The sequence below is a fragment of the Salinicoccus halitifaciens genome (genome assembly GCF_021026095.1).
GTDB lineage: Bacteria > Bacillota > Bacilli > Staphylococcales > Salinicoccaceae > Lacicoccus > Lacicoccus halitifaciens.
On sequence record NZ_JAJNCU010000002.1, the window covers coordinates 173,015 to 288,357 of the forward strand.

Here is a 115,343-nt window from a genome sequence, read left to right on the forward strand (position 1 = left end):
AAAGGCCAGAAAGGTTCCAGCGCGATGCCGCACAAGAGGAATCCGATCGGCAGCGAGAATGTCACGGGGCTTGCGCGTGTCATCCGCGGCTATGTATCGACGGCTTACGAAAACGTACCGCTCTGGCATGAACGGGATATCTCCCATTCATCCGCTGAACGCGTCATGCTGCCGGATGTGACTATCGCGCTCAATTACATCCTGAACCGCTTCACGAACCTCATCAAAAACCTTACGGTGTTCGAAGACAACATGAAGGCAAACATCGATAAGACGTTCGGCCTCGTCTACTCCCAGCGCGTCATGCTGACGCTGATCGACAAGGGCCTCGCCCGTGAGGCGGCGTACGACCTCGTACAGCCGAAGGCGATGGAATCGTGGGAGACGCGTCAGCCGTTCAAGGAATTGATACTCTCGGACAAACGGATCACGGATGTGCTGAGTCATGACGAGATCGAGGGTTTATTCGATGAAAACCATCACCTGCAGCGGGTCGATGTCATCTTCAGACGTGCAGGCCTAGAGTAAAATAAAAAGAGGTGTGGATGTGAGATTTACAACTCGTACATTTTTAATCATTACGCTGCTCGCAATCCTCGCAGGCTGCGGGGGTCCCGAACCGTCAAACGAGCCGTTCTCGGATTTTGAGAAGACCGTTGAAACATACGATGTGATCGAATATGCCGTGCCGGTCTTCAGTGAGGTCGACGGTGTCACATACATCAACGACATCCTGATCGTCAACCGCGAATACAGCCTCCCGCCGGACTACAATCCGGGGCTTGAACCTGAAGTCATCGATGCGTATACCCGGCTGATACAGGATGCCGCGGCGGAAGGCTACAACCTCACCATCGTGAGCGGCTTCCGTTCCTATCAGGATCAGGAAGCGGTCTATGCCGACCTCGCCGGACGTCTCGGTGAGGAGGAGGCGGACCAGATCGCCCTGCCGCCGGGACACTCCGAGCACCAGTCGGGACTTGCGGTCGATATCGGCTCTGTCGAGAGCGCATCGAACGCGGCGGTGGATTTCGGTGATACGCCGGATTATGACTGGATGAAGGATGTTGCGCATGAGTACGGCTTCATCGTGCGCTACCAGGAAGGCAAGGAAAACATCACGGGTCTCGGTTATGAACCGTGGCATATCCGGTATGTCGGCGAGGAAGCTGCCACTGAAATATATGAAGAGGACCTCGTCCTCGAGGAATACCTCGGTATAGATTAACAGACCGTCATGATGAGCCCGGCTTATCATGGCGTTTTTACATAAAACGTTCATTTCACACATAATCATTAAAAAGATGCCTCTGAAAATGATATAATATTTTTATGAAATTTATTGGGAGTTTTTAAAATGTTGAAGAATGCCAGACACATATTCAAACTCGATCCTGCCAGGGAAATTACGGATGAGGCTCTTGAAATGATCGCCGAATCCAAGACGGACATGATCCTGGTCGGCGGCACGGACAACGTCACCGAGGACAACGTCCTGAATGCGTTATCCAGGGTGAGGCGCTTCTCCAAGCCGGTCGCGCTGGAAGTGACGGATAAGGATGCGGTCATGCCCGGGTTCGACCATTATTTCATCCCGGCCGTCTTCAATACGACGGACATCAAATGGCAGCACGGTCTGATGCTTGAAGCGCTTGAAGAGTACAGCCATCTGATCGACTACAGCGAGATGTCGCTTCTGCCGTATCTCATCATGAACGAGGACTGCAAGGCCTTCAAAAAGGCGGAGGCGGAGCCGGTGACGATGGAGATGCTGCCGCATTATGTCGATATGATCGACAAGCTCTACAAGACGGAATATCTATACATCGAATACAGCGGCATGTACGGCGATCCGGAAGTGATGGAGACCGTCAAGCGGCATGCCGAAAACACGCACGTCATCTACGGCGGGGGCATCACCTCGAAGGAACAGGCCCTCGAGATGGCACAGTTTGCAGACACGATCGTGGCCGGCAATGTCATACATGATGACGTGAAGAAAGCACTGCGTACAATCATTAATTAAATTGGGGTTTTTAAAATGGATTTATCCTTGATGAATAAAGAACAAAGACAGGCGATCAAGCATACGGAAGGGCCGCTTTTGATCATGGCCGGTGCGGGGAGCGGAAAGACCCGCGTCCTTACACACCGCATCGCATACCTGCTCGCCGAGAAGGGCGTGCCGCCGTACAACGTGCTCGCCATCACCTTCACGAACAAAGCGGCCCGCGAGATGAAGGAGCGGGTCCATAAACTGATACCGGATCCGGAAAAGGCGGAACGCATCTGGATTTCGACATTCCACTCGATGTGCGTGCGTATTTTGCGGCGCGACATCAACTACCTGGGCTACGAGAACAGCTTTTCGATCCTGGATCCGACGGATCAGAACTCGGTCATCAAAGGCATACTGAAGAATCGGAACATCGATACGAAGCAGCACCATCCGAGGAAGGTCTTATCCTACATATCGGACAAGAAGAACGAGCTGATCGATGGGAAGACCGCGATTTCGGAAGCGGCGGGCTTCACCGACGGACTCTACAGCGAGATCTACAAAGACTACCAGGAGATACTGTACCGCAACAGCTCGCTCGATTTCGACGATTTGATCATGCTGACGATCGAACTGTTCAAAAAGGAGCCGGCTGTGCTCGACTACTATCAGAACCGTTTCCAGTACATCCATGTCGATGAATACCAGGATACGAACCATGCGCAGTATGAGCTCGTGAACCTCCTTTCAGGCAAATACCGCAACATCTGCGTCGTCGGCGATTCGGACCAGTCAATCTATAAGTTCCGCGGTGCAAACATTGAAAACATACTCAACTTCGAAGATGACTATCCGGATGCGAAGGTGATCCTGCTCGAGCAGAACTACCGCTCGACTGAAACTATACTTGATGCGGCGAATGCCGTGATCGGCAACAACACTTCAAGGAAGCCGAAGAACCTGCGCACGGAACGGAAGGGCGGCAAAAAGATCAAGACCATCCTTGCCGATTCCGAGCGTGCGGAAGGCCAGGAAGTGCTGCGTCAGGTGATGGAGCTCTCGAAGGAATATTCCTACAGTGACATGGCGGTGCTCTACCGGGCGAACTCGCAGTCCCGTGCAATCGAGGACGCCTTCGTCAAGGGGAGCATACCCTACAAGATGGTCGGCGGCATGAAGTTCTACAGCCGCATGGAGATCAAGGATCTGATGAGCTACCTTAAAGTGATCCAGAACCCGCATGATGACATCAGCTTTGAGAGGATCATCAACACGCCGAAGCGGGGCATCGGCCAGAAGACGGTCGAAAAGCTCCTGGCATACGGCAGCATGAACGGCATCAGCATGTACGAAGCGGTCATGCAGGCGGACTTCGTGGGCATCCCGAAAAGTGCGGTGGTGACGCTCGTGAAACTCGACGAGATGCTGCAGAACTTAAAGGAGAAATCGAAGTACATGTCGATCACCGAGCTCGTCGATGAAGTGCTGGAAGATACGGGTTATATCGATGCACTTGAAAAAGAGGATACCCTGGAGTCGAGGAGCCGTATCGAGAACCTTGAGGAATTCAAGACGGTGACGCGGGAGTTCGACAACGAAAACGAGATTTCCGATGATCTTTTATTCAACTTCCTGAGCGATATGGCGCTCGTCTCCGACCAGGACAGTGTGGAGGCGGACAGCGGTGTCACGCTGATGACGATGCATGCATCAAAGGGCCTCGAATTCAAGGTGGTCTTCGTCGTCGGACTCGAAGAGGGCATCTTCCCGTCGCAGCGGGTGATGTATGACGAGGATGAGCTTGAGGAGGAAAGGCGTCTGATGTACGTTGCACTGACACGTGCTGAAGACCAGCTGATCCTCTCCCGGGCGGATTCGCGCATGATCTACGGCAAGACGGAGAGCAACGTGCAGAGCCGGTTCCTGAATGAAATCCCGGCCGAACTGGTCGACGGTGAAGTCGTGGAAATCGATTCGTCGAAATCGAAAAGTCCGTTCCAAAAGAGCGGCCGCGCCCACCGCAGGACGCCCACGGTGCTTACGGACAACAGCGGTGTGACGTTCAAGGTCGGCGACAAGGTCGCCCATAAGAAGTTCGGCGACGGCATCATTTCCAACATCAAGGGAGAGGGCGATTCGAAGGAGCTCGACATCATTTTCACAAAAGAAGGGCCGAAGCGCCTGCTTGCGAATTTCGCCCCGCTTGAAAAGAAGGAGTAGATGATTCATGGAAGAGAAGATAAAATCATTGCAGGAGCGGCTGAACCGCTACAATTATGAATATCATGTACTGGACGCACCGACGATTCCGGACAGTGAATATGATAAACTGCTCCATGAATTGATCGAGCTTGAAGAACAGCACCCCGAGTTCAGGACGGCCGCCTCGCCGACGGTGAGGGTGGGCGGCGAAGTGCTCGACCGCTTTGAAAAAGTGGCGCACGACACGCCGATGCTGAGCCTAGGCAATGCATTCAACGAAGAAGACCTGCGTGCATTCGATAAACGGGTGCGCGACAGTGTCGGTGACGTCGAATATGTATGCGAGCTGAAGATCGACGGCCTTGCCGTCTCGCTCAAGTATGTGGACGGTGTATTCGTCCAGGGTGCAACGCGCGGCGACGGGACGATCGGTGAAGACATCACATCGAATCTCCGCACAATCAAGGCCGTGCCGCTCACTTTGAAAGAACCGATGTCATTCGAGGCGCGCGGTGAAGCCTACATGCCGAAGCGCTCCTTCCAGCGCCTGAACGAAGCGAAGGAGGCACGCGGCGAAGCGCTGTTCCAGAATCCGAGGAACGCCGCAGCCGGCTCCCTCAGGCAGCTCGATTCGAAGCTTGCAGCCGAGCGCAACCTCTCCATCTTCCTGTACAGCGTCAACGACCTCGCCCAGATCGAGGCCACGACTCAAGGAGAGGCGCTCGATATATTGGATGACCTCGGTTTCAGGACGAATAAAGAGCGCAGGCTCGTCCGAAGCATCGATGAAGTCATCGAGTACATCGAATACTGGACGACGCACCGGGCGGACCTCGATTACGACATCGACGGCATCGTCATCAAAGTGAATGATCTTGAGACGCAGGAACAGCTCGGCTATACGGTCAAATCCCCGCGATGGGCCGTCGCTTATAAATTCCCGGCCGAAGAAGTCGTAACGGAGATTCTGGATATCGAACTCACTGTCGGACGCACGGGGGTGATCACGCCGACGGCGATACTGACACCGGTCAAAGTCGCAGGCACGACCGTCGCAAGGGCTTCGCTCCACAACCATGAACTGATTGAGGAGCGGGACATCCGCATCAATGATAAAGTCGTCATCAGGAAGGCGGGGGACATCATCCCGGAAGTCGTCCGCGTCATCATGGAGGAGCGGACGGACCAGGAAGTCTACCGTGCACCGACGAACTGCCCGAGCTGCGGCCATGAAACCGTGAAGCTCGAAGAGGAAGTCGCCATCCGCTGCATCAACCCGGCGTGTCCGGCACAGCTTGTCGAGGGCATCATCCACTTCGTCTCGAGGGGTGCGATGAACATCGACGGCCTCGGCGAAAAAGTCGTCAAACAGCTGTATGATGCAGGCCTGATCCATGATGTCAGCGACCTGTACAATCTGAAATATGATGATTTGATCGAACTTGAACGCATGGGGGATAAGAAGGTCACGAACCTGCTGAACGCAATCGAAGCATCCAAGGACAACGACTTGAGTAAAGTGCTGTTCGGCCTCGGCATCCGTTTCCTCGGTGCCAAAGCGTCCCGCCTCATCGCGGAGGAATTCAAGGACATCGATACGATACTTGCGAAGGAAGAAGAGGACTTCATCGAGATTCCGGAAATCGGGGAAAAAATCGCAAAATCCATTGTGACGTATACACATAATCCGGATTTCCAAAGACTGATCGGGAAACTGAAGGAATACGGTGTGAACCTCACGGAGGAAGTCACCGTGCCGGAGCACACGACTTTCGAAGGCATGACATTCGTCCTGACCGGCAAACTCAGCCGGCTCACGCGCAATGAGGCCAAGGCGCTCGTCGAGAATGCCGGCGGCAAAGTGACAGGCAGCGTGTCGAAGAACACGGATGTCGTCGTGGCGGGCGAGGATGCCGGAAGCAAGCTTGAAAAAGCGCAGTCATTGGATATCACGATATGGGATGAGGATGAATTTATTGAAAAGATGGAGCAATAATTATGAAATTTAAATCGATAGTTTTATTCATGGTCATCCTGCTTGCCGGCTGCAATGCGGCACCGGTGCCGGAAGGGGAAGGGGCGCCGGTGGAGGAGGACAACGTCTCCACAACGAGCCCGGCCGCCGATCGTGAGGAGACGGTCACCCAGAGCAGCGCCTTGGATTATTACCAGACCGTCATCCCTTATGAGATTTCCCCGTCGAGGGGGCTGACGAGCACGAACATGGTCTCGAGCTACAATATTGAAGCATTTGAAAAGGGCCTGTTCGACATCAGCAGGAACGTGTTCCCGACCGATGAGTACGTCTTCCGCGAAGGGCAGATATTCACAGAAGACATGGTGAGGGGCTTTTTGAACCGCCGGTATACACGTGAGGAAATCGAGGAAATGTCTGAAGAAGAGCTCGCCGAGAGCAACGCCTTCAGCAACCTCGGGCTGAATCCGTCAACTGAAGGGGAGGAAGACCCGGAAGTGATTGCGGAGGAGGCACCGCTGTACTTATCGCATATACTCGAGCAGAACTATCTGCTCCGTGATGAGGAAGGGAACATGACCCTTGACGGCATCACGATCGGCCTTGCGATGAACAGCACACATTATTACCAGACCGAGGAGTACGGCACGACCTATTCCCGGAGCCTCGATGAAGATGAAGTGCATGAACAGGGCCAGGCGATGGCGAATGAAATACTCGACAGGCTGAGGGCGAATGAACGCTACAGCGACCAGACCATCACCTTTGCGATATTCATTCAGTCCGATGACACCGCCATCACCCCGGGGAACTTCGTTTCCTATGCCGTGGCTGAAGGCGGGGAGGACGAGCTTTCCTCTTTCACGGAAGTGAATGAGGACTATGTCCTCTTCCCTTCATCCGAAGGTGCCGAATTCAATGAACAGATCAACAATGACTACGAAGTCTTCAACCGCAACCTGGGCGCCTACTTCGACAGCTTCACCACATCTGTCGGTTACGGCAGGTTCATCGACGGCTCGCTTCAGACGCTGGCGATCGAGATTCCGGTCGAGTACACCAGCCACGGTGAAATCATCGGGCTCGCACAATACGTCCAGAATCTGCTCGGCGACCACTTCTCAGGCTCTGCCGTGGAAGTCTCCATTGCAGACAAGAGCGAAACGTACGCTTTGATCACGAAAAATGAAAACGACGAAATCAATACACACATCTATGAATGATGAAAAGCACCCGCCGGTCAATGTACCGGCGGGTTTTTATTTCCGCTGGAGTGCTCTTCAATAAAAATTCGCACTCCATAATAAGAAAAGGCCGGGACATCAGTCCCGACCCTTTCCAGAATCCATTATCAGTTTTTAAGGATGCGTTCCGTTTCATCAAATTCAGCTTTCATTGCAGCTTCCTTCTCATCTGTCGGTGTGGCGATCTTACTCACCACGACACCTGCAATCAGTGCAAGGATGAAGCCCGGGATGATTTCATATAATCCCGTTCCGAAGCCATCTGCGATGATCCAGATGATGACGGTCGCGGCACCTGTGACGATTGCGGCCACTGCACCGTTCCTGTTCATGCCTCTCCAGTGGAGCGCAAGAAGTATGGCCGGACCGAAGGCGGCACCGAAGCCTGCCCAGGCGTTGGCGACGATGTCCAGGATGACGGATTCATCATCCCATGCGATGATGATCGCAACGAGCGACACGAGGATGACCGAAAGGCGGCTCGCAGCCACGTACATCTTATCCAGCTGTTTATCCGTCTTCGTTTCTTTGTTGATGACTTTCTTACGGACGAGCCTGTAGAAGTCCTGTACAAGTGAACTTGACGTCACGAGCAGCTGTGATGAAATGGTACTCATGATCGCCGACAGTATTGCCGCGAGGAAGAACCCGCCGATGATCGGATGGAAGAGCACCTGGCTCATGAGGATCAGGATCGTCTCCGGATCTTCAATCGCATGCTGCGTCTGTTCGATGAATGCGAGGCCGAGAAGACCTGTCAGTGATACACCGATCAGACCGACGACCATCCATGTGATGCCGATGCGGCGTGCCGCCGGCAGCAGTTTATGTGTTCTGATGGACATGAAGCGCACGATGATGTGCGGCTGTCCAAAGTAACCGAGCCCCCATGCGAGGTTACTCAGTATGGTGACGGCGGATACCCCGGTCACCAGAGATAAGTAATCGATATCGGCTGCAGCTCCGAGCTGGTCTATCGTGACGAAAGGCTCGACCCCGTTCCCTGTCAAATAAAACCATGTGACGATCGGGATGAGCACGATCGCGATGATCATGATGACACCCTGGAACAGGTCGGTCAGGCTCACGGCCAGATAACCGCCGAGGAAAGTGTAGAACACCACGATGCCCGCAGTGATGATAAGGCCCCAGTGGTAAGGGATGTTGAATGCGTTCTCTGCAAGCTTGCCGCCCGATACCATCCCGCTTGCGGTATAGACCGCAAAGAAGATGACGATGACAAGACCAGCAACGATTTTCAAGATATGATTATTGTCTTTGAAACGGTTCTCCAGAAAGTCTGGAATCGTGATCGAGTTGCTCGCAACTTCAGAGTATACACGCAGTCTTGGTGCAACCACCCAGTAGTTGACATATGCACCGATTGTGAGACCGATACCGATCCATGCACTGGATAAGCCGACACTGTACATATCGCCGGGCAGACCCATCAGCATCCATCCGGACATATCCGATGCCCCTGCTGATAATGCGGTTACCCAGGGACCGAGGCTCCTGCCGCCCAGTGTATATTCATCCATATTGGATGTGGACTGCTTATAGGCATAAACACCTATGGAAATCAGTAATACAAAATAGAGAAGTATCATGACCACTTCAATCCATCCTGCAGTGAATGTGAAACCATTCATTGAATTCAAAATCATTTTCTCGCCTCCTGATGATTACCATACATAAACGGATTTCCCATTGCAACAAACGATCCATTTACACAATCAAAGTAAATTGTACCGAACCTTGCCGGCATAGGGTTTTATTGCGTGTAAAGATACACAAATAAGTTTACATTATTTAGGTTAAGAATACAATCAATTTTTTGAATAAAGGGAATAATGTAAATAATTTGAGCGGTGTATCATCAATATGGATATTGATTAGATTTTTACCATGATATTTGGTAAAATTTAAATGTTGTTAAAAAAATGGGAGGGTTACTATGTCTGAAATTACCAGCGATGTCGTAAAGCACGTTGCAAACCTTGCAAGGATCGATCTTCAGGATGAACAAAAGACACAGGAATTCACTGAGGAACTGGATGAAATCCTCAATTATGCAAAGCAGCTGGAGGACGTTCAGCTGTCTGATACTGAACCGATGTTCCATGCAGTGGATCTCACCAACGTGATGCGTGAGGACGAAGCGAAAACGCCGCTCACCCAGGAAGAAGCTTTAAGCAATTCAAAATCCACAGAAGATGGACAATTCAAAGTACCTAAAATGCTGTAAGGAGGCAGACCGTGAATATATATGAACTGACAGTAGAAGAACTCTACGATAAAATTCAACAAAAAGAATTGAAGCCTTCAGAAGTCGTGGGCGCTTTATTTGAAGATATCGATAAAATCGATGAAACACTCGGGTCTTTCCTCTTCATAAATAAGGAAGACGCCATGAAGGAAGCCGGGCGGCTCGATGAACTGCAGGCCGAAGGTAAGATGGACGGGGAACTGTTCGGAATCCCGATGGGCATCAAGGACAACATCGTGACCAAAGATGTGCTCACGACATGCGCAAGCCGCATGCTTGAAGATTTCCGTCCGGTATATGATGCGACGGTGATGGAGAAGCTGAACGCAGAATCACCGGTCCTGATGGGCAAAAACAACATGGATGAATTTGCGATGGGCGGTTCCAACGAAAACTCCTATTTCAAAATCGTACGCAACCCATGGGATACGGACGCCGTGCCTGGCGGCTCTTCAGGCGGTTCAGCAGCTGCCGTGGCAGCGGGACTCGTCCCGTTCTCACTCGGATCCGACACGGGCGGTTCAGTCAGACAGCCTGCATCATTCTGCGGCGTCGTCGGCATGAAGCCGACATACGGCCGTGTATCCCGCTACGGTTTGGTGGCGTTCGCCTCAAGCCTTGACCAGATCGGGCCGATCACGAGGAATGTACGCGACAATGCAAAAATACTGAACCTGATTTCAGGATCGAACAACAAGGACGCGACAAGCATGCCGGACGTCGAGGCTGATTTCCTGAAAAACATCGACGCGGACCTGACAGGCAAGAAAATTGCACTGCCGGATGAATATGTCGATGAAGGCGTCGACGAGGAAGTCAGAGAGGCCGTCAAAAAGGCCGCAAAAGTCTTTGAAGACCTCGGTGCGACGGTTGAGCGCGTCTCGTTCTCCGACATCAAATATGTCGTTGCAGCATATTATCTGATTGCATCCAGTGAAGCAAGCTCGAACCTCGCACGCTTCGACGGCATCCGTTTCGGCCACAGGGCGGAAGGTGCTGAGACGCTGGAAGAACTCTACAAGAAGACCCGTGCCGAAGGTTTCGGGGAAGAAGTGAAGCGCCGCATACTGCTCGGCACGTTCGTCCTCAGTGCGGGGCATTACGACCAGTATTACATCCGTGCACAAAAACTCCGTACAATCATCGAAGCGGACATGGAGAGGATCCTTGAAGATTATGATATGATCATCGGTCCGACGACGACGAGTGCAGCTTATGATATCGGGGAAAAAATCGACGATAAACTGCAGATGTACAAGGATGATATTTTGACGATTCCTGCGAACCTGACGGGTATGCCGGCAATCTCCATCCCATGCGGCCTCAATTCCAAAAACAGGCCGATCGGCCTGCAGATCACCGGAAAACATTTTTCGGAGGCCGAACTCTACAATGCAGCGTTCAAGTTCGAAGAGAAGTTCAACCTGCATGAAGAATTAAAAGAAATTCAAAAGGAGCTGAGATAATGCATTTTGAGACAGTGATCGGACTCGAAGTCCACGTCGAATTGAAAACAAACAGCAAGATGTTTTCAGATGCACCGGCTCATTACGGCCAGGAACCAAACTCCAGCCTGAGCGTCGTCGACCTCGGCTACCCGGGCACGCTTCCGGTGCCGAACAAGGAAGCAATCAACTATGCGATGAAAGCTGCGATGGCTTTGAACATGGATATTGCGGACGTGACGAAATTCGACCGTAAAAACTATTTCTATCCGGATAACCCGACCGCCTACCAGATTTCGCAGTTCGATAAGCCGATCGGTGAAAACGGGCATATAGACATAGAAATTGACGGTGAGACGAGAAGGATCGGCATCACGCGCCTTCACCTTGAAGAGGATGCAGGCAAATCCACACATAAGGATGACTATTCCCTTGTGGACCTCAACAGGCAGGGGACGCCGCTTGTCGAGATCGTCTCCGAGCCGGACATCCGCTCGCCTGAAGAAGCGTATAAATACCTCGAGAAACTGAAGGCGATCATCCAGTACACGGGTGTGTCCGATGTGAAGATGGAGGAAGGCTCCCTAAGATGTGATGCGAACATCTCCCTGCGTCCATACGGCCAGGAAGAGTTCGGCACGAAAGCGGAGCTCAAGAACCTGAACTCATTCAACTTCGTGAGGAAAGGGCTCGAGCATGAGGAGATCCGTCAGGAGAAGACGCTCCTGCAGGGCGGCGAGATAGAACAGGAAACGCGCCGTTATGACGAAAAGACGGGCAAGACGATCCTCATGCGCGTCAAGGAAGGTTCGGATGACTACCGTTACTTCCCTGAACCGGATCTCGTCGACATCCATATCGATGAAGAATGGAAAGAAAGCATCAGACAGACGATTCCTGAACTGCCGGATGCCCTGAAGAAAAGATATGTCGAGGAGTACAAGCTGCCTGAATACGATGCAGAAATCCTCACATTAAGGAAGGAGACTTCCGACTTCTTCAATGAGATGGTGGAATCCCACGGCGCGGATGCGAAGCTTGCTTCCAACTGGCTGATGGGCGGGGTCAGTGAATACCTCAATAAAAACCAGGTGGAGCTTTCCGAGATTGCGCTCACACCGAAAAATCTGACTGAGATGATCGCACTGATCGAAGACGGCACGATTTCAAGCAAGCAGGCCAAAAAAGTGTTCACAGTCCTCATCGAAAAGGGCGGAGAAGCAAAATCCGTCGTCAAGGAGCTCGGCATGGAGCAAATTTCGGATCCTGCGGTTCTGACAGAAATGATTACAGAAGTGCTGGATGCAAATCCTCAGTCGATCGAAGACTTCAAGAACGGCAAGGACCGTGCAGTCGGCTTCCTCGTCGGCCAGGTCATGAAGAAGTCCAAAGGACAGGCGAACCCTAAGATGGTCAACCAGATTTTAGTTGAAGAAATGAATAAGAGATAATATATTTGGGACAAACTCACCATGTGGGTTTGTCTTTTTTTATCGGGAGGGGACCGGATGGATACGGAAAAGCACATTAAAAAGTTCGATAAGCAGGTCGGTGTATATGAAAAGATGCGGGATAACGACAGGTTTTACAAGTACCGGGAATCACTCTTCGGCGAAGCATACGGCGAAGTGCTGGAAGTTGCGGTGGGGACGGGCCTGAACTTCCCGCACTATCAGGACATCGGGCACCTGACGGCAGTGGACTTCAGCGCAGATATGCTCGCCTCAGCTGAAAAAGAAGCGGAAAAGTACCCGTTCCCGTCAGAATTCATCAATGCAGACATCGAGGCCCTGGATTTTCCGGACGACAGTTTCGATACGATCGTCTCTTCACTCGGCTTCTGTTCATATGAAGCCCCGGTGGAAGTGATGAATCAATTCAACAGGTGGTGCCGGCCGGGCGGGAAGATACTGCTGCTTGAACACGGGCTCAGCCGGTTCAGGGCGCTGCAGCTGGTGCAGAAAGCGGTCGATCCCGTAACCATGAAATTGATCGGATGCCATCAGAAAAGGGATATATCAGCACTCGCCGGTGACTCGGAACTTCATCTCATACACCTTGAAAGACACATGTTCGGAGCTGTCTATCTGATCCGTGCCGAACCGCAAAAAAAATGACGGTGACAATTTGACAGAAAATTTTTAATCATTTAGAATGAGGTTTAGTAAGTCTTGTAAACGCATCCATGATTTTTGCTGCATGAAGCTTTAGCTTATCCGCATACTTATTTTCTAGGAGGTTTAACATGGCTGGAAACCGTGGGGTAGTTTATACTGGAGCAGGTAGCGTTGAAGTAAGGGATATCGATTATCCGGATCTCGTACTCAGGGAAGGCCCTGGGGTACCGAAGGAGAACGTCGGGCGTAAATGTGAACATGGGGTCGTCTTGAAAGTCATTACGACGAACATTTGCGGCAGTGACCAGCATATGGTCAGAGGAAGGACGACAGCACCTGAAGGACTTGTGCTCGGTCATGAGATTCTGGGTGAAGTCATCGAGGTCGGACGTGACGTGGAATTCGTCAAAAAAGGCGATATCGCCTCCGTACCTTTCAACATCGCATGTGGCCGCTGTGTCATGTGCCGGGAGCAGAAAACACATATCTGTCTGAACACCAACCCGGAACGTGCCGGTGCGGCTTACGGCTATGTGGATATGGGCGGCTGGGTCGGCGGCCAGTCCGAATATGTAATGGTGCCGTATGCTGACTTCCAGCTGCTGGTATTCCCGGACAGGGAAGTGGCGATGGAGAAAGTATTGGATCTCACGATGCTTTCCGATATTTTCCCTACAGGATATCATGGCGCCTATTCAGCAGGCGTCAAGACCGGTTCTACAGTGTATATTGCAGGAGCCGGCCCGGTCGGACTCGCGGCAGCACACTCGGCGCAGCTTCTCGGTGCATCCCGTGTCATCGTCGGTGACCTGCAGGATGAGCGCCTCAAGCAGGCAGAAAGCTTCGGATGTGAAACGGTCAACGTTTCGAAGCATGACCGTTTGAGCGAGCAGATTGAAGATCTTCTTGGAGTGGACGAAGTGGACTGTGCCGTCGATGCAGTCGGATTCGAGGCATCAGGGCATGGTGCCGATGCCGGAGAACAGCCTGCAGCTGTGCTCAACAGTATCATGGATGTCACGACAGCAGGCGGTAAGCTTGGTATCCCGGGCCTCTATGTCACTGAGGATCCAGGAGCAGCGGATAAGGATGCGCAGCTCGGTACACTGAAAGTGCGTCTCGGTCTCGGCTGGGCCAAGGCACATACATTCGTTACAGGTCAGACACCTGCAATGAAATACAACCGTGACCTGATGAAGGCAATCCTTTCCGGCCGTGCAGACATTGCGAAAGCGGTCAACGCGACGGTCATCAGCCTTGATGAAGCGCCGGACGGATACAAAGATTTCGACAAGGGTGCAGCGAAGAAATTCGTCATCGACCCGCACGGTTCTCTGAAATAAAACCTTATATGAATTTATTAGAATCCGGGACGGGGCGTCCCGGATTTTTTTGTGCCGGCTATCTGGAGGGGGCCTGGCTGTTTAGATAGTCTTAATAATCCGGCTAACTGAACACTTGGAGGTCCTTGCCGTTTAGATAGCCTTAAAAATTCAGCTATCTGAACACTTGAAGGCCCTTGCCGTTTAGATAGTCTTAGAAATCCGGATATCTAAACGCTTGGAGGTCCTTGCCGTTTAGATAGCCTTAATAATCCGGTTATCTGAACACTTGAAGGCCCTAGCCGTTTAGTTAGTCTCAAAAATCCGGCTAACTGAACGCTTGAAGGCCCTTGCCGTTTAGATAGCCTTAATAGTCCAGCTATCTGAACACTTGGAGGCCCTTGCCGTTTAGATAGCCTTAATAGTCCAGCTATCTGAACACTTGGAGGTCATAGCCGTTTAGATAGCCTTAATAATCCGGCTAACTGAACACTTGAAGGTCCTTGCTGTTTAGATAGTCTTAATAACCCAGCTATCTAAACGCTTGAAGGCCCTAGCCGTTTAGATAACCTCAAAAATCCGGCTATCTAAACACTTGAAGGCCCTAGCCGTTTAGATAATCTTAAAAATCCTCCCATCTGCACAGCATCCCCGTCCCCAGACAAACAAAAAAGCGGCCGGGGCCGCTTCAATCATGATTCACTGATCAAATAATCATATATGTTCCGGGTGACTTCATTTTCAACTGCCGGAGCCATCACTTCTTCGTCTTCATCATAAGAATCTTCGACCCGCACATCCTGATTGTCGATATAGTAATAGTCGTTTCCGGCGAAGTAGGCCTCATCTTCCGAGAGGACGGATTCTAAATCACTGCTTGGATCCACATTCGGGTTGCCGAGCAGGAAAACAACTTTATCGTTATCGTAGACGTTTCTGTAGGCGACGCTGAGTGCCTCCAGGTCGCGTTCCACGCCGTCATCGTAGTCCCGGATCTGCAGCGCATCGATGATGACCGCATCACTGTTTTCATTGACGCCCACCTCACTCAGTTCCGTAGTGTTCGCATCAAGCGTGAGCCTGTTGAACTGGATCGTCTCCGTCCCGAATTCATCCTCCAGATTCTCCGTGAAATCATCACTGTAATAGTCCGGGAGGAGCACATCGATGATCAAGGCCTCATTGTTTTCGACCGCTTCTTCATGCAGTTCATCCAAACTTTCCTGGTTGAAAGCAACTTCAGGATCGGACTCTTCTGCAGCCGCTTCTTCATGTTCGGTCTCTTCGGCGCTTCCACTGTCATCTTCCGGAGCCTCTTCCTGCTCTTCTGCATCATCTCCGGCGATGTCTTCTGCGGGTTCCGCCTCATCCATTGAGTCCGACTGTTCTGCGGACGGCCCTGCCATAAAATTGACATACAGCCCGCCGGCAAATAGAATTAAAGCAACAACCAATAATATTTTCTTCATGAGGTCCTCCTGGAATGTGTGTATATTATTCTGATGTTTCTGTGATATAATATGTAAAATAAAGAGATATCATACTATATTATACACAAAATGATTTTGATTGATAATATATAAGGATGAATATATATGCTTACTATGAATGAATATTATAATATAACAAAACACCATTACATGGAAGCATCGATGGAGATGCTGGATCATTTCAGGGAAAACGTCATCGAAGTTCATCACATAGGTTCTACAAGCATCAAGGAAGTAAAAGGTTTCAACGATATCGATGTCCTTGTCATCCTTAAAACAATCACGGATACGTCCGAACTTAAGGAGATTCTGGTCGCTGAAGGTTATGAAATCATCGAGGATTTCAATCAGTATTTCAGTGATGAGATGGTGGCGCGGGGAAAATTCGGCGAGTTCAATGTGAACTTCATCTTTACGCCGCGCGGACTCAATAAGAAGTCCCAGATCCTCGTCTGCAAAGAACTGCTCACACAGAACGAAGGGTATCTTAAAAGCTTTCAAACTTTAAAAAAACGATACGAAGAAAAGAAGATAAATGAAGAACAATACCAAAAAGAAAAGAAGCAGTTTTTTTCCAACCTGCTGGAAAGTGCTGCAGATTTAAAAGGTGTTTAGTTCCCGCCGGCATGCCGACCGGTTTTATCGAAGGTGATATTTCTTTCAACAACAGGACCTGGATCACTTTATTCTAAAACGAGTAGGAGAAAGAAATGAAAACTGCGAGGATAATCTATAATCCGACATCAGGTCGGGAAACTTTCAAAAACGAGCTGCCCGATGTCCTCATACAGCTGGAAAGAAGCGGGTATATCGCGAGCGCGCACGCGACGACGCGTGCAGGGGATGCGACGGAGGCGGCACGGGCCGCATGTGACCTCGGCTTCGATCTGATTATCGCGGTCGGCGGGGACGGCACGGTCAGCGAAGTGCTGAACGGCATCGCCGACTTCGAGGCGCGCCCGCATCTCGGCATCATACCGATGGGGACCGTGAACGATTTCGCCTCCGCTTTGTATATCCCAAGCGATATCAAATCCGCTGTGGAGACGATCATCAACGGCCGGACGATGTTCGTCGACATCGGCCAGATGAACAACAAATATTTCATGAATATCGCAGGCGGCGGCAAAATCACCGAAGTCTCCTACGAGGCGCCGAGCAAGCTGAAGGCAATCCTCGGCCCGTTGGCGTACTATATCAAGGGGATTGAAATACTGCCCCAGATCACAAGCACGAACATCCGCATCGAATACGATGAAAATGTATTCGAAGGGGAAGTCATGCTGTTTTTGATCGGACTCACGAACTCCATCGGCGGTTTCGACAAGCTGGTGCCGAACGCGAAGTTCAATGACGGCAAGTTCTCCCTGCTCATCGTAGAAGATGTGAGCCTGGTTGAACTGGCGCGGATCATGACGATGGCGGCACGGGGCGAGCACCTCAACCATGAAAAGGTGCATTACGCGAAAGCACGCGACATCAGGGTGTCTTCCTATGATGAAGTGCAGCTGAACCTGGATGGGGAATTCGGCGGGCTTCTGCCTGCGCGTTTTGTCAATCATCAGCAGCATATCGCGATCCGTGTGCCCGATGAATTTTATGAAGAACATATGCATGATGGAATGTAACGGCAGCACAGTGGGGACCCACTGTGTTCTTTAGTCTTTAACCACAGGAGGTCAACATGAAGCTGACTATTTTTGCAACTTCGGATGTCCATGGGGCAATCTACCCCTACAATTACTTCGACCATAAACCCACAGGCCAGGGCCTGCTGGTCCTGAGATCATATATAGAGCAGTATAAAAAAGAGCATCCGGATGAAATCGTCATCACGGTGGACAACGGGGACCTGCTCCAGGGGGACGTCTGGAGCGATTATGACGTCGAACACCCCGAAGACCCGCTGATCGCGGATCAGTTGAATGAAATGTATGACGTCATCGGGCTCGGCAACCATGAATTCAACTTCGGCCTGGAGTATCTGGATGCCGTCTACAGCAAAGTAAAAACACCGCTCATCAATTCCAACATCGAATTCCTCGACTCGCCGCTCAGTGACAAAATCAAAAAGAATGTGATACTCGATTATGATACGCCGGAAGGGGCGCTCAGGATCGGGTTTGTGAGTGCGGTTCCGACGCAGATCATGAAGTGGGACAAGCAGAACCTTGAAGGCAGGGTCGACGTTGATCCGATGCAGGACTCGATCGACCGCGAAGTCGCCGCACTGAAGGCGGAAGGTGCGGATATGGTGATACTGCTGTCGCACTCGGGGATGAGCCGTGCGAAGGATGACCTTGAGAAGTTCGGGGAAAACCAGACGCTCCTCATGACGTTCCTGAAGGATATCGACGGGATCGTCTTCGGTCATACGCATGAACTCTTCCCGCATGACAGCTATGAAATCGATGTAAGCACACTCGATATCGTCAAAGGGACGGTGAACGGTGTGCCGATGGTCCAGCCAGACGTTTCGGCGAGCCATCTCGGCAAACTGTCATTTGAAATCGATATGAAGGACGAGTTCACCATCACCGATTCTAAGGCGCAGCTGATCGAGGCTGCGAAGATCACGCCTTCTGTCCGGCTGCTCGAAAAGTATGAAGGGCACCACAGGAAAGTGCTCAAATTCCTGAGCACCGAATTCGGTGAGATAGAGACGGCCTGGCATTCGTATTTTTCAAGGGTCGCCCCGTCCTATTCCGTGCAGGCGGTGGCCGAGGCGGTGAAGCATCATACACATGAAATCAAGGAAGAAATAAACCTCCCGGACCTGCCGGTGCTTGCTTTTGCGTCCGCGGTGAAGTCGGGGCGGGACGGCCCGGATGATTATACCGTCATCGATGCCGGCCCGTTCACACTGAGCGATGCGATCGATCTTTACAAACATGCGAACAGCTTCATGATCATCAAAGTGGACGGGCGGACTTTGAAGGAATGGCTCGAGTGGAGCGCTTCCCAGTTCACGTCACCGGACGATGACAACCTTCTCCATCCGAACCGCTCCCGGGAAGGCTTCCCGGGTTACAACTTCGACTTGTTCATCGACCTTGACTATACGATCGACATCAGCCGCCCGCCGCGCTACAGCAGTGCAGCGAAGCAGATCAGCGATTCTGAACGGATCACCGCCATGTCCTATGAAGGCAGGACAATCGCACCGGACGATGAATTCATCATCCCCGCACACAACTACCGGGTCTCATATACGCCGTTCCTGCGGGAGCGTGAAGTGCTCCACGCATCGGACCAGTCGATACGGGACCTCGTAATTAAATATATGAAGGAAGAACCTGACTTCAAGCTTAAAAATCCAATCACCATCATACCCGGAGGCAGGTATCACTTCATTTCCGCGACGAAGGCGCAGGAGTACATCAAGGATGAGCCGATCAGGCATATCCGGGAAATCGATGATGGATTCAGTTGGTACGAAATTGAAATGTAAGAGGGATAATAAATGACGCAATCTGTGACGAAGAACAGTTATTATACAAGTACGGTCGAGGATTACACCCATCAGGGACTCGGCGTGGTTAAAATCGACGGTTATCCGGTCTTCATACAGGACGTATTGAAAGATGAAAAGATAGAATTCAAAGTGATCAAGACGAATAAAAAGTTCGGTTTCGGCAGGATGATCAAGGTCATCGAACCATCCAATGAACGCATCATCCCGCCGTGCGAATACTACTACCAGTGCGGCGGCTGCCAGATTCAGCCTTTGAGCTATGCCGAACAGAAAGGGTTCAAGAAAGGCGCGGTCGAAGCGGACATCAACCGCCAGGCCCGCCTCGGCGTCGATATCCATGACACGATCGGCATGGAACAGCCGCTTTATTACCGGAACAAGTCACAGATGCCAGTTCAGAAAGTGGACGGCGAAATCAGGATCGGGCTCTACAGGCCGAGGAGCCATGATGTGATCGACATCAAACACTGTTACATCCAAAAGGATATCCATAACGACATCATGAATGAAGTACGGGAGCTCCTTAAGACGTTCGAGATCTCTATTTACGATGAAAATAAGCATAAGGGACTGCTGCGCCATCTGATCATCCGTTCGAATCATGATGATTCCGAAGTGCAGGTGGGCTTCATCACGAACGGCCGTAAAAATCCGTTCAGCGGCATCATCCAGATTCTTGTGGAAAAATTCCCAATGATCACAAGCGTCGTGCAGAACTTCAATATGGATAAGACCAATGTGATCTACGGTTCAGAAACAAAAGTGCTCTACGGCAGTGAATACATCACCGATGAGCTGCTTGGCAAAAAGTTCAAAATACGTGCCCGCTCGTTCTATCAGGTGAACCATGAGCAGACTGAAAAGCTGTACACCGAGGCATTGAAGCTCGCAGACTTGAAAGGCGATGAGACCATCGTCGACACATACTGCGGCATCGGCACCATCGGCCAGGTCGCGGCGGATCATGTAAAGAAACTCATCGGCATCGAAGTCGTCGACTCTGCGGTTGAAGATGCGAGGGAGAATGCGCAGCTGAACGGCATCAAAAATGCCGAATACCATCTCGGCAAGTCTGAAGAAGTGATGAAGCGGCTCGTCGCCGACGGCGTCCAGCCCGATGTCGTATTCGTCGACCCGCCGAGGAAAGGCTGCCATGAAGACTTCCTTCAGAGCCTGATCGACGTGTCACCTGAAAAAATCGTCTATATATCATGCAACCCGAGCACGCTGCAGCGGGACTTGAAGATATTGAGCGGAGAGGGCGGATATAAGGTGAGCCCCGTCACACCCGTCGACCTGTTCCCGCAGACGAACCATATTGAAGCGGTGACTGTGCTCACGAAAAACGAGTAGGTGATGCGTATGGAAATCATGGATATGGCCAAACTGAATGACTCACAGCTGAACCAGGCTGCAGAGATCTTGACGGACACTTTGAATATCGGCTATCCGACACTTAAAGACGCCATGGAAGAAATAAAAGAACTCCTCATCCCTGAAAACACGCTGCTCGCTGCTGTGGAAGGGGACGAAGTCCTGGGATGGGGCGGTATTCTTGCGCCTGAATACGACGGTAATGTCTTTGAGCTTCATCCGCTGGCTGTTAGTGAAAAACATCAGGACAAAGGAACCGGCCGTGCAATCGTCGAAGCACTGGAAAAAGCCGCAAGGGAACAGGGCGGACTCACCATCTGGCTTGGTGCGGATGATGAGGGTGAAGAAGGAGAGACCTCTCTGGCAGATGCCGATTTGTATGACGACCTGCCGTCAAAACTTGCAGAGTTCGACCCCGGCACGCATCAGGCAGGGTTTTATGTGAAGATGGGCTATAAGATCATCGGCGTCATGCCGGATGCGAACGGGCCGGGCAGACCGGATATTTTCTTCGGTAAGAAGTTGTGAAGGAGGATGGGACATGGTCAAAAAGAAGAAATCAGAAGTGATCGACGGCTATACGATCAAGTATCATGCGGACGGCAACTCAATATGGTCGAAGGGGAAGATCATTGACGGCCAGCCGGACGGTTACTGGGAGTGGTACAGGGTGGACGGCACAATCAAACGCTCAGGGCATTTTGAAGAAGGTGAACCCGTCGGTGAGTGGATCACTTATGACAGTAAAGGTGAACAGTACAAGACGACGAACCGGGACAAGAAGTGAAGGTGCATCATCTGATTGATACAAGGATGAGAAGTAAAGTGATCAACCAGGTTTCGACCGGCAAGTCCTATAATATGAAGTTCATTCCTCCTGTCAGTCATTTCGACTGACAGGAGGAATTTTTATAAATTTGATTCTGACGCACCCGCTTCAGGATATTAGGATGCTGGGGAGTGGGTACAATAAATCTGAAGAGATATATTGGGGGGATGGAGGGAAAAAGAAAAAATGCTGCTTTCATTCTTTCGGTCATTATTGTTGTTCTAATGGTGCTGGGCTCTGCTGCAGGGCTTTTTATCGACGACCTGTACCAGGACAACCACTTGGTTACTTCAGGATGGTATGGAAATGATCTGGTAACACTTCTGATTGCCGTACCCGTGCTGATTACATCAATGATTTTCTTAAAGCGTGGGTCGCTGCGGGCAAGGCTGGTCTGGTTGGGAATGTTGTTTTATGCACTTTATAATTACGCTTTTTATTTGTTTGGTGCAGCATTCAACAGTCTTTTTTTGATTTATGTAGCACTGTTCACTTTTTTAATTTTTGCTCTCATTTTAAGTATATCCTCTCTGGATTTAAAAGTTGTTAAAGAGCAATTTCATCGCCGGACCCCTGTGAAAAAATCAGCGTTTATATGGCGATTGTAGCGTTGCTGCTGGGTGCTTTCCACATCTCTTTAGCGTTGGAATACATTTTTACCGGAGAGGTTCCTGAGTTGCTCATCCGATTGGAGCAATCTACAAATATAGTCTCTGCATTAGATTTATCATTAACCGTTTCACTCGGTCTTCTCGGAGCTGTCTGGCTTTGGAAACGCCGGCCGTGGGGTTATGTGCTGGCAGTGATATGGAATGTTAAGAGTGCTGTTTATCTGACTGCATTGTCTGCAGCCACTGTGAACGGATTTCGAACTGGCGCTTCAGATAGTATCATCGAGCTGACACTGTGGGGACCTATCGCTTTAGGTTGTCTGATCTCTTTAGTGTTTTTGCTGAAAAATATGAGGGTTTAATAAAATGAAGTACAAGATGCACTTTATTCAAAAAACAAACTATTTTTTGAACTATTTGCCTGACTCATGTATATTGGCAGTATAACCGAATATGTTTCAGCTGGGGGCAGCCTTTACGGCTTGAGAAGTACCCTTTGAACCTGATCTGGTTAATACCAGCGGAGGGAAGTGGAAATCGCCGATTATTATGAACGATTTAATATAAGGGCATGCCCCTTTCCTCCGTTGTGAATATCATCAACAGGAGGAATTTTTTTATGAGTTTTTCAGAGATGCTGCGGGAGAAGACGAAAGACAGCTGGGAACAGAGTTTGAACCATCCGTTCGTGAAGGGGATCGTCGAGGGCGACCTGCCGCTTGAGACGTTCAAGAACTATATCATGCAGGACATTTATTACTTAAAGCATTACGGTAAGATCCATGCATTTGCTGCGGCACATGCGGATGATTTCCATGTGTCGGCGAGCCTTGCGGAAAAAGCGAAGAATACGGCTGAAGCGGAACTCACGGTGCATAAGGAGCATGCGGAAATTCTGAACATCACGGATGAAGAAATGGAGAACTTCAAACCTGCACCGACGGCCTATGCGTACACTTCACATCTTTACAGGGCATCACTCTCAGGGAGCCTCGCCCAGATTGTTTCGGCAATCCTGCCGTGCTACTGGCTGTATGCGGATATCGGCAAAACGTATGAGGACGCGGCGCCGGAGACTGAGATTTACCGGAACTGGATCAATATGTATGCAAGCGACTGGTTCCAGGAGTCGACCGAGGAGATGATCGATCTCCTGGATGACCTTGCCGCAAAGGCAAGTGACGATGAGAAGGAGAAGATCATCGAACAGTTCGTCATCGCGAAGGAATATGAACTGGCCTTCTGGGAGATGTCGTATACGTTCGAGACATGGCTTTCAGAGAAGTGACGGATGTTTCAAATCTCCGCCTCGAGGGAATTATGTATAGGTAGAAAGCGTATACATGAACATCTTTTAGAGGAGGCAAATATATGTCTGTAAGAAAAGATATCAAACGTATCAATGGTATTGAGGACGACATCGGTGTACTGACTTTGTATCTGCATACGGATGCGAGCAATCCGGATCTGAACAACGGTGAATGGAAGATCCATTTGAAGAATGAGATTAAGGATTTGAAGTATCATGCAGATAACGCGGCACCGGAAGCGGAGAAGAAAGCGCTGAAGAAACTGCTTAAAAAAGTGGAGGACCGTGTCGGCGAGCTGCAGAGGGACCTGCAGAAGGGGCTTGTCATTTTCGCATCGGCTGATGAGAAACTGTGGGAGGAAATGATCCTGCAGGTACCGGTGACGACGACGATGCACTGGGATAAGGCACCGGCGGTGCAGCAGCTGCAGGAACTGGTGCAGAGGTATCCGAATACCGGAATCATCGTACTGCAGCAGCAGGACGTGCGGTTTATTGAAACGGAGCTCGGATCGATCAAGGACGAGTTCGCCTACAGCTGGGATCTGAACCGTGAAGATTGGCTGGATTACGGCGGTGACACGCCGCCCGGATCGAGGAGCTCGGGACAGGATGATTTCCAGCAGCGCTTCGAGGAAAATAAAAGCCGCTGGTATAAGAACCTCGCCCCGCGCCTCGGTAAGGAAATCAAGGACCGGGGCCTTGAAGGTGCATACCTTGTCGGCAATAACGAAAATGTCCGCGACCTTGAGGACCATATGGCTTCAGCGCATCTTAAAGGTGTCCTGCCGAAGAACATCGGCATGAAACCAAGCCATGAAATCGTTACGGAAGTGTATGAAGAATTGGTTTAAAAGTGCAAAACAGGCATTCCACGCGGATGCCTGTTTTTTATTTTAAATGAACCAGAATATAAGTACGCCGACCGAGAAGCCAAAAATCGCATGGCTTGCAGTCCAGTTGAACCAGGAGATCCAATCCTCATGGTCGGGCGGCGTCGGGGTCAGGGCACTCAGGAAATAGAGGATGCCGCCGCCGAGGGAAAATACGAAGATGTAAGGCCATATCGCATGCTCAAGCTCAAAAGGGATAAGAAGGTAAAATAAAACGACCGCGCTCACGATGCACGTTACATAATGAAAGATAAGCCCGGTGATTTTCTTGTCCGCCCATTGCTTGAGGCCGGGGATGTAATCCATATTGTAAAGCAGGATGTCTGCTTTGTTGCCTGTCACTATTCTTACAAGCTTCATGACCGCAGCCAGGATGAGGCCGGCAACCGCGCCGATTAAAACCAGCATTAAAAACGTCTCCATCACACCACTCCATTAACAATTGATATTAACTAATAACTCTCTACCCCGTAGAAACATGGTGAAATCATGAAATTACGGAATGCGAAGAATTTATTTACATGTCCATCGGCCAAGTGGGGTTTGGTTTGGCCGATAGAATGCCGCCATCGGCCAAGTGGGATTCGGTTTGGCCGGTAGAACGCCGCCATCGGCCGAGTGGGATTCGGTTTGGCCGATAGAGCGCCGCCATCGGCCGAGTGGGATTCGGTTTGGCCGGTAGAACGCCCCATCGGCCAAGTGGGGTTTGGTTTGGCCGATAGTCCGCCTGTATCGGCCAAATAGGGTCTGGTTTGGCCGGTGGAACGCTGATATAGTTAATAAGGTGAATAAACCGGGTATATATGTATAATCGGAATTGGAGGCTGAAAAGCATGTTGAAAAAAGATGTGAAAAAACTGTTGAAGAAAGCCTGGCAGGAGACGAAGCAGCTGAAGGATGGAGAAGTTTTTATTCTGAAAGATCTGTTCAAGGGCTATAAATGGAACAGGCTGCCGACCGAGGTGAGGACGGCACTGGGCCGTGCATTCCTGGAAAAGGCGGGCGGCAAAAAATCCGTTGAAGTTCTTGGGAAAACACCTTCCCATCAGCAGCAGTACAAGAAAATAGGGTAGGCTGGACGAGGGGGCGTGCCCCCTTATTCTTAATTATAAAGGCTGGTATATATAATGAAATACGTCGGAATCGACCTTGCGTGGACTTATAAGAATGAAACGGGTATATGCATACTTGATGATGCGGGGCGTGTGGTGCATCTGGATGCACAGGTCTATACAAATAAAGAGCTCCTCGAAATTATAAAAACGCATCATGACGGTGACATGATCATCGCCGTCGATGCGCCGCTCGTCGTGAACAACGAAGGCGGTTCACGCGGTGCAGAGGGTGAGATGATGCGGGCGAAGATCAACGGCCACAGGCTCCGCGCCTTCAACGCCAACAGGAATTACTTCCTGAAGGTGTTCGGTGAAATCCGGGGCGAGACGCTCATGCACATGATCCGGGACGCGATCCCGGACAGCCGGATCGGATTTGGCCATGATGGCACAAGCATCGTGGAGACGTTCCCGACCGGCATCATCGCAGGGTTGTTCCCGGAAATTGCCCCTGTGAAATACAAACGCAAGCCGAAGGCGACTGCCGAAGAGACGGTCCTTGAAATGGGGCGTTTATTGGAAAGGTTTAGTAGACTGAAAACCAGGGAAGGGGACATTCTAGATTCCCGATTATCCATCAATGAGATTACAACAGGGGCTTCCCTGAAGCACCTGGAGGATAAAGTGGATGCATTTCTGTGCGCATTCGGCATGTATGCCATCCATAAAGGCATTGCCGTGGAGCGGACTTTCGGCACTGTGGACAGGGGGTTCATCACCATACCGGTGCAGGATGGCCTGAAAAAACTATAAAACTTCGCTGAATGGACATTATTTTAATCTATTTGTGAAAAAAGAAACATGTTAGAATAGACAATGCATTCATAAAAACAAGATTCCAATGGAGGTTATCAAATGGAGGAGAAGCAGACGTACCGTTCAGGGAATCTGATCATACTCGGTATCGTTTTATCCATCATTACTTACTGGCTGTTCGCCCAGGCCTTTTTAAACATCGGGCCGCATGTACAGGAGACATACGCTGGCGCGAGTGCCGGCATCATCAACTTGTCGATCAGTCTGACATCACTGATCACCGGCATCTTCATGGTGGCGGCGGGCAACGTGTCGGACAATATCGGCAAGGTGAAGGTCACTTATGCCGGTATCATTTTGAGCATCATCGGTTCGCTTTTGATCATCATCACGGCAAACCCGGCACTTCTGATCATCGGACGTATCGTGCAGGGGTTCTCGGCGGCGATGCTCATGCCGGCGACGATTTCAATCATCAATACGATCTTCACCGGTGACAGGCGGAGGAGCGCGCTCAGTTACTGGTCGATCGGTGCTTTCGGCGGTACCGGATTTGCATCATTGTTCGCCGGGACGATCGCTACATTCATTTCATGGCAGTGGATTTTCATCATTTCCATCGCCCTGTCCGTGCTCGCACTGTTTTTACTTAAGGATCTTAAGGAAGTGAAGACGACGAAGGTCGAGTCATCACGGTTCGACTATCTCGGCCTCCTCATATTCATCATCATCATGAGTGCGCTCAGCATATTCATCACGCAGGGTGAGGAGCTCGGCTGGACGAGCGGCATTTCAATTGCACTGATCGTCATCACGATCGTCGCTTCCATTGCGTTCTACTTTGTGGAAAAACGCGTCAGGGAACCGTTCATCGATTTCTCGATCTTCTCCAACAAAGCCTATATCGGGACGGTCACAGCAAACTTCCTGCTGAACACGACGGTCGGCTCGATTGCACTGTTCAACATCTATACACAGTCGGAACTTGAACTCACACCGTTCATGTCGGGGCTGATCACGCTCCCTTACGTGGTGCTGATCCTCTTCACGATACGTGTCGGTGAGAAGAGCATCAAGAAGTACGGCGCAAAACGTGCCATCGTTGTATCACCGCTGATACTCGCGGTGGGTGTGATACTGTTGTCGCTCACATTCCTGGGTGACACTGCATACCTCATCAGCTGCCTGATCGGTTTCGCGCTGTTCGGCATCGGCATCGGATTTTTCGCAACGCCTGCACTGGATACGGCAGTCTCCACGACGCCACCTGAAAAGGTCGGTGTGGCTTCTGCGATATTCAAGATGGCATCGACCCTCGGTGCAGCCTTTGGTCTTGCGATCATCATCTCGCTGTATACAGCGCTTGATGGCAATGTGGATACTTCAACGGCAGCGATGATTGCATTCGGCCTGAATGTCGTCGCGATCATCATCGGCTTCCTGTGTGCGAAGTTCGTCATACCGGACCGCGCAGTCGAATAAAAATACTCATGATCCTTCCCTTTGGGGAAGGATTTTTTTATTGCTGCGGATTGCAGGCCGTGCTATACTACCTAACGTTCGTTAGTAAAAATGAAGAGGTAGAAAATAATGAATTACGAAACTACATCCATATTCAAAAACAGGACATTCATGTTGCTGCTCCTTGCCGGCATATTTGCGGTGACGGGCTTCAGCATGTTCCTGACCACCACGTCGTGGTACGTCATCCGGATGCTCGGCATGCCGGAGATGCTCGGACTTGTGCTGATCGTCATCACGGTGCCGCGGCTTGTGATGATGATTTACGGCGGCGTGCTTGCAGACAACTATAAAAAATCGACGATCATGTTCGGGACGAATATCACACAGGCCGTGCTGCTTGCCCTGATCACGATATTCATCTTCACCGACTACATGACACTCGGCTGGTTCCTCGTGCTCTCGGGGCTCTTCGGCATGCTTGATGCGTTCTTCGGACCGGCGAGCACCTCGCTGATACCAAAGATCGTGGAACGGCCCCAGCTGCAGAAGGCGAATGCTTATTTCCAGGGCGTGGACCAGATTTCATTCCTTCTCGGCCCGGTGCTTGCCGGATTCATCATGGAGTTCGGTTCAGTGACGGCGAGCTTCTTCACGGCATTCATACTGGTCGCACTCTCCGCCATCTTCGTGTTCCCGCCGCTGATCAGGGAAGGACCGGTTGAGAACACGGTGAAGCAGACACCACTGCAGAATTTCAGCGAAGGCTTCAATTATGTAAGGCAGTCCAACTTCCTGAAGGTCGGCATCATCGTGCTGGTGAGTTTGAACTTCTTCGTGTTCGGCACACTTCATATCGCGGTGCCGATTTTGACCGACCTGTACGGCGGCACGCCGATCAACTTGAGCATCATGGAGATGAGCCTCTCCCTCGGCCTGCTGGTCGGCACGGTCGTGCTCGGCAATTACTATATCAGACGCAAAGGCCGGATGGCACTTTACGGACTGCTTGCCACGCTCGTCCTCTACATCATATTCAGCTTCATCGAGAGCCTCACGGTGCTTCCGGTCCTGCTGTTCATGATCGGACTCGCCATGGCCGCCGTCTTCATCCCGTTCTTCACCGCCGCCCAGCAGATTACGGAAAACAGGATGATGGGGCGGGTCATGAGCCTGATATTCCTTGCCATGAACGGCTTCGACCCGATCGCCTATGCGATCGTCGGCATCCTGACATCCGCCGGCATCTCCATCCAGTCCGTGCTGCTCGGCTTCGGCCTGATCGGCCTGATCATCGCCCTCGTCATCCTGTGGAAAGCAAAAGGATTCCAGAAACTTGAAACTTAAGGAGTGGAAATTTTGAATACGAAAGAGAAGATTTTACAGACAGGCAAAATACAATTTGCAGCACACGGCTATGAAGGGACCACCATGGCGATGATTGCCGAGGCGGTCGGCATCAAGAAGCCGTCACTGTACGCCCACTACAGCAGCAAGGAAGCGATCTTCAAAGGTGTCCTTGAGGCCGAATTCGATGAGTACCTCACGTTCGTCACGGACATTTTGGAAAAAGAAAACCAGTCGGCTCTCGAGAAACTCTCCGCCCTCTACATGGCACACCTCCCGGAGGCCGGGGAGCCGGACGGCTCGAACGATTTTTATTACCGCTTCACAAAATTCCAGCCGCCCGGCCTGGAAGGATATATATCCGGAAAATACCGGGAAGCGGAAGAAGCGCAGTTTGAAATATTCAGCGGTGTGGTGGAGGATGGCAAGAGGGAAGGCGCGATAGATCTCTCGCTTTCCGCCCGGCAGGTATATGAGACGTATTTCCTGCTCCTCGGCGGGATCGATTCGATGCAGGGGCTGTATGATGCTGAATATATACAAAAAAGCGGCAGGAATGCCTGGCAGGTTTTTTACCGGGGCATCAGAGCTTAAATCAGGTATAATGGACTCAACATGTCATTAGGGAGGAACAAGATGAATTCGATTACGTTGATGGATGCATATGCGATTGAAAATCTGCGGAGTTACGGCTACACGAATGAGGAGATCCTGTCGAAGGTGAAGGATAAGGATATCGATGAGTTCAAGAAAGTGAAGGAGAATCTGGACTTCACCTTATTGATTGATATGGAGGAGTCCGTGGGCCTCAGGACTTTATTGGAAGACGGCTATCAGGTGAAATTCCTGACTTTCAATGGTCTGAAGAACCTCATCAAGCTGAAGTTTGGTAAACTGGCTGAAGAGGACTATCAAGTGGATGAGTTCACTTTATCCGGCCTCAAGCTGGATGAAGATCAGGCAGTTGAATTGAAGAAAGCATTGTCGCCGAACTGGCAGATGAGTGAAGAAGACGGCAGTTACAAAGTACAACCTGTAAAATAATTGATTTCTAGGAGGATTATTTCATGAAAGCAGTATATCATCAGGGCAAGCAGAGTTTGGAAAGCGTGAAATATGGCGAGGTTGAAATTGATGAAGTCGGGGAAAGCGATGTAAAGGTCAGGCTGAAAACGGCGGGACTGAACCACCGTGACCTGTTCATTCCGGGCAGGCATGCAGAGGACGATCCGGCACTTGTGCTCGGTTCGGACGGTGCAGGTGTGATTGAAGAAGTCGGCAGCGGCGTGAGTGACGTCAAAGTGGGCGATGAAGTGATCATCAACCCGTCTTTAGGCTGGGAGAAGAACGATGCAGCGCCGCCGGAAGGCTTTGAAATCGTCGGTTTTCCATTTAACGGCACATTCGCGGAATTCATCGTGCTGCCGGCGGAAAACGTCCTGCCGAAACCGGGGCACTTGAACTGGGAAGAAGCGGGCGTGCTCGCGCTGTCGGCGATGACGGCATACCGTGCGCTCTTCACAAGGGCGAAAGTCGAAAGCGGCATGACGGTGCTGATACCGGGTGCGACAGGCGGTGCGGGTACGTTCCTGCTCCAGTTCGCAAAAGCGGCAGGTGCGAAAGTGTATGTCACTTCACGTTCGGAAGAGAAGCGCAAGGCGGCACTCGAGCTCGGCGCGGACAAGGCGATCGACAGTGAAGGCGACTGGGACGAAGCTTTGGACGGCGAGAAGGTGGATATCGTGATCGAGAGCGTCGGCGCCGTGACTTTCAACAAGTCGGTCGACCAGCTGAAGAAGGGCGGCACACTCGTTGCCTTCGGCGCATCCGCGGGGGACACGGTCGACTTCAACCTCCGCAAATTCTTCTACGGGCAGTACAACCTGCTCGGCTCGACGATGGCGAGCACCGAGGAGCTTGAAGAGATGCTTGAATTCATCGAGAAACACGATATCAAGCCGGTCATGGACAAGAGCTATCCGCTGGACGAATACGAAGCGGCATTCGAAAGGCTGGACAAGGCAGGCATGATGGGCAAGATCGCATTTACGATATGATTTGGAAGCGCCGGGTGCATGAATGCATCCGGCGCTTTTTTAATGTGCGCTTGCCTGGTTGAATAAAGGCCTGCCATATGGGATATATCTTCTGATTCGTACGATATGCGTGCTTTCCAGCCAACGTTGCGAATCCGGTCCTGTATTTCGCAACCTTCGACGGCTATCCCGGCCAACGTTGCGAATCCGGCCCTGTATTTCGCAACCTTCGACGGCTATCCCGGCCAACGTTGCGAATCCGGCCCTGTATTTCGCAACCATTCACATATTCTCACATTTAAAGGCACAGGGCCCTTTATTTCTCCCGGATTTCCATGGAGTATTTCAATTGTGCCACGATCAGCAGCACGCCGGCGACAATGATTGAAAATATCTGGGATTCACCGGTGAGGAGGGAGTAGAATATCATCAGCATGATCCCGATCATCAGTCCCACCTGGATCAGGCTGTAGGTTTTGTATAAACCGTTCAGCATGATGTGACGTTCGCCTTCGTCGCTTGCCGCAAGCAGTTTCTCGGCATATTTCTTATCCCCCGGCTTCGGTAAGTTCCTGTCCGGATAAAGGCGCCCGATGAGGCTGGTGTGCGTGACGGCGAGCCAGAGAGTGACTAGGAAAGCGGTCACGGCGAGGAGGATCAGCAGGAAATGCGCCTCAAGGATGATGAAAATCGAAACCGAGACCAGAGCGAGAACCATCATCAGGGTGTCCACGACCTGGATGTCGTTGAATTTGTTGTAGCGGTAAACGTCATAGGAATCCATATCCATATATTTCGTATAATCCGTCGAGACCGTATTGAGCTGCCTGTGCAGATAGACGCTCACAAAAATCAGGATGACCGCAATTAAAAGCAGCACGATCCCCGTCACCTGATAAATTCCCGCCATATCAATCTCATCATTCCTGGAAGCAAACATGCTGATCACAAGCCCTGTGAAAAACCCCAATATGACATACATCAGTATCCTTAAAATACGTTTCATCTATAACTCCTCCTCTTCGAAAATAAAAATCTCCTCAATCGGCTCTTTGAAAATCCTCGACAGGCGTTTTGCGATGAGCAATGAGGGGACATATTCCTCACGCTCGATCAGACTGATGGTCTGTCTTGAAACTTTGACGCGTTTGGCAAGTTCCGTCTGGTTCAGCCGCTCACGTGCCCGGAGCTCCTTCAACCTGGTTTTCATGCTCAATCACCCTTCGCTTTTATGTTCACCTGAATTGTAACATAAACTATTCATTTTGACTGCTTTATTTGTCATAATGACAAAATTAATTGAATATATGACTGAAAATTCTATTGACAGTGGAAGGAAGAGATGGTTTAATCTATCCTGGAGCTTTTTAAACCTGTTCAAAATCAGGAGAAATTCAAAGCAAAGTATGGCATTCCATAGCGGAAAAGCCTTATACTGTATATCATACTATTCAGATTATTAGGGAGGAGAGTTTCATGCAGGATTTTATTGCCGCATATCTTAAGGAACATGAAGCTTATTTCAGAGAGGTCAGTGCATACATATTCAATCATCCCGAAACACGGTTTGAAGAATATGATTCAGCCGCCTACCTCGCCGCAGAGTGTGAGAAGCAGGGTTTTAAGGTGGAGCGCAATGTTGCAGATATCGAAACCGCATTCACGGCGACTTTCGGCTCCGGTGCGCCTGAAATCGGATTTTTAGGCGAGTTTGATGCATTGTCCGGATTGAGCCAGAAGCCGGGGGAAGTGACCTACCAACCGATGGAGCGCGATATCGGGCACGGCTGCGGCCACAATCTGCTCGGCACGGGTGCTTTCGCAGCCGCATGTGCAGTCAAGGCCTACCTTGAGGAAAACAATCTGCCGGGCACGGTGACTTTCTTCGGCTGTCCGGGCGAGGAAGGCGGCTCGGGCAAGACGTTCATGGTGCGCGAAGGCGTATTCGACGGGGTGGACGCTGCATTGTCATGGCATCCGTCACCGGTCAACGCAATCATCAGCAACTCGACGCTCGCAAACTATCAGGTCTACTTCCAGTTCAAGGGCAAGTCGGCGCATGCGGCCTCAAGCCCGCACCTCGGCAGAAGCGCACTCGACGCGGTGGAACTGATGAACTCGGGTGTGAACTACCTGCGTGAGCATGTCATTCCTGAAGCGCGTATGCATTATGCCGTGACGAATACGGGCGGCTATTCCCCGAACGTCGTGCAGGCGAATGCGGAAGTGCTGTATCTGATCCGCGCACCACGCACGGACCAGGTCGATGAGATCTACAAGCGCATCGTCAAAATTGCTGAAGGCGCCGCCCTCATGACCGAGACGGAAGTCACGGTGAAGTTCGATAAGGGCTGCTCGAACTATGTGCCGAACCGCAGCCTTGAAGCGCTGCTTTACGACGAGTTCGTGGAAGTCGGCGCCGGTAAGGCAACTGAGGACGAAATAGCATTCGCAAAGCAGATTTGGGAGACGCTCCCTGAGACGGAGCAGAAGAACTACCTCGACCCGCTGGTCGCATTCGGCTACAGGGGCGACGGCTCGGATTTTGAAGGGAAATATGTTGCAGAGTCCATCTCGACGTACAAAGGTGAGGCAGGACTCCTGCCTGGCTCGACGGATGTCGGTGACGTGAGCTGGGTCGTTCCGACCGCACAGCTGACATCAGCCACTGCAGCACTCGGCACGGCACTGCATTCATGGCAGATGACGTCCCAGGGGCTGAGCGATTTCGCACACCGCGGCACACTGCGCGCAGCACAGGTCATGGCACAGACGGGCCTCCGCCTGATGACGTCCGAAGAGGAACTGCAGCAGGTCAAAGCGGAATTTGAAGATTTCAGGTCGAAACACGAATACATCAATCCGATACCTGAAGAGGTCAAACCGTCGCCTTTGAGCGCCGAATGATATAAAAATCAAATATTAGAATAAAGAGGTGACCTATGGAAAAGAAGAAAGGCTTTTTTGGAAAAGCGCTCGACGTGATAGAAAGGGTCGGTAATAAACTGCCGGATCCATTTGTACTGTTCATCATGCTTGCAGCCCTCATCATCGTCCTGTCCGCCATCTTCAGCATGGCGGGCGCCTCGGTCATCCACCCGGGTACAGGGGAGGAGCTCGATATCCGGAGCCTCCTGACGGGTGAAGGCCTGCAGTTCATGCTGACATCGATGCTTGAGAACTTTACAGGATTCGCACCGCTCGGCCTTGTGCTGGCGATGATGCTCGGTATCGGTCTGGCTGAAAAAGTCGGATTGCTCGACTACGCGATCCGCAAGACGATTTTGAAATCACCGCCGTTCCTGATTACATACACGCTTGTATTTGTCGGTATCCTCGGCAACATCGCATCGGACGCGGCAGCGGTCATCGTGCCGCCGCTCGGCGCCCTCGTATTCTATAAGATCGGCAGGCACCCGCTTGCAGGTCTTGCGGCCGGCTTCGCCGGTGCAGGCGCCGGGTTCACGGCGAACCTGTTCATTGCGGGGACCGACGCACTGCTTGCCGGCATCTCGACGGAAGCGGCACAGATCATCGATGAGTCATTCGTGGTCACGCCGGTGGACAACTGGTTCTTCAACATCGCTTCCGTATTCGTCCTGACGATCGTCGGTGGATTGATCACCACGAAATTCATAGAGCCAAGGCTCGGCGAGTACACAGGCGGCGCTGTGGAAAGTGAAAACACGGAGGAACTGCCGAATGCGAAAAAAGGTTTCATCACGGCAATCGTAGCAGGTCTTTTGTACTGGGCGATCATCGTTGCGGTGCTCATGATGCCGAACAGCCCGCTCACGGGTGAAGGCGGCACGATCATACCGTCGCCGTTCATAGACGGCATCGTACCGATCATCCTGATCTTCTTCGTCATCATCGGCCTTGCCTTCGGTATCGTCACCGGGAAAATCAAATCCGGCAAGGACATGACTTACTACATGACGGAATCCATCAAGGATATGGCGGGTTATATCGTGCTTGTCTTCGCGATTGCGCAGTTCATCGCGTACTTCAACTGGTCGAACCTCGGGACATGGATCGCGGTCAACGGTGCCGAATTCCTTCAGGATATCGAATTCACAGGTTTCGGCCTGATCGTCGCATACATCCTGTTCACGTCACTACTGAACTTCCTGATCACTTCAGGATCGGCCAAGTGGGCGATCGAAGCGCCGATATTCGTGCCGATGTTCATGCAGCTCGGCTACCATCCGGCATTCACACAGATGGCATACCGTATCGGGGACTCGTCCGTGAACATCATCACGCCGCTCTTCCCGTACATGGTCATCATCCTTGCGTTCATGCAGCGCTATGACAAGAATGCGAGCATCGGGACATACATTTCCCTGATGCTGCCGTATTCCCTTGCGTTCCTGATCACATGGATCATCATGCTGGCGATCTGGTTCTACACGGGTCTGCCGTACGGTCCGGGCGTCGGAACTTACCTCGAAGCATCAAGATAACTGCATACAATCAGATGACCGGAGATTCACGTCTCCGGTCTTTTTTTATTTTTGCAATAAAAACCGGGAGGCTTCAAAAGGCCTCCCGTCATTTTTGGTCCTGTTATAGATTTTTCACCGCTTCATCCACATCGATGCCGCCCTGGTTGGCGTCGAACGATTTGCCGATCGCATTGTCATGGTCGAGGGAGGCGACGATCAGGTTCGCCACATCCTCCCTTGGAATTTCGAGTTTTTTGCCTTCCTGACGCAGATGGGCAGTGGCCTCGACCTTCCCTATACCCGGCTCGTTCACGAGCAGGGTCGGGCGGATGATGGTGTAGTCCAGCCCTGAATTTTCAAGCCACACATCGGCGTAGTATTTCGCTGCAAAGTAGTAGCCGCCGATGCCGTTTCCCTCCATATTGTAGGACCAGTATTCGCGGTCATCGGCATTGATGGCGCTCACCATGACGTAGCGTTTGACGCCCGCATTTTTGGCGGCTTCGATCGATTTGACCGCGCCGTCGAGGTCGACCATCATCGTCTTATCCGCACCGGTGTGGCCGCCGGAGCCGGCTGCGAAGACGACGGCAGTGACACCCTCCATCGCTTTTTCCATGTCCTCGATGGAACCTTCGAGGTCGATGAAGCGTGATTTGATGCCCTCGTTTTCATAGGCCTGCTTCTGTTCTTCCTTGCGCACGCCCGCGAGCACATCATGTGCCGCATGGTCTTTCAGTTTACGTGTGAGGAGCCGGCCGATCTGGCCGTTCGCCCCGATGACAAGTACATTCATTCATCTCGCTCCTTTGTGATCATTTATCTTCATATAATATGTTATCCATTCAGCCCCACCGGTTCAACAAATCCGCACAGTGTTTATTCGGCGCGCCCAGCGGGTATTTATAATCATGTGAAAACAAGTCAATCAAATCATTAATAAAATAAAAAATTGAAACAGGAGTGAAGTTTGATGGGAAAGTCTAATTTGAACGATCCACGCGAAATGTTCCATACGGACAAGTTCCCGGATCAGGAGCAGGATACACCGGCCCTGCAGAACAGGATGGATCCGAAGCCGGACTGCGGCGAGGAATCCTATAAGGGACATGGCCGTCTCGAAGGCCGTAATGCCCTCGTCACCGGCGGGGACTCCGGCATCGGCCGTGCAGCGGCGATCGCCTATGCAAGGGAAGGTGCAAACGTCGCCATCCACTACCTGCCGGGTGAAGAAGAGGACGCTGAAGAAGTGAAGGCACTGATTGAAAAAGAGGGCAGACAGGCGCTGCTTCTGCCGTATGACCTGCGTGATGAAGGTGCGGCAACAGAAATCGTCGAGAAGACGGTCGCAGCGTTCGGTGCTTTGGATATCCTTGTACTGAACGCAGCTCAGCAGATTGCACAGACTGAACTGTCCGACATCTCGATCAAGCAGGTCGAGGATACATTCAAAGTGAATGTCATCAGCATGTTCGAATCAGTGAAGGCTGCTGAAAAACATCTGAAGCCGGGCAGTGCGATCGTCACGACCGCATCGGTCAACACTTATGACCCGAGTGAGACGATGATGGATTATGCGGCGACGAATGGCGCTGTGGCGAACTTCACGGTGTCATGGTCCAAGTACTTTGCAGAAAAAGGCGTGCGCGTGAACGGCGTCGCGCCGGGCCCGATCTGGACGCCGCTCCAGATGGACAACGGCCAGCCGGAAGGTGCGATCCCCGAGTTCGGCCAGTCGACGCCGCTCGGACGCGCCGGACAGCCGGTTGAACTGGCACCTGTTTATGTACTGCTCGCTTCAGACGAAGCAAGCTATATCACAGGCCAGATTTACGGCGTCACCGGAGGCATTCCGATCGACTTATAATATAACGAAAGCATCCCGGACAATTTTGTCCGGGATGCTTTTTTATGATCAGTTTTCAGCTTTTTTCTTCTTGAACTGGTAGCGGCCGAGCAGCAGCCAGCCGAGCGTGATGATGGCGGTGATGATCAGCATCGGCACCGGCCCGATCGCCACGATGAGCGGGACGGATGCGGCTGTCACGATACCGCCGCCGACGATGAGGTCGAGGAAGAGCTGCTTATAGCTGAAGCCTTCCTTTGCAGGGGACTCGTCGTCCGGGTCCGCAAGCTTGATCATGAGCAGGCCTGCGGCACTGAGCCCCATGCCCTGCCCGAAGTCGCCGATGGCACGCTCAAACCAGTAGTCCGGCATGATGCGCGGTGCGACGACGAGGAATGAAAAGACCGACCATCCGATACCTGCAAGACTCAGCAGGATGAAAGGAACCAGGTAGTCCCCGATGACCGCAAGTGAGAGCGTGGCGATGGCTGAAGCGATCAGCATATCGAGTGCCAGCCCCTGGATGCGGTTGATGACGCCGCGGTCGACGACGTTGTATTTTACGAAATTGTTCAGGAACAGCTGCACAAGGACGGCACCGACCATTGCGAGCGGGAAGAGCGGCAGATGGGTGAAAATCTCAATCTGATCGATCCATAACTGTTCCTCGATCCATATCAGACCCTGCAGCAGCGCATAGCCGATCGCAATGGCGAGCGCGATGTATCCGAAATGGACGGTGAGCGTCTCTATGAATTCAGAGCGCGTCGTCTGCCTGCCCGCCGGTTCCTCCTGCTGTTCCTCCTTCGAGAAGAGGACCTTCTTCCTGTCTTCATCTATGTCTTCAGGATTTTTGAGTATTTCAGTCTCGCCTTTACGGGCTGCCCAGTTGAGCAGTGCGACACTGAGCATCACGCCGACGATGAGGCTGACCGTCGCAAGGCCGATGGCAAGGTCAAGCCCTTCCTCGAACCCGACTGATGCGAATGTATCGGAGAGGCCGGCGGCAGTCCCGTGTCCGCCGACGAAGCTGATCTCAAGCAGCGCACCGGCTGCCGGGTTCATGCCGAAGAAGGGTGTAAGTACAAGCAGTGCCAGCGTGATGCCGACCACATACTGGCCCCATGACAGGAAATGTGCAAAGGTGATCTGAGGACCTGCGATATCCCACGCATCCTTCAATTTAGGGAACGTCATGCCCAAAAACAGCGAGGCAAAGATGACGTTGATCAGCATGCCGGGAAGAGTGTCCCATACGTCAATCATCACCTGGGGAAACAGACCGCCCTCATCAAAGAGATTGACGCCGAGCCGTCCGAGGATCTCCGGGCCGAGCAGCAGACCGACGGCCCCGGCGATCAGCGAGCTTGGTACGAAATAATTCTGCAGAAACGGGGTGAACACACGGATCCATTTACCGATCAGGAGCAGTATGCCAAGGATCAGTAAACTGAACCCGACGACATCGGGTGAAAGTTCCATTTACATTCTCCTTACATATAATATTGGCTGTTATTCCTCTTGCCGGATATGTAAAAATTAAACATCCTGTTCATATGAAAAAGCCCCGCACAGGGTGCGGGGCTCTTCATCAGCCTTTCAGGAATTCATTCTCGATTTCATTCTTGCGTACTTCGCGCTTGAAGATATATTCGCCGCTGCGGACGGATGCGAGCACTTCGGCGCGTTCACGAACCGCTTCATATGCATCATGTGCATCGAGCACGATGAAGTTCGCGGGTTTTCCGGCTTCTATGCCGTAGCCGCCGTAGTCTTCATCAATCCGCATGACGGCAGCACCATTGAAGGTGATGAGATCGAGCGCCTTGTTGATTTCATCGATGTGCGTATAATGCGCGAGGTGGATGCCGTTGTCGAGTATGTTCATCATATTGCCGTTGCCGAGCGGGTACCAGTAGTCTGCGATGGAATCCTGTGCGAAAGCCACGGTATTGCCGTTTTCAAGCAGTTCCTTCACACGCGTCAGGCCCCGGCGCTTCGGATAGTTGTCGCCGCGCCCCTGCAGATGGGCGTTTTCAGTCGGACAGGAGATGAAGTTGATCTTCGATGCCTTGAAGAGTCCCATCATTTTATTCGCATAGGAATTCTCGACTGCACCGAAGGAGCATGTATGGCTCGCGGTCGTCTTTTCGCCGTACTCCTTCTCCATGACGAGTGCGTTCAGCACTTCCAAAAACCTGCTGTTCGGGTCGTCGTTTTCATCACAGTGGATGTCGATCATCACATCATATTCCAGTGCGAGGTCGACGATGCGCCTGAGCGACTCCACCCCGTGTTCATACGAAATCTCGAAATGCGGGATGCCGCCGACGACGTCCGCCCCCATATCGAGCGCTTTCCTCACCAGTTCTTCGCCGCCTTCATATCTGAAGAACCCTTCCTGCGGGAATGCGACGAGCTGCAGCGTCACGCTGTCCTTCAATTCCTCACGCAATTTGAGGAGTGCCTTCATGCCGGTCAGTTCCGGATCCGTCACATCGACATGTGTGCGGATATACTGGACCCCGTGGCTCACTTCCTTGCGGATGCCCTCGAGTGCCCGCTCACGCACCTTTTCCTCGGTCAGCGTCTTTTTATTGTCGCTCCAGCGCTGGATGCCTTCGAAAAGTGTGCCTGAGACGTTGGCATTCCCTTCGCCGAGGCCGGAGAAGATGTAATCGAGATGCAGGTGCGGATCGACATACGGCGGGAGGACGAGCTTCCCTTCAAGGTCGATCACTTCATCGGCATCACCGAGGTCCGTGCCGACGGCTGAAAACTTCCCGTCCTCAACCAGAATCTCCGTTGACCCGGTGTCACCGTATATGTTCGCGTTAATGAACTTCTTCATACAATAAACTCCTTTTAAATCATTAGTGATATCCATGCCCATTATATCAAAATGCATTTTGAAAGGGTCACAATACCAATCTCCAGGTGTAGACATGCCCTTAAAGGGATATAATATAGTAAACATAAGGGGGCGGTGCATCATGCGGTTATTCTTTTTATTCATGTGCTTCACGATCGAGCTCACCGGCTGTACGGCAGTGGGGGATTCCGAAGTCGAGGCGGTGGATGTGGACGCGCTCGACAGCGACATGCAGGAATATGTGCAGAATGAGGACATCATCAACATTATGCATATCAGGGCAGAGGACGGGGAGGGCGATTACCTCGCCTTCTACGCACCGGGCGCCACACGTCTGACGGTGGAGGAAGCGGAAGAGGGCATCCTTGATATCAGGATGGAGAAACCGGATGATGCGGAAGCCGAAATCCTCCACGTCTACAAACTGGAGATCGGCACCGAAGTCGAGACGCTCAGGTATTACATCAATGGTACGGAGACCCACGTGGAAGTATTGCCCAAGTGATGAAATGATCTCGGAAGGCGGGGGATGCCATGGCGGATTACGGGGAATACATCGGCATATTCAGCATCGATCATCTGATCTATATTTTCGGACTGATTGTTGTTGCGGCGGCTTTTTTCTCGAATACCTCACGGGTCAAGGACCGGAGGCGGACGATCACTGTGGTGATCCTCATCGTCATCCTGCTGCAGCAGCTCCTGTTGTACGGATCCTACTATTTCATAGTGGGTGATGAGACAGGCTTTGATGCGTCCGTTTCACTGCCGCTCCATATCAGCCGCATCAATTCACTGCTCGGCATACTTTATCTGCTGACCCGGAATGCTGCGGTCTTCAGGGTGCTCGCATTATTTGCACTGTTCGCGTGGCTCAGCTTCCTGTACCCGAGCCAGGTGTACGGCGTGACCCATCCCATCGGCATCAGCTTCTTCATAAACCACGTCGTGACTTTACTGCTGCCGTTCTACGGGATGGTCGCCTATGGGAAGGAAATAAAAACCGGTGACAGCCTGAAGGTCCTCCCGTGGTTTGTGGTCTACCTCGCTGTTGCATATGTGACAAATATGCTGACGGGCGGCAACTATTTTTATCTCCAGGACAGGCCGGTGTTCGAGGGGATTTCCGATGCCGCCTATATCGCCGCCTCCATATTGTTCGCCTACGTGCTGTTCAAGGCGGGCGAGCTGATGTACAGGAAAGTGCGCCCGCTGCTTGATTGACGGAAAAAGCTGACCCCGGCACTGCCGGGGTCAGCTTTTCATGTCTAGTTGTTATTGCGGTTGTCCTGTATGGCTGATCAGATCCGGGAAGTCGGAAATGATGCCGTCGACGCCATTATCGATCAGTTCGTTGACACGTGTCTGGTCATTGATGGTGTAGGGTGCGATCTTCAGGCCATGTGCTTGGACGCGCTCAACCAGCTCTGCGTCCACCATCCTGTGATTCGGGTTGAAGTAATCGGCGTAAGTCGCAAACTGTGCCAGTGCTTCATCTGAAATGCCGTCTGCCAGGTTGCCGACGAGGACACCCGTCGGAATGTTCGGGAGCAGTGAGTTGAAGTATGCAACCGAGCCATGGTCGAAGGACTGGACGATGATCTTGCCGTTGTTCGGTTTGTCCATATTCCTTTCCGCGAGTGCTGCAGCAACAGCGTCCTCAATGCCAGGGTGGGCGGAAGGGTCTTTTATTTCAATCAGGATGCCGATTTTGCCGCGGTAGGCATCCAGGATTTCTTCCAGTGTAGGGATCTGCTCGCCTGCGAATTCAGGGCCGAACCAGCTGCCCGCATCAAGCTGCTTCAGTTCTTCCAAAGTGAAGTCACTCACCCTGCCTGAACCGTTAGTCGTCCGGTCGACCATCAGGTCGTGGATGGCGACGACTTCACCGTCCGCACTCATATGGACATCAATCTCGATGAAATCCGCTTTCATTTCAAACGCCCTGTCGAATGCCGCCATCGTGTTCTCCGGCGCATAGCCCGAAGCACCCCTGTGGGCGACGTTCAATGTGTGGTCGGCAGCATTGGCCGACGCCTTTTTACCATCCATCAATCCTGCTGCACTGATCAAAAGCAGTGCAGCTATCAAAACTTTCAAGAAATTGCCTGCAGAAATGTTCAAAGATGTTTCCTCCTCTTAAAATGTCTTACCTGGATAGTGTAGGGGAGGAATATTCATGGCGGATGAAGTTCCTGTTAACGTGCAGTAAACTTTCAATCCCATTGTAAAGATCCGGAAAACTGACAGAGCCTCGCCCGCCTTGATGGCCATCCGGATTTCTTTGAGCAAACCAGCCAGAACCTTGTTGGTTGGCTCTCCATCCGGAAATCCTCCTGAAAACCAGACAGAGTGTCTCTGGCAGACACCTCCGTCCGGATCTCTTTAAGAAAACCAGACAGAACCCCGTTGGTTGGCGCCTCCGTCCGGATTTCTTTGAGAAAACCAGACAGAGGCCCGCTGGCCAACGCCTCCGTCCGGAAATCCGCCCGAAAACCAGACAGAGGCCCGCTGGCCAACGCCTCCATCCGGAAAAACTCCCGGAAACCAGACAGAGACCCACTGGCCCACGTCTCCGTCCGGAAATTCTCCCGGAAACCGGACAGAAGCCCGCTGGCCCACGTCTCCATCCGCCGGACCGGGGCGAGCCTGCCTAACCGAGCAGGTAGCCGTGCGTCATTTTGATGCAGTCTTCCATGACGGGGGAGAAATGCCTGTCCTTCATGAAGGAGAGGTACAAATCGGGGCTCTTCAAATCGTGCTGGAGGTTGATGCTCTTAACATCGTCGTCGGTGTAGTGCTTGGCGTAGAATTCCGGTATGACGGCAAACCCGAGGCCTTTTTTGACGAGCCGCACCGCGGTGCCGATCGTGTCCACGCGGATGATGTTCCTGAACTGCAGGTTATTCTCCTGGAGGAATTTATTGAGCACGGTGGAGTTTTCGATGAAAATCAAAGTGTGTGCCGTCAAATCCTCAAGCTTCACGACCTGAAGCGGAAAATCCTTATGGACGAGCACCGAGTAGACATTCTGTCCGAGGTGGATCGACTCCATGCCGTCTTCCAGGTAATTCAGGGTGGTGAGGCCGAAGTGCAGCTGGTGCGTCTTGACCTGTTTGATGATGTGCGTCGTCGTGCCTTCCGTCAGCTGGATGTCGAGGTCGTTATATTTATCAAGGTAGATCTCAAACAGCTCCGGCGTCACCATCCTGAAAGTCTCGGTGATGCCGACCTTCAACTTGCCGCTCCCTTTCTTCCTTATATACTGCACTTCATCTTCCATGTTGCCGTACATCGACAGCACGAGCTTCACATGCTGGTAAAACTCGGCGCCGGCATCGGTGAGCTTGAACATGCCGTCGTTCCGTTCGAGCAGCCGGAAACCGAGCTCCTCTTCAAGCTTGCCGAGAGACATGCTCAGGGAAGGCTGGGAAATAAAGAGCGCGTTGGCCGCCCAGCTGATCTTCCCGTGCCTCACGATCGCATCAAAGTATCGCAACTGCTTGATGTCCATGGTTTTCTTCTCCTTCTATAAATAAAACCTATAGTTATATAGTTTTTATATACTATTCAAATAAAATTATAGCATGTATGATGACATTACGTTAATAATCTCACAAATTAAGTTAGGATGAAATTCATGAAAGCGTCTTCTGGAAAAAGCAATCTTTACATAGTGGGTATCGTGCTGGCCGTGCTGACATTCTGGCTGTTCGCGAACTCCATGATCAACATCATTCCCGCGATGAGTGCGGATATGGACATCTCACTCGGTGCGTTGAATATCGCAACAAGCCTGACCGCATTATTCTCAGGGCTGTTCATCGTCGTGGCGGGCGGCCTTTCCGACCGTTCGGGCCGTAAGAAAATGACCTACATCGGACTGATACTGAGCATAGCGGGGAGCCTGCTCGTGCTGCTTGCACAGGGGCCATTCTTCCTGATCACCGGCCGCGCGCTCCAGGGTATTTCAGCGGCGTTCATCATGCCGGCAACAATCTCCCTGATCAAGACGGCATTCGATGAAAAGGACCGTCAGCGGGCACTCAGCTACTGGTCGTTCGGTTCATGGGGCGGCGCGGGTGTCGCAACGCTTGCCGGCGGGCTGATCGCAACCTACATGGGCTGGAGATGGATATTCGTCATTTCCATCATCGTCGCACTGATCTCCATGTGGATTTTAAGGGACATCAAGGAAAGCAAGGCGAATGACCACAATAAAGCCCCGTTCGACTATGGTGGATTTGTTTTATTCGTGCTGGTGCTCCTCGGCGTGAACATCATCGTCACCCAGGGCCAGGAACTTGGCTGGACAAGCCCGCTCATGATCGTGCTGATGGCAGGCACTCTGCTGCTGCTTGCTGTGTTCTTTGAATATGAAAAGCGGCGGAAGCATCAGTTCATCGACTTCAACCTGTTCAAGATCAAACCGTATACAGGTGCGGTCGTCTCGAACTTCCTGCAGAACGGGATCGTCGCATCGATCGTCGTCGCGAACATCTACGTGCAGGTCGCAAGGGGCTTCACTTCATTTGAAGCGGGACTGCTGACCATCGGGCATATCGTGACGCTGCTTGTGATGATCCGTGTCGGGGAGCGCATGCTGCAGACGATGGGCGCGAGGAAACCGATGCTCTGGTCGATACTGATCGCATCCCTCGGGATGAGCATGGCGGCCATGACTTTCCTGCCGGACTTTGCATACATCATCGTCGTATTCATCGGCTTCCTGATCGCAGGCGTGGGTGTCGGCATGTATGCCACACCTTCAATGGACACATCACTCGTCCACATCAACAATGACCAGGTGGGCATCGCCTCAGGCATCTACAAGATGGCGAGTTCACTCGGCAACTCATTCGGAATCGCGATTTCAACCGCCGTGTACGGTACGGTGCAGATGATGACGGACAACATCCATGTCGCAGGCGCAATGGGGATACTCACCGCGTTCGTCTTCGGTGTCATCTCCTTCTGGGTCGTCGCGAAGACGATCTCACCGGAAGAGGGGCTCGCTTCGGAACCATTGGACATGGTCGGCAAAGCTTAATATCAATTTTCAAAGACTGCAGGGCTCACGTCCTGCGGTTTTTTTATTCCATCACTGAACTTTGATAATATTTAAATTAAAACAAATTATTAGAAAATTATATTGGTTAAGAAGGGCGTTTATGGTAAAGTTTATATAAGATATGCAGTGGCCTACATATTTATGTGAAAGCTGATGTATATTCACAAAAGTGTATAGGGGGAAAAAGAATGAGAAAGTATTTGATGCTTTCATTGATGTCTGTGTTCGTGCTAGTGCTTGCGGCATGTGCGGATGATTCAGAGGTCGATGAAGAAGCTGCAGGGGACAACGCCGATGACGGCGATGCAGCGACGGAGGAATCGGCATCCGGTGACATCGTGATTGCCATGCAGGATGACGCGGTGTCACTGGATCCGCACGGCAGTAACGACTCTGCCTCATCACAGGTGCGTCAGAACATCTATGAAAGCCTGGTGCAGCAGGATGCCAACATGGAACTGGTTCCGGGTCTTGCGGAGGAATGGGAAGCCGTTGAGGAAGACGTGTGGAACTTGACGCTCAGGGAAGGTACGACATTCCACAGCGGTGAAGAGTTCACTGCCGAAGATGTCAAAGCGACATTCGACAGGGTGCGTGACGAAGCGGTCGCTTCAGAAGTCGCTTTCCTGTTTGAAATGATCGAGGAAGTTGAAATCGTGGGCGACTACGAAGTCAACCTCCATACGGAATATCCTTTTGCGCCGCTTCCGAGCCACCTGGCACATAACACTGGCGGCATCATGAGCAAATCGCTCATCGATGAAGACTACCAGAATGCTTTGGATGAAGCGGGTGTCGACATGACTGCAGATGAATACTATGAACTCCGTGAAGAAGGCGGGGACGAGTATGAAGATGTCATGGATCAGATTTCAGGCGACATCGGCAACGTCATCAGCTCAAATCCGGATGGCACGAACCACGGTGTCCTGGAAGAGCGCAACCCTGGACAGGAAACGGTACTTACAAGATTTGAAGACTTCCAGGGCGGGGAGCGGAACTTTGATTCAGTCACTTTCCGTGTCATCCCTGAAGTGAGTGCAAGACTTGCCGAACTTGAAACAGGCGGTGTACAGGTTGCACGCGACATCGATGCATCCAACGCACAGCGTGTTGAGAGCGGTGAAAACACCGAGCTGCTGGAGCAGGAATCACTGCGTACGGACTACCTCGGTTTCAACACCCAGAAAGAACCTTTCGACGATGAGAAAGTGAGACAGGCGATTGCACACGCAATCGATACTGAAGCAATCGTTGAAGGCGTGTACGACGGCATGGGCATTTCGGCGACACACCCGATCCCGCCGGATGTATGGGGTTATGACGACAGCCTTGAAGGCCAGCAGTACGACCTCGACAGAGCGAAGGAACTGCTTGCTGAAAGTGATCATCCTGACGGATTCTCAACCGAGTTATGGGTGAGGGACGACCAGATGATCGTCGACACAGCACTGTATATCCAGGAGAGCCTCGGCGAACTGAACATCGATGTACAGGTTGAGCAGATGGAGTGGGGCGCGTTCCTCGACAGGACAGGCCAGGGCGACCAGGAAATGTACCTGCTCGGCTGGACGACTGTAACGGCGGATGCGGACTACGGCTTATATGCACTGCATCATTCCGATAACTTCGGTGCCGTCGGCAACCGTTCATTCTATGCGAATGACGAACTCGACGAAGCACTTGATGACGGCAGGACTGAATCTGATGAAGATGCACGTGCGGAAGCTTACTCCACTGCACAGCAGATCATCATAGAAGAAGCGCCGATTGCACCGATCGTGCATTCCAACTTCTCAATCGGTGTCGATACCAGCCAGGTTGACGGCATTGAGCTGGATGCCCTCGGTGACGTACGGTTTGAGAACGTGACATTCAACGAATAATTGAAAGAGATTCAACAGATGACCCCAAATAAGATTTTGGGGTCATTTTTAATTTTTGGAGAACTTTATTTCGAAAATCATGTGAATTTTTTAATGAACTTCCGTCCCACAGTACATTAACGTGTTAAAGTATTATTAGTTTTATATGAAGGAGGAATAATGATGAATAAATACATGTTGCTTATGCTGACGGGTGTGCTTGCTTTGGTGCTCTCGGCCTGCGCGGACGATTCCAATGTGGATGAAGCGGCGGAAGGGGACGGCGCGGCGGATGCGGGCGACCTTGTGATCGCCATGCAGGATGACGTCGTCTCCATCGACCCGCACGGCAGCAACGACACCGCTTCGGCGCAGGTGCGCATGAATATATACGAGACGCTGGTGAATCAGACCATGGAGATGGAACTCACCGCAGGCCTGGCCGAGGAATGGGAGACCATTGAAGATGATGTGTGGAACTTTCAGCTCAGGGAAGGCACGACCTTCCACAGCGGCGAGGCATTCACGGCAGAAGATGTGAAGGCGACGCTCGACCGTGTGAATGATGAGGCGGTCGCATCGGAAGCGGCCTTCCTGTTCGAGATGATCGAGGAAGTGGAGATCGTCGGTGATTATGAAGTGAACATCCATACCGAGTTCCCATTTGCACCGCTGCCGAGCCATCTCGCGCACAACACCGGCGGCATCATCAGCAAGTCGCTGATCGATGAGGATTATCAGTATGCGCTCGATGAAGCGGGGGTCGATATGACGGCGGATGAGTATTACGTGCTCCGCGAAGACGGCGGGGATGAGTATGAGGAAGTCATGGATCAGATTTCCGAACATGTCGGTTCGGTGATCGGCTCCGAGACGGACGGCACGAACCATGTGATGCTTGAAGAACGAAATCCGGGACAGGAAACGGTCCTGACGAAGTTTGAGGGTTTCCAGGGAGAAGGCGGTGAACGCGGCTTTGATACGGTGACTTTCCGCGTCATTCCGGAGTCCGGTGCGAGGCTTGCGGAGCTTGAGACGGGCGGCGTCCAGATCGTCCGTGATGTTGACTCTGCGAATGCGGACCGTGTCGAAAGCGGCGAAAATACGGAGCTTTTGGAGCAGGAATCATCCCGTACGGATTATTTGGGCTTCAACACTGAAAAGGAGCCGTTTGATGACGTGCGCGTCAGGCAGGCCATTGCATATGCAATCGACAGGGACATGATCGTCGAAGGCGTCTACGACAACATGGGCATTGCAGCCACACACCCGATTGCACCGGATGTATGGGGTTATGACGATTCACTCGACGGCCGTGAATATGACCTGGAGAGGGCGAAAGAACTACTCGCAGAAAGTGATCATCCGGACGGATTCTCGACCGAACTGTGGGTGAGGGACGATCAGATGAACGTCGACACTGCCTTGTACATCCAGGAAAGCCTGGCCGAGCTCGGCATTGAAGTGTCGGTGCAGCAGCTTGAATGGGGCACGTTCCTTGAGCGGACGGGCCAGGGCGATCATGAAATGTTCGCAATGGGCTGGACGACGGTGACCGGTGATGCCGACAACGGATTATACGCACTGTATCATTCGGAGAATAAAGGCGCGACAGGCAACCGTTCATTCTATGCAAATGATGAACTGGACGCGGCACTCGATGCAGGACGGAGCGAGGCTGATGAAGGCGACCGCGCCGATGCCTATTCGGCCGCACAGGAAATCATCATTGAAGAAGCACCGACGGTCTCACTCGTCCATCCGAACTTCGCGGTCGGCGTGGATACGTCACAAGTTGACGGCGTGGCCATCGACCCGATCGGCCTGGTGCGCATAGAGAATCTGACATTCAAATAATTGCTGGGAGGTCGGGACATGGGTCCCGGCCTTTTTGTATTTTGAGGGTTTTTATGGGGGGCGGCGAGGCTTGCTGTTTAGATAGCCTTAAAAATCCAGCTATCTGAACGTTTGAAGAGCCTTTCTGTTTAGTTAACCTTAAAAATCCAGCTAACTAAACGTCTGAAGCTCCTTGCTGTTTAGATGGCCATAAAAATCCAGCTATCTGAACGTTTGAAGAGCCTTTCTGTTTAGTTAACCTTAAAAATCCAGCTAACTAAACGTCTGAAGCCCCTTACTGTTTAGATAGCCATGAAAATACAGCTAACTAAACGTTTGAAGTCCCTTACTGTTTAGTTAACCTTAAAAATCCAGCTAACTAAACGCTTGAAGGGCCTTACTGTTTAGATAGCCATGAAAATCCAGCTAACTGAACACCTCAGTTGTCCGCAGGGTATACGCTGACTTGTTGTGCATCTTCAGGAACTCGATTATGATGATGTATAAAGGGGGAGTCACCATGATGAAAGAAGAGATAGACATGCTGGTGCGGCAGCAGTCGACGAAAAACATCTCGTATGTGATCGAACACGAAGGGGAAGTGATCCGTCACCGGGAAAATAAAGTCCATCGCTCGGCAAGCGTCATCAAAATACCGCTCTGCCTTGCCGCACTTAAAAAGGCGCACGATGTGGATCGGGATGACCTGCTGCTCGTCAAAAAGAAGGTCGGCGGTTCGGGGGTGCTTCATGCATTGAATGATGTGGAAGTGATTCCTCTGAAAGATACGGTGGTGCTTGCGATGATCGTCTCGGACAATACGGCTTCCAACATGCTGATGGACTATGTCGGATTTAAAAATCTTGAGAAATCATTCAGGGAGTGGGGCATCAACGACTCGGTGCTCGGGCGGCATTTCATGGATACGTCGGGGGATGCATCTAAAATATCGAACACCGCCACTGCCGAAGATATGATGACGGCACTTCACCTTATATATGAAGAAAATAAATTCATCCCGGAGCCTGTGAGACAGGATATGCAGAAGCATATGCGCAATTCGCAGTTCAACGACCGCGTCGGCGGTGCGCTGAACGACGGCGGGGATGAGGATCATATCACCGTGTCGAATAAGACGGGCACGCTTGATAACCTCGAGCATGACATCGGCGTCCTGCAGTCGAAGGATAAGACGGTGAAGTTCTCCGTGCTCTCTTCTGATTGGAACAGCAACCTCGAAGCACGGTATTTCCTGAATGACCTCGGAAAAACCCTGATTAAATACTTCCAATAAAAAACCCACCTCTAATGAGGTGGGTTTATTTTGGATTACAATTATTCAAGTTCGAGTCCGAATGAGGCACCGTTCCTGTTTTCATCGGTGGCGCCGGTGTAGACACCTTCGTCAGGGTCGTACATGATGCTATTCACGTTGCCGATCGGTGCCGGCTCGTCAGTGAAACCGTGGCCCATATCGTTCAGCTGTGAAATCACTTCTTCAGGGATGCCTTCCTCATGGAGGTAGTTGTCCGGGTTGTTTGTGAATATCCTAGGTTCGTTCAGTGCATCTGCGAGAGGCAGGTCGTACTCGTATGTGTTCAGGATTGTCTGAAGCACGGAAGTGATGATCGTCTGACCGCCCGGTGAGCCGACTGTGAGGACCGGCTGGCCGTCATTGAAGACGATCGTCGGCGTCATGCTGCTGAGCGGGCGTTTATTCGGCTGGACTTCGTTCGCACCGCCCGGCTCCGGATCGAAGTCGGTCAGTTCGTTGTTCAACAGGAAGCCGTATTCCGGCACCATGATGCCCGACCCGAAGACCTGCTCGATGGTTGTCGTGTAGGATACGACGTTACCGTAAGAATCGACGACGGAGTAGTGGGTCGTCTGTCCGTCCACCCTGTCACCCGGCTGTGCGACCGCACCCTGTCTTTCAAAGTCTTCCTGGTAAGGCATGACATCTCCCGCTTCAGGATTTTCAATCACGGAATCAAGGCTGATGAGATTGCGTCTTTCTTCAATGTAATCCGGATGGAGCAGACCTTCCACCGGCACATCGACGAACTCAGGGTCGCCTGCATATTCCGCACGGTCCGCATAAGCGAGGTGCATCGTTTCAGCAAGCAGATGATATTTCTCGACTGACTTGATGTCATACTGCGATAAATCGAAGCCGTCAAGGATGCCGAGCATCTGCAGGAGGAAGACCCCGCCTGAACTTGGCGGCGGCATCGTTGCGATGTCGTAATCCTTATACTGTCCCCACACCGGTTCATCGATTGTGACATCATACTTCTGCATGTCCTCAACGGCGAGCGAGCCGCCGAATTCCTGTACGGTGCTGGCAACCGCTTCTGCGATTTCACCGTTGTAGAATACATCGGTTCCCTGCTCGCTGATCATTCTTAATGTATGCGCAAGATCCGGCTGGACGAGCATGTCACCTTCAGCAAGCGGCGCACCGTCACTGAAGAACACTTCGCTTGCGGCACTCCTTTCGAGTTTTTCCGCATGTGTCTCTATTTCACCCGCGAGGAAGTCATCGATCGGGAAACCTTCTTCGGCAAGCGCGATCGCCGGGGCGATCAGGTCATGCATGGCGATTGTTCCCCACATGTTGTGGCTGGTCTCAAGTCCCGCTGCAGTGCCCGGGACACCGACCGAGTTGCCGTGGATTACACGGTCTTCAAAATCCATCGGTTCCCCGTCATCACCGAGGAACATTTCCGGATATGCGCCCGCCGGTGCACGCTCACGGCTGTTGATGATCGTTGTTTCCTTCGTCGCTGCATCATACACCATCATGAAACCGCCGCCGCCGATGCCTGACATCATGGGCTCGGTCACCGTCAACGCGTACTGCATGGCGATTGCGGCATCCACCGCATTACCGCCGGACTCCAGAACATCAAGCCCGACCTGGGAGGCGAGCGGGTGGGCGGAGACAATCATGCCGTCACTGCCGGTCGCCGTATTGTTTTCCGTCCCGTAATCCGGCTGGAAGGATGAAGCGGCCGCAAACTGGGATAAAGTGACGGCTGTGAGCAGCGCCACCCCTGCAATCATGCTGAGACGTCTGAGGAAAGATTTCATAAAAAACACTCCTTAAGATAGTTTTAATGATTCAATCGTCGTGTCTGCCGGCTACAACCTGATGAATTCCAAATTTTCAGATAACGTTAATGTAATAATACCATAAAGTGGATATGAGGGGAAGGGTATGGCGGGTTTCGGCAGATGTTGTAGAAGGGCTGTCGGTTCCAACAGATGCTCGCGGATCGAACGAGCATTTGATGGGCGGTTCAACATAATAAATATCTCCATCCACCAAAAAACCTGAACGGAATTCCGTTCAGGTTTTCGCCATTCCGGCGTCGGCCCCGGCTTCACGTGCCGAGGTCTCCTTTTTATACCAGTGGTAGCATAAAATGATGATCAATATTAAATCGACGATATCGCCGCCGTAGTACATCACTATGGCCCCTGTCCGGCCTTCGCCTGTCGGCACGCCGGGCGGCGGACTCTGATAGATCAGCTTCGACAGTGCCTTATGGAAGCCGAGCGCCGCAACGAGCGCAACGGCCCGGTACCAGTAGGCGTGCCTGTGTGAAGTGATGTCCACGTAGATGATGCTGATGGTGAATAAGTATCCGGCAAGGAACACATGCAGGTGGACGATGATGAAAAGGATCATGCTTTCATGCATCCACACATATAAATCTGTCATGTAAATCAGGAACAGTCCACCGATGTTCAGAACGGATGCGGTGAACGGGTTGGTGATGAACCTCCCGTAGGCGCTGTTCAGCACACGGCTGACAATCCGCGCATCCCCGGTCGGCAGCGCCCGCAGAAGCAGGGTCATCGGCTTGCTGTAGACGAGGAATATCGGCGCAAGCATCCCGAGCAGCAGATGGCCGTACATATGCGCGATGAAGTTTTCATGTGCGGCATCACCGAGCGGCCCGACGAAGGCACTGGCTGCGGTGACGAGCCCTAAGATCCATAAAAACGGCCGCCTCACCGGCCATCTTCCGAACTTGCGGTTCGAGACGCGCATCGCCATCAGGTAGCCGAGGGTCAGGATAACGGCTGTGACTACGACGGCATCCTGTATCGCATGGAAATGTTCGTGCATATCCTAATCCCCCTGGACCGCGGGATCATTCTTCCTGATCCTGTACCACAGGAAGGCACCGATTGCGAGCAGCAGGATGGCCGAAGAAATCCATGCGATATCATACGGCAGCAGATCCACGTTGTAACGGATCTGGTGGATGCGCAGCACCTTATGGCTCACGACGCCGTCAAAGAGCTGGAAAGCGCCCATCCCCAAAAGCAGCCCGGCAGCCCACCTGACGGGGGAGTAGGTATGGATCCTGACCACATGGGCAAATAAAAATATCCCCGCAACGATGGCGAACAGAGCGAATGAATTCAACAGACCGTCTGAAAAGATCCCGAACTGGGTCGTGTCGAAGTCGAAGAAATGATGCCATTGGAGCAGCTGGTGAAAAATGATTTCATCAACAAGCGCCATCACACCGATCCCGATCAGCACCCCGGAGGTCATGATTTTACGTCTTGCAGACACCGAATCCTTTTTTTCCTTCATTATAAACAACACCCCTTCATTGTCTATGTATATTACATACAGTACCCTCAAACATCATTGAAATAACGGATATCCGCGAAGTTTATTTTTTGGCATGTGTTTATAAAACTGGCTCATGGGTAAATATGGATTACATGCGAAAGGCATTCGCTGTTTGTTAATGATGAAAATATGAATATGAATTAAAAATTGGACTTGAAATTTATAATCATCAAAATGGAGGTATTTATCATGCGGAAGATCGAAACATTTGCAACCGAAGAAGAACTGCTCAGAAGAATAGAGCAGCTCAGGGCGGATGGCGTCACTGAAGACATGATGACCGTCGTGGGCAACGAAGGCACCACCACCGATGCATTGGATGACACGGGCGTGAATTACCGTTCCGCCGACGGCAGTGCATGGGATAAGATCGCGTCATGGTTCAGCGATGATCAGCCGGAGGACCGGGTGATGGACGACCTCGGCCTCACGAAAGAGGAAGAGGATACATTCATGAATGCACTGGACAGGGGCGAACTGCTGCTGTATGTCAACAACCGTACGACGGATGATGACACTTATTATGCAGGCAATGACGGCTCTTTTGAGAAGGATGACGCTGCACCGGGTGCTGTGCCTCCCGCTGAAGATGCAAGACGTCAGGAAAACTTCGACAACCGTACAGTGACGGAAGATGCAGCACCGGGTAAGAGCGAACAGTTCGTACCGGAAACGCACAGGGAAGATCCGTTGACTAAAACAAGTGCCGATTACGGCATCGATCAACCTGTCCGTGATGACAACTACAGCTATGACGATAATAATGTAACGGAGGATGAGAGAATGAGAGACGATAAATTTGTAACTGATGAAGAAAGACGCAGAAACGACAACTTTGGCGTGACGGATGAAGAGTGGGACAGACTTTCAGATGAAGAGCGGATCGAGCTCAGGGAAGAACGTCTGAGAGTGGATAAGGAAAACGTGAAAACCGGTGAAGTGCATGTGGATAAGCATGTTGAAACAGAGCATCAGGAAATCGATGTACCGGTCGAGCGTGATGAAGTGACGATTGAAAGACGTCCTGTCGAAGGCGAGCGGAGAACAGGTTCGATGGATGAGCGGATCGAGGATAATGATTCCATCCATATCCCTGTATCTGAAGAGCGAGTGAACGTCGAGAAGGAAAATGTGGTCGATGAGGAAGTCGTCGTCCGCAAGAATAAAGTCCAGGATACGGAGCACATCTCTGAAGATGTCCGCCGTGAGGAAGTCGACATTGAAGAGACGACCAACACGGACCGTGAAACCCGTAACCGTGACGACAGAGACAGACTATAAATTTAAATATGAAAACCGGACATTGATGTCCGGTTTTTTTCATGCCTTAAGTGATGTCGGCGTACTCACCATCTGTGATCTCGAGGAGATCATCCGGGGCCAATTCCACCTGCATGCCTCTTTTGCCGGCGGATACGACGATCGTATCGAGCTCTGCCGCAGATTGAGCCAGAAATGTCGGGAAGGATTTCTTCATCCCGACCGGTGAGCAGCCGCCGCGGACGTAGCCCGTCGTCTTCTCAAGGGCATTGATGTCGAGCATATCCACTTTCTTGTTTCCGCTCGCTTCAGCGAGCTTCTTCAAGTCGAGCTTGGTCCCTGCCGGTATGCATGCGACAATCTCACCTGTATTGCTGCCGGTTGCGACCATGGTCTTATATATCTTATGGAATGGCATGCCCGTCTCATCTGCATCATTCTGCGCTTTTTCATTATCATCATTCCACGCATACTGATGGACATTGTATCCGATGCCGTGATTTTCGAGCTGCCGCATCGCATTCGTCTTCTGTATCTTCTTTTTCTTCATGGAAGCACTCCTCTCAAAATCCCATCGGTTTTATTTTAACACAGGCAGGTTTTCCTGCCCGGCCTGAAGTTTCTTGAAAAATATGCATTAGTGGTTTAAAAGCAGACTATTCAGGGAAGCTGATTATAGAGCAATCCAGAACATATGAAAGGAGAACAGGAATGGCTAAAAATTCGAATAAGAACAAGAATAAGAATCAAACAGCACAAAAACCGAACCTTGCAGTACATGAGACACTCGAGCTGCATGAGGTGCTGACGGTGAAGCAGGCGGCATACCTTAAAGCGAACATGATGGAAGAAATCGCCAAAGACAAGGACTTGAAGCAGATCATCCGCAAAGACGCGAGGAATTCGAAAAAAGCGATCAAAGAAATTCAGGAACTTTTACCTTAAGGAGGGAGCAGTATAAATGGATTTGATTAAAGAACTCGATAAATCAGGAGAAAATAAAGACCAGATCATCGCAACCGAGCTGCTCGTGACGGCGAAGGCGGCGGTGCGCACATATGCTGTGGCACTCACCGAAACGGCATCCCCCGAGGTCAGGGACGTGCTGAAGCGCCAGCTGAAGCAGGCGATCGACCAGCATGGAAGAATTGCCGATTACATGATGGAGAACAACATGTACTATGCGCATGATGTCGACAAGCAGCTTGAGCTCGACAAGAAGAAAGTGAAGACCGCGAAAAAGCTGGTCAAAGATAAATAACACCGGAGGCCCCGAGCCTTTCCGGTTGTGTCCGGACATCCCTTTGGATATTATATCCTTTAGGGATGTTTTTATATTCTGAAAACTAAACAACAGATTACAGGAGGCACTAACATGACACAGGAAAATTTGTATGAAAAAGGCAACATCAAAAGGTTATCGGAATTCGCCAAACTGGCACCCGATGCGTTCAAGAGCTTCGCGGCATTCGACAAGGCGGCCGTCGCGGACGGTGTGATCCCGAGACGCACGAAGGAACTGATTGCGGTTGCGGTGGCACACGTCACGGGATGCCCGTACTGCATCGACATCCATGTCAACGCGGCAAAGGAACTGGACGTATCAAAAGAGGAAATCGCTGAAGCGGTCATGGTCGCGACCGGCCTGAAGGCAGGCTCTGCGATGGCGCACGGCGTGAACGCCCTCCAGGCCTACGACGGCAACAACGACGGCGACTTGTATGAGAAATCCAACATCGACCGCCTGGGTGAGTTCGCAAAACTCGCACCGGACGCGTTCAGGGCATTCGCACAGCTCGATAAGGAAGCGGTGAAGCCCGGCAAGATCTCCGGGAAGGATAAAGAGCTCATCGCTGTTGCGGTGGCGCACGTCACGGGATGCCCGTACTGCATCGAGATACATACCGCCAATGCGAAGAAGCTCGATGTGACGAAAGAGGAGATGGCGGAAGCGATCCTCGTCGGCACGGCACTGAAGGCGGGCTCCGCGATGGCACACGGCGTCAACGCACTGAACGCATTCGACGATTAATATTGATGACATCCGGACAGGGGACTGTCCGGATTTTTTGTGCAGCCGGATGGGAATAAAGAACCCGCGGCGGCTGTCAGGATATCTCCTGGGGAAATAGGACAGATACAAAGAGTTTCCAGGCGCTGTCCGGATACCCTCTATAAATCCAGACAGAAGCGGAATCCACCCTGCCGCCATCCGGTTTTCCCACTAGTTTCCGGACAGTCTGAGGCGGAGCGCCGTCCGGATCCACCTACATATTCCGGATGGAACCACGCCCATCATCAACGCTGTCCTTTATTCCATAAGAAAAACGGATGGAGCTCCCGCAACGGGGAATTCCATCCGCATGATGATTTAAGCATAATGCCGCTTCGTCAGCTGATCGAGCCTGATCCTCCGGAGCATCTCCTTCGGTACAAGGAAAGTCACGGTGACGACGCCCGGATTCCGGCCGATGTCGATCGAGCCGGTAATCGTCGCGCGGTTCATCACTTCAGGCACTTCGATATCCAGCAGTTTCGCCGCGCGCTCGAGCCCGTTCTGGGTCGCGTCATTCAATGTCGCGCCGGTGCCGATGAAGGACAGCGGATAAGACTCTTCGATCCGCTCGATGCCCCATTGGTCCGCAAGCACCTGCGCTTTCTCCATCTCCTCCTCCGTATACGGTTTTGCGACCGCAGGCAGATCTTCCTTTAAAGGCAGGAGTATCGGACCTTCCACCGTCAAATCTTTGATGACGCTCACGCTGAGGTCGACAACACCCGCAACATCGGTGGTGTGCCCCGCAATTTCACCGTTCCCCTGCATGGCGTGCATATCGCCGAGATAGACGCCGCCGCCCGGAACTTTGACCGGACAGATCAGAATCGCGCCTTCACGCACCCGGTTGATGTCCATATGGCCGTCCGTCCGGTCTTCAAGTTCTTCGACGGTCTTCACATAGTCATGCGGCGCATCGAGCAGGAACTGCCCGAAGTCACCGGCGTTGTGGGAATCCGGAAAAGGGCTCGCAGGCGTCGTGCCGAGCTGGCCGAGAAACGGGATGACGCGGGCGATTGCACCGACGATATCGTGCGGGGCGAATGTGACGACCGGGTTCTGGATGGAATTTTCCGGCGTGCACATGTATTCCTTCGACTTATGCGCAATCCGCTCCGCTGCTTCCTGATTCAAAGTGATGCCGAGCGACCGCTCCTTATTAAAAGCCATCGTGTAGGCATTGGTGAAGTTGAACGGCGTGACATCTTCATCACATTCCGCACACCGGACCGCACCCTGGCCAATCCCCTTGATGACGGATTTCGGATTTTTGGCACCGCAGTTCGGGCATATGCCTGCAACGAACGGGTCGCCTGAAAATCTGCCTTCCATCGGTTTGTCATGCCCCGAAGCTGTCGCAAAGGAAGTCACGCGGATCGAATTGATCTTGATTGCGATCGCATCGCCAACTTCTGCGCCTTCGACATAGACCGGCTGCGTCACTTCATGTCCGCCTTTCAGTTCGGGCGTGATCATCGGGCCCCAACAGCCCGGTGCCGTATTGGCGATGATCGTGCCGTTGTTTTTGACGTGATAAGACATTTCAACATTCGGGTCGAGTGTGCCATCTGTGAAACGGTCGACGTAAACGGTTTGTTTGAAATCATGGTTACTCATTCTTATCAGCTCCTCTTACCTTTCATTATATTCCAAAAGTGTCTGTAAATCATTAATGAGCGACGCTCTGATGAGATTCTTAAGGTTTAACATATGCTCAATCGGATAGAGTAATTATATGAGGAAAATAAAAACCAATGAAAGGGTTGAAAACATGTCTGTAAAAGAAGAAGTGATCGACAAACATATGGATCATATCATCAATTTCCGGAGAAGGCTCCATAAAAATCCAGAACTGAGCTTTGAGGAATATGAGACGACGAAACTGATCGCGAACGGCTTAGAGGACACCAAAATAGAATTTTATGAACTGAGTGAGAAGACCGGACTGATCGGTCTGCTGGAAAAAGATCCGGATTATGAATATGTCGCGGTACGGGCGGATATCGATGCGCTGCCGATAGAAGAGGAGACGGATCTTGAGTTCAAGTCAGAAACCGAAGGCAGGATGCATGCATGCGGACACGATATCCATTCAAGCATCCTCTACGGATTCGCAAAGATCATCAATGATTTATATGATGACCTCCAATACAATATCGTCTTCGTATTCCAGCCGGCGGAGGAGATACTGAAAGGTGCAAAATACATCAAGGAGGAAATGCAGCGCCTGGAAGTGCCGGTGGATAAAATCGTCATGTACCATACTTGGCCGAACTTGAATGAGGGACTCGTCGGGTACAGGGAAGACCAGTTCTGCGCCGGCGCACAGAGCTTCAATGTCAAACTGACCGCCAAAGGCGGCCATGCCGCACACCCGCATAAGACAGCGGACCCGGTCTATCTCGCTGCAGACATCATCCACTTCATCCAGGCGATCGTATCGAGGTACAACAATCCGGCAACACCCCTCGTCATGACGATCGGACAGATCCATGCCGGCGAGCGGAACAACGTGATTCCTGATGTATGTACATTCGGCGGCACGATGCGGAGCTTCTCAGAGGAATCCATCCGGGACGCCAAGGAAATCATGGAGAAATACATTAAAGAAGTCACGGCCATGGTCGGGGCGGATTATGAAATTGAGTTCAAGAACTACTGCCCGCCGCTCATCAACACACCTGAAATCGTGGAAGAATTCGTCAACGCAGGTGAGGATGAGTCGGTTTATCACAGACTGCCGGAACCATCCATGGGATCCGAAGACTTTTCCTTCTATCTGGACGAATACGTCGGTGCAGCATTCCGCATCGGCACACGCATGGAAGACGTGGAGGAAAGCGGCTACTCCCTCCACAGCCCGGAAATCATATTTTCCGAGAAAAGCATCAAAACAGGAATAAAAGCCCTCGTCGACTTTACGACGAGAGCGGAATAAAATTTTTTTCTTAAGCTCTCCTTAATGGTTGTGTTAAGCAATCATTTTAAGGAGGGCTTTTCTATTTATAAGATCTATCCAGTCTGATATGAAAAGTTTTATAAGGGGAAATCTTCATCAGCTCAAGTATTTGTGCATTCATGAATTCCGGTTCATATTTGTAATCTTCATGTACCCATTGTTTAATCAGACCGACTACGGCATATGCCAGGTAGCTCGCTAAAAGATCACTCTGAACATTATTATCTCTCACATTGCCTTCTTCAAGGTTAATCTTTTTGAATGATTCAAACATCCGGTCTTCAACAAGAGATGAAAGGTCGGACTTTAAAATGATGGAGTAATAATCTGCATTTTGGAAAATATTATTGAATAAATATAATTCTGAGGGGGTAAGACGGTTAAATGGGAATGGATGTTTATTTAAGAATGGCTTTCTGTACGCATATAACAATTCGCGGTGTTTCTCAGCCATTAATGAACGAAGCAGTTCCTCTTTGTTTGGGTAATGATTATAAAAAGAACTTCTGGTGATGCCAGCAGCTTTTGAAATATCAGTGACATTTAAATTGTTAAATTGTTCATGTGCCAAGAAAGCGAGAAGAGCTTTTTTTAAAGAACGTTTGGTAGTAAGTACTCTGCGGTCTAGGTATAATTCTTCCTTATCCATGTCCTCCTCCTTTTTATTTTACATTTTCATAACAAGTGTCCAAAAATGAATGCGCTTACATATAAAGATTAATTAATTTTTATTATACTAAATTTACAAGTAGATTTACAAATCTACTATATAAACAAGGGGGATTTTATAATGGGAAGATTGGATGGTAAAGTTGCTGTAATCACAGGTGGTGCCGGAGGCATGGGGAAAATCCATGCCAAGGTTTTTGTTGAAGAAGGGGCGAAAGTCATCATTGCGGATTTAGGTGTGTCGAAAGGTAAGGACACAGCTGAAGAATTAGGGGATCAAGCTAAATTTATCGAACTGGATGTTACGGATGAAGAAAGTTGGACAAGGCTGGTCGAAGAGACTGAAAAGCATTTCGGGCCGATAAATATTTTAGTCAATAACGCGGGCATCGTTGTATCGAAGTCAATTGAGGAAACCTCACTGGAAGATTTCAGGAAGACGACAGCTATCAACCAAGATGGGGTTTTTCTGGGGATGAAACATGTTTTAGAATCCATGAAGAAAGCAGAGAGCGGTTCCATCGTCAATATTTCCTCAATTGCCGGCATTGTAGGCAGTGCAAACAACAGTGCATATATAGCCTCAAAGTTTGCTGTCAGAGGGCTGACCAAAGCGGCTGCGGTCGAGTTCGCTCCCCATAACATCAGAGTGAATTCAGTACATCCAGGAACGATACGTACACCTATGACAGAGCAGGAAGACGTCAAGGAACTGGTGCAGGCTATGGCTCAGATGATACCGATGAAGCGAATCGCCGAACCGATAGAAATCACCAATCTCGTATTATATCTTGCTTCTGATGAATCAAGTTATTCAACGGGGACGGAATTTATTGCAGACGGCGGCCTGATACAACAGATGTAAACTAAAGATTGAACAGCAAATAATTTTGTATGTAGAAAAAGAGGATGTACGGTCCATGGACCGTACATCCTCTTTTAAGCATTACATAATGGAAGATAAACTTTCATCTCTGCTCCGCAACTTCCCCGGCCCGTCCCCTCGTCCTGATGACATTGACCAGGAGTCCAGCAAGGAGTACAAATCCTACATAACCCTGCAGCGGATACACGGTGTTCACCAGCTGGGTGAATCCGACGAAGCTGAGTGAGAACGCGGCGATGCTTAAGATGACGACGCCGATCTTGAAGTTCCTAGTATCTGCCTGGATGAAGCGTGCGCCGACGGTGTAGAGGCACGGGACCGCCGTGCTCAGTATCATCCCGAACAGGGCGATGCTCATCAGTGTGCCGAGCAGCGGGTGGAACTGGTCTGCAAGCAGCAGCATCGGCATGTCTGCATACTGCAGGATATCGATATTCGCATATACCGCAAGGTTGATGATCAGCGCGATGAGTCCGAGGACGATGCCGCCGAGGACTGCACCGCGTTTGGCGGAGACTTTATCCTTTTCATTCGCTCCGATCATCATCATGATACCGAAAGCGATGACGATGTTGAACGATACATGGAGCAGCGCACTCAAAAACCAGTTTGGTGAAGCGGCGAGCTGCTGTGTCGCAACGCTTTCAAGCGTCGCAAAGTCCGTACTGCTCGTTGTGACAGAGTAGATTGCGATGATGATGACGAGCAGGAATGCGAACGGTGTGATCCAGCTGATGACCGTGACGATCCTGTTAAGGCCGAGCGTCATCACGAGCATTACAAGCAGCGTCAAAACAATGTTGCCAATGATTGCCGGGATCCCGAACTGCTGCGAGACGAGTGAGCCCGCCCCTGCGACCATCACGACCGCGACGCCGAATAAAAAGAATACAATCAGAATATCTATGACCGGGCCGATGTACCTGCCCGTAATATGATAGAGTGCCCGCTTATGGGAGGTCGCTTTCAATTTATCCCCGAGCACTATCAGATAATATCCAAGCAGGGGGTAGAGGATCATCGTGATGACTGCACCGATGGTGCCGATCCATCCCGAGCTTGTAAAGAATTGGAGGACTTCCTGTCCCGAAGCATAGCCGGCCCCGATGATGGCTCCGATGTAGACGCCGGCGATTCTTAAGGTGTTCTTCATTTTACACTCTCCTGAAAGGTTGGACTTGATGATATGAAATGATCCGGGGTGAAAATAATGATTGACACCGCTTACAATGTATACGAAGATAAAATTACACCCGGTAAACTTCATACCTATCCATGTTAACGCACCTGTAAAAACTTGACAAGCCGGCCCGCATTTCGCTGCCGCTAAAAATCTTCTTTACATCTCCATTATAAGTAATGTATAATTATTAAGTATTTTTAATAAAATTGAATAAAATCATGTCCCACATGAGAACGGAGGTCTTCATTATGAACGAACCTGATAAAAATTCCGCAGACAGCAGGATCACCACGAAAAGTCTGCTGAGGTTCCTGCTGCCTTCATTGTTCGGCATACTCATATTCCTGGTGCCGATCACTGATGCGGACGGCAACTTCAATATACTGCTCGGTGTCATCACTGAATTCTTCATCGATTTATTCGCTGATTTCCTGCCGACCGTCATCACGCTCGTCATCATAGTTTCAACTGTTTTATCCCTGATTACATATTTCTTCAAGCCAAATTTCATCACCTCGTCGAGGATGCTGAATGCGCTGTTCAATACGAATCTCCTTTGGCTGATCGTGAGGATCGTCGGGATGATCGCCATCCTGATGACTTACTTCCAGACCGGGATCGAAGCGGTGTATTCCGATGTGACCGGCGGTACGATGCTCGGCCTGCTCACGACGCTGATCATGTGGTTCCTCGTCGCATCATTCCTGATGCCTTACCTGATCAACTTCGGCATCATGGAATTCACAGGGACACTGCTGAGGAAAGTGATCAAACCGCTGTTCACACTGCCCGGGAGATCCGCAATCGACCTGCTTGCTTCATGGATCGGCAACGTCAACGTCGGTGTCGTCCTGACCCGTGAACAGTACGGGCGCGGCTTCTACACGGGCAGGGAGGCGGTCGCGATTGCGACGAACTTCTCGGCCGTATCACTGCCGTTCTGTCTGGTGATCGCACGCATGCTGGAAGTCGATCATATGTTTCCGATCCTTTACCTGACCATCGTCATCACCGGCATCATCTGTGCAATCATCATCCCGAGGATTCCGCCGATTTCAAGAATACCGGACACTTTCGCTGTGGAGAACCATTACACGGAAACGGTGCCTGAAAACAAAAATGTATTCAAATGGGCACTTGAACAGGGCGTGAACCGTGCGGCTAAATCGGGCTCCTTCAAGCAGCAGCTGAAGCAGGGGTATGAAGTCTTCATCGACATTTCATTCGTCCTGATTCCTCAGGTCATGGCGATCGGTACAATCGCTTTGATCATTGCCGAATTCACACCTGTGTTCAACATCATTTCGCAGCCAATGGTCTATGTGCTTGAGTTCCTGCGCATCCCTGAGGCCGAGGCCGCGGCACCGGCGACAATCACCGGTTTCATCGACATGTTCATACCGGCTGTGCTCGCAACAGGCATCGAAGCGGAAATCACACGCTTCTTCATCGCAGCCTTATCACTCGTCCAGATCATTTATCTGACCGAGATGGCGACGCTGATCATCATTTCGAAGATGCCGGCGAACTTCTGGACGCTGCTGCTCATATTCATTGAGAGGACAATCATTGCGATGCCGGTCATTGCGATCATTGCACACATCATCTACTGATAAACTTCAAGGGGAGGAAAAATCGTGATCAAAGTCGTACGCACCTATGATTTCCCCGGTGCGCTTGAAATTGAAAGAGAGATTTTCGGGGACATGATTGAGATCGTAGAGGCGCCGTCATCCACCGAGGAAGAGCTGATCGAGAACTGCAAAGATGCCGATGCGGTGATATGTGAATACGAACCATTCACTAAACGAGTCATCGATGCACTGCCGAATCTGAAGCTCATCGCCTTCGGCACGATCGGTTACAATTATGCGGATGTCGATTATGCGAGGTCAAAGGGTATCGCAGTCTCGCACATCTCCAAATACTGCATCAAGGAAGTCGCGGATTACACGGTCGGCATGATGCTGAATCTGAACAGCCGGATTCACGCGTTCCACCGCCTTGTGAAAGAAGATAAGAAATGGGACTTCGAAGCTTTCCCGGGGATACACCGGTTTGATACGCAGACGGTCGGGCTCCTCGGCTTCGGCAATATCCCGAGGCTGGTGGCCGAAAGGCTGAAGCCGTTCGGTGTAAGGATCATCGCCTACGATCCATTCGTGGACAAGGAGGAGGCAAAGGAGCAGTATGGCGTGGAGATCACATCATTGGAAGAAGTGCTCGCGCAATCGGATATACTGAGTCTCCACCTCCCGGTCAATAAAGACACCGAGAAGATCATCAACGATTCGAGCATTGCGAAGATGAAAGACGGCGTTATGCTGATCAACTCCGCAAGGGGCGGGCTCGTCGATGAATCATCAATTGTGAAAGGGATCGAGTCGGGGAAGCTTCAGTATTATGCAGCCGATGTGCTCGCTGACGAAGACCCGGATCTTGAAACGCATCCTTTCATGCAGCATGACAATATTATCCTCACCCCGCACATTGCGTTCTACTCGGAAGAAGCAGTGCGGGAAGCATCTGTTGAAACGGCCATGAACGTTAAGCACTTTTTCGAAGGCAATTATAAGGACGCACAGATCGTAAACGGCGTGCACCTTTGAATATCATCATAAATCCAACTTAAAAGAGAAGCACCCGGGAGATATCCCGGGTGCTTCTTCAATTTCTGATATAAATCAGAGTATCCCCATCTTATACATCACAGCCACGGCATGGGCCCTGTTGGACGCACCGAGCTTCCTTCTTGCGGCTTTGATGTACTGTTCGATCGTGGATTCGCTGATATGTCGCCGCTCTGAAATCTCCTTCACTATATAGCCGTCCGCGATATCCCGCATCACTTCAAATTCCCGTCTGCTCAATACATTCTGCAGGGCATAGTTCTCCTGTATCAGTTCACCGACTTTTTCGCCGTACAGTGTGAGTGAGGCGAGCAGCTCTTCATCGAATAATTCCTGGTTTTTGAACTGGTTGCTGTAGATGAATCCGATGACGTTGCCACGCTGCAGGATCGGTGTGATGAGGAAACCCGTCACTTTGCTGCCGACGATATGGTTGCTCGGTGTCATTCTGATGAGTTCTTTATCACTGAAGAAATTTGCCGCCTTATTCTGTACGGCGGTCAGCAGTGCCGGCAGCGTGCGTATATCATAGCGTTCCTCGTGGATATAATGGATGCTGCCGCCTTCCGCCGCAATCACGCCTTCGCCCAAAAAACCGATCGGTGAATATCTGAAAAGATGCGCATTATCAACGGGGAAATACTCCAGATAAACTTCGAGTGTCGCAATCAATCTGCCTTCATGTGTCGTCTCTTCTTTGATTTTTTCCATATGTTCCGAAAAGGTAGATGTCTCAAGCATGGTCACTACTCCTTTTTCATCATGCTGGCCGGGGGTTATTGGTCATATGATAAGTATTTAGAATATTATAACATGGAAGTGGATATATAGATGACTGCGATGCAGTCATCTCATTCAAACAAAGGGGAGAAATGAATATGAAAGCATTAGTATTGGAAGGTACGGAAAAAGCGGTTGTAAAGGATATGCCGGTGCCTGAAATCGACGCGGACGGCATCCTGATCAGAACAAAGGCAAACGGGGTATGCCGCAGTGACTGGCATGTATGGGTGGGGGACCATGACATCGTCCAGCAGATCATCGGGCATGAGTTCGCAGGTGTCGTTGAAGAAGTGGGGGAGAACATCAAGAACTTCAAACGCGGCGACCGTGTGATCGTACCATTTTCGGGCAGTGAGGGGACATGTCCGCATTGCCTGTCGGGTGATACGCATCTCTGTGATTCATTCCTTGTGCCGGGGACGGCCTACCAGGGCGGCTACGGTGAATATGTTGCGGTGCCGCTCGGCGACCGCAATGCGATCCATCTGCCGGACAGCCTGGACTTTGCGGATGCTGCGGCACTCGGCTGCAGGTTCATGTCGGCATACCACGGCGTGGTGGACCGGGTGAATGTACTGCCTGGTGAGAAAGTCGTCGTCTACGGTTGCGGCGGCATCGGGCTGTCGACGATCCAGATTGCATCATCCATGGGTGCATTTGTCATCGGTGTCGACATCAATGAAGGCAACCTTGAGCTTGCGAAGAAACTCGGTGCGGATTATGTCGTCAACAGCAGCAAAGAAGATGCGGTTGAAGCGGTCAAGGAGCTGACCAACGGCGGTGCGGACGTTTCAGTGGATGCGCTCGGCATCAAGGAAACATGCATCAACGGCATCAAGAGCCTGAAAAAAGGCGGGCGCCACCTGCAGATCGGTGTGACGACGAAGGCGGAGGGCGGTTCGATCGCCGTACCGATCGATGAAATGGTCATCAATGAAAAATCGATTATTACGACACTCGGCATCCCGGCTGCAAGGTTCGGCCCACTTTTGAATCAGGTGGCGCTGGATAAGCTGAACCCGAGCAAAATGGTGTCAGGTCACATCAAACTATCCGAAGTGGAGAATGTATTCCAGGACATGAGCGACTACAAAGTGACCGGCACATATGTCGTCACCGACTACAGCTGATAATAAAAACAAAGGGGAGAAATAAAATGGCAAAAGTATTGGATTCCGTACCTGAAAAAGCGAAAGCATTCCTATCCGGACCAAAGAAGATGCTGATCGACGGTGAGTGGGTTGAAGGAGCTTCCGGAAAGACATTCGAGACGATCAATCCGGCAAACGGCGAGGTCATCACGACGATATATGAAGCGGGCGAAGAGGATGTGGACAAAGCGGTCCGGGCGGCAAGAAAAGCCTTCAAGGGACCGTGGTCGAAATTCTCACCGGCCGAACGTGCAAGGGCGCTCCATAAGCTTGCAGACCTGATGGAGGAGCATCAGGATGAACTGACATACCTGGAGACGATCGATTTCGGCAGTGTGGAAAGCTTATCCCGCCATGCCTGGGTGCTCGGTGCTGCGGAGCATATCCGCTACTATGCCGGCTGGGCGACGAAGCTGAACGGCGAGACGATGTCGCTGACTTCAGGCGGTAATAAACACGCATACACCGTGGTGGAACCGGTCGGTGTCTGCGGACAGATCACTTCATGGAACTTCCCGCTTCTCGGAGTGGCGTGGAAACTGGCACCTGCGCTTGCTGCAGGGAATACGACGGTGCTGAAGCCGTCGCAGAATACATCTCTCAGCACATTGTATCTTGCGACTCTGATTGAAAAAGCAGGCATTCCAGAAGGCGTCGTCAATATCGTGACCGGCGGCGGGAGCACGACGGGTGAGTATATCACGAGTCATAAGGATATCGATAAAGTGGCCTTCACGGGTTCCACATCGGTCGGTAAGCATATCCTTCGAAAATCCGCCGATACATTGAAGAAAGTGACGCTTGAACTCGGCGGAAAATCCCCGCATATCATCTTTGCGGATGCAAACCTTGAAAAGGCGGTGCAGCATGCGTTCTTCGGTTTTACAATGAACCAGGGCGAAGTGTGTGCAGCAGGAACAAGGGTGTATGTGGAACGTTCCGTCTATCAGGAAGTGACGGATCAGCTGGTTGAGCTGGCAAAGAACATGAAGGTAGGGGACCCGTTCGATCCGGCAGCGGAGATGGGACCGCTCGTCTCGAAGGAACAGTTCGATCGTGTCAGCGGTTATGTGAAGCTTGCCGAAGAAGAAGGCGGGAGGATTCTCGTCGGCGGCAAGGCGCCGGAAGATGAAAACCTTAAAGGCGGATATTATTTCGAACCGACAATCATCGCCGACGTCGATGAGCACTGCCGTGTGGTGACCGAGGAGATCTTCGGGCCGGTGCTGTGCATCATGCCGTTCGATGATGTGGACGAAGTCATCGAGCGCGGCAACCTGACTGAGTACGGTCTGTCCTCAGGCGTGCATACGAGGGACATCAACAAAGCGCATAAAGTGATCAGTGCATTGGATGCCGGCACCGTATGGGTGAACGGCTACATGAACAGCAACTCCCACGTGCCGCTCGGCGGCTTCAAACAGAGCGGGGTGGGTGCTGAGATGGGCTATCCGGGCATCGAGATCTATACGAAATCGAAGAGCGTCGTCATCGATCTGGATGATGAATAATATAAAAACGGCTGGAGAGTTTTTATTCTCCAGCTTTTTTTATGAATATTAATAAATTATTTACTGGCACCCACACGATTTTCTAACTACCATCGATGCGGGTAACTCAAAATTCTCTATGTCATTTTCTTTGTTTATCTTTTTTAGAAGCAATTTAAAAGCTTTTTCTCCGATCTCTTGAGGAGGTAAAATCATGTTGGTCACTGGTGGATCTATAATTGCCGAGGCGGGTGAGTCACCGAAACCAATTAAGGCAATATCGTCCGGAATTGTAATAGAGAGTTCTCTTAATTTAGAAATTACGCCTACCGTCATAAAATCATTAAGAATAAATAAAGCAGTTATCTCTTTATGTCGTTTCAAAAGTTCTTCAGCAGCTTTCCCACCGCCATCCACTGTCCCATAACCAATTTCCAGGTAATTATTTTTATAAGTTAAATTGTATTTTTCCAAAGCTTCCTTGTAACCTCGAATTCTTTCCTCTGTTGTCGAGACATTGGGTACTGAATATATGAGACCAATGTTGTTATGTCCATGTTCTATAAGATGTTCTGTCGCATCAAAACCAATCGTGTAGTTATCCCCGGTTACACGAGGAGCATTTTTGACCACCTCATTATAACGGTTGACCAGGACGATGGGCATCGACTTGGTAAACTTATTTAAGTAATCAAGATCATTGGAAGTGGGAGAGAGTATAATCCCATCGACCATTTTTGAGTGGAGTATTTTTATAGTTTTTTCTTCATAAACTGCATCTTCATTTGTATTGACGAGAAGAAGACTGTATCCCATCTCACGTGCCTTTTTCTCAACACCAAAAATCATTTCATTGACGAAAGAATCAGTAGAACTTGAAACGACCAAAGCTGCAGTCTTCGTAGATTTTCTTCTTAAGTTTTTTGCAGTAGAGTTCGGAACATAATTATATTTATCGATGATTTCAAGTACTTTCTTCTTCTTTACTTCCGTAATATTTTTTGTGTCATTTATAACATGTGACACGGTTGCGACTGAAACTCCTGCTTCCCTGGCAATGTCTTTCATCGTCACTTTCATCTTTTTTCCCCTTCATCCCAATATTTAACGTCCTTTAACTTACAGTCATTTTATTCAACTTATCCATTATTATCAACATGTTCAGTTCATTAAATAAAAATGAATTTTAAAAATATTCATTTTTATTGTTGACAAGTAAAACGTTTTCATAGTAGTATGCAGTTATAAGTTAAACGATTAACCAATAGGAGGATTAATATGACTGAGGTAAATACAGACATTAAGAACAAAGTAGAACTAATTAAAGAAAAGGCTAAACTGTCTCGTCTGGAAACGATAAGATTGATTGCTAAAGCGAAAAGCGGACATTACGGATCTTCATTTTCGAGCTCGGAAATTTTTGCAACCCTGTACTATCATGTAATGAATTATGACCCTGAAAATCATAGGTGGAAGAGTAGAGACCGTTTCGTGATGGGCAAGGGGCACTCAGCAGTTGGTGTCTATCCTATACTTGCAGATGTTGGATTTTTCCCTAAAGAAGAATTAGATACTTACACGGACCTCGGTAGTCCATTCGGCGACCACCCAGATATGAATAAAATCAAAGGGATCGATTTCGGTTCAGGCTCTATTGGCCATGGGTTGTCGGTTGGTGTAGGGATGTCACTCGGTGCACGTCTTGATAATGAAGACTATAGAACTTTCATTTTGATGGGTGACGGAGAAATGCAAGAAGGGCAGGTATGGGAAGCAGCGATGAGCGCTGCAAATTTCAAGCTTGGTAACTTAATTGGAATTGTCGATAATAATAAAGTGACAGTCGACGGTCATACACACGAAATGATGAATATTGAACCATTAAAAGAAAAATGGGAAAGTTTTGGCTGGAATGTTATTGAAGTTGACGGCCATAACATTGAGAAATTGATTGAAACTTTCGATAATCTTCCACAAGCGAACTCGGATATCCCGACAGTGATAATCGCCGACACAATTGCAGGAAAAGGTGTTTCATTCATGGAGCACGGTTATGAGTGGCATGTAGCGAACCTTGGTGAAGACGACATTAAACGTGCTGTAGAAGAAATTGAAGGAGGACAATAAGATGACTACACAGAATACGTTCCATAAAGATACATGGGAATTATATAAAGGACTGGAAATGTCCAAACAATTGACATCCGGAAAGACATTGGCTGCACTTGCAGATGAGTATCCTGAGGTGGTCGCAATGAGTGCAGATCTGAGTAAACCAACAGGTTTATGGCCATTCGCTAAAGAGTACCCGGAGCGCTTTTTCAACTTCGGTTTGGCTGAAAAAAATATGGTTACAGCTGCGGCTGGTCTCGCTTCCACCGGTAAAATTCCATTTGTTTCAACTTATGCTTCTTTTCTCGGTGTACTTGCAGCAGAGAATATTAGAACTGCTGTCGCTTATCCGAATTTGAATGTTAGGTTGATAGGTACACATACAGGAATTGCAATGGGTTTTTATGGCACATCGCATCACGCAACTGAAGACATTTCGATTACAAGGGCGATGGCAAACATGACTGTTATTTCGCCGGCGGATGGTGTGGCTTTGGCAGAAATGATTGAAGAATCTGTAAGAACTTACGATGGACCGATTTATTTCAGAGTCAGCCGTGGCAGGGAAGAGCCTGTATACACTGAGAGTAAGGAAGTTCAAAATAAAATCGGTAAAGCAAATATCCTTAGAGACGGCTCGGACTTGACCATTATTGCATGTGGAATTGAGGTGCTTCAGGCACTGAGAGCAGCTGATCAATTGAGTGAGGCGGGTATAGAAACGCGTGTCATTGATATGCATACAATCAAACCTATGGATGTTGAAGCAGTGTTGAATGCAGCTGAAGAAACAGGTGCTGTCCTCACAGTAGAAGAACATAATATCCAAGGCGGGCTTGGTAGTGCAGTGGCAGAGGTACTGATGGAGTCGAATGTATCATGTAAATTTAAACGCCATGGTTTCTATGATGAAAACTCCTTAATTGGTAAGCCTTATCACTTATATAAACATTATAAATTGGATGCGGAAGGTATTGCTTCTGTAGCTAAAGAATTTTTGAATAAGTAAAAGGTAAAATATAAAAAAGAAATTTAACGGGGAGTTGGAACAATGGACTTTGAAGGAAAAGTGGCTTTAATCACCGGGGGCGGATCAGAAAAAGGCATAGGTAGAGCCACAGCCCTTAAACTGAGTGAACGCGGCGCTACTGTCATCCTTGCAGATGTGAATGGTGAAGGTGCTAAAAAAGTAGCTGAGGGAATAAAAAAGGATGGCGGTAATGCAATCGGTATTACAATAGACGTGACGGATTATAAGCAAGTTAATGAAACAGTAAAGCAATTAAAAGATGAGCACGGTAAAATAGACATTCTTGTGAATAACGCAGGGATTTCAAGACCGACAAGGGTGCTGGATATTACGGAAGATGAATGGGATCTTGTATTCGATATTAATATGAAAGGCCTCTTCTTTGTTACTCAGGCAGTTCTCAAATCGATGAAAGAAGAGAAATACGGCAGAGTCATCAACTTAAGTTCCGTCTCTGGAAAGCGCGGGGGTGGAATCTTTGGCGGCTCACATTACTCAGCAGCGAAAGCAGGCGTAACCGGCTTCACTAAAGCCATCGCAAGAGAGATGGCGGAATTTAATATCACTTGTAATACTGTTGCCCCTGGATTGGTGGGGGGAACAAATATTACGGGAGGCTTACTTACAGAAGAAGCAGAAAAAGAGATTATTAAAAGTATTCCTTTGAAGCGGGTAGGGAGTGTGGATGATATCGCATACTCCATTGCTTTCCTTGCTTCAGAAGAAGCAGGCTACATTACAGGGGAAGAATTAGATATCAATGGAGGTTCACATATCGATTAGCAAAATTATGTCAGCAGAAGGTCAAATGACCTTCTTGCTTTTTAAATGATATGTATGCGCTTACATAAAAATTCAATTTGCACTTTCTTTGTGGAACTTAAAAAGGGGTGAAGGTATGAAGTTCATCAGAATATTCATGTTAAGCATTATTGCCATATTATCGTTGACCGTAATATACATCTTCATATTTGAAGGAGATATAGTTGACTCAGAAGAAGAAGTGACGATTCGTTTTGCACATGGACAGCCTGAGACCAACGAAAGACATCTTGCGGTGATTCATTTTAAAGAACTGGTTGAGGACCAATCTGATATGAATGTGAGAATCTATCCAAATGAACAATTAGGTTCAGAAGCGGAAATGATTGAAAGCGTGACCTTGAATGATCTTCAAATGGTTGCTGCAAGTGCATTTAGTCAATATAATCCGAATATCAGTATTTTTGAATTACCGTATTTATTCGACTCTTATGAAGAAGCATGGAAAGTGCTCGATGGGGAAGTGGGACAGGAAGTAGCCGAACCATTGCTGGAAGATAACTTACGAATAATAGCCTATTTTGAAAACGGCATGCGCCATGTCACCGCCAACAAGAAGATAGAGGAACCAGAAGATTTTAATGGACTTAGCATAAGGACCCCGGAATTTCCGATCTCACTTGCAACATTTCAGGCTTTAGGTGCGAATCCGACACCTATGGCATTCGGCGAGTTGTATATGGCATTGCAACAAGGTACAGTCGATGCGCAGGAAAATCCAATGGCAAATACGTATACGAGCCGTTTCCAGGAGGTCCAAGAATATCTCAATAAGACATCGCACCAGTATATGCCTCTTCCGGTAGCCATCAGTGATGATTTCTGGAACTCTTTGTCCTCTGAACAACAGGACATTGTTGAAACGAGTGCACAGGAAGCTGCCCAATACCATAGGAATTTAATCGTTGAAAGTGAAGAACAGATTGAAGAGGAACTGATTAAAGAAGGGATGGAAATTGTGGAGATGGATACAGAACCATTTAGGGAGCAGATTGAAAGTGTGCATCAAGATTATAGAGATATTTACGGAGATGAGCTCCTGGATAAAATCCTGGAAGAACTCGATAGTGAATGAACCAACAGGGAGTGGATCGATGATGAGAATTCTGAAGTGGCTTGATGAACATTTGGAAGAATATATTTTAGTGATTTTAAGTGTCTTCACTGTTGTTGTTATTTTTTCTCAAGTTGTTTTGAGATATATATTCAGCAGTTCCCTGCCATGGTCGGAAGAAATCGCCAGGTATGCTTTCATCTGGATGATTTATATAGGTGTAAGTTATGGGGTAAAAAGACAGAAGCATCTTAGTGTGGATGTTATCACGATGCTTTTTGAAAGAAAAGGCCAAATTATCATAAATATTATTAGCAATATACTATTCCTCATATTCGCACTTGTCATTACTTATTACGGCATTAATATCGTTGGAAGGATAACAAGGGAGTCTGCTGCGCTAGAGATACCGATGGAATATGTCTATCTCGCTCTTGTAGTAGGGATGATTCTGACAACAGTCAGGCTGGTACAGAATATTTACAGTAATTTCATGGATTTGAAAAATGGCAGAAATGATGAAGGATTGGAGGGAGAAACCTCATGACAGCTATCGTACTTTTTGCAAGCTTCTTTTTATTTATGTTCCTCTCGGTGCCCATCGCCATCTCATTAGGACTCGCCTTGATAGTAACAGCTTTGTATTCTCCTGATTTAACTCTGACGTTCCTTTCACAAAGCCTAATCACTTCGACAGACAGCTTTGTACTGATGGCCGTCCCTTTTTTTATACTTGCTGGAGAAATAATGGGCAGAGGTGGTATATCATCAAGATTGTTTGACGTAGCGAGTGTGTTTGTTGGCAGGTATACTGGCGGATTTGCAATGGCAGCAATTCTGACAAGTATGTTCTTTGCAGCTATTTCAGGATCTGGGCCAGCGACAGTGGCTGCAATTGGAGGTATGTTAATTCCGGCAATGGTGGCAGAAGGCTATGACAGGAGATTTGCAACGGCTGTGATTGTATCTGCAGGTGCATTAGGAATCATCATTCCACCTAGCATACCTTTAGTCCTTTATGGTGTTGCAGGCAGTCAATCCATAGGTGACCTCTTTATAGCAGGCATCATTCCAGGTGTTCTGGTCGGTCTTCTGCTAATACTTTACGCTTATTTCTATTCTAAAAAACAAGGATATACTGGGACAGGAGAATCTTTCAGTTTCAAAAAATTACTGTATGCAATAAATCGGGCAAAATGGTCATTATTGATTCCGGTAATCATACTTGGCGGTATATATGGTGGAATCTTTACACCAACTGAAGCAGCAGTCGTAGCAGTAGTCTATGCAACTGTGGTTAGTCTTTTCCTTCACAAAGAGATAAAACTCAGAGATTTTCATGTGGCTATCAGAGAAGCGGCATTGAGTTCGGTAGTAATATTACTCATTATAGGTACGGCCAATGCTTTTGGCACTGTACTTTCTATGGAGCAAATCCCTCAAGTTGTCGCTGAAGGATTCTTATCCATAACGGAAAATACAATCATGTTAATGATACTGATTATCATACTTCTACTCATTATCGGATTATTTATCGATACTTCAGCAGCAGTCATTATATTCACACCAATCTTATTACCAATGGTTATTGAAATAGGGATCAATCCAATTCATTTCGGAATTGTGATGATTGTAGCACTTTCAATTGGATTTATCACACCACCGATGGGGGTGAACTTATTTGTAGGTTCAAGTATTTCGGGGTTAAGTGTACCAATCTTAGCGAAAGCAGTCATGCCTTTCTTTATTGTATTGCTGCTTGGGTTAATTATTATTACATTAATTCCACAAATATCATTGATGCTGTTATAGAATCAAAATAGAAAAAGACTGGCGGGGGCAAGAGGCCGTCAGTCTTTTTATTTCTGATATGAATATTATTTTGAATGAGAGCCCGTTTCCACAAGCTGCCTCGTTATTTTGACCGTATGGATCCTTCTATCACCGACCTCGAGTATCTCAAAGACGAGACCTTCAGTTTCCAGTGTCTCACCGGTCTCGGGGAGGTAGCCGAGCTCGCCGAGTATGAAGCCGGCGAGGTTGTCATCCTCATCCGGGATATCCCCATCGAGCATGTTGTTCAGCTGGTGGAGGGGGATCTTGCTGTCGCAGATGATTTCATCGTCGGTGTGTTTCTTGACCATGACGCCGTCCACGTCGGTTTCATCCCTGATTTCCCGGCCGATCATGGTTTCGATCAGTTCCTCGTGGGTGAGGATCCCTTCCGTGCCGCCGTACTCGTCGAGTACGATTGCGAGGTGTTTATTCTCCTGGAGCATCCGTTTGAAGACTACGTCGACCGGCTGGAATTCGTAAATTGTAAGCGGGTCGAGGTCGGAGAAGTCCGTGATGGCTTTCTCCGTCTGATCGGACCATGCGACGAAGAATTTCGTGTGGAAGACGCCGATCATGTTGTCCAGGTCACCGTCATAGACAGGGTAGCGGCTGTACCTTGAGTGAAGCATGACTTTCTTCGCATCCTCATAGGATATATGCGCGCTGAGTGCATCGACTTCCGTCCGGGGTGTCTGCAGGATATCCGCAACATTCAGGTCCGGGAAATCGAGCACGCCTTTCAGGCTGTATACTTCATCATTTTCAAAAGTGCCTTCGGTGTGGCCGATGTCGACCATCGCGCGCATATCCGACCTTGAAATCGTCAGTTCCCGGCCGTCATCTTTTCCAAGGAGCTTGATTGTCGTCTTGGTGATCAGGTTAAGCAGGAAAATGAATGGTCTGAGGACGAAGAGGATGGCCATCGTCGGATAGTAGACGATATGGGAAATCCTTTCGGGGAAAGCGGCTGCCACTGATTTTGGCAGGACTTCTGCGAAAATGATGATGAGAACGGTGAGGATCGCGGTCGTGATGCCGATGTTCCAGCCGTATTCAATCGCAACGATGGTGACGAGCGACGGCAGGACGATATTCGGCAGGTTGTTTGCGATGAGGATACCCGGGATGAAGATTGTCGGGTTGTTGACGAGCTTCAAAAGACGCTCGGATTTTTTATCGCCGCTTCGGGCTTTCATCTGCAGCTTCATCTCGTTGGTGGCGGTGAGTGCCGTCTCACTGCCGGAGAAGTAGCTGGAAGCGATGAATAAAAGAATTATTGCTATGAACAAAACTGTCAAAATGATTCACCTTTTTATAATTAGTTATTTTATGGGTCTGTGTTTAATGTGCAGGATATATTATACAGACTCCTGCCTCTATATGCCCGTATATACATACTGGGAAACTGACAAATTCAGGCATATATGTACAAAAAGTGTCGAGAAGGGCTGGGGGAACCTAATAAAAAAGACAGACCGCTTTGGGTCTGTCCATATTACGATGATATTCAGCTGTGTGTCGTGACCGGTTCCCTCTGTTTCGTCACGGCCGTGACAATGAGCAGTGTGACAAGTGACAGCGGCAGCCCGACAAATATCGGGTGCAGTCCGAAAGGATGCCCCAGGATCTGCCAGATGACGGCTGTGATGAGGCCGCCCCACATGGCTGCAAGGCCAGCGGATTTCGTGACCCGCTTCCAGAAGAGGCCGAGCATGATCGGTGCGAGCAGGCCGGATACGGTCATGGCCGTCCCGGTCACCATCAGGTTGACGAGTCCGGGGATCGACAGCGCCAGGACAAGCGCCACGACGGAGACGATCAGGACGGATATCCTGCTCCAGATGAGCATCTTCTTATCATTCTGATCCGTGACGAGCGGTCTGATCAGATCATTGACCACTGAGGAGGATCCCGCCAGAAGGAAGGAGTCCGCACTCGATATGACCGCTGCGAGTAATACGACAATCATCACAACGACCAAAGCGAACGGGAATACATCTCCGATGACACCGTAGTAGATGAGCACCGGATCGATGTTCTCGATTCCGAGGCCGTAACGGCTGAGTACACCGATGCCGATTGCAATCGCTCCAATTGCGACGGCGATGATCATGGAGATCAGGTAGCCGTTGCCCGCCGTCTTCAAATCATCAGCCGCCCATACACGCTGCCAGAGATCCTGGCGGACGAACTGGAATACAGCCAAAGTCAGCAGGTATATGAGGATTTCACCCGGCGTGATGTTCATCACACTGAGCATATCCCCTTCACCTGCGGCATTGGCATTCGCTGCGATATCCCCCCAGCCGCCTGCGAATGCGAGCACCGTCACGAACAGCACGACCACACCGATCGTCAAAATCGTCCCGTGGATGACGTCCTGCCAGATGACCATCTTCAATCCGCCGAAGTAGGTCTTGAGCGTAAGCAGTACCCAGCCGATGAAGACGCCGAGGATGAAGTCGATTCCGAGCGTGAGGTTCAGGATCGTTGCGATCGCCACAAACTGCATGCCGGTCATCGCACAGTATGAGAATAAAATGCTGATGACCGTCGGTATGCGCGCCGCTTCGCCGTAGCGGAGGGCGGTGTAGTCACCGATCGTCACCATCTTATGCTCCTCACCGAGCTGCCTGATCCGCTTGAGCAGGAACGCGGCAAAGATGAGTATGCATAAGAACATCGTGATATGTATCCACTGCTGGCCCATCCCGAGGCTGTAGCCATTCTCCATATAACCGAGCAGCGTCGATCCGCCGACGCCCGTCCCGATGAATGTCAGTATGATCGGCCAGAACGAGACCGATCTGCCGGCGACGTTGTAGTCTTCATATGTCTTCGTTTTCCGGTTCAGGTATATGGCCGATACAAACAGGAAAATGAAGTAGGCGAAGACGATGACCGCCAATAAAATTCTTTCATCTGCATTGAACATGTAACAAATTCACCCCTGTAAAGTTAAATTCACGGACCGGTTTGAAACTCAAAATCAATATGTATGTGCCGGCCCATGGTGACCTTTTTCATTTTACCACACAACTCATATCCATGAACTATGAAATGATGGCGCTTCCTGAAATCAGGTGCAGCAGGATATACATATTGATATAATCGTTTAAAAGGGTACAGGCATCTTTATACATACAGGGAGGCACAATGATGAAAGAACGAATGAAAACACTCGATTGCCGCGGGGATATTCTCGCGATAACGAAGCGGCTTGTCGGCATACGGAGCGAGGTCAATACGGAAGGGGAGCGGGTGATCGCCGCTTCCATCCATGGCATGCTTGCATCACACCCGTACTTTGAGGCGAACCCGTCGCAGCTCGTTATGGCGCCGACAGTCAATGATGAGCGGAAGCGGTACAACGTCATGGCGTATGTCAAAGGCACAAAGACAGAAAGCAGCCGCACGGTCGTGCTGATGGGGCATATGGATACGGTCGGTGTGGAAGATTTCGGTGCACACCAGGAACTCGCATTCAAGCCGGGAGACTGGATGGAACACCTGAAGGATACAGAGCTGTCAGAGTCCGTGAAATCCCAGCTTGATTCCGGTGACTGGCTGTTCGGCCGCGGCGTCCTCGATATGAAGAGCGGGGTGGCAAGCAACCTGCACCTGCTCACGTATTATGCGGAGCATCCGGAAGAGCTTGCCGGAAACCTCGTCTTTATCGCGGAATGTGATGAGGAGGACAGCTCACACGGCATATTGTCGGCTTTGAAGACGCTGAAGCGCTGGCAGGAGGAAGAAGGTTTTGAATATGCCGCCGCCATCAATGCGGATTTCGTCGCACCTGGTTATGAAGGTGACGAGAACCGCTACATCTACAAAGGCACGGTCGGAAAACTCCTCCCATCCTTCTTCATCACAGGCGAGGAAACGCACGTTGGCTCAGCCTTCGACGGACTTGATCCGAACTTCATCGCAGCCGAACTTACGCGCCAGATCAGCTATAATCCCGAACTCTCAGATATGGCGCTCGGGGAGGCGACGATTCCGCCGGTCTCGCTCAAGCAGACTGACCTGAAGCCGAATTATACCGTGCAGACGGCACTGTCGGCTTACGTCTACTACAACTTCTTCGTCCATTCATGGTCGCCCGAGAAGGTTCTGGAACTGTTGAAGGAGCAGGCGGGGGCCGCCTTCCGCAATGCGCTCGACACTTTCCAGGCACGCCACAGGAAATTCGGCGAGCTGAGCGGCGGAGAGGAACGAAAAATCCCGTGGGAACCGAGGGTGTTTACTTACGATGAGATGGATGCACTGCTCAAAGACGTACACGAGGAAGAGTACGTGAATCATATGAAGGACTTCAAGGCGGAACTCGAGCAGGACGAGAGCCTCGATTCCCGCATGCTCGCCGCACACGTCGTCGAGGAGGCATGGCAGTTCATGCCGGATAAGAGCCCTGCGATCATCGTCTTCTACTCATCACTGTATTCGCCGAGGGTCGCGCTGACGGGGGAAAATGCGGATGAACGGAGGCTCCTTGATGCGCTGGATGCGGCGATCGAAGAGATGCAGCCGGAGTATGGGCACCCGATTGTGGCTAAGAACTTCTTCCCGCATATATCGGATATGAGCTTCGTTGCGATGAGCGATGACATGTCGGAGATCGATGATATGATCCGGAACACACCGTCGTGGGGTAAGAAGCTCTACGTCGAATACCAGGATGTCGCCGACCTGAACATTCCCGTCATCAACATCGGGCCGTACGGCATGGATGGCCACAAGCGCCTCGAGCGGATGGAGATGACCTACTCGCTTGAGGTGGTGCCGAACCTCACGAACAACGTAATCAGAAGAGTGCTTGAAGCGGAATGAAAAACCGCGGGTTTCCCATCAGGGAACCCGCGGTTTTTTCATTCGAAAGATAAAGTGCCGGTCAGTATCAACGTTTCAATCATCAGGAGGAGATGGGCGGTCGTCGTGGAATCCTTCAAATCCTTATCGAGCATCTTTTCAATTTTCCCGATGCGGTATTGAATGCCGCCGATGGACAAAGCGAGGTCCTTCATCGTCTTTTCCAGCTTCTGATTATTTTTAAGGAATACATATAACGTGTGGAGCAGTTCCCTGTTCTTATCACTTGGTTCAAGCAGTGATTTCAGCTCCCGTGTGGCGATGCCTTCAATCACTCCGGGGTTTATATTTTCAAGGAGGCTGCCGAGAATGCCGAGATCTTCATAGTGCACGAGCATCGAATCTTTCGGGAAATTCGCCGCCTGTTCCGCTTCAGTGACACTTCCTGAGAGCTGCTCCAGATCAGTGAATGCTTTACTGACGCCTGCCTTGAAACGGAAAGGAGGGAGGTCTTTCGACAGCTTCTCCATGATGGATTCGAATACTTTGAAAGTATGTGCTTCATCTTTGTAGCCGTAAAGGAACATAAGTATATTGTCACCCTTTTGGGTGAGCAGGCCGTTCAGATTGTATAACTTCAACGATTTGGCAATGGATATGAGTATATGATAATGGTCTGTCAGCACGTCGGGCTGGCATGCATGCAGCGGCTTGATGGAAATCATACGGAAGGGCGGAAGGATCTTCGGGTTCAGGTAACTTGCATGCAGGGCAAGTTCTGTCTTGTTCTCAAACCGGCTGTGGACCATGCGGTCGAGGAAGTTGATTTTCAGCCTCTCAGTCGTTTCAAAGCTCACTTTTTCATTGAGGAAACACAGGCTCGCCGCAACGGCCAGCCGTTCCAGAAACAGGTGATCATTCAAAGGGACGGCTGAAGGTGCGTCATACAACAGGCAGCAGTATCCTTCAACACGCTCATTGAGCAGAATCGGGGATGTCATCATGCAACCGTTTTCAATTTCGTGTTTGCCGGTGCCGAGAGAATCGAATGCATGGCTGCTGAAGACTGCTTCTAAATCAGGCAGCGGCTCATCCACACCTTCCCGGAACAGTATATTCCCCTCTGTATCTGTGATGAAGGCACCGGTCTCCAGGAGATCTGCAGTGATCTTCAAGAGATGCGGCAGATCTTTTTGCTGTGCGATGCTTTCAGTGATGCGGTTGTGGAAATCAGAGACTTTATCGAGCAGCCGTGTCTTCTCCAGCAGCTGGTCGTACGTCCCTTCGAGTTCATCGACGAATGTGCGTTCATCGTAAATCGGCAGGATTTCACCGTGAAGCGCTTCCCAGTGTTCCCTTGTCTGGACTTCGAAGGCACATTGCGCATCCCCCCGTGCACAGCACGTCACTTCCTTGACGAATATTTCCTCCCCGCACAGCATCGTCATCATACCGCTCGCAAATCCGCTTAAAATATAACAGGAACATTCATCGGAGAGGCCGAAACTTTCAAGCTGCATCTTCACTTCGAATGAATCATACCAGACGCCGCCAAGATCTTTGAAATGAAGGCGGTTATCCCTGTACTCAAGAGCGCCTTTGCGTCTGAGCCCCGATACATGGCCGAGCCCTGCGTGAATGCTTTGGATTTCATCGATCAGTGTTTCAAGGTCGTCTGGACCGGAGAGCATTTCCTTTGCCTTTTCGATGCCGAGATCCTTGCCGAAACGGAGCAGGAAGCGTTTCGCCTTCTGCTGGCCGAGGTGTTCAATCAGCACCTTCCGCATCAGACCGAATGTCGATGAGGTGACGACCAGGTCGTTGGTTTTCAAGTCCCTGAGTTGAGATTGGTTCATTAAATGACCTCCTGTATTTATTGATATGATGATATCACATCGTACTGATTATTTGAATTTTCAATAAATTATACTGTGAATTTGATGAATTACAATAAAAATCGATATTATATATAAAATTATTATACAGTACCATGAGGTTGTAGCAAAAAACAAAGGGGGATTCAGCAATGGCAACATTCGAAGTTAAAAATTTGATGACAGAAGGATTCAACACGGTTTATGCCCACGGCGGTGAAGGACAGGATGAGGCGATTTTCTTCCTGCACGGTTCCGGTCCCGGAGCAAACGGCCTTTCGAACTGGAATAAGGTGCTGAAAGTGATGGGGGAAAAGTATGAGGTGTTCGCTCCGGATTTTGTAGGTTTCGGCAACACTGAAATACCGGAAAATACAGATCTGACATTTTGGGAATGGACGACATTGAGGGTCAAACAGGTATTTGCGATCATGGAGCACCATGGTATTGAAAAAGCGCATTTTGTTGGAAATTCAATGGGCGGCATCATTTCCATGCATGCGATCATGTACGACGAGTCCAAAGTCGATAAATTGGTGCTGATGGGCAGCGGCGGAGGAAAGACTCCGGGTCCGACACCTGAAATCGTAAGAATGACCGGGTTCTTCAATGATCCGTCCATAGAGTCTCTCAGGAACCTGATGAAATGGTTTGTATATGATGAGAGCATCCTCGGTGATGATATTGAAAGCATCGTCCAGACACGCTATGAAAACCTGATGCGTCCCGGCATGAAGGAACTCTACCCGACGCTCTTTCCGAAAAATCCGATGGAGCTGCTGATCCCGCCGAGTGCGCTGAGACGCATCAAGCAGAAGACGCTCATGATCCACGGATATGAAGATCAGTTCGTACCGGTCGACAGCAGCCAGAGCCTTCTGAAGCATATACCAAACTCGGAACTGGTCATCTTGAAACAGTGCGGTCACTGGGCACAGATCGAGAAAGCCGAGCGGTTCCTGGAGTTGACCGATCAGTTTTTGGCAGATGAAGCGAAAGTGCTTTCAAATTAAGCTTTAAGGGGGGATGGGAATATGAAAGCGAACATTTCAGATGAAAAAATTTACAGCGAATTGATTGAAAGTGCCAAAAAGGTGGGCATCATCGCGGAGCGGGAGGCAGTTGAAGCGGATGAAAATGCCACTGTATCAAAGAATGTCGTGGATGCGATCGTTGAGGGGGGACTGAACCGCCTCATCATCCCGAAAGAGTATGGATATCCGCAGATAGACTTCAGGACTTTTACGGATATCGTGAGGACAGTCGGTTATCATAATCTTTCCGCCGCCTGGCTGACGTATTTCTATGGACTGCATAATTCATGGGTCGCATTTCTGCCGAAACACCGGATGGATGAAATATATGAAGACGGCGGGCTGCTTGCTGATATTTTCGCACCCGTAGGCAAACTCGAAAAAGTGGAGGGCGGCTTCATACTCAACGGCAAATGGAATTTTGTAAGCGGTATCAATTATTCTGAATGGGTTTCTGTCGGTGCGGATTACCTGGAGGAAGGTGCGGAGCGGCCGGACCGTCTCGGATTGTGCATGCGCGTCTCAGACCTTGAAGTGATTGAAAACTGGAATCCGCTCGGTCTCAGGGGGTCCGGCAGCAATACCGTCGTCGCAAAGAATCTGTTCGTGCCGGATGATATGGTCATCTCCTTCAATGAAATGATGATCAACCGCAAACCGTACAAGCTTGAAATCGATGAAGACTACCTTTATTACAACGTATCATTTTTCCCTGCATTTTTCGTCGGCTTCCCGGCGATGAGCATTGGGGCGGCGGAACGTGTGATCGAAGAATTCATCGCCCGCACCAAAAAACGCGTGCGTTTTGATGGCACAAATGAAGGTGAGTCAGCGAAAAGCCAGCGTGTGGCTGCAGAAATGACCTTGAAGCTGAAAGCGGCGAGAGGTCTGATGAACGAATACCTCGAAATGCTTGAAAGCGATGAAGGCCAGTACAGTCTCGCAGAATACAACGGCATACGGGTGCAAATCGTCAAGTACTGCCTGGAAATCGCCAACCGTGCGGTATCGACGCTCGGAGCGAGTGCGCTGGCGAAGGGGCAGCCGATCGAGATCATGACAAGGGACCTGATGGCAATCAGCACCCATGTCACTTCATTATATGAAGACGGCATCGACAGTTACGGGAAAGCTTTGTTCGGTATACAACCCATGACAATGGGATAATAAAGGGGATATAATAATGGAAAATATAAGATATGAACTTTTACCTGAAATTGCAAAACTTGGACATGTGGCACTGGAGACGACGGATCTTGAGAAATCATTATGGTTCTTCGAAGAAGTCGTCGGACTTGAGAAGACTACGACAAAAGACGGCGTACATTACCTGCGCGCATGGGGCGATTTTGAACATCATACATTATCAATCCAGGAAGGACCTGTTGCACGTGTGCATCATATCGCGTGGAAAGCGAAACGGCGTGAAGATGTCAGGAACTTCGCGGTCCTGCTCCGCAAGGCGGATGTGGAAGTTCAGGAAGTGAAGGCCGGAACGGAAGCGGGCCAGGGGGATGCCATCCGATTCCAGCTGCCTTCAGGGCATAATTTCGAAATTTATTTCGATATGGAAAAGCCGCCGGCAGCGGATCCAAAACGCAAATCGGTCCTGAAGAACCAGACATATAAAGCCTGGCGCAAAGGAATCTCGCCGCGGCGCATCGACCATGTCAATATAGGGACGAACACGGATCCCGCAGTGCTCCTCGATTTCCTGCAGGAAAAACTCGGCTTCAAGATGCGCGAGTACTTGAAGACGCCGGATGATAAAGTCGGGGCGGCATGGCTCAGTGTCACGAATCTTGTACACGATATCGCAGTGATGGCACAGCCTGAACTGCCAACATCTCATGAAATACATCATCTGTCATACTGGTCTGACAATGCCCAGGACATTCTGCGTGCGGCGGACATCCTTGCAGAAAACGGCATCACCTTCACCGGACCCGGCAAGCACGGGATTTCCCAGGCGATGTACTTATATGTCATAGACCCGGGCAGCGGTGTCCGTCTGGAGCTGTTCTCAAACGGCTATCTGATCTTCGAACCTGACTGGGAGCCGGTCGAATGGAAAGCCGAAGAAATGGCTGTCGGATTCACATTCTGGGGAGAGCAGGCAGGATTGAGTGAGCAGGACAGAAAGACGATACCGGCGGGAGAACCGCTGAAAAGCGCTAAAAAAGTTTAGAAGGGGATGAACCACTATGGATGATCGTCAGTTCAGGAATGCGATGGGCAAGTTTGCAACAGGCGTCAATGTCATTGCGACGGAAGTGGGAGGAGAGGTGTACGGCATGACCGCGAATGCGTTCATGTCCGTCTCCCTCGATCCCAAACTGATTGTAATTTCAATCGGGGACAAGGCAAAGATGCTGGAACGCATCCGGCAGAGCGGCAGATTTTCTGTGAATGTGCTCTCCTGCGAGCAGCAGGACGAGTCCATGCGCTTCGCCGGACAGAAGCAGTTCGAGGATAAGTTTGAATTTGACCGGCTCGGTGAAACACCGGTGGTGAAAGATGCATTATGCCAGCTCTCATGTGAAGTCTACAATGAGCATGTCGAAGGGGATCATGTCCTTTTCGTCGGCAAGGTGGAGAAGCTCGCCCTTGAAGACGGCGATCCGCTCATCTTCAACTGCGGTAAATACCGCAGGCTGGAAGCGCCTGAGGAAGTTTTGAGCAAATAAAAGTATTCCAATCCATCAAAAGGGAGGGATAGTATGGAAATCATATGGCTGGATGATAAGAACCTCAAAGAGTGGCAGTGCAGATCGCGGAGGAACGTCATCGCGCTCGGATTTTTCGACGGTGTGCATAAGGGGCATCAGAAAGTCCTGCAGACGGCGGGTCTTATCGCAGAAAAGGAAGGTGCCGCATTCGATGTGATGAGCTTTTTTCCACACCCGAAGACGGTCCTGTCGAACGGCAGGATCACGGTGGATTATCTTATGCCGCTTGAGGAGAAAGCACGCGCACTTGAAGCTTTCGGTGTCGACCGCTTCTATATCGTGAAGTTCACGAAGGCATTCGCCTCCCTTTTGAAGGAAGAATACGTTGATACTTATTTGAAGCGCATGGGCACCATCCATGCCGTGGCAGGCTATGACTTTTCCTACGGATTCAGGGGAGAAGGTACGATCGACAGCCTTACAGCAGACTCCGGCGGTGAAATCACTGCATCAAAGGTTGAAAAAGTGACTTACCGTGGTGAGAAGATCAGCTCGACCCGCATACGGAGTGCCATATTGAACGGCCGGATATCCGAGACCGAGGCGCTGACGGGGAGGAAATACCGCACGTGCGCCGTGATTTCGGGAGGGCATCTGTCCTTAAAACCGTATTATATGCTGCCGCAGGACGGCGTTTACGATGTCATCATCGATACAGGGACGAGACAGTATGATACCCAAATCCATGTAGACAACAGAGTCCAGAAGATTTCATTCACCAGGCGGTGCCTGCTGGATGAAATCGATCATAATGAAATTGCCATCACCTGGAAGAGGCGGGTTGCGACATATTCCCGTTATCAGCTTGTGGCACAATAGGAGACGATGAAATGGTCATAACCAAACTGTTGGGAGAAGAGATTTATGAAGCGGAAAAGACTTTGAAGCCCATCCCGCCGATCACGGAAAGCCATCCAGGCATTACAGTGGATGAGGCCTATGAGACCCAGCTTCAGTATGTTGAAAGAAGGTTTGCCGACGGCACACGAGTCGCAGGCAAGAAGATCGGCCTCACGAGCAAAGCCATGCAGGAGATGCTCGGCGTCGACCGGCCGGACTACGGTCATATCCTTGAAGACATGATCTTCAGCGAGGACACACCGGTTGATGCAGGACGTTTCATCGCACCGAGGGTGGAGTTCGAGATCGCCTTCATATTGAAGCAGGACATCAACGGTGCAGACGTCACTGTAGAAAATGTGGCAGAAGCCATCGAATTCGCGGTGCCTGCGGCAGAAATCATCGACAGCCGCATCCGTGACTGGAAGATCAAGTTCGAAGATACCGTAGCGGACAACGGCTCATCCGCCGGAGCGGTACTCGGGAACACACGCGTGCCGCTTGCCGACATCGCCCTCCCATCGGTCAGGATGGAAGTCTTTAAGAACGGCGAGAAAATCAACGAAGGGCAAGGGTCCGCTGTACTTGGCAATCCACTCAAAGCCGTCGTCTGGCTGGCCGAAGCCCTCCATCAATACGGCATTTCACTGAAAGCCGGTGAAGTCATCCTCGCCGGAGCATTGACCAAGGCGGAGGATGTCAGAAGCGGAGATACATTCAAAGCCACCTTTGACGGCCTGGGTGAAGTGAAAGTTACGTTTTCGTAAGTGATAGGTAGTAAAATCCCACTTGGAAAAATCTCTCTACTTCGTATCAAGAATACTATTGAGATAGTTTTATAAGTGCTAAATGAGATGGTATAATAGTTGTACAATTAATGCAGTGAGCATGAGAGACACCAAAACCCCCCCAACCTATGTGCGTAGGCTGGGGGGGGTTTTTTTGGTGTGTTGGTGTCACCTGGTTAATTTTCGTTGCATTTGTTCAACCAATAAGCAAACAATGCAACAATCACACCAGTGATGATTGGTGAGATAGCGAGCTTAAATAATGCAGTGAACATGACTTCACCACCTTCCATGCTAAGCGCATAGAAGCCAACCAGATGACTTAAATCATTTTATTCTCCTTGTATAAGGATTCTTGTTTTTCTTTAGATACTATAACAGTAGATTGCTCATCAAAATTACTTGCTCTTATTTTTGGGGTAAATATAGTACAATGGAACCAAATTCCAAATTTATCGAATGATGGAACTAAATAGAGTGTACTTTTAATTATTCAAAACCATTTATTTAAGAATCAATGAAAATTTTTGAGGAATATAAATTTATTAAAAACAGAATCCTTAAATTTTCTATAATTTTAATAATGAATCTGTTAGGTGATTTTAAGTTGAAATCATAAGTTTACGAAATGATTAGAATAAAAAGGTGATAGTGTGAATGAATCAATCTTCGATTTTGAAATAAAGATGTTAAATAAAAATATTGAATTGCATTATATAAGTATAAAAGAAATTGATGAACCCTTTAAAAAATATCTTGATAAAATGTTTGTAAAAATTTGTGGAGGAAGTTCCAGTAAAAGAAATTTAAATGTAATGAAAGAAAGGGTAAGAAAATTTTACGAAAATAAGGACATAAAGACGAGAATCGGCGCAACTGCTGAATTTATATTACATTTATATCTCAATAAAATTGGATATAAACAGGAATGTATGTTTCTTAATATGGAAGAAAATTCAATAAAAAAAGGGTTTGACGGATTTTATTCGTTTCAAAATGAACCTTGGATTATGGAAAGTAAGTCTGGGATGGAAAGTACTACTAACAATAGTCATAAGAATAAAATCAAAGAAGCATATAATAGCTTAGAAAAACAAGTGACAGGCAGTTCTACTAATGATCCGTGGCAAAACGCATATAACCATGCCAATACCAAGTCTGTAAACACCGACGAAAGTATATTAGAATTAATCGAAAATCTATCTGATAATTATATGATAAATAAATTTGCTAAATTAGAAGATTTAAACCTTATACCATGTGGCACTATTTTTTTACAAGGAACTTGGAAGGATTATGATACTGAGGATTTAAAAAGAGTTTTAGAAAAAATGATAAAAAAATTTGATTATAATAACCTTTTAGTAATATGTATGACTAAGCTGTCTCTAGATTTATTTATGGACTACTTATATAAGGAGGGGTAGCAGTGGAAAAAAATATAAACAATGAAATTAGGAAGTTAATTAATAATAAAATGTTCTTTCAATCTATAAAAAAATTAGAATTAAATAAAAAGTTAACTGAAAAAGAAAGCTCATTCATATTAACTTGTGCTTTATTATTTACAAAAATTTATGAGCAGGATCAACGAAAAAAAATAATTGTAGAATTTGCCTACTATATATTTCTAAAATACTCTCTGATTTCAAAAGATTACAGACCACTAAATGATTTTTCTTTAAATTTTGGCTTCTACCCTATATCTAAGCTAATAAGGGAAAAAGAATTAATAGAAAACGTGTCTTTAAACGATATAATTTTAAATTACAGAATAGAGAAAGATTTCACATCAAATGGTTTTATTAATACAAGAGAACAAAAAGTAATTAGTGAGAACTTAATGAATGATACATCAAAGTATACAAGTTATGTTGCACCAACTTCCTATGGTAAAAGTGAGTTAATAGTAAATTATTTAAAAAAAGAATCGTCTAATTATGAAAAAATGGCAATCATTGTACCGACGAAATCTTTATTGGCCCAAACATTTAGAAATGTTAAAAAATCAAATCTCAAAAGAAAAATAATTACTCATGATGAGATGTATAATAATGATGAATCTTTTATAGCTATTCTCACGCAAGAAAGAGCGTTAAGGCTGCTTAATAGATATAGAGGTGATTTATTTTTTGATATTATCTATATAGATGAAGCGCATAACTTATTTAATAAAGAGGAACGTAGTTTATTAATAGCAAGATTAATAAGATTGAATTACAGGTATAACCATAAACAAAAATTAATATATTTATCTCCCCTCATTAACAATAGTGATCATCTTCAATTAGATTTTCAAGAAGATATTAATGAACAAAAAATTCACTTTAATATGAAGGAACCTGAGATATTTGAATTAAGAAGAGATAAAAAACTTTATAAATATAATCGTTTTCTAAATAAGTTTTTTTTCCAAAAAAAATTAGAATATGAAAAGTCCGATTATATAAACTATATCTTTGAAAATATGTCAGAAAAAAATATGATATATCATCGGAGTCCAAAAAAGATTGAACAAATTGCCAACACATTATTTACCCAATCAGATGAAAATCTAGAAGAAGAAAGAATTAATGAGGTAATTGAGGTGCTTCGTGAATATGTCCACCATGATTTCAATATGATTGATTATTTAAAAAAGGGAATTATATACTTACATGGAAAATTACCTACTTTAATTAAAGAATTTTTAGAGTATGAGTTTTCTAGAAACAAAAAAATTCAGTTTGTAGTAGCAAATAATGTAATATTAGAGGGGGTTAATTTGCCTATTTCTACATTATTTATACTCAATACTTTTCAATTATCTAAAAATCAATTAATGAACTTGATAGGTAGGGTAAACAGATTAGATAATATTTTCATTCATTCAAAGGATTTGCATAAATTGACTCCCCCTATACATTTTATAAATAGTGATTTAAATGCTAAGCGAATGAAAATGGAGAATCAAATAAAAAAATTAGGCGATAATACTCCTATTGATAAGCTTCTTAACCCTTTCTTGAAGAATTTTGATATAGAAAGTTTAAGTGGAAAAAATTTAGAGAAAATAAAAACTATTCTAAAAAATGAAGAGTACTTACTTAGTGATTCAGCTACGAAAAGTGACCAATTTTACTTAAAATTATTAGAAGAAGGACTAGAAAAAATATTAGATTTATCAAATGTGAAATTAGTTAATGGACTAAAAAGAAGAGTTGAGATTTATAAAGATGACAAAGAATTTTTTAGAAAAGATTTAATTGAAAAAGTATATTTAGTCTTTATTAGTGGAATTAAAGATGAGTATTTTATTGATTTTGAATTTAGAAGATTAAAAAACGAAGCTGCAAGAAATTATTATAAAATGTTTATTGTTGATCAGAAATTATCATTAAAAGAAAGGATTAATAAACAATTTAGATATTTCTACAGGATAAAATATGATAGCGATTCATCCGGGTTAATGTATATAGGACATGGATATGGAGAAGTTGAAAGACCCAACAATAATTATGAAGGTCAAAGTTACAAGGTTTATGTGAACCTAAAAGAAAAAACTGAAAAAGAAATCATTAATTTAGTAATAATAAAATTGAAAATGGAAGAGGACTTTATTAACTACAAAGTATTTAAGTTTATTAGATTTCTGTATGAATATAACTTAATAAATGATAATGATTATAATACTTTTGTTTACGGCACAAATGAAAAAAAGAAGATAGACTTGTTGAAAATGGGACTATCTTTAAATTTGGTTGACAAATTTGGAAAGGACGAGCAACTCAAGAATTTAAGTATCGACAGCTTTGGAAACTTAGTAACAAATGAGGAATTTGTAGCTTATAAAGAAAAATTAAGAGGTTTATATAAGTTTGAGACCAACAAATACTTCTTTGATAAATAGTAGAACAAGCGTCTTTGTAGTTATTTTAATGTCAATATAGACATAACTCATTCTAATAAATTCATGATTTCAAAAAGGATTTTAAATTTTTATTAGCATTCCATGTTTCTAAGGAAATTTCTGCTAAGAGGCTCCTTTTTTGCTATAAAATTAGGGAGTTTACTATATATTATACAAGTTATGCCTTAAAAAAATTAACAATACTAACTTAAAAAGTGTGATAACCTCTACGGATGTATTTAATAATCTTTTTAAATCGACTGATGGTAGAGAGCTAAAGAAAGATTGATTTTAAGAAATTATACTCACAATTGCTAAGCATCTTGTTTAGGATAGAACATGACAATTCTTGATAGTGATTTAGAAAAATATTCATTTTTGAGAAGCCTCTCTACCTCGCTTAACTATTACTTATCTTACTATCCAACTTAAACTGTTGCATTCTATTTTTACATTATTATACTTCTATGGATTTTAATCGTGGTCTTTCTTCATAATTAATTATAGGTTCATATTGAGGCGCATAGGTACTTACTTTACTTTCTATTCTTCACTGAAAATCTCTGAATGTCTTGAGGATATTTCAATCTTATATCAATTAAGATATCTTAATGATTTCAATCTTTTCAAGATTAACAAGATAATATTGAAAATTATATTTAATATTTATATGTGAAATAAGAGAGAAATTACAGGATGGCGTGATTGCTTCTAGCATTCGGGATTAAAAGAGTTATTGAATTACTGTAAGAGTCATTTAAATCAAAGGATTTAAGGATGTCTGTGCCATAGCTAGCAGACGAGTTAAATAATAAAGAAACCTTTTACGTATTGATTATAGATTGATTCTGAGGTCGAAGAAAATCTTGTAGTAGCTGAATTATTATATATATTTATATAAATGAAATCTGTTATTACAAATCACGCTCCAAGTAATATGAAGACTTCTCATTTGATCCAATAGATTTTTATACATTAGCATAATAAGTAAGTTTTAATTTTAAAATTATATAAAGGATTAGATAGAAATGATGAATTTCCAAGATAAAGTAAACTTTTTATGGACTATAGCTGAAATACTAAGAGGTCCATATAAACCAGAAGACTACGGTAAGGTGATTCTGCCAATGGCAGTATTGCGTCGGTTTGACAATGTTCTAGAAGATACAAAAGAGGAAGTTCTGGAAAGCTATCAGAAATTCAAGAACTTGCCTGAAGAAGCTCGAGACGAAATACTAAATAGAACATCAAAGCAACGTTTCAATAATACGAGCAACTATGACTTTCAGAAACTCTTGAATGATTCTGATAATATTGCAGAAAACTTCCGAGATTATATCAATGGCTTTTCAAAAACAGCAAGAGAGATCATCGAGTACTTTGATTTTGATAAGCATATTGAAAAGATGGATCGTAATGGCCTTTTGTATTTGACCGTAAAACGATTTGCAGAGGTTGATTTACATCCTGATAAAGTTACCAATCTTGAAATGGGTTATATTTTTGAAGAATTGATTCGTCGATATTCTGAACACGCTGAAGCCGGGGACCACTATACACCAAGGGAAGTCGTTAGATTGATGGTGGGTCTTATGTTCAATGAGGATGATGAGATTTTGACGAGGCCTGGTATTACCCAGACTCTTTATGATGGATGTGCGGGCACAGGGGGCATGGGTTCTATTGCACAGGAATATATGCAGGAAATGAATCCATCAGCAGAGTTGGAATTTTTTGCTCAAGAGTTTAATGAAGAGTCATTTGCGATGTGTAAGGCAGATATATTAATCAAAGGACAAAATGCACAGAACATTCGTTTTGGTAATACGTTAACAAGAGATGCTTTTCCGACGCAAAAATTTGATTATCTGATTTCAAATCCACCATATGGAGTCGAGTGGAAGCCTGCTGAGAAAGTTGTGAGGGAAGAACATGAGGATTTAGGAATGAATGGACGTTTCGGTGCTGGGTTGCCGCGGATTGGTGACGGCCAACTTCTATTCTTGCAGCATCTCGTATCGAAAATGAAGCCTGTAAGCGAGGATAATCCCCAAGGATCTCGTATGGCAATTATCATGAATGGCTCGCCACTATTCACAGGAGATGCTGGCAGTGGAGAAAGTGAGATACGCCGCTATGTAATTGAAAATGACCTGGTAGAAGGTATTATTGCAATGCCTAAAGACCTTTTCTACAACACTGGCATATCTACATATGTTTGGATTCTCACCAATAATAAAACCAAATGGCGCAAAGGAAAAATTCAGCTTGTTAATGCGGTTGAATACTACGAGAAGATGCGCAAAAGCTTAGGAGAAAAGCGTAACCAGATTTCTCAGTATCAAATCGATGAAATCATCCGTATATATGGAGAGTTTAAAGAGCAGGATAATGTGAAGATTTTTGATAACGAAGATTTTGGCTATCAAAAGATTGTTGTAGAGCGACCGCTGAAGCTTAACTTTATAGTAAACGATGAACGCATCGAGCGTCTCTACGAACAGAAGGCATTCCAGAACCTGGCAAAATCAAAGAAAAAAGGTGAAGTGGGTATTAAAGAACAAGAAGCCGGGGAAGAAATACAAAATACTATCATTAAAGTATTACAGCAGTTGAAAGAAGATAGGCTATATAAGAACCGAGAAATATTCACCGAAAAATTGAAAACTGCATTTGTAGAGGCTGGCATTGATATGAAAGCTTCATTATTAAAGGCGCTTCTCGCAGCACTTTCTGAGAAAGACGAGACGGCTGATGTCTGTGTGAAAAATAAAAAAGGGGATGTGGAAGCAGATCTTGATTTGCGTGACACAGAGAATGTCCCCCTCAAAGAGGACATTCGTGCTTATTTTGAACGTGAAGTGTTGCCACATGTACCAGATGCATGGATAGATGAAGAGAAAACAAAAATCGGCTATGAAATACCATTTACTAGACACTTCTATCAGTACCAGGAACTTCGTTCTTCCAGTGAAATCAAAGAGGAAATACAGGAGCTAGAAATGAGTATTTTAGATAAGTTGAAGAAGGTGATGATGTGAGAACTGAGAAAAAATATAGTAATTCTAATTGGAAGCGTTTAAAAATAGCTTGGTTATTTGAAGATATATCAAGTGGAACTACTCCTAGTTCTACGAATGAGGAATATTATAGAGATGGAGAAATCCCGTGGGTAAATACAGGAGATTTAACCGATGGGAAGTTATTTAGTGTAAGTAAAAAAATATCTAGAAAAGCAATTGCTGATTATCCTACTTTAAAAGTACACTCTAAAAATTCTTTAATTGTTGCTCTTTATGGAGCAACAATTGGAAAATTAGCTATTACTCAATTTGATGTGACAACAAATCAAGCTTGCTGCGTACTTAATAAACCAAAAAATGTTGATATTAATTTTGTATTCTATTGGTTTCTTGCCAACCGAGAGGGGATTATTCAGAGAGCTGTAGGAGGAGGACAAAAGAATATAAGTCAAGGGATCATTCGATCCTTGCGAATGGATGTACCAAATGCACCGTTGCAAAATAAAATAATAAGTTTCCTCGACCAAAAAACTTCAGAAATCGACGCTTTGATTACAGATAAAGAAAAACTTATTAGACTCCTCGAAGAAAAACGGCAAGCAATCATTACAGAAGCCGTTACAAAAGGCCTTGATCCGGACGTTAAAATGAAAGACTCCGGTGTGGAATGGATTGGTGAGATTCCGGAGCATTGGAAAATGAGAAAAGCAAAATACATTTTCAAACAAATAAATGAAAAAAATTATCCAGAAGAGAAACTTCTTTCTGTATTAAAAGGGAAAGGACTGTTACTCAGAAGTGAGTTAGAATTTAAAGCGGTCATGGCATTTAAAGGACTAGAAAACTTTAAATTGGTAAGAGAGGGCGATTTTGTTATCCATTTAAGAAGTTTTCAAAGTGGCTTTGAAATGTCTTCATTACAAGGGATTGTGAGCCCTGCGTATACTGTTTTTCGTGCTTCTATAGAATTAGATAACAATTATTTTAAGTATGTATTCTACTCACAGTATTTTATTGACTATATTGGTTCGACTACACAAAGTTTAAGAGATGGCAAACCTATAGCTTATGACGATTTTTCTTCATCATATTTAATGTTTCCTCCCGAAAAAGAGCAGAAGGAAATATCGGATTATTTAGCGAGTCTCTGTAAGGAGATGGATAAAGCAAAAGAATTAATACAAAAACAACTCTTAAAGCTCAAAGAATACCGACAAGCCCTTATTTATGAAGCCGTCACAGGAAAAATTGATGTTCAGGAGATGCTGAAAGAAACAGAGCAGGAGGAGGTATCGTCGTCGTGAGTATCGACAAGAGTGAAACAGGCTTTGAAGAGAATATAGAACGTGCGTTAATGGCATCCGGGTTTCAACAGCGCACCCTGAAGGGACCTGCACTTGCCAAGTTCCAAAAGTGGGCCATCGATCAGGAAGTCCTCTTCACATTTTTGGAAGCGACACAACCAAAGGCTTTGGAAAGGTTACAGAAAGTCTACAAAGACGACTACGAGTCCAAGATAATAGAACGTCTTGACAAAGAATTAAAGCGCCGTGGTATCATAGATTGCCTGCGCCATGGTATCAAAGATTATGGGGCCACACTCAAACTCGCCTATAATAAACCACCGACGGAGATGAACCAGACACTCGTTGAAAACTATGAAAATAATATTTTTACGGTGAGCCGGCAGGTGTATTATAGTAAGTCAAATCGGAACTCCATCGATATGATGATTTCTTTGAATGGGCTGCCACTGATTGTGATGGAGTTAAAAAACCAGCTGACCAACCAAACTGTGGAGCATTCCATCAGGCAGTTCAAAAAAGACCGGGATCCTAGAGAACCATTGTTTCGATTCAAGGAACGCGCGGCTGTTTTCTTTGCGGTGGATACCGATGAAGTATATATGACAACCCAACTTAATGGAGACAATACATTCTTCCTGCCGTTTAATAAAGGGAATAATGGTGGAAAAGGGAATCCACCTGTAGAAGAAGATTATCGCACATCCTATCTCTGGCAGGAAGTGCTGCAGCCGGATAGTCTTCTCGATATCCTATTTCGATTTTTATATGTCGAAAAAAAGAGTATACGGGACAGTAATGGAGACATTATTGATGAAAAAGAAGTGGTCATCTTCCCAAGATATCATCAATTGGATGCCGTGCGTAAGATTGAAGCCGACGTAAAAGTGCACCAGGCAGGAAGAAACTACTTGATTCAGCATTCTGCTGGCAGCGGGAAAACCAACAGTATTTCTTGGTTATCTCATCGTCTGGCAAAAACCCATGATGATGACGATAATCCTGTCTTTGACAGTATCATCGTCATCACAGACAGACGGGTACTCGATAAACAGCTCCAGAATGCGATTTATCAACTGGAGCACAAGGCCGGCATGGTAGAAAAGATAGATGAGGATTCAGACCAACTGGCGAAAGCCATCCGCAATAAGACAAAAATCATCGTGACAACCCTCCAAAAGTTTCCTTTTATCCTGGATAAAGTAGGGGAGTTCAACCGAGGCACATACGGCATCATCATAGATGAGGCGCACAGTTCGCAAGGTGGAAAAGCCTCCTCCGCTATGACAGCCCTGCTTTCCAACAAAACCTTGGAAGAAGCATACGAACAAAGCGCAATGGAGGAGGAAGCAGCAACAGATGCAGAGGAACGGATGATTGAAGCTATTGCGAAAAGCGGTGATCAGTCTAATATTTCCTTCTTCGCGTTCACTGCGACTCCCAAGCCGAAAACTGTGGAACGATTTGGTACTCAAAGACCGAATGGGACTTTCGAACCATTTCATCTCTATTCTATGCGACAGGCCATTGAAGAGGGATTCATTCATGATGTTCTGAGGAATTATGTAACGTATAAAACATTCTATAAGATTGAAAAGAGCATCTCAGAGGACCCGGAAGTGGCTAAAGGCAAAGCGAGCAAGCAGATAGCGCGTTTTGTGTCTCTCCATCCCCACAACATTGCCCAAAAAGCGGAAGTTATGGTTGAACACTTTAGAAACGTTACCCGCCATAAGATTAACGGTCGTGCAAAATCGATGGTAGTCACAAGCAGTCGACTCCACGCTGTGCGTTATAAACTCGCCTTTGATAAGTATTTGAAAACCAAAGGATACACGGATCTTCAGACACTTGTAGCATTCTCCGGTACTGTAGAAGATTTTGGAGAGTCCTATACTGAGGCGGATATGAATAAGATCAGTGAAAACGAATTGCCAGATAAGTTTCATTCAGATGACTATCAAGTACTGATTGTGGCAGAAAAATACCAGACAGGGTTTGATGAACCATTATTGCATACAATGTACGTTGATAAACCTTTGGATGGTATTAAAGCTGTACAAACTCTATCTCGTCTAAACCGGACATGTCGCGGAAAAGATGATACGTTTGTATTGGATTTCGTGAATAATCCGGAAACCATTCAAGCAGCTTTCCAGACCTATTATGAAGTGACAGGGCTTGGGGAAGCGACAGATCCGAACATCCTCTACGATTTGCAGAACGAACTGGATGCGATGCAGGTATATACAAACGAAGAAGTGGATACCATAGCCAACTTGGAATATAGTGAGCAGTCTGCAAAAAGTGCCCATTTCCAAGGAAAGCTAAATGCCACCTTGGATCCTGGGGTAGAGCGATACAAACAAGAGCTGGAAGATGAGGCGCAGGAACTCTTTAAAGCAGCAGCTGTAAAATTTGTCAGGACTTATGCATTTATTCTTCAGATTGGTCCATTCTCAGATTTGGATCTGCACAAGCGGTTCATTTACCTCAGTTCATTGCTGAAAAAGCTGCCAAAGAAATCAGGGGATCCTGTTTATATCTCTGATGATGTGGCCTTGGAATACTACCGTAATGAAAAAGCATTTGACGGCAGCATCTCTCTGGATTCTACGGGTGGTGAGAATCTCTATCCCACCCAGCATGGAGGAGCCGGCAGAGTGGAAGAAGAAAAAGAACGCCTATCTTCTATTATAGACCGTTTAAATGAGCGCTTTGGGACAGATTTTACAGAAGCGGATAAACTATCAAGAGATCAAATCATTGAAGATATGAAAGCCGACGAAGAACTCGTACAAAAAGCTCAGAGTAACACGAAAGACAACTTTAAATTCAGTTTCCAGCGCGTTTTTATGGATTTTGTAATCAATCGGATGCAAAGCAACGAGACCTTCTTTATGAAAATATTGGAGAATCCAGATTTCAAAAATTACTTGATGGAAGATGTGCTGGATGAAGTGTATACAGATTTAAGGAAGGCAGACTGATATTTCTTCTTTAATAGCAAACAGAAGGCGGTTAAATTAATAAAGAGGCTGGCAATGTCCCAGCCTCTTTATCATTTCATAAAAAGTATCATCTATGATTTATATTATATAAATCAAACTCATGCCTTATGCTCAAGCTATCCATATGACTGAACTTATTTAAATCGATAATATAAACTATGACTTTGCTATCATTTTTAAAGTAAATGAAATCGTTATATTATTGTAATCTTTAATTTTGCTTCTTCATGAAGCATGACCTCTTCAAACGTATTAAAGTCGCTTTCCTGGCTTGGGATGCCGAGACCATATTTAATCACTTTAACATTCGGATCTCTTACACTTGTTTCTTCAACACCACTTAATAGCGTTAATGTCTTTTCACCTTTTTTATTCAAGCTTTTCTGCAAAGGATAGATAAAGTATCCTTCAGCGGCTTCAAAGCGGTGTAAGTAGGCAACCAACTGCAAATAATCACGACCCCGTATATTATTAATCGGTTTATACTTGGCATCTGCAATTTTCCGATTGATACCGCTTCTACTTATAAAATCAGGGTAGATTAATCCATTAGCATCATTGAATAAGTAATGTCGACCAATGCCTTTGGTATTCTGCGGGTGTATATAGTGGTCTCCAATCAGGGTGTTGATATATTCCTCGAACAACCAGGCGCCATCAAAGAGGATTCCAAATACTTCATTGTTTGAATCTTTTTTAAAATAATTGGATTCTGCCCTCAATATCGCAATACATAATCTCTGTAATGCCTGATATTCAAAAAAGTACCCATGTCTAACTGGTTTACGAATATTTTGGTGAATTACCTTTGCTGCATGAATGGAGTTAAATTCCAACGAATTTTCTTCTATGATATGAACATTTTCTTTTGTAACATCATTCATGTAGAGCACTTTTCGCAGATCTTTTCTCCTCTTTATATACTCGATCGTATACCTGATCAAATGAATGACATGATTTTCATAACTGAATTCACGGGTATTATAAGCCACTTTGCCGAGAAAAGGGACATTCTCTTTCAACTGTCTTTTGAAATCAATGACGCCTTTCACGTTTGCTTCATTATGATGACGAACTTTATATTCCTTATACAGCCCTTTTTTCATGGCATTATTCAGGAATTTAGGGAAGAGGGGGATCAACAGCTCCAGAAAATCACTCTGGTGCTCCATATTCACTTCAGTGTTGATCACGTTCATATTCAACACTTTTTTCAACAAGTAATAGAAGAAATAGTCATTGCCTTCATCAAACCTTGAACCTATAAACAATCTTTCATTTTTATAACCAATCACTCCCATGACATTTGTTGTCCTGATTTCATCAGTATTTGCCATCATCACAAAATGTGAAGCATCCAGATCATCGGCCTCACTCACTTTGGGCGGAAACAAAAATAAGCTCGAGCTCTCCAAATCCTCAATATTTTTATTTGCGATTTTATTAAGAAAATCCTCACTGATGGTCACATCACGGGTCCTGGTTACTGTATTATCTTTAGTTTTCATAGTCATTCTCAGAAAGGCTCCCGTCATAAGCAGCTTTCAATCTTGAGAGTATACTCATTTCATCGAAGAACCCACGGACATACTCCTCCAATAATGGTTCCAGATAATCCTGCCATAATAAGTCGTAGTCATTGTTGATATCATTCAATTTCAGGAAGTAACTCGGACCAATATGGTAATGACTGTTCAGTCCTTCCACTTCGGATATCGCATTGTTCAATCTGAGCAGACGGCTGACGGCTTCTTCATAACTATCGACTTTATCTTCGAGCATAGCGAGCTGGCTCTCGGCAGTCACCTCTATGAATCTGAATCGGCGACGCATCGCAAAGTCAAAACTTTCAACACTGCGGTCTATATCGTTCATAGTGCCGATGATGTATACATTCTCCGGTATATAAAGGAATTTATTTTCATCATTGAAAGAAGAGTATTGCGTTCTGACTGCACCGCTTCGTCCACGGTAACCGGGATCAATTGCGAAGAACAATTCCCCAAAAATCTTGGAGATTTCCCCACGGTTGATTTCGTCGATGATGAAGACGAACTGATCTCCTGAACTTTGTCTGGATATTGCTTTTAAGATGAATTCCTTAAAAATACCGGGTATGATTTCATAGCGCATTTCGCCGGTTTCTTCATCAATGGTGGGTCTGAAACCTTCTACAAAGTCTGTATAATCATAGCTTGGATGGAATTGAATGAATTCGATATTACTTTTAAAGTTTTCATCCAATTCATCAAAGGAGGTGACCCTCCCGCTACTGGCAACCTCGGCTGCAATATTTCTTGCGAGGTATGTTTTTCCTGTGCCCGGCGCACCTCTCAAAATGATATTTTTTGAAGAGACGAGTTTACCCGCGTATCCAGAAAGCTCAATATCTTCTAAACTCACCTCATGAAGCGCTTCTGTTTCGCCCCTATCTTCATTAGGTTTTTGGGTGGAATGCCACGCCTGGAATGATAGTTCCGGGAAGGTGCTGTATTTATAGCGACTGCTTTTCAACGAAGCACGGGCAGCTTCAATTATAGATAAATACTCCTCGCCGGAAGGCATTTTAGTAATGTGCCCGAATTTGCTTACAAATTCTGATGCCATATTTTCGTCGCTTGAGATAAAGGCTCTATTCTTGGCGTCAAGGTTGATGAACGCTTCGGGCCGGATCCAATAAAGTCCCATAGTCAGGTTCCATCTCATCCCTTTTTGTCGAATAACAGTATCAAAATCTTCGACGAATTGCCCTTTGCTTTCTTCTGAATAACTCTTCTCATAATCCAGTGCAGAGTTGAAAACCGCCCATAAGTTGTCGATATCATATTCATCCCTGTCACCTTTAAAATAATAAAATGTTGCGGCCATATTGTTCACTACAGGAATTCCATCAAAAGATTCTGGAACCTCTGCATCAACGGAAAACTCTTCTTTAAATCCCTGGATAATTCTAATCCTGTTTTTATCTGTAATCCCTTTATTAAACAAGGCAAAAATGGTGAATGGATCAATATCGACTATATTTCGTTCCCTTTCGAGTGTCGGCAGTTTCATATTGATGGCTTTATAGGTCTCGATTACTTTCTCAATCAGTGCACCTCTGTCATTAAAGTAGGGACGCAGTTTATCAGCAAACTCCTGGTAAAAATGTACCCATGCAAACTGGTTCTCAGACTCTTGCTCCTGTTGTAAGGTTTCAAATTCCCGGAACTGTTCATCAGTGTAAAATTGGTTCTTCCAGTAGTCACGATATAGAAAAATGCTATAGTCCTGTTCTACATCATTTAAAGCAAATTCAATCAGATGACTATTTCTTGAATCACTTTTATAATCCAGCATCCATATCGCAAACCTGGAAGTGTAGAAGTACCATTCTTTCATAGTTGTTCGGTAGTCCCCGAACCAATCGACCTTGATTGTATGGCCGTCCTTAAGATTTTCTTTTATAATGCCCACTGCTTTAATCCTCATTACAGAGGCAGTCTTATTGTTTGGATTGAAAAATGGGAGGTTATTTTTTCGGGTATAAGATGCTTTAAGAATGATATAGTCGCCTTCACGCATTTGATCATAATAGGTTCGCATGGACTGATAGTGGTCGTCATCTTCATTTCCTTCCCATCCAAGCCGCCATTCATTGTTTTCCACAAACTCATTGGTATAATCTTTTCCATCGATAGTAGTTCCTACGAAGAAAAAGTTTTTATCTATATAGTTGCTCATTGGAATATTCCTCCTCTATACCACATTGCCGTTAAATTTATGATATCACATCAAAATTATCCCGGAATTATTTTAAGAGAAGGCTACGGTATGAGGCATATGGCGGGAGAAGTGCATTAAACGCTCCACTCGTAATACGCAGTCAATTTTCTCTTTTACTTCATGATTCATTGTCAGTCGTTCCTACGCAGTAGCAGCACATGATTATTGAAAATAATTCAGGGTAGAGAATAGGGAGCCGGGATTTCCGGTTCCTTATTTTTATGTAAAAAGGCAGTTGCCTTTCTAAAACCAGTCTCTCTGACAGACTGAGATACAGTTAGTATTTACTTCACGCATTTTCGTATGAATCACATGATTTTATGAAAATCTGAAAGGAGCCATTCTTAATGCAAAGAAGAGTCTTTATTTCACCGAAAAAATATATACAGGGTGCCGGGGTTCTCGCCCAACTTGGAGAAGAAGTCGAGAAAATCGGAAAAGCACCGCTTATTTTATCCGACGAAACTGTGTGGGGTATCACAGGAGATGCTGTAGAGGAGAGTTTTAAAGCTTCAAACATTTCTTATTCGTACGAAGAGTTTGGCGGAGAAGCGTCAGTCACAGAGATTGACCGCCTTACTGAAGTTGGAAAAGAAAATAATGCGGATGTAGTGATCGGACTCGGCGGCGGAAAAACAATCGACACGGCAAAAGCAGTCGGGGATAACCTGGACATCGCGGTTGTTGCTGCACCTACCACTGCCTCTACAGATGCACCGACAAGTGCGCTTTCGGTGATTTATTCAGATGAGGGTGTATTTGAAGGATATAAATTCTACAATAAAAACCCTGATCTGGTTTTAATCGATTCCAAAGTGGTTGTTGGTGCGCCTATATCCCTGCTGGCTTCCGGTATGGGGGACGCAATGGCGACACTGGTTGAAGCAAAAGCTTCACAAAAAAGAAATTCAGACACAATGGCTGGCGGAAAAGCAACGCTTACCGGAACAGCGATTGCTGAAAAAGCCGAAGAGGTTTTATTCACTCAAGGTATTGCCGCATATAAAGCAGCAAAAGAAGGGTTGGTCACACCGCAAGTGGAAGCCATCATTGAAACTAATACACTGTTGTCCGGCTTAGGTTTTGAAAACAGTGGACTAGCGGCGGCGCATGCCATTCATAACGGCTTTACCGCACTGGAAGGTGACATTCACGGCCTGACCCATGGGCAGAAGGTGGCATACGGCGTCCTGACTCAATTGGTGCTTGAAGGATACTCAGAAACGGAAATTCTACCTTATGTTGATTTCTTTAAAGCAATTGAGCTGCCGACAACATTGGAAGACCTCCATTTGGAAGAGGCATCTTATGAGGATTTAATTGAGATTGGTAAGTTGGCCACTGCAGAAGGTGAGACCTCCCACAACATGGATCCGGAACTTACACCTGAACAGATTGCAGATGCAATCTTGGCAGTTAATGCAATGACCACTGCTTAATAGTTAATCAACTGCCGTTAATATGGCTTATCAAACTCTCATTCCATTGATTTGGAATGGGAGTTTTTTGGTGTATCCGTTCAGTCATTTAGTTAATTATTTCTTTCGCGGAGCTGAGAAGCTATATACTTGGCAGACTAAATTTTGACCATTCACTTGAACTAAAGAATAGTAGAGATCTTTATGTTTTGAGCATGATAAAGACAGTTATTTCACATGACAAACCTTACTTACATCCCAAACCTTTCTAAGGGTGAATCGGTTTTCTTTATTAAAAATTTATAAATAGCTTTGTGAATATATAAGTATTTTCTTGCTTAAAAACAAGGTTCTGCTCTATAATAAAGAGCATTGATAAAGCTTGTTAATTAATTGTAAAGAATTTGAGACTGTAATTGACAAGATTGAAATGATCAATACAGGGTCCATAAAAGGGATTACACCTCAATGAAGTGGAGGAAGTGACTGTCCATATATTGATGATCAGTTGCTGTAATCTCTGTTATAAGTGTTTCAATTTCTCTTGCCGTCTGTCACCAAACCCTCCACGCCGATGTTTGAGGGTTTTTATTATATTCTACTCTATCTTAATCTGCTGAGAATAATCCGTATAAAACTTTAATAAGTTAAGATAAAAGATAGAGAATCAGGAAGTGGAAACATGTCAAAAATAAAAGAATTACTGAATAAACGTTATGGATACTTCATCTTATTTCTTTTTTTATTCTGGTTGAAAACGTACATAGCCTACTGGGTTGAATTCAGCCTGGGCGTATCAGGTGTAATGGAAAACATTATATTGTTCATCAACCCGATTGCCACCGGTGTTATAGTTTTATCCATTGCGCTGTTTTTTAAAAATCCCGGTTTAAGAAAATGGGTAATGTTTACATTGCTGCTGTTAATGACACTGTTATTATATGTGAACATTCTATATTACAGGGAGTTCGCTGATTTCCTAACGTTTAATATAGTATCCAGTACCAATAACGTGACGACTGCCTTATTTACTTCCACGTTTGAAATGATGAGGATCTGGGACTTGTTATACTGGGTCGATATCATGTTGTTTGGCTACTTGTTCTTCTATAAAAAGAAGGCGCTGCTCACTGAAGATCAGAAAACATATAAGAGGCGCACCAAGACTTTGGTCACATCACTCGGTGTCCTGCTTTTGGCAGGAAACCTGATACTGGCGGAAATTGACCGTCCTGAACTATTGACCCGGACTTTTGACCGGAATTACATTGTTAAATATTTAGGGCTGAATTTCTTTACCGGTTATGATGCTTTCCAGGCCTCGCAGAACAGTCAAATGCGCGTAAGCGCCGACGAGTCGGATTTAGCGAAGGTGTTCAACTTTGCATCGGAAAACCATGCAGCGCCGAACCCTGAATACTTCGGGGTGGCGGAAGACCGCAACGTCATCGTGATCGCATTGGAAAGTGTGCAGCAGTTTTTGATCGATTATGAATTGGAAGATGAATATGGGGAGAGGCATGAAGTCATGCCGTTTCTTTCGAGTATATATAACAATGAAGACTCATACAGCTTTGAGAACTTTTTCCACCAGACCGGTCAGGGCAAGTCATCAGACGCTGAAGTTTTAGGTGAGTTGTCATTATACGGCCTCCCGCAGGGCAGTGTGTTCCAGACACTGGGATCCACGAATACATTCCATTCAGCGCCGAATATTCTGGCACAGCAGGGGGATTACACCTCAGCTGCTTTCCACGGCAATGTCGGCTCCTTTTGGAACAGGACGGATACTTACCGGAGTTTCGGTTATGATTACTTCTTTGATGCCGAGTTTTATGACGTATCCGGAAACAGATCAATGGAATACGGCTTGAAAGATAAATTGTTTTTCCATGATTCAGTGGAGTATCTTGAACAGCTGCCGCAGCCGTTCTACTCGAAGTTCATCACTGTTTCCCATCACTTCCCTTATCCTTTGGATGAGGAAAATTCGGAATTTCCGGCTGCCCGGACAGACGATGACACAATCAATAATTATTTCGTTACAGCCCATTATGCCGACCAGGCGTTGGAAGAGTTTTTCAATTACTTGAAATCAAGCGGCCTATATGAGGACTCAATCATAGTCATGTATGGTGACCATTATGGCATTTCCGACATGAGAAACCCGACATTAGCGCCTTTGGTGGGTGAAGATTCGGATGAGTGGAATGATTACCATAATACTCAAATACAAAGAGTGCCGTTCATCATGCATGTTCCCGGCATTGGAAACGGTGAAGTGTTTGACACCTACAGCGGTCAGGTGGACATGCTTCCAACCTTGATGCATTTATTAGGCATAGAAACAGACGGCTACTTGTTTATGGGGCAGGATATTTTATCAGAAGAACATGATAATACCGTACCCTTGAGAAATGGACGTGTAATCACCCCGGAATATACTTTCCTTGAACAGGAAATCTATGATACAGAGACAGGGGAGCCGCTGCTGGACCAATTTACCGAAGAAGAGTTGGAAGAACTTTATCTCTTTAGAAACGAAGCGAGAGAAGAGTTAAATCATTCCAATGAAATTCTGATGAAAGATCTACTGCGTTTCTATAACCCTGAACCTCTGGATGAATTGAAAGAAATCGATTATTTATATCGTGATCAGTTGGATGTCCTCGAAGATCATCCAGGAAAAGAAACGAGCCTGATCGAACAACGTGATGGCGAATCAAGCAGGGATTTATATGAAACAGATGCCCCGGAGATGGAAGGGTTAGAAAGTAATACATCAGAAGAAGAGTCGAATTCAACTGACCAGCCGGAATGAATCAGTCGTTTAGATTATAATATAGAGTAAGAATATTAAATTTTAAAAGACAGGATATCCATGAGTTTGGATATCCTGCTTTTTGTTTTTTCAATAAAAAGTGGTATAATACAAGTATCAATCCACTATTGTTAACATGATTCACCAACCCCCATCCTATGGTCGTAGAATGGGGGTTTTGGTATATCGGTTCAGTTTTTAGTTATGAATTGAATTCAGAACCAATGGCTTTCACATAAAAACAAGGACCCGAATATTCGGGTCCTTGTTTTTATACAGCATTATCATTTCTCAATCCATCTTCACTACAAGCCTTGCCACGTCACCTTTATGCAGTCTGTCGAATCCTTCGTTGATATCTTCGAGTTTGAGGGTGTCTGATAGCAATGTATCGACAGGTAATCTTCCCTGCTTATAAAGCTCGATGAACCTCGGGATATCCCGGGTAGGGACACAGCTGCCGACGTAGGATCCTTTAACCGTCCTTTCTTCCGCAGTCAACGTCACCTGTGGGAATGAGAAGTTGTGCTTGGGATCGGGAAGGCCGGTGGTCACCGTCATACCGCCGCGTCTTGTGATTTTATAGGCCACTTCCATTGCAGGTACGACACCTGCAGTTTCAAAGGCATAATTGACGCCGCCGTTTGTCAGTTCTTTCACTTCTTCCAAAACCGTTTCATCGGATGAATCGAAAGTGTTTGTGGCCCCGAGTTTCTTCGCAAGGTCGAATTTATTCGGATTGATGTCGAGGGCAATGATCTTGCTTGCTCCGGCAAGCTTGGCGCCGAGTATTGCGTTCAGGCCGATGCCGCCGAGCCCGACGACTGCGACGGTGCTGCCTGGCTTCACCTGTGCGGTGTTGATGATGGCACCGATGCCGGTGATCACGGCACAACCGAAGATCGCGACTTTCTCAAAAGGTATATCCTTATCCACTTTGACGACCGAGTTGGCGGAGACGACGACATGGGTGGCGAATCCTGATACACCGACATGGTGATGGACATCCTTGCCGTCGGCATGGAGCCTCACACCGCCGTCGAGCAGTTCTCCTTTTTCGTTGGATTTGGCGCCTTTCTCACAAAGGGCAGGCCTGCCTTCACGGCAGGGGATGCAGTGTCCGCAGCTCGGTACGAACACGCAGACGACATGGTCACCTTCCTGCAGGTCTTTCACGTTGTCACCGACCTTAACGATCTCACCGGCCGCTTCATGCCCGAGCGCCATCGGTGTCGGGCGGGGTCTTGAGCCGTTGATGACGGACAAGTCCGAATGGCACAGGCCGATCGCACCGACTTTGATCATCACTTCATTGCTTTTTGGGTCATCCAGTTCAAGTGTCTCTATCTTTAAAGGCTTGCTTTCGGCATAAGGTGCAGGCAAGCCCATCTCATGTAAAACCGCAGCTTTAATCTCCATAATTGCCTCCTAGTGAATGTGAAGTTTATTCGTAATAGCCTTCGGTGGATTTCCGGAACCCTTCGAACTGTTCGCCGTCATGGCCAAACCATATATCCGCATTCTTCTCTTTTGCCATCTTCTTGATCTTCTCGACGGAGCGTGCCCAGCCGATGGAGTCATAGATGATGCCCGGCGGTTTCAAGGTCGGTTCCATGCTGTCTTTTGTATAAATGGCGTCAGATGCAAGGATGAGCGTGCCAAGTTCCTCTGATTTTATTTCAAGCCCGATCATGCCCCAGACATGTCCACTGCCGAAGTTCAGAACCCTGACACCCTCAACCAGTTCAAGGTCGTCCTCATACGGCTTGATCGTGCGCCAGCTCAACTCATTCTTAATCCAGGCATCGATGTCCGCCCATATATAGGCGCCTTCCTTCTGGTTCCTGGCATACATCTGCATCGTGCCATTCAATTCATCATCATGTACAATCACCAGTGCGTTCGTGAAATATTCAAGACATCCCGCGTGGTCGAGATGGAGGTGGGAGGCGACGACGTAGTCGACTTCTTTCGGATCGACGCCAATCTGTTCCAGCCTGTTGGGTAAGTAACATTCTTCAGTGGCAGAGTAGGGGAAAGCTTTCTGGATATTCGGGCCCCAGCGCCCTTCGTGGTCTTCGTTCGCCATACTTTCAGGGTTGCATGCGGTATCGAAAAGAATTTTTGCTTCAGGGTGATCGATGAACACAGTGTAGATCGGGAATTCAATCATCTCGTTCGGTGCATTGGGATTATCGATGGTGGCCTGGTTCGAGTTTGCGATCATCAAGTTCTTGTCCATACTGAGCGTTCCATTGTCCAACACGTAAATCTTCATCCGGCTTTTGTTCACATTTACCACTTACATCACCTCTTCATAAGAATACTTCCATTATATAAGAAAGCGCTTACATATTCAAAGTGAATGAAGCTTTTAAAAATGATTTTTATAAATTTCATGTAATTTAAAACATTTTTTCGAGAGACCTTAAGGAATATAAGAATGAATTATATCAACGCTCAGGAAAATTTAAGAATGAAAAAGAATTTGATTCTATGTAATTATTGTGTAGTAAAATAGTCGACATTAGATTTGAGTATTAAAACATTACTTCAAAAAATTATTTTATAGAAAAATCGGAATATTCATTGTATTGAGCTAAGTGTTATTTTATAATTTATTAATATATAGGAAATTAAGAGGAGGTCTGTAATTTTTTTACTTATATAATGGAAGCGCTTTTATACATTGGGGAATAAAACAAAGGAGGAGAAACATGTCTGATAAAAAAGAAAAGCAGTTCTCACGTCGCGATTTCTTAAAGACAACAGGTGCTGCAACAGGTGGAATTATCGGGGGTTCACTAATTGGAGGTTTCATAGGCAGCGGATGGGCAAGTAATGACAATGAAATAGTAGGCTCTTCAGAAGATACTAGCGGAGGAGATAATGCTTCTAGTAATGATAACTTTGCCGAAGCAAGGATGTTTTTCAGCAGGCAAGAAGATTTTGATGTTTTAGTTGCAGCGACAGAAACCATTTTTCCAGAAGATGATAACGGCCCAGGTGCAATAGCTTTAGGTGTACCATTCTTCATAGATAGACAACTTGCAGGGAATTGGGGAAGTAATGCACGAGATTATATGCAGGGGCCGTTTGCAGAAGGCGAAGACACTCAAGGATACCAATCGCCGTTAACCCGGGGTGAGATATTTCTTCAAGGCATTCGGAGAATTATTGATGAGAGTGTTGAAAGATTTGATCATGCGTTTGTAGAGTTAGGGGAAGACGCGAGAGTAGAGATTATAGCAGCATTTGAAGCTGGAGAAATTGAAATGCAAGGTGTCTCTTCCAGCCGCTTCTTCCAGTTATTGAAACAAGCGACTCTCGAAGGGGCATATTGTGATCCATTATACGGCGGTAATAAAAATATGGATGGCTGGAAGATGAAGGGTTATCCTGGCAGCGTCATGTCCTATTATAATGTGATTGACCAAGAAGAATTCGAAGAAATGGATCAAGTTGCTTTAAAGGATCATATGAACTCACATTAATAGATATTAACTATTGAAAGGGGAAATATTAAGCATGGTAGAAGTTTTAGATAAAGTGGATGTAGTGACTGTTGGTGTAGGATGGACCGGTGGAATAGTCGCTTCAGAATTAGCAAAAGCTGGCTATAACGTAGTGGGACTTGAAAGAGGGAGGCATCAAAAGCAAGAAGATTTTCTTCAGACAAAAGATGAACTGCGATTCGATTCAAGGTATGATTTATTGCAAAATCTATCCAAAGAAACGTTGACCTTCAGGAATAATCCGGATATGACCGCTTTGCCAATGAGAGAATACGGTGCTTTTCATTTAGGGACTGGTCTCGGAGGGGCAGGGGTCCACTGGAGTGGAGTCACATGGAGATTTTTACCTTACGATTTTGAAATTAGATCGCAGACAATTGATCGATACGGGGAAGAGAAGATTCCTGAAGATATGACTTTGCAAGATTGGGGAATTACATATGATGAGTTAGAACCTTATTATGATAAGTTTGAAAAAACTGCAGGCATTTCCGGTGAAGAAAACCCATTCGGTGGACCTCGCTCCAACCCATATCCGACTCCCCCAATGAAAGATACTGCGGCTCTAAGGTTATTTAGAGATACTACAGAAGAAATGGGCTACCAGCCATTTATGGCTCCTTCAGCGAATTTATCAGAGCAATATACTAATCCAGATGGACAAACAATCAATCAATGTCAGTTCTGCTCTTTTTGTTCCAGGTATGGATGTGATTTTGGAGCTAAATCAGATCCAATCAATACTGTAATCCCTACTGCAGAAGAAACAGGTAATTATGAATTGAGAACCTCAGCCAATGTAACAGAAATTATTCATGAAGATGGAGAAGTTACGGGTGTTCGATACGTAGATTTAAATACTGGGAGAGAGTATGAGCAGCCAGCAGAAACAGTGGCTTTAACGAGCTATGTACTTAATAATGTTCGTCTGTTGCTTCAATCAGGTTTAGGTCAGCCTTATGATCCTGAGGAAGAAACAGGTGTAATTGGTAAGAACTATTGCTACCAAGTTGAATTTAGCGGGCGAGCATTTTTTGATAAACAATATAATATGCACATGGGGGCAGGTGCATTGGGGATGGCCATTGATGATTTCAATGGAGATAACTTTGATCACAGTGATTTAGATTTCCTACATGGTGGATGGATTTCGCTTAGGCAGGGTGGACGTACACCTATAAGTTCCAATCCTGTACCTAGCGGGACTCCAGGATTTGGAAGAGAATTTAAAGAGCAATCTATATATAATTTTTATCGTATGTTATCAGTGGGTACTCAAGGCGCCTCATTACCAAACAGGTATAATTACTTGGATTTAGATCCAACATATACCGACGAATTTGGTAACCCATTACTGAGGATGACATTTGATTTTCATGAACAAGATAGGAATCTAGCAACTTTTTTAGCTGAAAGAATAGAAAATATACTTGAAGAGATGGGTGGACAGGATATTTCAGTTAATAAGGAGTTGGGTAATTTCGATGTAGAACCATACCAATCTACTCATAATACAGGAGGAGTCATCATAGGAGATGATCCAGAAACTTCAGCAGTGAATTCATACCTTCAAATGTGGGATCATGATAACTTATTTGTTATTGGAGCATCTGCATTCGCTCATAATGGTGGTTATAATCCGACTGGAACAGTTGGCGCCTTGGCATATAGAGCAACAGAAGGTATGATTGAATTCTTAGATAATGGGGGCGGGCAACTGGTGACTGCTAAAAATAAAAGCAAGTTAACTTAAGAAATAGATAGAATGTGTGGCCTTGCAATTAACTTAACCTATAGTGAGGTTGAAGTTCTACTATAATAACAATCATTTAATTATCTCATACATTAAAGCCCCCAATCTACTGCCATAGATAGGGGGTTTGGTGTTCCATGTTGAGCACTTTAGTTTGATACTTACATAATAGCACATTAATTTTGGTGTTAAAAGTAGACTATGCACTTGATAAATTGACTCTATAATACCTTTTAACAATTTATTTAACCAGCTTCTCCAACGCACTTGCTATCTTTATTTCCCAACCCAATACGATTAATTCCTCCTTGTACGTGGTAAAAAGATATATAAAACAAACTTTTTTAAAGGAGGCATGATTGATGGAAGTCAGAGACATCATGAGGACTGAAGTCGAGACATGCGGGCCTGAAATGACAATTGAGACAGTGGCATCGATGATGAAGGAATTTGATTTAGGCTCCATACCTGTACTTGGAGATGGTGAACTAAAAGGTATGATTACAGACAGGGATATTGTCATCCGCGGGATTGCTTCACATTTCCCTATGGATACGCCGATAGATTTGATCATGGCATCCGATGCGCCCCTGATGGGCACTCCAATTATGAGTGTTGAAGATGCAGCGGATATCATGGTAAAAAACCGGCTGCGCTGCCTGCCGATCGTGGAAGAGGGCAGGGTCGTCGGCATGCTCGTCCTCAGCGACGTGACGGTAGATGAAGACCAGGAAACATTCTAAGCAGCAGAAAATTGATCGGCATAACGAAGACCGGCGATTTGCCATTCGTGTGTTAAGGTGATCGTCCGTCTTTTTTAATGCAAAAATCTTATAAAAGTTGATGCAATAAAATTCTCCAAGTGTTATAATTAAGAAGTGACTGATTATCAGACTAAAAATATGGCCCCGTAGCTCAGGGGATAGAGCAATGGTTTCCTAAACCATGTGCCGCAGGTTCGATTCCTGCCGGGGCCGTTGACTTGCTTTTAATAGTAGAGACAGCTTCATACATAGATCAACCGCAACTGCACCCGTTAAGGTGCAGTTTTTTTGTGTTTGCTTTTCTTGGCTATGTAAAAAGAAAGACCCCCATTCCAATTGGAATAGGGGGCAAAGTCATTGATGCTGGTTCACCGGTAAGCCTTCTGTAATTTCCCTGTACAACGCTTCCGCTTCTTCCATGCCGTCCAAGCCGTACACATTCATCCGGCCGTCATTGAACAGGGTCATCTCGTAGCCGTCATAGTTGATGAACTTGACGAAGCGGTTCTCTTTGATGACTTCACCGTTCATTTCTGCATTGAATATGGAGTCATCAAACCTCAGCGTGAACACGCGGCCGCAGTTGGACTGGACGGGTCTGAAGGTTTCCTTCTCCAGATGTTCGTACTTGTGCTGGCCGCAGACGATGCAGTCGTCGTCTTTTAATGCATTGATGTTCATTGTCTTATAATTCATGCCGAATGTGTCGACGGTGATGAGTTTCCTGGAGAAGCCCTCGCCGGATAAAAAGCGGATGACTTCTGAGACTTCGAGGCCCGCCGTCTGTGTGGTGACGGGCGGCAGGACGCCGTTGATCTCACAGCTTTCCCCCGTTGCGGGCATGGTGGCCATCAGGCATTTCAGGCAGGGGCCTTCGTAATCTATCGCGTAGACGCTGCCTTTGCTTCCAACGGCTGCGCCATATACCCACGGGATGTCGAGCTTATGGCATGCTTCATTGACCAGGAACCTTATTTCAAAATGGTCCATGGCATCGATGACGATGTCGGGCTGATGTTCCTGCAGGATGCCGACTATATTTTGAGAGTTTAGCTCTGTGTTGAGGGTCTTTATTTCAACATCATTGTTGATTTGCTGGAGCTTTTCCTTCAAAGCTTCGACTTTCGGCTTCATCAGCCGGACATCTTCTTCGGTGTATAAGGTCTGGCGGTGCAGGTTGGTCAGCTCGACGATGTCCATGTCAATCACAATTAGTTTGCCGGCACCCATCCGCGTGAGGAGTTCGGCTGCATGGGTGCCGAGGGCGCCGGCGCCCATCACCATGATGGCGGTATTGCTTAGTTTTTCCTGGCCGGACTCGCCGAAACCGGCAAACCTGACCTGCCTGTCGTACCTCTCCATCACAGGAATCCGAGTCCTTCGGCCGGACTCGATGCCTGGGCGGTGTACCTCACCGGTATGCGGCCGGCTTCCTGGCTGAGCATGCCCGCTTCAATGCCGAGCTTCATCGCTTTTGCCATCTTGACCGGATCTTCTGCGCCCGAGACGGCGGTGTTCAGAAGGATGGCATCTGCACCGAGTTCCATGGCGTAACATGCATCTTTCGGCGAGCCGATTCCTGCATCGACGATGACGGGGATGTTGGCCTGCTCGATGATATACCTTAAATTGAGCGGGTTGTTGATGCCGCGCCCGGTCCCAATCGGGGAAGCAAGGGGCATGACGGCATGGACGCCGAGTTCTTCGAGCCTTCTTGCGAGCACGACGTCGTTCGAGATGTAAGGGCAGACCGTGTAGCCCTTATCAAGCAGAATCTCGCACGCTTCATATGTCGCGATCGGGTCGGGGAGGAGTGTCTTGTCGTCGCCGATCACTTCCACTTTAATCATGTCACATACGCCGGCATGGTTTGCGATCTCTGCGATGCGCACCGTCTCTTCGACGGTCTTTGCGCCTGCAGTGTTCGGGAAGGTGGTGAAATTTTTCAGATCGATGTTTGCGAGCGGGTTCGGCAGGTCTTTATCATATAAATTCATGCGCCTCACCGCGAAGGTGAGCACTTCCGTCTTTGATGCCTCAATCGCTTTTGTCTGCGTTTCCTCATCCGAAAACTTCCCTGTACCGAGGAACAGCCTTGAGTTGAATTCGAATTCTCCTATTTTAAGCATTTTATCCGCCTCCTACAAATTCCAGCAATTCAAGCCTGTCGTCACTTCTGACGACATGGCTGTCGAATGCCTCTTTTTTGATTAATGTT

100 protein-coding genes, 1 tRNA gene and 1 riboswitch (2 of these 102 running past the window's edge) are annotated in these 115,343 nt (G+C 47.7%); of the genes, 71 read left to right on the forward strand and 30 right to left on the reverse strand.

Annotation, left to right across the window (positions count from 1 at the left end; translation table 11 throughout):
* The 6 genes from purB to LPW40_RS05545 form a co-directional block, all read left to right on the forward strand.
* Nucleotides 1–528, forward strand: the end of a protein-coding gene (purB, locus tag LPW40_RS05520) for an adenylosuccinate lyase (protein WP_230821229.1). 768 nt of this gene lie to the left of the window's left edge; 528 of the gene's 1,296 nt are visible here — the last part of the coding sequence; its start codon lies off the left edge, out of view; its stop codon occupies nucleotides 526–528.
* Between the two features lie 19 nt (nucleotides 529–547).
* Entirely contained in the window at nucleotides 548–1,228 is a 681-nt protein-coding gene (locus LPW40_RS05525) for a M15 family metallopeptidase (RefSeq protein ID WP_230821230.1), read from the forward strand.
* A gap of 129 nt (nucleotides 1,229–1,357) precedes the next feature.
* Entirely contained in the window at nucleotides 1,358–2,026 is a 669-nt protein-coding gene (gene pcrB / locus LPW40_RS05530) for a heptaprenylglyceryl phosphate synthase (RefSeq protein ID WP_230821231.1), read from the forward strand.
* A gap of 15 nt (nucleotides 2,027–2,041) precedes the next feature.
* Nucleotides 2,042–4,219, forward strand: coding sequence for a DNA helicase PcrA (gene pcrA, locus LPW40_RS05535; RefSeq protein ID WP_230821232.1), 2,178 nt, complete (start codon nucleotides 2,042–2,044; stop codon nucleotides 4,217–4,219).
* 7 nt (nucleotides 4,220–4,226) lie between these two features.
* Entirely contained in the window at nucleotides 4,227–6,197 is a 1,971-nt protein-coding gene (gene ligA, locus LPW40_RS05540) for an NAD-dependent DNA ligase LigA (protein ID WP_230821233.1), read from the forward strand.
* 2 nt (nucleotides 6,198–6,199) lie between these two features.
* A complete protein-coding gene (locus tag LPW40_RS05545; protein WP_230821234.1) occupies nucleotides 6,200–7,399 on the forward strand; it encodes a CamS family sex pheromone protein in 1,200 nt (399 codons plus the stop codon).
* Between the two features lie 128 nt (nucleotides 7,400–7,527).
* On the opposite strand, the gene putP is transcribed toward LPW40_RS05545, so the two are convergent.
* Entirely contained in the window at nucleotides 7,528–9,087 is a 1,560-nt protein-coding gene (putP, locus tag LPW40_RS05550; RefSeq protein ID WP_230821235.1) for a sodium/proline symporter PutP, read from the reverse strand.
* A gap of 290 nt (nucleotides 9,088–9,377) precedes the next feature.
* Between putP and gatC the strand changes: the two genes are divergently transcribed.
* The 5 genes from gatC (at nucleotide 9,378) to fdhA (ending at nucleotide 14,594) form a co-directional block, all read left to right on the forward strand.
* A complete protein-coding gene (gatC, locus tag LPW40_RS05555) occupies nucleotides 9,378–9,668 on the forward strand; it encodes an Asp-tRNA(Asn)/Glu-tRNA(Gln) amidotransferase subunit GatC (RefSeq protein WP_097040066.1) in 291 nt (96 codons plus the stop codon).
* A gap of 11 nt (nucleotides 9,669–9,679) precedes the next feature.
* Nucleotides 9,680–11,155: an Asp-tRNA(Asn)/Glu-tRNA(Gln) amidotransferase subunit GatA gene (gatA, locus tag LPW40_RS05560; protein ID WP_230821236.1), complete on the forward strand. Its 1,476-nt coding sequence runs from the start codon at nucleotides 9,680–9,682 to the stop codon at nucleotides 11,153–11,155.
* Nucleotides 11,155–12,585 carry an Asp-tRNA(Asn)/Glu-tRNA(Gln) amidotransferase subunit GatB gene (gene gatB, locus LPW40_RS05565; protein WP_230821237.1) on the forward strand — a complete coding sequence of 477 codons (1,431 nt, stop codon included), beginning with the start codon at nucleotides 11,155–11,157 and terminating at the stop codon, nucleotides 12,583–12,585. The genes gatA and gatB overlap by 1 nt, the downstream gene beginning before the upstream one ends.
* A 57-nt stretch (nucleotides 12,586–12,642) precedes the next feature.
* The gene (locus tag LPW40_RS05570) at nucleotides 12,643–13,251 is read left to right on the forward strand and encodes a class I SAM-dependent methyltransferase (protein ID WP_230821238.1); all 609 of its coding nucleotides are present in this window, start codon (nucleotides 12,643–12,645) and stop codon (nucleotides 13,249–13,251) included.
* Nucleotides 13,252–13,379: 128 nt separating this feature from the next.
* A complete protein-coding gene (gene fdhA / locus LPW40_RS05575; protein ID WP_230821239.1) occupies nucleotides 13,380–14,594 on the forward strand; it encodes a formaldehyde dehydrogenase, glutathione-independent in 1,215 nt (404 codons plus the stop codon).
* Nucleotides 14,595–15,265: 671 nt separating this feature from the next.
* Here fdhA and LPW40_RS05580 read toward each other — a convergent pair.
* The gene (locus LPW40_RS05580) at nucleotides 15,266–16,042 is read right to left on the reverse strand and encodes a hypothetical protein (RefSeq protein WP_230821240.1); all 777 of its coding nucleotides are present in this window, start codon (nucleotides 16,040–16,042) and stop codon (nucleotides 15,266–15,268) included.
* A gap of 126 nt (nucleotides 16,043–16,168) precedes the next feature.
* Here LPW40_RS05580 and LPW40_RS05585 point away from each other — a divergent pair, with 126 nt between their 5' ends.
* From LPW40_RS05585 to LPW40_RS05630, 10 genes are all read left to right on the forward strand, one after another.
* Entirely contained in the window at nucleotides 16,169–16,678 is a 510-nt protein-coding gene (locus tag LPW40_RS05585; protein ID WP_230821241.1) for a GrpB family protein, read from the forward strand.
* 95 nt (nucleotides 16,679–16,773) lie between these two features.
* On the forward strand, nucleotides 16,774–17,691 hold the full coding sequence (locus LPW40_RS05590) for a diacylglycerol kinase (protein ID WP_230821242.1): 918 nt from the start codon (nucleotides 16,774–16,776) through the stop codon (nucleotides 17,689–17,691).
* A 56-nt stretch (nucleotides 17,692–17,747) separates the two neighbouring features.
* Nucleotides 17,748–19,514: a metallophosphoesterase gene (locus LPW40_RS05595; protein ID WP_230821243.1), complete on the forward strand. Its 1,767-nt coding sequence runs from the start codon at nucleotides 17,748–17,750 to the stop codon at nucleotides 19,512–19,514.
* Nucleotides 19,515–19,526: 12 nt separating this feature from the next.
* A complete protein-coding gene (gene rlmD, locus LPW40_RS05600; protein ID WP_230821244.1) occupies nucleotides 19,527–20,891 on the forward strand; it encodes a 23S rRNA (uracil(1939)-C(5))-methyltransferase RlmD in 1,365 nt (454 codons plus the stop codon).
* A gap of 24 nt (nucleotides 20,892–20,915) precedes the next feature.
* Nucleotides 20,916–21,440 (forward strand): GNAT family N-acetyltransferase, encoded by a 525-nt coding sequence (locus tag LPW40_RS05605; protein ID WP_230821245.1) that lies wholly within the window; start codon nucleotides 20,916–20,918, stop codon nucleotides 21,438–21,440.
* 13 nt (nucleotides 21,441–21,453) lie between these two features.
* The gene (locus LPW40_RS05610) at nucleotides 21,454–21,699 is read left to right on the forward strand and encodes a toxin-antitoxin system YwqK family antitoxin (RefSeq protein WP_230821246.1); all 246 of its coding nucleotides are present in this window, start codon (nucleotides 21,454–21,456) and stop codon (nucleotides 21,697–21,699) included.
* 173 nt (nucleotides 21,700–21,872) lie between these two features.
* The gene (locus tag LPW40_RS05615) at nucleotides 21,873–22,349 is read left to right on the forward strand and encodes a hypothetical protein (protein ID WP_230821247.1); all 477 of its coding nucleotides are present in this window, start codon (nucleotides 21,873–21,875) and stop codon (nucleotides 22,347–22,349) included.
* On the forward strand, nucleotides 22,337–22,714 hold the full coding sequence (locus LPW40_RS05620) for a hypothetical protein (RefSeq protein ID WP_230821248.1): 378 nt from the start codon (nucleotides 22,337–22,339) through the stop codon (nucleotides 22,712–22,714). Before LPW40_RS05615 ends, LPW40_RS05620 begins: the two co-directional genes overlap by 13 nt.
* 92 nt (nucleotides 22,715–22,806) lie before the next feature.
* Nucleotides 22,807–22,898: riboswitch (TPP riboswitch) on the forward strand.
* A 73-nt stretch (nucleotides 22,899–22,971) separates the two neighbouring features.
* Nucleotides 22,972–23,640, forward strand: coding sequence for a thiaminase II (gene tenA, locus LPW40_RS05625; protein WP_230821249.1), 669 nt, complete (start codon nucleotides 22,972–22,974; stop codon nucleotides 23,638–23,640).
* 83 nt (nucleotides 23,641–23,723) lie between these two features.
* Nucleotides 23,724–24,515 (forward strand): VLRF1 family aeRF1-type release factor, encoded by a 792-nt coding sequence (locus LPW40_RS05630; protein WP_230821250.1) that lies wholly within the window; start codon nucleotides 23,724–23,726, stop codon nucleotides 24,513–24,515.
* 42 nt (nucleotides 24,516–24,557) lie between these two features.
* Here LPW40_RS05630 and LPW40_RS05635 read toward each other — a convergent pair whose 3' ends face one another.
* On the reverse strand, nucleotides 24,558–24,977 hold the full coding sequence (locus tag LPW40_RS05635; RefSeq protein WP_230821251.1) for a hypothetical protein: 420 nt from the start codon (nucleotides 24,975–24,977) through the stop codon (nucleotides 24,558–24,560).
* 410 nt (nucleotides 24,978–25,387) lie between these two features.
* Here LPW40_RS05635 and LPW40_RS05640 point away from each other — a divergent pair, with 410 nt between their 5' ends.
* The 7 genes from LPW40_RS05640 (at nucleotide 25,388) to LPW40_RS05670 (ending at nucleotide 31,290) form a co-directional block, all read left to right on the forward strand.
* Complete coding sequence (locus LPW40_RS05640; protein ID WP_230821252.1) at nucleotides 25,388–25,627, forward strand: DUF1413 domain-containing protein; 240 nt, start codon at nucleotides 25,388–25,390, stop codon at nucleotides 25,625–25,627.
* Between the two features lie 54 nt (nucleotides 25,628–25,681).
* Nucleotides 25,682–26,422 carry a DUF429 domain-containing protein gene (locus tag LPW40_RS05645; protein ID WP_230821253.1) on the forward strand — a complete coding sequence of 247 codons (741 nt, stop codon included), beginning with the start codon at nucleotides 25,682–25,684 and terminating at the stop codon, nucleotides 26,420–26,422.
* A gap of 102 nt (nucleotides 26,423–26,524) precedes the next feature.
* On the forward strand, nucleotides 26,525–27,907 hold the full coding sequence (locus LPW40_RS05650) for an MFS transporter (protein WP_230821254.1): 1,383 nt from the start codon (nucleotides 26,525–26,527) through the stop codon (nucleotides 27,905–27,907).
* A gap of 108 nt (nucleotides 27,908–28,015) precedes the next feature.
* Complete coding sequence (locus tag LPW40_RS05655) at nucleotides 28,016–29,233, forward strand: MFS transporter (RefSeq protein WP_230821255.1); 1,218 nt, start codon at nucleotides 28,016–28,018, stop codon at nucleotides 29,231–29,233.
* 12 nt (nucleotides 29,234–29,245) lie between these two features.
* Complete coding sequence (locus tag LPW40_RS05660) at nucleotides 29,246–29,827, forward strand: TetR/AcrR family transcriptional regulator (protein WP_230821256.1); 582 nt, start codon at nucleotides 29,246–29,248, stop codon at nucleotides 29,825–29,827.
* Nucleotides 29,828–29,869: 42 nt separating this feature from the next.
* Nucleotides 29,870–30,277 carry a hypothetical protein gene (locus LPW40_RS05665; protein WP_230821257.1) on the forward strand — a complete coding sequence of 136 codons (408 nt, stop codon included), beginning with the start codon at nucleotides 29,870–29,872 and terminating at the stop codon, nucleotides 30,275–30,277.
* Nucleotides 30,278–30,300: 23 nt separating this feature from the next.
* A complete protein-coding gene (locus tag LPW40_RS05670) occupies nucleotides 30,301–31,290 on the forward strand; it encodes a zinc-binding dehydrogenase (RefSeq protein ID WP_230821258.1) in 990 nt (329 codons plus the stop codon).
* Nucleotides 31,291–31,585: 295 nt separating this feature from the next.
* Here the strand turns inward: LPW40_RS05670 and LPW40_RS05675 are convergent, their stop codons facing one another.
* Both LPW40_RS05675 and LPW40_RS05680 read right to left on the reverse strand, forming a co-directional pair.
* Nucleotides 31,586–32,275, reverse strand: a complete 690-nt coding sequence (locus tag LPW40_RS05675; RefSeq protein WP_230821259.1) for a DUF3169 family protein — start codon at nucleotides 32,273–32,275, stop codon at nucleotides 31,586–31,588.
* Nucleotides 32,276–32,479 (reverse strand): helix-turn-helix transcriptional regulator, encoded by a 204-nt coding sequence (locus LPW40_RS05680; protein WP_230821260.1) that lies wholly within the window; start codon nucleotides 32,477–32,479, stop codon nucleotides 32,276–32,278.
* A gap of 266 nt (nucleotides 32,480–32,745) precedes the next feature.
* Between LPW40_RS05680 and LPW40_RS05685 the strand changes: the two genes are divergently transcribed.
* Nucleotides 32,746–34,176, forward strand: a complete 1,431-nt coding sequence (locus LPW40_RS05685) for a M20 family metallopeptidase (protein ID WP_230821261.1) — start codon at nucleotides 32,746–32,748, stop codon at nucleotides 34,174–34,176.
* Nucleotides 34,177–34,211: 35 nt separating this feature from the next.
* Nucleotides 34,212–35,735 carry an AbgT family transporter gene (locus LPW40_RS05690; RefSeq protein ID WP_230821262.1) on the forward strand — a complete coding sequence of 508 codons (1,524 nt, stop codon included), beginning with the start codon at nucleotides 34,212–34,214 and terminating at the stop codon, nucleotides 35,733–35,735.
* Nucleotides 35,736–35,838: 103 nt separating this feature from the next.
* On the opposite strand, the gene LPW40_RS05695 is transcribed toward LPW40_RS05690, so the two are convergent.
* A complete protein-coding gene (locus tag LPW40_RS05695) occupies nucleotides 35,839–36,513 on the reverse strand; it encodes an SDR family oxidoreductase (protein WP_230821263.1) in 675 nt (224 codons plus the stop codon).
* Between the two features lie 177 nt (nucleotides 36,514–36,690).
* Between LPW40_RS05695 and LPW40_RS05700 the strand changes: the two genes are divergently transcribed.
* On the forward strand, nucleotides 36,691–37,584 hold the full coding sequence (locus LPW40_RS05700) for an SDR family oxidoreductase (protein WP_230821264.1): 894 nt from the start codon (nucleotides 36,691–36,693) through the stop codon (nucleotides 37,582–37,584).
* Between the two features lie 48 nt (nucleotides 37,585–37,632).
* Here LPW40_RS05700 and LPW40_RS05705 read toward each other — a convergent pair whose 3' ends face one another.
* Both LPW40_RS05705 and LPW40_RS05710 read right to left on the reverse strand, forming a co-directional pair.
* Entirely contained in the window at nucleotides 37,633–39,045 is a 1,413-nt protein-coding gene (locus LPW40_RS05705) for a sodium/glutamate symporter (protein ID WP_230821265.1), read from the reverse strand.
* 109 nt (nucleotides 39,046–39,154) lie between these two features.
* Nucleotides 39,155–40,414: an amidohydrolase family protein gene (locus LPW40_RS05710; protein WP_230821266.1), complete on the reverse strand. Its 1,260-nt coding sequence runs from the start codon at nucleotides 40,412–40,414 to the stop codon at nucleotides 39,155–39,157.
* A 142-nt stretch (nucleotides 40,415–40,556) separates the two neighbouring features.
* Between LPW40_RS05710 and LPW40_RS05715 the strand changes: the two genes are divergently transcribed.
* A complete protein-coding gene (locus LPW40_RS05715) occupies nucleotides 40,557–40,940 on the forward strand; it encodes a hypothetical protein (protein WP_230821267.1) in 384 nt (127 codons plus the stop codon).
* Between the two features lie 29 nt (nucleotides 40,941–40,969).
* Nucleotides 40,970–41,659 (forward strand): TMEM164-related integral membrane acyltransferase, encoded by a 690-nt coding sequence (locus LPW40_RS05720; RefSeq protein WP_230821268.1) that lies wholly within the window; start codon nucleotides 40,970–40,972, stop codon nucleotides 41,657–41,659.
* A 51-nt stretch (nucleotides 41,660–41,710) separates the two neighbouring features.
* On the opposite strand, the gene LPW40_RS05725 is transcribed toward LPW40_RS05720, so the two are convergent.
* Together LPW40_RS05725 and LPW40_RS05730 are read right to left on the reverse strand one after the other, a co-directional pair.
* Entirely contained in the window at nucleotides 41,711–42,559 is an 849-nt protein-coding gene (locus LPW40_RS05725) for a glycerophosphodiester phosphodiesterase (RefSeq protein WP_230821269.1), read from the reverse strand.
* A gap of 529 nt (nucleotides 42,560–43,088) precedes the next feature.
* Nucleotides 43,089–43,949, reverse strand: a complete 861-nt coding sequence (locus tag LPW40_RS05730; RefSeq protein WP_230821270.1) for a LysR family transcriptional regulator — start codon at nucleotides 43,947–43,949, stop codon at nucleotides 43,089–43,091.
* 126 nt (nucleotides 43,950–44,075) lie between these two features.
* On the opposite strand from LPW40_RS05730, the gene LPW40_RS05735 reads away from it, so the two are divergent.
* The 4 genes from LPW40_RS05735 (at nucleotide 44,076) to LPW40_RS05750 (ending at nucleotide 50,501) form a co-directional block, all read left to right on the forward strand.
* Nucleotides 44,076–45,485 carry an MFS transporter gene (locus LPW40_RS05735; protein ID WP_230821271.1) on the forward strand — a complete coding sequence of 470 codons (1,410 nt, stop codon included), beginning with the start codon at nucleotides 44,076–44,078 and terminating at the stop codon, nucleotides 45,483–45,485.
* A gap of 209 nt (nucleotides 45,486–45,694) precedes the next feature.
* Entirely contained in the window at nucleotides 45,695–47,392 is a 1,698-nt protein-coding gene (locus LPW40_RS05740; RefSeq protein WP_230821272.1) for a glutathione ABC transporter substrate-binding protein, read from the forward strand.
* 162 nt (nucleotides 47,393–47,554) lie between these two features.
* Nucleotides 47,555–49,228: a glutathione ABC transporter substrate-binding protein gene (locus tag LPW40_RS05745; protein WP_269063248.1), complete on the forward strand. Its 1,674-nt coding sequence runs from the start codon at nucleotides 47,555–47,557 to the stop codon at nucleotides 49,226–49,228.
* A 499-nt stretch (nucleotides 49,229–49,727) separates the two neighbouring features.
* The gene (locus LPW40_RS05750; RefSeq protein ID WP_230821274.1) at nucleotides 49,728–50,501 is read left to right on the forward strand and encodes a serine hydrolase; all 774 of its coding nucleotides are present in this window, start codon (nucleotides 49,728–49,730) and stop codon (nucleotides 50,499–50,501) included.
* Between the two features lie 41 nt (nucleotides 50,502–50,542).
* Here the strand turns inward: LPW40_RS05750 and ggt are convergent, their stop codons facing one another.
* From ggt to LPW40_RS05765, 3 genes are all read right to left on the reverse strand, one after another.
* Nucleotides 50,543–52,300: a gamma-glutamyltransferase gene (gene ggt / locus LPW40_RS05755; protein WP_230821275.1), complete on the reverse strand. Its 1,758-nt coding sequence runs from the start codon at nucleotides 52,298–52,300 to the stop codon at nucleotides 50,543–50,545.
* A gap of 259 nt (nucleotides 52,301–52,559) precedes the next feature.
* Complete coding sequence (locus LPW40_RS05760; protein WP_230821276.1) at nucleotides 52,560–53,345, reverse strand: cytochrome c oxidase assembly protein; 786 nt, start codon at nucleotides 53,343–53,345, stop codon at nucleotides 52,560–52,562.
* Between the two features lie 3 nt (nucleotides 53,346–53,348).
* On the reverse strand, nucleotides 53,349–53,822 hold the full coding sequence (locus LPW40_RS05765) for a DUF2243 domain-containing protein (RefSeq protein WP_230821277.1): 474 nt from the start codon (nucleotides 53,820–53,822) through the stop codon (nucleotides 53,349–53,351).
* Nucleotides 53,823–54,053: 231 nt separating this feature from the next.
* Here LPW40_RS05765 and LPW40_RS05770 point away from each other — a divergent pair, with 231 nt between their 5' ends.
* Nucleotides 54,054–55,145, forward strand: a complete 1,092-nt coding sequence (locus LPW40_RS05770; protein ID WP_230821278.1) for a YsnF/AvaK domain-containing protein — start codon at nucleotides 54,054–54,056, stop codon at nucleotides 55,143–55,145.
* A gap of 46 nt (nucleotides 55,146–55,191) precedes the next feature.
* On the opposite strand, the gene ybaK is transcribed toward LPW40_RS05770, so the two are convergent.
* Entirely contained in the window at nucleotides 55,192–55,674 is a 483-nt protein-coding gene (gene ybaK, locus LPW40_RS05775; protein ID WP_230821279.1) for a Cys-tRNA(Pro) deacylase, read from the reverse strand.
* Between the two features lie 161 nt (nucleotides 55,675–55,835).
* Between ybaK and LPW40_RS05780 the strand changes: the two genes are divergently transcribed.
* The 3 genes from LPW40_RS05780 to LPW40_RS05790 all read left to right on the forward strand — a co-directional run bounded on the left by LPW40_RS05780 (nucleotide 55,836) and on the right by LPW40_RS05790 (nucleotide 57,156).
* Entirely contained in the window at nucleotides 55,836–56,069 is a 234-nt protein-coding gene (locus LPW40_RS05780; RefSeq protein ID WP_230821280.1) for a hypothetical protein, read from the forward strand.
* 16 nt (nucleotides 56,070–56,085) lie between these two features.
* Entirely contained in the window at nucleotides 56,086–56,385 is a 300-nt protein-coding gene (locus LPW40_RS05785; protein WP_230821281.1) for a spore coat protein, read from the forward strand.
* Between the two features lie 114 nt (nucleotides 56,386–56,499).
* Nucleotides 56,500–57,156, forward strand: coding sequence for a carboxymuconolactone decarboxylase family protein (locus LPW40_RS05790; protein WP_230821282.1), 657 nt, complete (start codon nucleotides 56,500–56,502; stop codon nucleotides 57,154–57,156).
* Between the two features lie 339 nt (nucleotides 57,157–57,495).
* On the opposite strand, the gene LPW40_RS05795 is transcribed toward LPW40_RS05790, so the two are convergent.
* Complete coding sequence (locus LPW40_RS05795; RefSeq protein ID WP_230821283.1) at nucleotides 57,496–58,797, reverse strand: acetamidase/formamidase family protein; 1,302 nt, start codon at nucleotides 58,795–58,797, stop codon at nucleotides 57,496–57,498.
* A gap of 118 nt (nucleotides 58,798–58,915) precedes the next feature.
* Between LPW40_RS05795 and LPW40_RS05800 the strand changes: the two genes are divergently transcribed.
* The gene (locus LPW40_RS05800; RefSeq protein ID WP_230821284.1) at nucleotides 58,916–60,118 is read left to right on the forward strand and encodes a M20 metallopeptidase family protein; all 1,203 of its coding nucleotides are present in this window, start codon (nucleotides 58,916–58,918) and stop codon (nucleotides 60,116–60,118) included.
* A 61-nt stretch (nucleotides 60,119–60,179) separates the two neighbouring features.
* Here LPW40_RS05800 and LPW40_RS05805 read toward each other — a convergent pair whose 3' ends face one another.
* Complete coding sequence (locus LPW40_RS05805; protein ID WP_230821285.1) at nucleotides 60,180–60,788, reverse strand: TetR/AcrR family transcriptional regulator; 609 nt, start codon at nucleotides 60,786–60,788, stop codon at nucleotides 60,180–60,182.
* Nucleotides 60,789–60,929: 141 nt separating this feature from the next.
* Here LPW40_RS05805 and LPW40_RS05810 point away from each other — a divergent pair, with 141 nt between their 5' ends.
* A complete protein-coding gene (locus LPW40_RS05810; RefSeq protein ID WP_230821286.1) occupies nucleotides 60,930–61,673 on the forward strand; it encodes an SDR family NAD(P)-dependent oxidoreductase in 744 nt (247 codons plus the stop codon).
* Nucleotides 61,674–61,776: 103 nt separating this feature from the next.
* Here LPW40_RS05810 and LPW40_RS05815 read toward each other — a convergent pair whose 3' ends face one another.
* The gene (locus tag LPW40_RS05815; protein ID WP_230821287.1) at nucleotides 61,777–62,847 is read right to left on the reverse strand and encodes a YkvI family membrane protein; all 1,071 of its coding nucleotides are present in this window, start codon (nucleotides 62,845–62,847) and stop codon (nucleotides 61,777–61,779) included.
* 278 nt (nucleotides 62,848–63,125) lie between these two features.
* Here LPW40_RS05815 and LPW40_RS05820 point away from each other — a divergent pair, with 278 nt between their 5' ends.
* Nucleotides 63,126–64,490, forward strand: a complete 1,365-nt coding sequence (locus tag LPW40_RS05820; RefSeq protein ID WP_230821288.1) for a YjiH family protein — start codon at nucleotides 63,126–63,128, stop codon at nucleotides 64,488–64,490.
* A gap of 24 nt (nucleotides 64,491–64,514) precedes the next feature.
* A complete protein-coding gene (locus LPW40_RS05825) occupies nucleotides 64,515–65,486 on the forward strand; it encodes a C-terminal binding protein (RefSeq protein ID WP_230821289.1) in 972 nt (323 codons plus the stop codon).
* 75 nt (nucleotides 65,487–65,561) lie between these two features.
* Here LPW40_RS05825 and LPW40_RS05830 read toward each other — a convergent pair whose 3' ends face one another.
* A complete protein-coding gene (locus LPW40_RS05830; protein WP_230821290.1) occupies nucleotides 65,562–66,248 on the reverse strand; it encodes a response regulator transcription factor in 687 nt (228 codons plus the stop codon).
* 137 nt (nucleotides 66,249–66,385) lie between these two features.
* On the opposite strand from LPW40_RS05830, the gene LPW40_RS05835 reads away from it, so the two are divergent.
* Nucleotides 66,386–67,420 carry a zinc-binding dehydrogenase gene (locus tag LPW40_RS05835; RefSeq protein WP_230821291.1) on the forward strand — a complete coding sequence of 345 codons (1,035 nt, stop codon included), beginning with the start codon at nucleotides 66,386–66,388 and terminating at the stop codon, nucleotides 67,418–67,420.
* A 26-nt stretch (nucleotides 67,421–67,446) separates the two neighbouring features.
* Nucleotides 67,447–68,952, forward strand: a complete 1,506-nt coding sequence (locus LPW40_RS05840; RefSeq protein ID WP_230821292.1) for an aldehyde dehydrogenase family protein — start codon at nucleotides 67,447–67,449, stop codon at nucleotides 68,950–68,952.
* Nucleotides 68,953–69,012: 60 nt separating this feature from the next.
* Here the strand turns inward: LPW40_RS05840 and LPW40_RS05845 are convergent, their stop codons facing one another.
* Entirely contained in the window at nucleotides 69,013–70,011 is a 999-nt protein-coding gene (locus LPW40_RS05845; RefSeq protein WP_230821293.1) for a LacI family DNA-binding transcriptional regulator, read from the reverse strand.
* 198 nt (nucleotides 70,012–70,209) lie between these two features.
* On the opposite strand from LPW40_RS05845, the gene LPW40_RS05850 reads away from it, so the two are divergent.
* The 6 genes from LPW40_RS05850 (at nucleotide 70,210) to LPW40_RS05875 (ending at nucleotide 75,761) form a co-directional block, all read left to right on the forward strand.
* The gene (locus tag LPW40_RS05850) at nucleotides 70,210–71,058 is read left to right on the forward strand and encodes a transketolase (RefSeq protein ID WP_230821294.1); all 849 of its coding nucleotides are present in this window, start codon (nucleotides 70,210–70,212) and stop codon (nucleotides 71,056–71,058) included.
* 1 nt (nucleotide 71,059) lies between these two features.
* Nucleotides 71,060–72,052 (forward strand): transketolase family protein, encoded by a 993-nt coding sequence (locus LPW40_RS05855; protein ID WP_230821295.1) that lies wholly within the window; start codon nucleotides 71,060–71,062, stop codon nucleotides 72,050–72,052.
* Nucleotides 72,053–72,094: 42 nt separating this feature from the next.
* A complete protein-coding gene (locus tag LPW40_RS05860; protein ID WP_230821296.1) occupies nucleotides 72,095–72,856 on the forward strand; it encodes an SDR family NAD(P)-dependent oxidoreductase in 762 nt (253 codons plus the stop codon).
* Between the two features lie 115 nt (nucleotides 72,857–72,971).
* Entirely contained in the window at nucleotides 72,972–73,970 is a 999-nt protein-coding gene (locus LPW40_RS05865) for a TRAP transporter substrate-binding protein (RefSeq protein WP_230821297.1), read from the forward strand.
* Nucleotides 73,963–74,496: a TRAP transporter small permease gene (locus LPW40_RS05870; protein WP_230821298.1), complete on the forward strand. Its 534-nt coding sequence runs from the start codon at nucleotides 73,963–73,965 to the stop codon at nucleotides 74,494–74,496. Before LPW40_RS05865 ends, LPW40_RS05870 begins: the two co-directional genes overlap by 8 nt.
* Nucleotides 74,493–75,761, forward strand: a complete 1,269-nt coding sequence (locus LPW40_RS05875) for a TRAP transporter large permease (RefSeq protein ID WP_230821299.1) — start codon at nucleotides 74,493–74,495, stop codon at nucleotides 75,759–75,761. Before LPW40_RS05870 ends, LPW40_RS05875 begins: the two co-directional genes overlap by 4 nt.
* A 65-nt stretch (nucleotides 75,762–75,826) precedes the next feature.
* Here the strand turns inward: LPW40_RS05875 and LPW40_RS05880 are convergent, their stop codons facing one another.
* Both LPW40_RS05880 and LPW40_RS05885 read right to left on the reverse strand, forming a co-directional pair.
* Complete coding sequence (locus LPW40_RS05880) at nucleotides 75,827–77,083, reverse strand: hemolysin family protein (protein ID WP_330166175.1); 1,257 nt, start codon at nucleotides 77,081–77,083, stop codon at nucleotides 75,827–75,829.
* A gap of 209 nt (nucleotides 77,084–77,292) precedes the next feature.
* Complete coding sequence (locus tag LPW40_RS05885; RefSeq protein ID WP_230821300.1) at nucleotides 77,293–78,720, reverse strand: sodium:solute symporter family protein; 1,428 nt, start codon at nucleotides 78,718–78,720, stop codon at nucleotides 77,293–77,295.
* A gap of 224 nt (nucleotides 78,721–78,944) precedes the next feature.
* Here LPW40_RS05885 and LPW40_RS05890 point away from each other — a divergent pair, with 224 nt between their 5' ends.
* Nucleotides 78,945–80,618, forward strand: coding sequence for a M20/M25/M40 family metallo-hydrolase (locus LPW40_RS05890; RefSeq protein WP_230821301.1), 1,674 nt, complete (start codon nucleotides 78,945–78,947; stop codon nucleotides 80,616–80,618).
* Between the two features lie 38 nt (nucleotides 80,619–80,656).
* On the opposite strand, the gene LPW40_RS05895 is transcribed toward LPW40_RS05890, so the two are convergent.
* Nucleotides 80,657–82,453, reverse strand: coding sequence for a V4R domain-containing protein (locus LPW40_RS05895; RefSeq protein ID WP_230821302.1), 1,797 nt, complete (start codon nucleotides 82,451–82,453; stop codon nucleotides 80,657–80,659).
* Nucleotides 82,454–82,623: 170 nt separating this feature from the next.
* On the opposite strand from LPW40_RS05895, the gene LPW40_RS05900 reads away from it, so the two are divergent.
* Genes LPW40_RS05900 through LPW40_RS05925 form a run of 6 tightly spaced genes read left to right on the forward strand, consistent with a single transcriptional unit; the run spans nucleotide 82,624 to nucleotide 87,841 of the window.
* Complete coding sequence (locus LPW40_RS05900) at nucleotides 82,624–83,484, forward strand: alpha/beta fold hydrolase (RefSeq protein WP_230821303.1); 861 nt, start codon at nucleotides 82,624–82,626, stop codon at nucleotides 83,482–83,484.
* A 21-nt stretch (nucleotides 83,485–83,505) separates the two neighbouring features.
* Nucleotides 83,506–84,672, forward strand: a complete 1,167-nt coding sequence (locus tag LPW40_RS05905) for an acyl-CoA dehydrogenase family protein (RefSeq protein WP_230821304.1) — start codon at nucleotides 83,506–83,508, stop codon at nucleotides 84,670–84,672.
* 16 nt (nucleotides 84,673–84,688) lie between these two features.
* Nucleotides 84,689–85,693: a VOC family protein gene (locus LPW40_RS05910; RefSeq protein ID WP_230821305.1), complete on the forward strand. Its 1,005-nt coding sequence runs from the start codon at nucleotides 84,689–84,691 to the stop codon at nucleotides 85,691–85,693.
* A gap of 16 nt (nucleotides 85,694–85,709) precedes the next feature.
* Nucleotides 85,710–86,192 carry a flavin reductase family protein gene (locus tag LPW40_RS05915; protein WP_230821306.1) on the forward strand — a complete coding sequence of 161 codons (483 nt, stop codon included), beginning with the start codon at nucleotides 85,710–85,712 and terminating at the stop codon, nucleotides 86,190–86,192.
* A 33-nt stretch (nucleotides 86,193–86,225) separates the two neighbouring features.
* On the forward strand, nucleotides 86,226–87,053 hold the full coding sequence (locus LPW40_RS05920; protein ID WP_230821307.1) for an FAD synthetase family protein: 828 nt from the start codon (nucleotides 86,226–86,228) through the stop codon (nucleotides 87,051–87,053).
* 11 nt (nucleotides 87,054–87,064) lie between these two features.
* Nucleotides 87,065–87,841, forward strand: a complete 777-nt coding sequence (locus LPW40_RS05925; protein WP_230821308.1) for a 2-keto-4-pentenoate hydratase — start codon at nucleotides 87,065–87,067, stop codon at nucleotides 87,839–87,841.
* A 197-nt stretch (nucleotides 87,842–88,038) separates the two neighbouring features.
* Here the strand turns inward: LPW40_RS05925 and LPW40_RS13590 are convergent, their stop codons facing one another.
* On the reverse strand, nucleotides 88,039–88,155 hold the full coding sequence (locus tag LPW40_RS13590) for a type I toxin-antitoxin system Fst family toxin (protein ID WP_330166176.1): 117 nt from the start codon (nucleotides 88,153–88,155) through the stop codon (nucleotides 88,039–88,041).
* Between the two features lie 360 nt (nucleotides 88,156–88,515).
* Between LPW40_RS13590 and LPW40_RS05930 the strand changes: the two genes are divergently transcribed.
* From LPW40_RS05930 to LPW40_RS05950, 5 genes are all read left to right on the forward strand, one after another.
* Nucleotides 88,516–89,289, forward strand: coding sequence for a hypothetical protein (locus LPW40_RS05930; RefSeq protein ID WP_230821309.1), 774 nt, complete (start codon nucleotides 88,516–88,518; stop codon nucleotides 89,287–89,289).
* A gap of 2 nt (nucleotides 89,290–89,291) precedes the next feature.
* Entirely contained in the window at nucleotides 89,292–91,751 is a 2,460-nt protein-coding gene (locus tag LPW40_RS05935; protein ID WP_230821310.1) for a DEAD/DEAH box helicase, read from the forward strand.
* A gap of 1,028 nt (nucleotides 91,752–92,779) precedes the next feature.
* Entirely contained in the window at nucleotides 92,780–94,792 is a 2,013-nt protein-coding gene (locus tag LPW40_RS05940) for a type I restriction-modification system subunit M (protein WP_230821311.1), read from the forward strand.
* Complete coding sequence (locus LPW40_RS13680; protein ID WP_230821312.1) at nucleotides 94,789–96,078, forward strand: restriction endonuclease subunit S; 1,290 nt, start codon at nucleotides 94,789–94,791, stop codon at nucleotides 96,076–96,078. Before LPW40_RS05940 ends, LPW40_RS13680 begins: the two co-directional genes overlap by 4 nt.
* Nucleotides 96,075–99,068 (forward strand): type I restriction endonuclease subunit R, encoded by a 2,994-nt coding sequence (locus tag LPW40_RS05950; protein WP_230821313.1) that lies wholly within the window; start codon nucleotides 96,075–96,077, stop codon nucleotides 99,066–99,068. The genes LPW40_RS13680 and LPW40_RS05950 overlap by 4 nt, the downstream gene beginning before the upstream one ends.
* Nucleotides 99,069–99,283: 215 nt before the next feature.
* Here the strand turns inward: LPW40_RS05950 and LPW40_RS05955 are convergent, their stop codons facing one another.
* Entirely contained in the window at nucleotides 99,284–100,603 is a 1,320-nt protein-coding gene (locus tag LPW40_RS05955) for an McrC family protein (RefSeq protein ID WP_230821314.1), read from the reverse strand.
* Nucleotides 100,587–102,812 carry an McrB family protein gene (locus LPW40_RS05960; RefSeq protein WP_230821315.1) on the reverse strand — a complete coding sequence of 742 codons (2,226 nt, stop codon included), beginning with the start codon at nucleotides 102,810–102,812 and terminating at the stop codon, nucleotides 100,587–100,589. The genes LPW40_RS05955 and LPW40_RS05960 overlap by 17 nt, the downstream gene beginning before the upstream one ends.
* Nucleotides 102,813–103,201: 389 nt before the next feature.
* Here LPW40_RS05960 and LPW40_RS05965 point away from each other — a divergent pair, with 389 nt between their 5' ends.
* Both LPW40_RS05965 and LPW40_RS05970 read left to right on the forward strand, forming a co-directional pair.
* Nucleotides 103,202–104,293, forward strand: a complete 1,092-nt coding sequence (locus tag LPW40_RS05965; RefSeq protein ID WP_230821316.1) for a glycerol dehydrogenase — start codon at nucleotides 103,202–103,204, stop codon at nucleotides 104,291–104,293.
* Between the two features lie 1,024 nt (nucleotides 104,294–105,317).
* Nucleotides 105,318–107,093 (forward strand): LTA synthase family protein, encoded by a 1,776-nt coding sequence (locus LPW40_RS05970; protein ID WP_230821317.1) that lies wholly within the window; start codon nucleotides 105,318–105,320, stop codon nucleotides 107,091–107,093.
* 291 nt (nucleotides 107,094–107,384) lie between these two features.
* Here the strand turns inward: LPW40_RS05970 and LPW40_RS05975 are convergent, their stop codons facing one another.
* Both LPW40_RS05975 and ahlS read right to left on the reverse strand, forming a co-directional pair.
* On the reverse strand, nucleotides 107,385–108,512 hold the full coding sequence (locus tag LPW40_RS05975; protein WP_230821318.1) for a zinc-dependent alcohol dehydrogenase family protein: 1,128 nt from the start codon (nucleotides 108,510–108,512) through the stop codon (nucleotides 107,385–107,387).
* Nucleotides 108,513–108,537: 25 nt separating this feature from the next.
* Nucleotides 108,538–109,395 (reverse strand): AhlS family quorum-quenching N-acyl homoserine lactonase, encoded by an 858-nt coding sequence (gene ahlS / locus LPW40_RS05980; protein WP_230821319.1) that lies wholly within the window; start codon nucleotides 109,393–109,395, stop codon nucleotides 108,538–108,540.
* 415 nt (nucleotides 109,396–109,810) lie between these two features.
* Here ahlS and LPW40_RS05985 point away from each other — a divergent pair, with 415 nt between their 5' ends.
* The 4 genes from LPW40_RS05985 (at nucleotide 109,811) to LPW40_RS06000 (ending at nucleotide 113,338) form a co-directional block, all read left to right on the forward strand.
* The gene (locus LPW40_RS05985) at nucleotides 109,811–110,587 is read left to right on the forward strand and encodes a gluconate 2-dehydrogenase subunit 3 family protein (RefSeq protein ID WP_230821320.1); all 777 of its coding nucleotides are present in this window, start codon (nucleotides 109,811–109,813) and stop codon (nucleotides 110,585–110,587) included.
* Between the two features lie 34 nt (nucleotides 110,588–110,621).
* A complete protein-coding gene (locus tag LPW40_RS05990) occupies nucleotides 110,622–112,361 on the forward strand; it encodes a GMC family oxidoreductase (RefSeq protein ID WP_230821321.1) in 1,740 nt (579 codons plus the stop codon).
* A 362-nt stretch (nucleotides 112,362–112,723) separates the two neighbouring features.
* Nucleotides 112,724–113,104, forward strand: coding sequence for a CBS domain-containing protein (locus LPW40_RS05995; RefSeq protein ID WP_230821322.1), 381 nt, complete (start codon nucleotides 112,724–112,726; stop codon nucleotides 113,102–113,104).
* Nucleotides 113,105–113,265: 161 nt separating this feature from the next.
* Nucleotides 113,266–113,338: transfer RNA gene (locus tag LPW40_RS06000), tRNA-Arg, on the forward strand.
* A gap of 141 nt (nucleotides 113,339–113,479) precedes the next feature.
* On the opposite strand, the gene LPW40_RS06005 is transcribed toward LPW40_RS06000, so the two are convergent.
* The 3 genes in view from LPW40_RS06005 to thiS are tightly spaced (at most 1 nt apart) and all read right to left on the reverse strand, a layout consistent with a single transcriptional unit that may run on beyond the window.
* Nucleotides 113,480–114,487, reverse strand: a complete 1,008-nt coding sequence (locus tag LPW40_RS06005) for a HesA/MoeB/ThiF family protein (protein ID WP_230821432.1) — start codon at nucleotides 114,485–114,487, stop codon at nucleotides 113,480–113,482.
* The gene (locus LPW40_RS06010) at nucleotides 114,487–115,254 is read right to left on the reverse strand and encodes a thiazole synthase (RefSeq protein ID WP_230821323.1); all 768 of its coding nucleotides are present in this window, start codon (nucleotides 115,252–115,254) and stop codon (nucleotides 114,487–114,489) included. Before LPW40_RS06010 ends, LPW40_RS06005 begins: the two co-directional genes overlap by 1 nt.
* Nucleotide 115,255: 1 nt before the next feature.
* Nucleotides 115,256–115,343, reverse strand: partial view of a sulfur carrier protein ThiS gene (thiS, locus tag LPW40_RS06015; protein WP_230821324.1) — the final stretch only. Its footprint extends 113 nt past the window's final position; only the last 88 of its 201 coding nucleotides appear in the window; its start codon lies beyond the right edge, outside the window; it ends in the stop codon at nucleotides 115,256–115,258.

What these genes read in the sequence shown, in the direction of transcription:
- LPW40_RS05900 (WP_230821303.1), top strand. Translation starts at nt 82,624, where the DNA reads ATGGCAACATTCGAAGTTAAAAATTTGATGACAGAAGGATTCAACACG.
- LPW40_RS05845 (WP_230821293.1), bottom strand. Translation starts at nt 70,011, where the DNA reads ATGAAAGTGACGATGAAAGACATTGCCAGGGAAGCAGGAGTTTCAGTC.
- LPW40_RS05815 (WP_230821287.1), bottom strand. Translation starts at nt 62,847, where the DNA reads ATGAAGAACACCTTAAGAATCGCCGGCGTCTACATCGGAGCCATCATC.
- LPW40_RS05965 (WP_230821316.1), top strand. Translation starts at nt 103,202, where the DNA reads ATGCAAAGAAGAGTCTTTATTTCACCGAAAAAATATATACAGGGTGCC.
- LPW40_RS05670 (WP_230821258.1), top strand. Translation starts at nt 30,301, where the DNA reads ATGAAAGCAGTATATCATCAGGGCAAGCAGAGTTTGGAAAGCGTGAAA.
- LPW40_RS05990 (WP_230821321.1), top strand. Translation starts at nt 110,622, where the DNA reads ATGGTAGAAGTTTTAGATAAAGTGGATGTAGTGACTGTTGGTGTAGGA.
- LPW40_RS05820 (WP_230821288.1), top strand. Translation starts at nt 63,126, where the DNA reads ATGAACGAACCTGATAAAAATTCCGCAGACAGCAGGATCACCACGAAA.
- LPW40_RS05910 (WP_230821305.1), top strand. Translation starts at nt 84,689, where the DNA reads ATGGAAAATATAAGATATGAACTTTTACCTGAAATTGCAAAACTTGGA.
- LPW40_RS05595 (WP_230821243.1), top strand. Translation starts at nt 17,748, where the DNA reads ATGAAGCTGACTATTTTTGCAACTTCGGATGTCCATGGGGCAATCTAC.
- LPW40_RS05985 (WP_230821320.1), top strand. Translation starts at nt 109,811, where the DNA reads ATGTCTGATAAAAAAGAAAAGCAGTTCTCACGTCGCGATTTCTTAAAG.
- LPW40_RS05750 (WP_230821274.1), top strand. Translation starts at nt 49,728, where the DNA reads ATGATGAAAGAAGAGATAGACATGCTGGTGCGGCAGCAGTCGACGAAA.
- LPW40_RS05790 (WP_230821282.1), top strand. Translation starts at nt 56,500, where the DNA reads ATGACACAGGAAAATTTGTATGAAAAAGGCAACATCAAAAGGTTATCG.
- LPW40_RS05995 (WP_230821322.1), top strand. Translation starts at nt 112,724, where the DNA reads ATGGAAGTCAGAGACATCATGAGGACTGAAGTCGAGACATGCGGGCCT.
- LPW40_RS05835 (WP_230821291.1), top strand. Translation starts at nt 66,386, where the DNA reads ATGAAAGCATTAGTATTGGAAGGTACGGAAAAAGCGGTTGTAAAGGAT.
- LPW40_RS05895 (WP_230821302.1), bottom strand. Translation starts at nt 82,453, where the DNA reads ATGAACCAATCTCAACTCAGGGACTTGAAAACCAACGACCTGGTCGTC.
- LPW40_RS05885 (WP_230821300.1), bottom strand. Translation starts at nt 78,720, where the DNA reads ATGTTCAATGCAGATGAAAGAATTTTATTGGCGGTCATCGTCTTCGCC.
- LPW40_RS05645 (WP_230821253.1), top strand. Translation starts at nt 25,682, where the DNA reads ATGAAATACGTCGGAATCGACCTTGCGTGGACTTATAAGAATGAAACG.
- LPW40_RS13590 (WP_330166176.1), bottom strand. Translation starts at nt 88,155, where the DNA reads ATGGAAGGTGGTGAAGTCATGTTCACTGCATTATTTAAGCTCGCTATC.
- LPW40_RS05850 (WP_230821294.1), top strand. Translation starts at nt 70,210, where the DNA reads ATGACTGAGGTAAATACAGACATTAAGAACAAAGTAGAACTAATTAAA.
- LPW40_RS05865 (WP_230821297.1), top strand. Translation starts at nt 72,972, where the DNA reads ATGAAGTTCATCAGAATATTCATGTTAAGCATTATTGCCATATTATCG.
- ligA (WP_230821233.1), top strand. Translation starts at nt 4,227, where the DNA reads ATGGAAGAGAAGATAAAATCATTGCAGGAGCGGCTGAACCGCTACAAT.
- LPW40_RS05890 (WP_230821301.1), top strand. Translation starts at nt 78,945, where the DNA reads ATGAAAGAACGAATGAAAACACTCGATTGCCGCGGGGATATTCTCGCG.
- putP (WP_230821235.1), bottom strand. Translation starts at nt 9,087, where the DNA reads ATGATTTTGAATTCAATGAATGGTTTCACATTCACTGCAGGATGGATT.
- LPW40_RS05640 (WP_230821252.1), top strand. Translation starts at nt 25,388, where the DNA reads ATGTTGAAAAAAGATGTGAAAAAACTGTTGAAGAAAGCCTGGCAGGAG.
- LPW40_RS06005 (WP_230821432.1), bottom strand. Translation starts at nt 114,487, where the DNA reads ATGGAGAGGTACGACAGGCAGGTCAGGTTTGCCGGTTTCGGCGAGTCC.
- LPW40_RS05680 (WP_230821260.1), bottom strand. Translation starts at nt 32,479, where the DNA reads ATGAAAACCAGGTTGAAGGAGCTCCGGGCACGTGAGCGGCTGAACCAG.
- LPW40_RS05920 (WP_230821307.1), top strand. Translation starts at nt 86,226, where the DNA reads ATGGAAATCATATGGCTGGATGATAAGAACCTCAAAGAGTGGCAGTGC.
- ggt (WP_230821275.1), bottom strand. Translation starts at nt 52,300, where the DNA reads ATGAAATCTTTCCTCAGACGTCTCAGCATGATTGCAGGGGTGGCGCTG.
- LPW40_RS05780 (WP_230821280.1), top strand. Translation starts at nt 55,836, where the DNA reads ATGGCTAAAAATTCGAATAAGAACAAGAATAAGAATCAAACAGCACAA.
- LPW40_RS05545 (WP_230821234.1), top strand. Translation starts at nt 6,200, where the DNA reads ATGAAATTTAAATCGATAGTTTTATTCATGGTCATCCTGCTTGCCGGC.
- pcrB (WP_230821231.1), top strand. Translation starts at nt 1,358, where the DNA reads ATGTTGAAGAATGCCAGACACATATTCAAACTCGATCCTGCCAGGGAA.
- LPW40_RS05740 (WP_230821272.1), top strand. Translation starts at nt 45,695, where the DNA reads ATGAGAAAGTATTTGATGCTTTCATTGATGTCTGTGTTCGTGCTAGTG.
- tenA (WP_230821249.1), top strand. Translation starts at nt 22,972, where the DNA reads ATGAGTTTTTCAGAGATGCTGCGGGAGAAGACGAAAGACAGCTGGGAA.
- LPW40_RS05650 (WP_230821254.1), top strand. Translation starts at nt 26,525, where the DNA reads ATGGAGGAGAAGCAGACGTACCGTTCAGGGAATCTGATCATACTCGGT.
- LPW40_RS05970 (WP_230821317.1), top strand. Translation starts at nt 105,318, where the DNA reads ATGATGAGGATCTGGGACTTGTTATACTGGGTCGATATCATGTTGTTT.
- LPW40_RS05665 (WP_230821257.1), top strand. Translation starts at nt 29,870, where the DNA reads ATGAATTCGATTACGTTGATGGATGCATATGCGATTGAAAATCTGCGG.
- LPW40_RS05675 (WP_230821259.1), bottom strand. Translation starts at nt 32,275, where the DNA reads ATGAAACGTATTTTAAGGATACTGATGTATGTCATATTGGGGTTTTTC.
- LPW40_RS05710 (WP_230821266.1), bottom strand. Translation starts at nt 40,414, where the DNA reads ATGAAGAAGTTCATTAACGCGAACATATACGGTGACACCGGGTCAACG.
- LPW40_RS05855 (WP_230821295.1), top strand. Translation starts at nt 71,060, where the DNA reads ATGACTACACAGAATACGTTCCATAAAGATACATGGGAATTATATAAA.
- gatB (WP_230821237.1), top strand. Translation starts at nt 11,155, where the DNA reads ATGCATTTTGAGACAGTGATCGGACTCGAAGTCCACGTCGAATTGAAA.
- ybaK (WP_230821279.1), bottom strand. Translation starts at nt 55,674, where the DNA reads ATGAAGAAAAAGAAGATACAGAAGACGAATGCGATGCGGCAGCTCGAA.
- LPW40_RS05840 (WP_230821292.1), top strand. Translation starts at nt 67,447, where the DNA reads ATGGCAAAAGTATTGGATTCCGTACCTGAAAAAGCGAAAGCATTCCTA.
- LPW40_RS05605 (WP_230821245.1), top strand. Translation starts at nt 20,916, where the DNA reads ATGGCCAAACTGAATGACTCACAGCTGAACCAGGCTGCAGAGATCTTG.
- LPW40_RS05720 (WP_230821268.1), top strand. Translation starts at nt 40,970, where the DNA reads ATGGCGGATTACGGGGAATACATCGGCATATTCAGCATCGATCATCTG.
- LPW40_RS05610 (WP_230821246.1), top strand. Translation starts at nt 21,454, where the DNA reads ATGGTCAAAAAGAAGAAATCAGAAGTGATCGACGGCTATACGATCAAG.
- LPW40_RS06010 (WP_230821323.1), bottom strand. Translation starts at nt 115,254, where the DNA reads ATGCTTAAAATAGGAGAATTCGAATTCAACTCAAGGCTGTTCCTCGGT.
- LPW40_RS05585 (WP_230821241.1), top strand. Translation starts at nt 16,169, where the DNA reads ATGCTTACTATGAATGAATATTATAATATAACAAAACACCATTACATG.
- pcrA (WP_230821232.1), top strand. Translation starts at nt 2,042, where the DNA reads ATGGATTTATCCTTGATGAATAAAGAACAAAGACAGGCGATCAAGCAT.
- LPW40_RS05765 (WP_230821277.1), bottom strand. Translation starts at nt 53,822, where the DNA reads ATGAAGGAAAAAAAGGATTCGGTGTCTGCAAGACGTAAAATCATGACC.
- LPW40_RS05700 (WP_230821264.1), top strand. Translation starts at nt 36,691, where the DNA reads ATGGGAAAGTCTAATTTGAACGATCCACGCGAAATGTTCCATACGGAC.
- LPW40_RS05940 (WP_230821311.1), top strand. Translation starts at nt 92,780, where the DNA reads ATGATGAATTTCCAAGATAAAGTAAACTTTTTATGGACTATAGCTGAA.
- LPW40_RS05830 (WP_230821290.1), bottom strand. Translation starts at nt 66,248, where the DNA reads ATGCTTGAGACATCTACCTTTTCGGAACATATGGAAAAAATCAAAGAA.
- LPW40_RS05975 (WP_230821318.1), bottom strand. Translation starts at nt 108,512, where the DNA reads ATGGAGATTAAAGCTGCGGTTTTACATGAGATGGGCTTGCCTGCACCT.
- LPW40_RS05805 (WP_230821285.1), bottom strand. Translation starts at nt 60,788, where the DNA reads ATGGATAAGGAAGAATTATACCTAGACCGCAGAGTACTTACTACCAAA.
- LPW40_RS05695 (WP_230821263.1), bottom strand. Translation starts at nt 36,513, where the DNA reads ATGAATGTACTTGTCATCGGGGCGAACGGCCAGATCGGCCGGCTCCTC.
- LPW40_RS05770 (WP_230821278.1), top strand. Translation starts at nt 54,054, where the DNA reads ATGCGGAAGATCGAAACATTTGCAACCGAAGAAGAACTGCTCAGAAGA.
- LPW40_RS05785 (WP_230821281.1), top strand. Translation starts at nt 56,086, where the DNA reads ATGGATTTGATTAAAGAACTCGATAAATCAGGAGAAAATAAAGACCAG.
- LPW40_RS05705 (WP_230821265.1), bottom strand. Translation starts at nt 39,045, where the DNA reads ATGGAACTTTCACCCGATGTCGTCGGGTTCAGTTTACTGATCCTTGGC.
- LPW40_RS05875 (WP_230821299.1), top strand. Translation starts at nt 74,493, where the DNA reads ATGACAGCTATCGTACTTTTTGCAAGCTTCTTTTTATTTATGTTCCTC.
- LPW40_RS05960 (WP_230821315.1), bottom strand. Translation starts at nt 102,812, where the DNA reads ATGAGCAACTATATAGATAAAAACTTTTTCTTCGTAGGAACTACTATC.
- LPW40_RS05590 (WP_230821242.1), top strand. Translation starts at nt 16,774, where the DNA reads ATGAAAACTGCGAGGATAATCTATAATCCGACATCAGGTCGGGAAACT.
- rlmD (WP_230821244.1), top strand. Translation starts at nt 19,527, where the DNA reads ATGACGCAATCTGTGACGAAGAACAGTTATTATACAAGTACGGTCGAG.
- fdhA (WP_230821239.1), top strand. Translation starts at nt 13,380, where the DNA reads ATGGCTGGAAACCGTGGGGTAGTTTATACTGGAGCAGGTAGCGTTGAA.
- LPW40_RS05860 (WP_230821296.1), top strand. Translation starts at nt 72,095, where the DNA reads ATGGACTTTGAAGGAAAAGTGGCTTTAATCACCGGGGGCGGATCAGAA.
- LPW40_RS05580 (WP_230821240.1), bottom strand. Translation starts at nt 16,042, where the DNA reads ATGAAGAAAATATTATTGGTTGTTGCTTTAATTCTATTTGCCGGCGGG.
- LPW40_RS05810 (WP_230821286.1), top strand. Translation starts at nt 60,930, where the DNA reads ATGGGAAGATTGGATGGTAAAGTTGCTGTAATCACAGGTGGTGCCGGA.
- LPW40_RS05635 (WP_230821251.1), bottom strand. Translation starts at nt 24,977, where the DNA reads ATGGAGACGTTTTTAATGCTGGTTTTAATCGGCGCGGTTGCCGGCCTC.
- LPW40_RS05800 (WP_230821284.1), top strand. Translation starts at nt 58,916, where the DNA reads ATGAGGAAAATAAAAACCAATGAAAGGGTTGAAAACATGTCTGTAAAA.
- LPW40_RS05690 (WP_230821262.1), top strand. Translation starts at nt 34,212, where the DNA reads ATGGAAAAGAAGAAAGGCTTTTTTGGAAAAGCGCTCGACGTGATAGAA.
- LPW40_RS05745 (WP_269063248.1), top strand. Translation starts at nt 47,555, where the DNA reads ATGAATAAATACATGTTGCTTATGCTGACGGGTGTGCTTGCTTTGGTG.
- LPW40_RS05795 (WP_230821283.1), bottom strand. Translation starts at nt 58,797, where the DNA reads ATGAGTAACCATGATTTCAAACAAACCGTTTACGTCGACCGTTTCACA.
- LPW40_RS05730 (WP_230821270.1), bottom strand. Translation starts at nt 43,949, where the DNA reads ATGGACATCAAGCAGTTGCGATACTTTGATGCGATCGTGAGGCACGGG.
- LPW40_RS05955 (WP_230821314.1), bottom strand. Translation starts at nt 100,603, where the DNA reads ATGACTATGAAAACTAAAGATAATACAGTAACCAGGACCCGTGATGTG.
- LPW40_RS05655 (WP_230821255.1), top strand. Translation starts at nt 28,016, where the DNA reads ATGAATTACGAAACTACATCCATATTCAAAAACAGGACATTCATGTTG.
- LPW40_RS05735 (WP_230821271.1), top strand. Translation starts at nt 44,076, where the DNA reads ATGAAAGCGTCTTCTGGAAAAAGCAATCTTTACATAGTGGGTATCGTG.
- gatC (WP_097040066.1), top strand. Translation starts at nt 9,378, where the DNA reads ATGTCTGAAATTACCAGCGATGTCGTAAAGCACGTTGCAAACCTTGCA.
- LPW40_RS05630 (WP_230821250.1), top strand. Translation starts at nt 23,724, where the DNA reads ATGTCTGTAAGAAAAGATATCAAACGTATCAATGGTATTGAGGACGAC.
- LPW40_RS05925 (WP_230821308.1), top strand. Translation starts at nt 87,065, where the DNA reads ATGGTCATAACCAAACTGTTGGGAGAAGAGATTTATGAAGCGGAAAAG.
- LPW40_RS05905 (WP_230821304.1), top strand. Translation starts at nt 83,506, where the DNA reads ATGAAAGCGAACATTTCAGATGAAAAAATTTACAGCGAATTGATTGAA.
- LPW40_RS05760 (WP_230821276.1), bottom strand. Translation starts at nt 53,345, where the DNA reads ATGCACGAACATTTCCATGCGATACAGGATGCCGTCGTAGTCACAGCC.
- LPW40_RS05685 (WP_230821261.1), top strand. Translation starts at nt 32,746, where the DNA reads ATGCAGGATTTTATTGCCGCATATCTTAAGGAACATGAAGCTTATTTC.
- LPW40_RS05715 (WP_230821267.1), top strand. Translation starts at nt 40,557, where the DNA reads ATGCGGTTATTCTTTTTATTCATGTGCTTCACGATCGAGCTCACCGGC.
- LPW40_RS05915 (WP_230821306.1), top strand. Translation starts at nt 85,710, where the DNA reads ATGGATGATCGTCAGTTCAGGAATGCGATGGGCAAGTTTGCAACAGGC.
- LPW40_RS05570 (WP_230821238.1), top strand. Translation starts at nt 12,643, where the DNA reads ATGGATACGGAAAAGCACATTAAAAAGTTCGATAAGCAGGTCGGTGTA.
- LPW40_RS05620 (WP_230821248.1), top strand. Translation starts at nt 22,337, where the DNA reads ATGGCGATTGTAGCGTTGCTGCTGGGTGCTTTCCACATCTCTTTAGCG.